The sequence below is a fragment of the Serratia oryzae genome, from assembly GCF_001976145.1.
Taxonomy (GTDB): Bacteria; Pseudomonadota; Gammaproteobacteria; order Enterobacterales; family Enterobacteriaceae; genus Chania; species Chania oryzae.
In genome coordinates, this window is sequence record NZ_MOXD01000013.1 from 57,672 (window position 1) to 146,717 (window position 89,046).

Consider the following 89,046-nt stretch of genomic DNA (forward strand, 5'->3'; position numbering starts at 1 on the left):
TGGGCAGGGCCAGATCGGGCTGAATGTCGTCTTGCTGCAGCAATTGACGAAGTTTTTCCAATGCGGAACTGGAGTTTGCGGTATGGCCAGCCATCTCATCCATTTATTGGTTCGCCTATAAATCAATCAAAAAAAGAGATTAAAAAAGATTTTTGTTACATATAAGTTAAAATTAAGTTATCACACGGCTATTAATCGCACAACATGCGTTATTAATACATAAGCAAGAAAAGAACCAATTTTTATTGGTTCAAGATGGAAAGCGTAGATTTCCAGTTAATGCATTGAATTAAATGATAATTATATTCAGGAGTAAGCAGGACAAAGAGAGAGGCTCTTGAGGCAAAGCGGCCAGCAGCGCACCAATCAAGGGCATGGATGCTGCATTAACGTGCACGGCTGCTCTGTTTTCTGGCATGAGAAATAGATGTAACAACGGCGCCATAAGGCGCCGTTGGTTCATTTAAACAATACGTTATACCCGTCGTACTTCAATTTAGGGTAATTACTGCAGCACCGAAATATCCGCTACCTGCAGGAACAGCTCGCGCAGCTTGCTCAGCAGCGTCAGGCGGTTCACGCGCACCGCATCATCTTCTGCCATCACCATCACGCCATCAAAGAAGGCATCGACGGTTTCGCGCAACGCAGCCAGTTCCACCAACGCTTCCTGATAACGGCCTGCGGCGAAGTCTGGTTGCAGCTTGTCGCGCAGCACCACCAGGTGAGTCGCCAGCTTGAGTTCGGCCGGTTCTTTCAGCACCGAAGCACGCACCTGATCCAGCAGAGTATCGGTGGATTTCGCCAGAATATTAGAGACACGCTTGTTGGCCGCCGCCAGTGCCGCCGCCTCTTCCAAGGTGCGGAAGTGGGTGACCGCCTTCACGCGCGCGTCAAAATCCGCCGGTTTGGTTGGGCGACGCGCCAATACCGCCTGAATGGTGTCTACCGCGTGGCCTTCTTCCTGATACCAGGCGCGGAAACGGCCCAGCATAAAGTCGACAACCTCGTCCACCGCCTTGGCGTTAGTCAGCTTGCTGCCGTACAGGCGCACGGCCTCTTCGGTCAGGGTTTGCAGATCCAGCGGCAGGTTTTTCTCAACGATGATACGCAACACGCCCAGCGCGGCACGGCGCAGAGCAAACGGGTCTTTATCGCCTTTCGGATGTTGCCCGATGCCGAAGATACCGGCCAGGGTGTCCATCTTGTCGGCAATCGCCAAGGAACAGGCCACCAGCGACTGCGGCAGTTCGTCACCGGCAAAGCGCGGCTGATACTGTTCGTTCAGCGCAACGGCAACGTCTTCTGCTTCACCGTCGTGGCGCGCGTAGTGCATGCCCATCACGCCCTGAGTGTCGGTGAATTCGAACACCATGTTGGTCATCAGATCGCACTTCGACAGCAGCCCGGCGCGCGTGGCATGGTTGACGTCCGCGCCAATCTGCCCGGCAATCCAGCCAGCCAGCGCCTGAATGCGGTCGGTTTTGTCGCGCAGGGTACCCAACTGCTGTTGGAACAGCACGGTTTCCAGACGCGGCAGGTGGTCTTCCAGGCGTTTTTTGCGATCGGTATTGAAGAAGAACTCGGCATCGGCCAAGCGCGGGCGCACCACCTTCTCGTTACCGGAGATGATTTGCTGCGGATCTTTCGATTCGATGTTAGCCACGAAGATAAAGTTCGGCAGCAGCTTGCCCGCAGCGTCGTACACTGGGAAATACTTCTGGTCGCCCTTCATGGTGTACACCAGCGCTTCTGCCGGTACCGCCAGGAATTTTTCTTCGAACTTGGCGGTCAGCACCACTGGCCATTCCACCAGCGAGGCCACTTCTTCCAGCAGGCTTTCGCTCAGATCGGCTTTGCCGCCGATCTTCTGTGCTGCCAGTTCGGCGTCACGCTTGATCAGCGCTTTACGAACTTCGTAATCGGCAATCACTTTACCGCGCTCTTGCAGGATCTGCGGGTATTGATCGGCGTTGTCGATGGTGAACTCCGGCTCACCCATAAAGCGGTGGCCGCGCAGCGTGCGCGCAGAATCAATGCCCAGCACGGTGCCAGGGATCAGCTCCGCCCCCAGCAGCAGGGTGACCGTGTGCACCGGGCGCACGAACTGGGTGTCTTTATCGCCCCAGCGCATCAGTTTCGGGATCGGCAATTTGGCCAGCGCGGTGCTCACCATGCCTGCCAGCAGTTGCTGCGCAGACTGGCCCGGCACATGAGCGCGATACAGCAGCCATTCGCCTTTGTCGGTTACCAGGCGCTCGGCCTGATCGACGGTGATCCCGCAACCGCGCGCCCAGCCTTCGGCCGCTTTGCTCGGTTGGCCGCTGGCGTCGAAGGCCTGAGCGATCGCCGGGCCACGTTTTTCAACTTCGCGATCGGCCTGCGCAGCGCTCAGGTTGGCTACTTTCAGCGCCAGGCGGCGCGGCGCAGCGAACCAGCTCACGGCACCGTGTTCGAGGCCGGCGTTATCCAGCTCGGCGGTAAAATTGGCGGCAAACGCTTCTGCCAGTGAACGAAGAGCCTTCGGCGGCAGCTCTTCCGTGCCGATTTCCACCAGGAAAGTCTGTTGAGTCATGGCTGCCTCTGTTATTTCTTATGACACATTGGGAAGCCCAGCGCTTCACGGGAAGCGTAGTAGGCCTCGGCAACGGCTTTAGTCAGCGTGCGGATACGCAGAATATAGCGCTGGCGCTCGGTCACCGAGATCGCCTTGCGTGCATCCAGCAGGTTGAAGGTGTGGGCAGCCTTCAGGATACGTTCGTAAGCTGGCAGCGGCAGGGGTTTCTCCAGCGCCAGCAGGGTTTGCGCTTCCTTTTCGTACTGCTCAAAGCAGGTGAACAGGAAATCGACATCGGCGTATTCGAAGTTATAGGTGGACTGCTCTACTTCGTTCTGGTGGAACACATCGCCGTAGGTGGTGATGCCCAATGGGCCATTGCTCCACACCAGATCGTAAACGCTGTCCACACCCTGGATATACATCGCCAGGCGTTCCAGGCCGTAGGTGATCTCGCCGGTTACCGGTTTGCACTCCAGGCCGCCGACCTGCTGGAAGTAGGTGAACTGCGTCACTTCCATGCCGTTCAGCCACACTTCCCAGCCCAGGCCCCAGGCGCCGAGCGTCGGGTTTTCCCAGTTGTCTTCTACGAAGCGGATATCGTGAATGGTCGGGTCCAGCCCCAGCTCTTTCAGCGAGCCTAGGTACAGTTCCTGAATGTTTTCCGGCGATGGCTTAATCACCACCTGGAATTGGTAATAGTGTTGCAGGCGGTTCGGGTTTTCCCCGTAGCGGCCGTCGGTCGGGCGGCGTGATGGCTGCACGTAGGCGGCAGCCATCGGCTCCGGCCCCAGTGCGCGCAGGCACGTCATCGGGTGAGAGGTTCCCGCGCCGACTTCCATGTCCAATGGTTGAACGATGGTGCAGCCTTGGCGCGCCCAATAGTCCTGCAGTGTCAGGATCAGGCCCTGAAAGGTCTTGGTATCAAACTTTTGCATGTTGAATTCGCACGCGATACAAGTGGATTTAGATGGAATGCGTCAGTATACCCGTTGACCGTAAGATATACAGCCCGAATCCCGCAACAAGTGTGAATCATTGATCTGGCGGCGGCAGGATCAGGCCACTTTAGGTTTCGGCATCCGGGAGCACCGGCCTGATCAGTTGTAACTCCGTCCCCAGCCTGATGGCATGCTTGGCGTTGGTCACGCCCAGCTTTTTTACCGCGTTGCCGATATGATATTTGACCGTAGTCAGCTTGATCCCCAACAGGGCGGCAATTTCCTGATAAGGCTTCCCCACGCTGGCCCAATAAATAATCTCATTCTCACGTTTTGAAAAAATCTCTTGGTTATTCATTTTTTCAAAATAGGCCTTACCTTTCAGCTCTTGGTAAAACGTGGTGAGTTTTTCATGTGCGTTCAGCAACAGCATCTGAAGTTTATGCTTATTATTCTCTATTTCTTCTATAATACCGCTGCTCTGTTTATCTATCAGAATAGAGAGCACCACAAGATTATGGTTATAATCATGCAGGACAAAGGTATAACCATTAATAATGCCGTAATTCTTGGCCATGTCGAAAATGCGTGATAGCTTCAGCCCGGAGCTTATCATGATATTCTCATCCCAAGGGAACGGCGTTACCCGCTTTGCAGCAGCGATAAGAACCGGATCGATAAACTGATAGTTGTTTGCTTTATAAACGTCAAACCATTCTTTTTTATTAGAAATAATTGCAAGATTCGCCGGGTTTCTTTTATTCATTATGGCATAGACGAAATTTATGTTTTTATACTCAGCCAGCTTTCTTTCTAAATAGCTCTTTATGGTGGCATTAATAAAGTCATTATTGAAGAATAAATCAGACACTGGCCACCTCCTTATAAACCCGATAGAAACAAAGTCCTAATATAGCCGATGAGTTTCACTATCGGTACATCTACGCACTAAAATCCGCGAAAAACAATCAGACCCAGGGTGAAAAAGTGGGAAGGGTTAACGAGGTGAGGGGATAATCGATAGACACCAAGAAAGGCCGAGGAAAACACCCTATCTCTCGATATACGTTTCACAGAACAAGCAAAAATTTCCCTGGTGCTGAGCAAATGGTTGATGCTGAAATTGGTTTTTTATCAGTATGTTATCGCTAGTCTATGACTTTAGGCTGTTTATAACATTAAGAGTACATAATGACTATACAAAAGTACAGTCACTACCTGTACTTTTTCCTGTCAGATGCATCGGAAATTTTTTCATCATCAAGATAAACAGGGTCTTGTCGGCAAGGCCCTGTTTTTGTTGCGATCAGAACCGTGCGCTGATCCCGACGTTATACATAAATTGTTCACCGCTGCTCAATCCGCCGGTTTGCGAAACCGAGGTGAAAGCTGCGACCTGCTCGGTCAGCGGCATATTGGCCCCTAACGTCACATTGACCCAGTCTTTATCCTGGCTGGCACTGTCGCGGGTAAAGGAGGTCTGGGTGGATTTCAGCCCGCCCCCTGCGCGATAGACATCGTCACCAAACTGGTGCTGATAGCTCACCTCAGCATACGGGTTGACCTTCCCCAGTTGCGCATCCAGCCGCCACCCTAGGGCGGCAATCTGTGAACGGTAGGTCTGATCGTTGAAACGCATCGCGGTACTGTCGTTACCATCTTCGCTGTAGCCAGAGACGTTGCTGTAATCCCAGGCAAACTGCGCCAGCGGCCCGGTAGTCAAAGAGGAGGTCAGCGGAAAGTCATAGCCGCCGGTTACGCGCGCGCCCCACTGTTTACCCGAGGTCGAGCCGGTTTCGGTTCGCGTTAGCGACCCCAATAACATGCTGCGGCGGATGTCGTCGTAATTCATCGTCATATAATGCACATCAGCGTTGACCCAACCCTGCTCAAACAGCGATAAGGCACTGAAAGCAGAAAACAATACGCCGCGTGCTTTGTATTCATAGCGGCTGGAAGGTTGCTGATCGTCGTTGGAACCGGCCAGCAGCGCGCCGATCAACCAGTCATCCGTCAGCTGATAATCCACCCCTACCGTCAGATTATGCGTGGTGGCACTGCCCTCATCCGCCACCAAATTCCCCGAGTAGTCATAGCGTTGACCGGCATAGCCCCCGAACACGCCCAATGAGCCTGGTGGATTATGGCTGGAACGCAACTGCTGAAAACGGCTGTCGAGGGTGGCGCGGCTGTCTCGCGCCATCGCCGCCGTCGCTTGATTAAGTGCCACCGCCTGCGCCGGGCCATCGAGCACCGCCTGAATATAATCAGCAATCAGTTGGTGCGCCTGCGGGCTAGGATGGAGATGATCGGCAAACAGATAAGACTGGCTAGCATCAAAACCGGGCGTTGACGAATCGCATACCGCCGCTGACACCCCTGCCGGGCAAGCCATCCCGGCGGTATTGGTGAAACCGAACTGCCCCGGATTGGCAATCGCCTCATTGAATAGCTGATTGACATCAACACGCACGATATTGCCACCGCCCTGCACCAGCAAGCGCTCTTCGCTCCGATTATAAAAATCGGTCAATTGCCCGGCCTGTGCGCTCAGGCTGTCAAAGGCGGCAATCAGTTGCGCGGCGATCAATTGCTGCACCTGCGGATTGGCGCTGCCCTGTGCCGCAGCGGCGCTCAGCGCCTGATGAATTGCTTGCTGACGCGCCGCGTTATCCGGTATCGCTAGCGAATTGAGCGTAGCATAGGCTGCCTGTACCGCAGCACCCTGTACCGGAGAAAGCGCCTGCTGGATGAGCAACTCCATCAGCAGCGGTGTAGAACCGATATTCGGCACCGTCGGCACAATCACCGTTCCGGCACCAGCATTCAGTAGAGTATGTACCTGTGCCGCCGCCGCTGCGGCGCTAACATAGGCCACTTCAGATGCAGTTGCCGGGTTCATGGCTGCCGCCGCTAAATCATTACCGCCGATCCAATGGATATAGAGCCCGTTACTGTCCGCTTGGCCATTCACTCGCGCCAGATAACGCTGTACCTGATCCTGAGTATTGTCCGCCGGGTTGAGGGCCGGTATCGCCACACCACCGCCCGCCGCATAGTTATAGCCACCGTTGTCAGAGGCGAGCAGCGCCGCACCAATCCGCTGGGCAAGTGCTTCGTCATAAAGTTGATGTTGGCGGCTGTCGTAAGTAAACCGGCCATTGTTGCCCGTATCACTCAGGCTGTCGCCAAACACATAAAGCTGATCATAAGCCTGTGCTGGCGCAGCAAGACAAAACGCCAAAGCCACTGCAAGCACCGCCGGGCGCAATGTAGAGAGGGTTTCTAGAGGCATGAATAGACTCCTCAGAGTCAGCAAATGAATAAAATGACATTTTTATCGTTGACCGTTATCTTGCAGCCATGCAGTAAATATTGCGGGCTTTCACATTACGTCAAGTCAAGTGACGACAAAACAATCAAAAGCTTGCCAACCAGCACGATTCTGGCGATGATTACCTGTAAATAAATACAGCACAAGGAGCAGTAGCATGGCCATCGAGCGTTGCGGTTGGGTAACGGCAGACCCGTTGTATCTGGAGTACCACGATCGGGAATGGGGCACCCCCACCACCGATGCACGAGAGCTGTTTGAAATGCTGTGCCTAGAAGGGCAGCAGGCGGGGCTTTCCTGGATCACCGTCCTGAAAAAGCGCGAAAACTATCGCCGTGCCTTTCATAATTTCGACCCGCAACGCGTTGCCGCCATGACTGAGCAGGAGGTGGAAACTCTGTTGCAGGACAGCGGCATCATTCGCCACCGGGGTAAAATTGAAGCCATTATTACCAATGCCAAGGCCTATTTAGCCATGGAAGCGGCGGGGGAAGACTTCGTTACCTTTATCTGGGGTTTTGTCGATGGCAAACCTCTGCTGAACCATTGGCAAGCGCTGAGCGACGTTCCGGCAAAAACTGAACTTTCCGATGCCATGTCCAAGGCGCTGAAAAAACGCGGCTTCAAATTTATCGGTTCCACCATCTGCTATGCCTTTATGCAGGCCAGTGGCTTGGTGAACGATCACCTCACCTGCTGTTTCAGCCACCCAAAGCAGCGCAGGGCGTAATCCGCACCGCCCGCTCGGCTGACATCGAACCTCTGATGACGCTGTGGCTGGTAAGTACGACCCAGGCGCATCCATTTATTGCGGCAGAGTATTGGCAAGAGAGTGCTCAACTGGTGCGCGAAAGCTATCTGCCGCGCGCAACCAACTGGGTTTATCTGTGTGGCGGGCAGATCGTCGGTTTTATCAGCGTGCTGAATGAGCGTTTCATTGGTGCACTGTTTGTTCAGCAGGAATTTCATGGCAAAGGGATCGGCCAAGCATTGATGACTTACGTGCAGCAGCGTCACACCTGGCTGAGCCTGGAAGTGTATGAGCAGAATCTGCGCGCCTGCGCGTTTTACCGCAGGCAGGGCTTTCGCCAGATACAGCGCCTGTTCAACCAGGAAACCCAAGCTTATACGCTGATCATGAACTGGGACGCTACCGATCTGCCGGATGCCTAACCATTAGAGCAGGGCTGGCTTTGTCATCTCTGCCCGCTTCTGGTAATTTGGCGGCACACCTTGTCTACGGGATCCAGAATGTTTACCCATATCGCCTTATCCTCGCTCAATGGCCTCGAGTTGATGGTGTATAACTACGTCATCAAGAATAAAGACCAGGTGATGTATATGACCATTCGCGAGCTGGCCGATGGCGCACAGGTGTCGACCACCACGGTACTCCGTTTTTGCAAGAAAATGAATTTCAGCGGTTATTCAGAGTTTCGTATTCGCTTTAAATTGTATCTGGAGCAAGAAGAAAAATTATTATTAACCTCCGGCGTCAGTGAAATTGTCAGCTTCTTTAAAAGTATTAATAACGAAGAGTTCGAACAATTAATCGCCCGTGCGGCACAACATATTGCCGCAGCGGAAAGAATTCTCTTCGTCGGTGCAGGAACCTCAGGCACGCTGGGTAAATACGGCGCGCGATTTTTCTCCAACGTCGGGAAGTTCAGTAACTATATTGATGACCCTTATTATCCCATCAGCACCAATATGTATAAAGATGCCGTAGCGATTATTTTATCGGTCTCGGGGGAAACACCAGAAATTCTCAAGCTGGCTAGCCAGTTCAGCCTGCATAATTGCAAAATCGTCAGCATTACCAACAGCGATACCAGTTCACTGGCACGGATGGCTGACTTTAACCTCTCCTACCATATGCCACAGATACTGATCGCCAGTGAGTATGATATTACCACTCAGGTCCCGGTTATTTACATCCTCGAATCTATCGGTAAAGAATTAGCCAAAAAAATGGGGCATTAAAAAGTATATTCCCGTGGGCCAATGCCTAGGTTACAACACAACGGATATAACACCCTGTTTTTTAAATGTGACAAATCACGTTTATGCTATTTCGTTATATCGTGACATTGCCTTTTTATTTGCTACTATCTGCCCAGAACAGCCCCATTCCCTGACCAAGACCATATATATACCCGAGATTTCTGTACCCTACAGATGGAGTTAGATTTATGGCAATTAATTATGCTGACTCAGCCAGAGAGATCGTGCGCCTGATTGGTGGTGATAATAACGTGATTAATATCACACATTGCGCCACACGTTTGCGATTTGTTTTAAAAGATAATACCCAAGCAGATAAAGAAACGCTCAAACGGGTACAAGGCGTCATTACCGTGATTGAGTCGGGTGGGCAATTGCAGGTGGTGATCGGCAACCACGTTGGCGATGCCTATCAGGAAGTGCTGAAGCTGATCAATATTGATGAACATGCAGCGACCAGCGCGCCCAACGTCGGCATCGTCAGCCGGCTGATGGATATCATCTCCAGCATCTTTGCCCCGTTCCTGTATCCGCTGGCAGCCTGCGGAGTATTGCAGGGGTTAATTTCCCTGTTTGCCGTACTGGGCTGGATGGATCCGGCCAGCGGCACCTATCGCATCCTGAACTTCGTTTCTTGGACCGGCTTCACCTTCTTACCGGTAATGGTAGCGTTTACCGCAGCTAAAAAATTCAACGTGAACCCGTTCACAGCGGTAATTGCCGCCTGTGCACTGGTGTCACCGGACTATCTGCATATGCTCACCGCCAATAAAATCCTGCTGGTGAACTCCGCCGATCCGGCCATGCAGGCGTTGATGAAAGAAGCGGTGAACAATCCGCAAATCGCTAAGGCGCTGGTGGATCTGGCCGGTATTCCGCTAAATGCCGATCCGCTCACCTTCCTCGGCATGCCGGTGCAATACCTGAGCTATACCGCCTCGGTGATCCCGATCATCCTGATGGTCTGGATCATGTCCTACGTACAGCGCTTCTTTGAGCGCTTGCTGCCGCTGGTGATCCGCAACCTGTTCACGCCGATGTTCTGCCTCGCTATCATGGTGCCACTGACGCTGCTGGCCTTTGGCCCGATCGGCAACATGATTGGGGGCGCAATTGGCGGCGTGTACAACACGCTGTATCACCTTAATCCGTCGATCGCCGGTTTTGTGGTGGGTGCGCTGTGGATGCCATTGGTAACGCTGGGCGTGCACTGGGGCATCACGCCGGTCACCGTTGGCAACTACGCGACGCTGGGGTACGACACCTTCACCGGCTTGCAGGCCTCACCCGTGTTCGCCATGGCGGGCGCGGTACTCGGCGTCTATCTGAAATCCAAAGATCCGGAAATGAAACGCGTTGCGCTGTCGGCGGGTATGACCGGCCTGTTTGGTATCACAGAACCAGCGATTTACGGCGTGGCGTTGCGCCTGAAGCGCCCGATGATTTGTGGCTGCCTGGCCGGGGCAATCGGGGGTTCCATCGCTGGGGCATTTAACGCGGTATCATGGAGTTACTGCCTGCCAGGAATCGCCGTGCTGCCAGTGTTTTTTAAAGCTGGGCATCTGCCACAGTTCCTGGGTTTTCTGCTGTCCATCTGCGTGGCCTTTGTTCTGGGTGCCGTATTTACCTATATAGCCGGATTCAAAGAGGATTTTCCTCTACCAGCGGCACCTGTTACCCAGCCTCAAATAGCATAAATTCATCGATACAAGGGAAGCTCAATTATGAAAAAACAGTTACCGGATGATTTCCTGTGGGGCGGCGCAGTGGCTGCACATCAGGTTGAAGGCGGCTGGGATCAGGGCGGCAAAGGCCCGAGCATCGTTGATGTACTGTCCAGCGGTGCTCATGGCGTTGACCGCACGATCACCGACGGTATTCAGCCGGGTTATCATTACGCCAATCACGACGCGGTGGATTTCTATCACCGCTATAAAGAGGACATCGCGCTATTTGCCGAAATGGGGTTCAAATGCTTTCGCACCTCCATTGCCTGGTCGCGTATTTTCCCCAACGGGGATGAGCATGAGCCCAATGAAGCCGGGCTGCAGTTCTATGACGAATTGTTTGATGAACTGCTGCAATATGGTATCGAGCCAGTGATTACGCTGTCGCATTTTGAGATGCCATGGCATTTGGTCAAAGAGTACGGTGGCTGGAAGAACCGCAAGCTGGTGGATTTCTTTCTGCGTTTCAGTGAGGTGGTGCTCAAGCGTTACCAGCACAAAGTGAAGTATTGGATGACCTTCAACGAGATCAACAACCAGCGTAACTGGAAGACGCCGCTGTTCGGTTATTGCTGTTCCGGGGTGATTTTTACTCAAGAACCTAACCCGGAAGAGTGTATGTATCAGGTGCTCCACCACCAGTTCGTCGCCAGCGCACAGGTGGTCAAACTGGGGCACGCCATTAACCCTGAACTGCAGATTGGCTGCATGATCGCCATGGTGCCGCTATATCCGTTCTCCTGCAATCCGGATGATGTGATGTACGCACAGGAGGCCATGCGGGAACGTTTCCTGTTTGGCGATGTGCATATGCGCGGCTATTACCCGTCGTACATCCTGCATGAATGGGAGCGCAAGGGGTATAACATCCAGATGCAGCCGGAAGATACCGCGCTGCTGCGCGAAGGTTGCGCGGATTATATCGGCCTGAGTTACTACATGAGTAATGCGCTACAGGCGGATGCCATGGGGGCTGGCACGGCGCTGGCCGGTTTTGAAGGCAGCGTACCGAATCCTTATGTGCAAGCATCAGACTGGGGCTGGCAGATCGATCCGGTTGGCCTGCGTTATACGCTTAATGTGCTGTATGAGCGTTATCAGAAGCCGCTGTTTATCGTCGAAAATGGCTTCGGTGCCGTAGATAAACCCGCAGCCGACGGCCAGATCCACGATGATTACCGGATCGCCTATCTGCGTTCGCATATCGAACAAATGAAAAAAGCGGTGATTGACGATGGTGTCGAACTGATGGGTTACACCCCATGGGGTTGTATCGACTGCGTTTCCTTCACCACTGGCCAGTACAGCAAACGCTACGGCTTTATTTACGTGGATAAACACGACGACGGCAGTGGCACTTTCGCCCGCGCGAAAAAACAGAGCTTTGACTGGTATCGCCGAGTGATCGCCAGCAATGGTGAAAGCTTAGCCTGACCCCCTTTCCCCTCTCAGCCAATTGAGAGGGGAACATTATCCTAAAGATCCCATTACCGTTGATAATTCAGCTTTTTCTGGTTTCCCTCCCCCTGATTGCCGGTTAGCTTCCGTCGTCATATTTGTAGGCGTTTTCTGCGATTGCAGATATTGACGCCATTTAAGGGAAAAACCATGAAAAAACGCATTGCAATCATTGCCGGGGCGGTCGCCGCTATCATGACGCTGTCCGCCTGTACCACCAACCCTTACACCGGGGAATCACAAGCCGGTAAAGCGGGCATTGGCGCTGGCGTTGGCGCCGTTCTGGGAGCCGGTATCGGCGTGCTCTCCTCATCGAAAAAAGATCGCGGCAAAGGTGCCCTGATTGGCGCAGCGGCCGGGGCGGCACTGGGTGGCGGAGCCGGTTATTACATGGACGTGCAGGAAGCCAAACTGCGCGAAAAAATGCAAGGAACCGGCGTCAGCGTCACCCGCCAGGGCGATAACATCGTGCTGAATATGCCAAATAACGTTACCTTCGATACCAACAGCAGCACGCTGAAACCGGCTGGTGCCAACACTCTGGTGGGCGTTGCCATGGTGCTGAAGGAGTATGAGAAAACCGCCGTCAACGTGGTAGGCCACACCGACAGCACCGGTAGCCGTGCCCTCAACATGACGCTGTCGCAGCAGCGTGCCGACGGCGTTGCCAGCGCATTAATCACCCAGGGCGTTGCCGCCAACCGCATCCGTTCCAGCGGTGTTGGCCCGGATCAGCCGATCGCCTCCAACAGCACGGCGGAAGGCAAGGCGCAAAATCGCCGCGTTGAGATCACACTCAGCCCATTGCAGTAACCCTGAGCGGGGCATTCGCCCCGCTGATTTCAACACTCTGATGCAACGATTCCGCAGAATAAACCCCGTCCTTCTCCCGTTGGCGCTTTATGTTATTTTAAATCAATCGTTAACCTGCTGGAGTTTGTGATGAAGCCTTCCATTGTGTTGTACAAAAGTATTCCCCCTGACCTGCATGCACGGCTGGAGCAGCATTTTACCGTCCATGCCTTCGACGAACTGAACCCAGAGAACCCCGCCCTGAAACAGGCGCTGCAACAGGCTGAAGGAATCATCGGTTCCGGCGGCAAGATCGACAACGCTTTCCTGCAGCAGGCCCCCAAGCTGCGCGCGGCATCAACCATTGCCGTGGGTTACGATAACTTTGACGTCGAGGCGCTCAACGCTCGCCGCATAGCGCTGATGCACACCCCGACCGTGCTGACCGAAACCGTCGCCGATACCCTGATGGGGTTGATGCTAGCCAGCGCACGCCGCATGATCGAAGTGGCTGAACGGGTGAAGGCAGGGGAATGGCAGGAGAGCATCGGCCCTGAGTGGTACGGGGTGGACGTACACCATAAAACCATCGGTATTCTCGGCATGGGCCGCATCGGCATGGCGCTGGCGCAGCGCGCGCACTTTGGTTTCGGCATGCCGGTGCTGTATAACGCCCGCCGCGTTCATCAGGAAGCGGAGCAGCGTTTCAGCGCCCGCCGCTGCGATCTCGATACGCTGCTGGCCGAATCCGACTTTGTCTGCATTGTCCTGCCGTTAACCGACGAAACCTTCCATATCATCGGCCGCGAGCAATTGGCGAAAATGAAAAAGAGCGGCATCCTGATTAACGCGGGCCGTGGCCCGGTGGTTGATGAAGCCGCACTGATCGAAGCCTTGCAAAACGGTACGATCCACGCCGCCGGGCTGGACGTATTCGAGCAGGAACCGCTAGCGGTGAATTCACCGCTGCTGAAACTGCCGAACGTGGTTGCCCTGCCACACATCGGTTCTGCCACCCATGAAACCCGCTACGGCATGGCCGCCTGCGCGGTGGACAATCTGATCGCCGTGCTGACCGGCACGGTGAAAGAAAACTGCGTTAATCCGCAGGTGCTGAAGACGGCATGATAGGTGCGGCTCTGATTGGCTGATTGTGCAGTAACGGACAAATGTCTATACTGAAGTAAGACAAATGAGCAACCGGAGGTTTTATGCGCACATTCAGCCCCTCTAAACGGCCAACCAGTAATGAGCTGTGGCGCTCTGCCGGTTTCCCTGCCAGCAGAGGGCCGGAATTAATCCTGCGCTTGCGCCAAGGCCTGCCGGTATCAGTGATTGAAACCATCCACAGTTGGGCCGGTTTTCCGAAAGCGGATATCCTGCGCATTACCGGCATCAATGCCAAAACGCTGAGCCGCAGGAAGGCAGGCAGCGGGATATTAAGCCCGGACGAAAGCGAGAAGATTGCGCGCTTGATCCGCGTGGCCGATGCCGCCGTCGCGCTGTTCGAAGGCGATCGTGAAAAAGCGGTTAACTGGATGCGTAAACCCGTGCGCGGCCTGGCGAATGAAACCCCAGAAAGCCTGCTGAATACCGAAAGCGGCGCGGTTGAGGTACTCGATCTCATCGGCAGGCTTGAACACGGCGTTTTCTCGTGATCGGGTATCGCATCGTAAAAACCAAGTTTCTGGATAGCGCCTGGTCGGGTTACGGTGCCCAGCAATACGGTGGCCGCTGGAACCACAAAGGCAAAGCCATGATCTACCTGGCGACCTCGGTCTCCTTGGCGATGCTCGAGTGCCTGGTGCACTTCGACGAAGCCGCCCTGTTGCAGCATTACACCCTGCTGAGTATTGAGGTGGCGGACACGGATATCATTACGCTAGCACCAAACGCTTTGCCCGCAAACTGGCAACAATTCACCGCGCCGCAAGAAACCATGGACATCGGTTCAGAATGGCTGGATTCAGCCACCTCTGTGGGGTTACTGGTTCCCTCGGCGGTGGTGCCGATGGAAAGCAACCTATTGATTAACCCGCAACACGCTGATTTCGCGGCCTACCTGGCTAGCGCTCAGGCGATACCGCATCTGTTTGACGCAAGACTGAAATAACAAAAGTTTGATTGCTCCCCCTACCCCCTCCGCCCCTAAATTCCTGCCAAGGGAGGAGGCGATTTTTCCTTCATTCAGCAAACTGGGCACTACCCTAGGATAAAAACGCTTCCTACCATGAGTAAGGAGAGCCATGAAACGCCTGACAATTCCTCTGTTAATGTTGTTTTCACCCGCAGCCTTAGCCACCTGGACGCTGCAAAGCTTCCCGGCCTTCAACGAATCTTCCAGCGGGCTGTTTATCAGCCAGGCAACGCTGCCAAAAGGGCAACTGCCGTTGCAACTTTACCAGGATAAACAGTGCTGGCAGCCGGCCGAGGCGATAAAGCTCAATCAGCCCCTGTCGCTGCAACCCTGCGCGGATACCCCACCGGCCAATTGGCGGCTATTTCGCAACGGCGAATATCAGGTGAGTATTGATACCCGCAGCGGCACCCCAACGTTGCAGCTCAGCCTGAAAGCCGAGCCCGAAAACAGCGTCGCCGCAGTGGCACACACCTGCCAACGCTGGGATGGCAAACCGGTTACCATCGCCGTTAACGGCACCTTTGCCGAAGGCGAAATGGTGCGCGATTTCTACTCTGGCCAAACCGCGAAAGTCTCTTTGGGCAAGGTCACGCTGCAACCGGCGGCCAACAGCGGCGGTATGTTGCTGCTGGAATCTGCCGCCACGCAGCAGCAGGCCGCCTTCAACTGGCACAATGCCACGGTCTATTTTGTGCTGACCGATCGCTTTGAAAACGGCAACCCGGCTAACGATCACAGCTATGGCCGCCGCAGCGACGGCATGCAGGAGATCGGCACCTTCCACGGTGGCGATCTCGCTGGGCTGACGCAAAAGCTGGACTATCTGCAACAGCTCGGCGTCAATGCGCTGTGGATCAGCTCACCGCTAGAGCAGATCCACGGCTGGGTTGGCGGCGGCACCAAAGGCGATTTCCCGCATTATGCCTACCACGGTTACTACCATCTGGATTGGACCAAGCTTGATGCCAATATGGGCACCGAACAGGATCTGCGCAACCTGGTAGAACAGGCGCATCAGCGCGGCATCCGTATTCTGTTTGACGTGGTGGTCAATCACGTCGGCTATGCCACATTGACCGATATGCAACAGTTTCAGTTCGGTTCGCTGTATCTGAAAGACGGCGAGCTCGAAAAAACCTTGGGCAAAAACTGGGGCGATTGGCAGCCGGGTCCAGGCCAGAGTTGGCACAGTTTCAACGACTATATTAATTTCAGCGATAAAGCGGGCTGGAGCCAATGGTGGGGTAAAAACTGGATCCGCACCGATATCGGCGACTACGACTCACCGGGTTTTGACGATCTGACCATGTCGCTGGCGTTCCTGCCGGATATCAAAACCGAAGCGCCCGGTGCCAGCGGCCTGCCGCTGTTTTACCGCCATAAGCCGGACACCGCCGCGCGCGAAATCCCTGGAGCCACTACCCGCGACTATCTGACCATCTGGCTCAGCCAGTGGGTTCGTGATTACGGCATTGATGGTTTCCGCGTCGACACCGCCAAACACGTCGAAAAACCCACGCTAGCGTTGCTGAAACAGCGCGCCGCCGCCGCGCTGGCAGAGTGGAAGGCTGCCAATCCTAAACAGGCGCTGGACGACGCGCCGTTCTGGATGACCGGCGAAGCCTGGGGCCATGGCGTGATGAAGAGTGATTATTACCAGAACGGCTTCGATGCGATGATCAACTTTGATTTTCAGGATCAGGCCGCGCAGGCGTTAGGCTGCTTCTCTAACATCGACACGACCTACCAGCAAATGGCCGATAAGCTGCAAAGCTTCAACGTGCTGAGCTATCTCTCTTCGCACGATACGCGCCTGTTCTTCACCCACGACGCCAAAGGCTCACTGCCGCTGCAGCAACGGGCGGCAGACCTGCTGTTGCTGGCTCCGGGGGCGGTGCAGATTTATTACGGTGATGAAAGCGGCCGGCCGTTCGGGCCAACGGGCTCCGATCCGCTGCAGGGCACGCGCTCCGACATGAACTGGGATGAACTGAAAGCAGCCAAAGCACCGCTGCTGGCACACTGGCAGGTGCTGGGCCAGTTCCGCGCGCGCCACCCGGCGATCGGTTCTGGCACGCAACAGTCGCAGCAAACGCCAAGCTACTATGCCTTCAGCCGTCAGCATGATGGCGACAAGGTGATGGTGGTGTGGGCTGGCGATCGGTCACAATAATTCAGCAGGTTGTGCTAGCAAAAACCCGCTGGGCGATATCTCTCCCCAGCGGGGGAAATATCGCCGTATTGCACCGGCATTTGTCTGGCGTTATGGTGGTGGTTTACCTGCTGATAACAATACTGTTGCGCCTATACCAAAAATACTTGGAGTTGCAGGTAGGCGGCAACAGAACGACAAATCGGTTTATAACCGATTTGAACAGCATTTTTGCTGGCCCGAAGGGTGAGCCTCATTCTTGAGGCTCATAATCCCGAATCATTGACTTAAGTAAGTGATTCGGGTGAGCGAGGGCAGCCAACACCCCTGCGGCTTCAAGTATGAATGGTATATGACTTTTTCACTTTTCGGCGACAAGTTTACCCGTTACGCGGGCATCACCCGTTTAATGGACGATATGAACGATGGCCTGCGCACTCCTGGCGCTATCATGCTCGGCGGCGGTAACCCGGCGCATATCCCAGAGATGGAAAGCTACTTCAAGCAACTGTGCCAAGAGATGCTCGATCAGGGCAAACTCACCGAAGCACTGTGCAACTACGATGGCCCACAGGGTAAAGACACCCTGCTGAAAGCGCTGGCCACGTTGTTACAGGAAGAGCTGGGCTGGCAGATCGAACCACAGAATATTGCACTGACCAACGGCAGCCAAAGCGCGTTTTTCTACTTGTTCAACCTGTTCGCTGGCCGCTATGCCGACGGCAGCCACCGACGCGTGCTGTTCCCACTGGCGCCGGAGTACATCGGCTATGCCGATTCCGGGCTGGACGACGGGCTATTTGTCTCTGCCAAACCGAACATCGAGCTGCTGCCAGACGGCCAGTTCAAATATCACGTCGATTTTGAACACCTGAACATCGGCGACGACATCGGTATGATCTGCGTTTCACGCCCGACCAACCCGACCGGCAACGTGATCACCGACGAAGAGCTGATGAAACTCGATCTGCTGGCGCAGCAGCGGGATATCCCGCTGGTGATCGACAACGCCTACGGTGTGCCGTTCCCCGGCATCATCTTCAGCGAAGCCACGCCGCTGTGGAACCCGAATATCATTCTGTGCATGAGCCTGTCCAAACTTGGCCTGCCGGGTTCACGCTGCGGCATCGTGATTGCCGATGAGAAAATCATCACCGCGCTCACCAATATGAACGGCATTATCAGCCTGTCACCGGGTAGCATCGGCCCAGCGGTGGCAACGGAGATGATTGAGCGCGGCGATCTGCTGCGTTTGTCCAATGAGGTGATCCGCCCGTTCTACAAGCAACGCGTCGAACAGACCATTGGCATTTTGCGCCGTTATCTGTCGCCGGAGCGTTGCCTGATCCACAAGCCGGAAGGGGCGATTTTCCTCTGGCTCTGGTTCAAAGATCTGCCGATCAGTACCGAACTGCTGTACCAACGCCTGAAAAAACGCGGCGTGCTGATGGTGCCGGGCCACTACTTTTTCCCAGGTTTGGAACATGATTGGCCGCATACCCACCAGTGTATGCGCATGAACTATGTGCCGGATCCGCAGCAGATTGAGCGTGGTGTGAAAATCTTGGCGGAAGAGATCGAGCGGGCGCATCAGGAAGCGGGTTAAGTCAGCGGGGGCTCTGCCAGCAGAGCCCCCGATCTCACTACATCGTCCAGAACAGCACCGCCAACAGCTGCGGTGACATGATGCGCAGGAACATCGCCAGCGGATACACCGTGGCGTAAGACAGCGCAGCAGCCCCACAGGTTGGATGCAGGCCGTTGGCAAAGGCCAGCGCAGGAGGATCGGTCATCGAACCGGCCAGCATGCCGGAGAGCGTCAGGTAGTTCATCTTGCCCACCACCCGGGCCAAAACCCCCACGGTGATCAGCGGAATAGAGGTGATCAGCACACCGTATCCCACCCAGGCCATCCCTTCACCGTGCAGCAGGGTTTCGATAAAATTACCGCCCGACTTCAGGCCAACCACTGCCAAAAACAGCACGATCCCCAACTCACGCAGCGCCAGGTTGGCACTCGGCGGCATAAACCAGTACAGCTTGCCGATGCTGCCGATACGCCCGAGGATCAGCGCCACCACCAGCGGGCCACCGGCCAGCCCCAGGCGCAACGCCGCCGGGAAACCGGGAATAAACAGCGGAATCGAGCCCAACAGCACCCCCAGGCCGATACCGATAAACACCGGCAGCATCTGCACCTGTTGCAGCTTCTGCTTGGCGTTACCGACGATCGCCGCCACGGCTTCGATCGCCTCTGGCCGCCCGACCAGGTTGAGAATATCGCCGAACTGCAGCGTGACATTGCTGCCTGCCACCAGTTCAACCCCAGAACGATTGAGGCGCGAAATCACCACGTCGTATTTCTGTTTCAGATTCAGATCGCGGATTTTTTTGCCCAGCACCTTTTCGTTGGTGACCACCGCACGCACCACCTGCAGCGCCGTTCCCTGCGTGGAGAGTGAAACATCCACCTCCTCACCAATCACCAAACGGGCATTTTCCAACTGCTCACGCTTGCCTACCAGGTGCAGGTAATCCCCTAACTCCAGCTTCTCTTGCGGGGCAGGCACCATCAGCAAGTCACCGCGTTTGAGGCGCGAGCAGATAATGTCGTCACCGTTGAGCAGCGGTACGTTTTTGATCGCCATGCCATGCAGGTTAGGGTTGCGCACCGCCACGTTCATGGTCTGCAGCAGTTCGCTATTGCCCAGGCTACTTTCAAACTCCCGCGCTTCCTTATCGATATTGATGCGAAAGAACAGGCGGATCAGCCACATTACCAACAGAATGCCGCAGATACCGAACGGATAGGCCATCGCATACCCCATCCCCATGCGATTAACCAAATCCGGATCGGAACCCAGATCGGTGAGGATTTGCTGCCCGGCCCCCAACGCCGGAGTGTTGGTGACCGCACCGGAGAACACGCCGAGAATGATCGGCAGCGGCACGGCAAACAGCTTGTGCACAATCGCGGCCACCACGCCGCCCACCAGCACCAGCAAAATGGCAAAACCATTCAGCCGCAAGCCGGAAACGCGCAGGGACGAGAAGAAACCAGGGCCAACCTGAATACCGATGGTGTAAACAAACAGGATCAGGCCGAATTCCTGAATAAAGTGCAGCATGTCGCCGTTAAGGCTGACTTGATAAGTCTGAGCGAAATGCCCGACGATAATACCGCCGAACAGCACCCCACCAATCCCCAACCCGACGCCGTACACTTTCCAGTTTCCGATCCACAATCCGAGAATAGCCACCAACGCCAACATGCTGACGGTCAGGGCAATATCACTCATAGGTCACATCCTTACCACAAGTTTAACAATCGGTATGCGGTTATCCCCGTCGCATTTCAAGCTGCAGCGTTGTTACCTGCGCTTACTCACCCCTGTCACTTACCTCAGTAAGCTCCAGGGGATAAGTAAGCTTGTTGCCTAGCTGCGACTTGAAATTCATAGGGCATAAATACCTGCAATTAATAAGGATTCTGACATAAGGTGAAGGGGGGGAATGTGGGTTGTGCCACAGAATGCAACGGGGGAAGCCCGAATGGACTTCCCCCGTGAGTTTTTCTTTTTTTTCAGCCGGTTATTTTGCTTCTAACCCCGGCGTACTGCCGATGCTGATACGTTGTGGCTGCAAGGCTTCTGGCACATGCCGCACCAGATCGATGTGCAGCAGGCCATTTTCAAATTTGGCTTCGGCAACCTGCAGGTGTTCTGCCAAGGTAAAGGTCAGGGTGAACTCTTTAAACACCAAGCCCTGATGCAGGTATTCCACCTGTTTTTCCGGTGGTGTCGGGTTGCCGCGCACGGTGAGGCGCGGGCCTTCTACTTCAATATCCAGTTCGCTCTGTTTGAACCCGGCCAGTGCCAGAGAAATGCGATAGTGGTTGTCGTCGCTTTTCTCAATATTGTAAGGCGGGAACCCCTGTGGTTCCTGGCCGCCCATTGAGCTGGCGAGTTTGTCAAAACCGATCCATTGACGCAGAAGCGGGGATAAATCGTAATTACGCATGGTATTAACTCCTTCCAAGAAGCGAGATGATATTGCTTTGCTCCCTAACGGCGAGCAAATATAAAGGTTATTTAATTTCGATCCGGCGCGGTTTTAATGTTTCCGGCACGATGCGTTGCATCTCGATATACAGCAAACCGTTTTCCAATTTGGCGCCTTTAATTTGGATATGCTCGGCCAGTTGGAATTTGCGCTCAAAATTACGCTCGGCAATGCCCTGGTATAAATAGGTTCTCTCCGCAGGCTCATTATTGTGAGCCCCACGGACAATCAGCAGGTTGTCGTGCGTAGTAATCTCCAGTTCCTGCTCGGCAAACCCGGCTACCGCGATCGCAATGCGATAATGATTTTCATCTACCAATTCAACATTATAGGGAGGGTAGCCACCGTTGCCCTGGCTTTGATTCGCCTCAAGCGCGTTGAACAGGCGATCGAAACCAATCGCAGAACGGTATAGCGGGGAAAGATCGAAATTGCGCATAAACAGCCTCCTAAGGCACTTCAGCGAGGTTATTAATAAGTCCTCCACCATGGACAGACTCAATTTTGTTTCTGGCCCAAACTCCCTGACGGCAAGTTCTTAATTTGGCCTCGATAAGAAAATGGGGTTGGTTTTCTTCATTTCAACCGTCAACGATCAAAAAATTGTTCATCAGAAACGACGACGGAGGGTTTATCACATACACTATAGGTTGCCGCCAAGTGATAAGCTGGTAAATCAGGACGCTTGTGCAGCTAACAATGCTGTAGCTTTGATGGATGAAGCAAATTTAAGGGAAACCATACCCTTCTGGATGGATTAATGAAACCTCTGAAAGTGATAGCGACCAGTTGCATGTTGTTGACTACCTGCGGCTGCTCCAGCGTGATGAGCCACACCGGTGCCGATCAAGGATATTATGCCGGCACGCGCGCCAACGTCGATATGATGAAAAAAGATGACACCAGTTGGGCGATGATACCGCTACTGGCGATCGACCTGCCCTTATCGGCAGCCATGGATACCCTACTATTACCCTACGACTACCTGCGTTCAGACAGCGATAAAAAAGCAAAGTCACCCAAGGCGCGGGTCCAACAGGCTGAAGAGCAAAATCAGGCCACCAGCGGCAATCCTGATCAAGGAATGAGTAAACCCTAGCCGGGTGTGGGCCCGCCTTGGCCCGCACCGCTTCGTCTCTACCTACCTCTAGACTGTCACAGTAAAAATCTGGCTGAACCCTTCCACCTCGCGCATAAATGCCACCCGCTTGCCGTCGGGTGAAAACACCACGGCATCCCCTAGCGGCGGTTGCGGCGTGCGTGGCGTCAAGCGCTGCATTTTACCGCTGCTCACGTCGCACAGCATCAGGCTGTTATCGCATGCCAACGCAATCGCCCCCCCTTGCGGGTGCCAACTGAACGCCGACTGGATACTGTGCACCCCTTCCGTCACCTGGCGTGGCTGACCGCCGTTGGGCGAAATGGTCCACAGTTGCACCACACCGCGATCGTCGCGCATCAAAAAGGCGATGGCACTGCCGTCTGGGGAACTGCGCAGCCAGTGGCGCGGCGTTGTCGCTACCCCAGGATAGCGACGTTGGCCGGTAAACGTCAGCCGCCGCTGCTGCACTCCGAGCGGTGGCGCAGGCAATGTGCTGTCGGTGCCTTGCAGCGGCAAGCGACCGGCTTTGGCGTAGTCGGCATCGTTTTCAGGCAGATCGACCACAAACACTTCGGGCAGTTTTTCCCCCTGCGCGGAAAGCGTGTCGCCAATAAACGCCAATGCCCAGCGCTGGCGGCTGCCGTCGGCTTTCAGATACCCATGCTGCCCAATCCAGCCCTCTTCATACGCACGGTTGATCTGATCGCTGCCCGGCTGCGGAGTGGGCGTGGTCGAACTGACCAGCACGCAATAGTGGCTACCGTCGTACTCGCGCGGGTGCTGCTTGGGCGGATTCACGCCATGCAACGGCACCGCGACGCCAACGTTGCGCAAATCCAACGCCGGATCGCGTTCGTGCATCACATGATCGTTATAGGTAAAGCTCAGACGGCTGCCGTCTGGGCTGAACACATGCACATGGGTGCCGCCGCGCAAAGCTCCGGGCGTATAAGGGGCGGTAATATCCATCGCATCCAGGGTGATTGCCAGTTCACGATCCGGCTCGCAGACAATCACGCCGCGGCGATGATGAAAATCATAGTGCCAATGGCTATCCGGGTGTTCTGGCCCATGGATAAACGCATAGCGAGCTGGTGCATCCGGGCTGACGGTGACCACGCCCACATGCGCCCCGTGCTGTGCCCGATACACTACTTCAATCTCGCCACTCACTGCGTTCACGCGCTCAATGGTCAACCCGGTGAAAGAGGCGCCGTTCGGACGCACATCGTAGGCCAGCCACTGGCTGCATGGCGTCCAGACGTTAATGTTGGTTAACTGATGATTGCGCGGAGCAAACGTCAATTGTTGTTCCCGGTGGCTCATAGTGGCTCCTGTTGCGATACGGCATACGCCATTTAACGTGTTGCTTTTAATTCTGAGCAAACAGAAATAAGGTTTACAGATAGAGTAAAAATACATGATCCTCAACCTTGGCCGCAGCAGAGTTTACAACTACCTGAAAAATTTAAAGGAATCGGTATGAATAGCTTGTTTGATGAAATTGTCTCGGCGCACCAGCAGTTACGCCCGCAGGTTCGCGTCACGCCTTTGGAACGCAGCGTGCTGCTTTCACAGCAACTGGGCTGTGAACTGTACCTGAAATGCGATCATCTGCAGCATACCGGTTCGTTCAAATTTCGCGGGGCCAGTAACAAACTGCGCCTGTTGAGCGATGAGCAACGCCAGCAAGGCGTCATCGCGGCATCTACCGGCAACCATGGCCAGGCGGTTGCGCTAGCCAGTCAACTGATGGGGGTTAACGCCACCGTGTATGCGCCTGCAACCGCTGCCGCCATCAAGCTGGAAACCATTCGCGCCCTCGGGGGCCAGGTGGAACTGATAGCGGGGGATGCACTAAATGCCGAACTCGCCGGCGAGCAAGCCGCCCGCGAGCAGCATAAAACCTACATTTCCCCTTACAACGATCTGCAGGTCGTGGCAGGTCAAGGCACCTGCGGCATGGAAATGGTAGAGCAACAGCCCGATCTGGATGCAGTATTCGTCGCCGTCGGTGGTGGCGGGTACATTGCCGGAATTGGCACCGTTATGAAGCAATTGTCGCCGAAAACGCAAGTTATTGCCTGTTGGCCAGAGAACGCCACCAGCATGTACAGCGCGCTGGAAGCCGGATATATCCACCCGGTAGAAGAGCAGGAGACGCTGTCTGACGGCACCGCTGGCGGCGTTGAGCCGGGTGCGATCACGTTCCCGCTGTGCCAGCAGGTAATCGACCGCAAAGTGCTGGTCAGCGAACAGGAAATCAAGCAGGCGATGCGCATGATTGCCGCCAGCGATCGTTGGATCATTGAAGGTGCTGCCGGTGTGGCCTTGGCTGCGGCCTGTAAACTGGCCCCGGAGTTTCAGGGGAAAAAAGTGGCCGTGGTGCTGTGCGGTAAAAACATCGTGCTGGAGAAATACCTGAAGGCCGTTAGCGCTGAGAATCAGCAATAATTGCGCTGTTCAGTGGGAGATGATAGCCCCTCCCCCAGCGGGAGAGGGCGCTAACGGCAAGTTGCTGTGGCTAGCTATTAAACATCTAGCACAAACTTCTCGATCGCGCGCGCTACGCCGTCTTCGGTGTTGGTGGTAGTCACAAACTGTGCGATCTCCTTCAGTTCAGGAATGGCATTGCCCATCGCCACGCCAACCCCGGCATAGGCGATCATCGCAGTATCATTGCCCTGATCGCCCAGCGCCATCACGTTTTGCTGTTTGATGCCGAGATGATCAGCCAGCATTTTCACCCCGGCGCCTTTATCCACCCGCTTGTGCAGGATCTCCAGATAGAAAGGCGCACTTTTCATAATGGTGTAACGCTCCAGCGCTTCAGCTGGCAAACGGGCAATGGCACGCTCCAGCAACGCTGGTTCATCAATCATCATCACTTTCGGGAAGCGGATAGCGCGATCCATCTCGTCAACGCTGCGGTATTTCAACGGGATGCCGGTCATTGAGGCTTCGTGGACGGTGTATTTGCCGATATCTCTGTTCGGTGTGTACAGGGTATCGAAGTCAAACGCCTGGAAATGAACACCAAACTCCCGCGACATCTGTTCAAAATAGAGATAATCCTCAAAACCCAGCGTTTCCTGCAAAATGCAGGCACCATCCGCCGCTTGTAGCACCAAGGCACCGTTATAGGTAATACAGAAATCACCACTGCCCTGAATATCTAACTGACGCAGATAGTCTTGCACGCCCACATAGGGCCGCCCGGTAGCTAACACCACATGCACTCCTTGGCTGCGTGCGGCGCTAATTGCCTGCTTTACCGCGGGCGTAATCTGGTGCTGCGGATTAAGCAGAGTACCATCCATATCAATTGCAATCAGTTCAATAGCCATTAAAGCCTCTCCCAGTGGTTTTTCCTTATGCTAACGCGTTTCAGCTTGCCATATCAGGGCTAAAAACGGCATAAAAAAATCCGCGCGAGTTGCCCGGCGCGGATTTTTAATCACTCATTAACGCGTTAGATATCGATATTCGCCGCTTTCAGGGCGTTTTCTTCGATAAAGGCACGGCGTGGTTCAACCGCATCACCCATCAGGGTGGTGAACAGTTGGTCAGCCGCGATAGCATCTTTCACGGTCACACGCAGCATACGGCGCTGCTCGGGATCCATGGTGGTTTCCCACAGCTGTTCCGGGTTCATTTCACCCAAACCTTTATAACGCTGCACCGACAGACCACGGCGCGACTCTTTCACCAGCCATTCCAGCGCCTGTTCGAAGCTGTCTACCGGCTGGCGGCGTTCGCCACGTTCGATATAGGCATCTTCCTCGAGCAGGCCACGCAGTTTTTCACCCAGCGCACAGAGCTTGCGATATTCACCACCGTGGATGAAATCGAAGTCCAGATCGTAATCGGTATCCACGCCGTGGGTACGAATACGCAGCACCGGTTCAAAGATCTGACGTTCGAGGTTTTCATTAATCACGAAGTCGTAGCTGCTGCCATGCTGTTCGTTATCGTTCAGCAATTTCACCAGTGACTCGATCCACGCCTGCACTTTGGCGCGATCGCCGAGATCGCCACCGTGCAGAGTTGGCTGGTAGATCAGGTTATTCAGCAACGCGCGCGGGTAACGGCGCTCCATACGGCCGATCAGCTTCTGCACGCTATAGTGTTCAGCCACCAGTTTTTCCAGTGGTTCACCGGCCAAAGCCGGGGCAACCGCATTGGTATGCAGCGTCGCACCGTCGAGCGCAATGGCGATCTGGTACTGGTCCATCGCTTCGTCGTCTTTAATGTACTGCTCTTGCTTGCCTTTTTTCACCTTATACAACGGTGGCTGGGCAATAAACACGTGGCCACGTTCGATGATTTCCGGCATCTGACGATAGAAGAAGGTCAACAACAGCGTACGAATGTGCGAGCCGTCGACGTCGGCATCGGTCATGATGATGATGCTGTGATAGCGCAGCTTGTCCGGGTTGTATTCGTCACGGCCAATGCCGCAGCCCAGCGCGGTGATAAGCGTAGCCACTTCCTGTGAAGACAGCATCTTGTCAAAGCGGGCTTTCTCAACGTTGAGGATTTTACCCTTCAGCGGCAGAATCGCCTGGTTCTTGCGGTTACGCCCCTGTTTTGCCGAGCCGCCCGCCGAGTCCCCTTCCACCAGGTACAGTTCAGACAGCGCCGGGTCACGCTCCTGGCAATCCGCCAGCTTGCCCGGCAGGCCGGCCAGATCCAGCGCACCTTTACGGCGGGTCATCTCACGCGCTTTACGCGCCGCTTCACGGGCACGGGCTGCATCAATGATCTTACCGACCACGATTTTGGCATCTGCTGGGTTTTCCATCAGATAATCCACCAGCTTCTCGTTCATCAGCGACTCAACCGCCGTTTTCACTTCGGAAGACACCAGTTTGTCTTTGGTCTGTGAAGAGAACTTCGGATCCGGCACTTTCACCGACACCACGGCAATCAGGCCTTCACGCGCATCGTCACCGGTTGCGCTGATCTTGGACTTTTTGCTGTAGCCTTCTTTATCCATGTAATTGTTCAGGGTACGGGTCATCGCAGCACGGAAACCGGCTAAGTGAGTCCCCCCGTCACGCTGGGGAATGTTGTTGGTGAAGCAGTAGATGTTTTCCTGGAAACCATCGTTCCATTGCAACGCGATTTCTACACCGATGTCGTCTTTCACGGTGGAGAAATAGAACACCGTTGGGTGGATCGGCGTTTTGTTCTTGTTCAGGTATTCGACAAAGGCTCTGATACCCCCTTCGTAATGGAAGTGGTCTTCTTTGCCGTCGCGCTTGTCTTTCAGGCGAATAGAAACGCCAGAGTTCAGGAACGACAGCTCACGCAGGCGCCGGGCCAGGATGTCGTATTCAAACTCGATGTTATTGGTAAAGGTCTGGTAGCTCGGCCAGAAACGCACGGAGGTGCCGGTTTTCTCGGTATCACCAACGACTTTCAGCGGGCCCTGTGGCTCGCCGTGGCTGTATGTCTGCTCATGCACCTTGCCTTCACGACGGATCACCAGCTCCAGCTTCTCGGACAAGGCGTTAACCACCGAGACGCCCACGCCATGCAGGCCGCCGGAAACTTTATAGGAGTTGTCGTCAAATTTACCGCCAGCGTGCAACACGGTCATGATGACCTGCGCCGCAGACACCCCTTCCTCTTCGTGGATACCGGTGGGGATACCACGGCCATCATCCTGTACGGAGACAGAGTTATCGGCGTGGATGGTCACCTGAATGTCGCTACAGTGGCCAGCGAGTGCTTCGTCGATAGCGTTGTCCACAACCTCGAACACCATATGGTGCAGACCGGTGCCGTCATCAGTATCGCCGATATACATGCCTGGGCGCTTACGCACCGCGTCCAGCCCTTTTAATACCTTGATACTTGAGGAGTCATAAGAATTCGACATCAACGTTTCTCGCTCATTTTAGTCCTGTGGTTGAACCTCTATTTTACCCTGTTCCACGCGGAACATCTTGCCCTTTTCACCCATCATGTCGGTTACTTGTTCAGCGCTGACGGCGCTGACAAAAACCTGAGCCTGGGTGGCTTTCAGGCGATCGGCCAGCAACCGGCGACGGCCGGTGTCCAGCTCGGAGGCAAAATCATCAATCAGATACAGGCAACGCCGCCCGCTCTGGCGGGTGAGAAACTCACCCTGCGCCAAGCGCAATGCGCACATCAGCAGCTTAAGCTGACCGCGCGATAACATATCCTCTACCGGCGTGCCTTCGGCACGAATGCGGAAATCCGCTTTATGCGGCCCCAGCGCGGTATAGGTTAACGCTCTGTCGCGCTCAAACTGGCGCTCCAGCAGCTCTCCGTAGTCGCTCTCTTTATCCCAGCCGCGCTGGAAAGAGAAACTCAGGGCAAATTCGGGCAAAAACTGCGCGCAGGTCGCGGTGATATCCGCGGCAATTGCGTCACTGTAGGATGCCCGCCACTCGCTGATGCGTTCGGCCAACGGGATCAGTTCCTGATCCCAGGCGCGAATCTGCGCATAGCGGCTGACCTGGCGCAGCGCGGCATTGCGCTGCTTCAGTAACCTTTTCAGGTTGCTCCAGGCGGTGAAAAAACCAGGTTCATTGTGAAAACAACCCCAGTCCAGGAAAGCGCGCCGATATTTCGGCCCGCCGTTTAGCAGAGTAAAACCTTCAGGCGTGATCAACTGCATGGGCAATAGCTGGGCCAGTTCAGCCACTTTGTGGCCATCGCTGCCATCAATACGCACTTTGCTGTCACCCTGACGGCTCTTGCTTAATCCTACCGACAACTCGCGCTCTGTGCCTTCGATGATCCGGCCATGCAGCACAAATTCCGCCTGATCGTGGCGGATCACCCGCCCGGCCTGCAAGCTGCGAAATGCACGACCATGGCCGAGCGTATACACCGCCTCCAACACGCTGGTCTTGCCACTGCCGTTGGGCCCCACTAGGAAGTTAAATCCCGAGGCGGGTGCCAGATCGGCAGCTTCAATGTTACGGAAATCTTTAATCAGTAAGCGCGTTAATGCCATGCTGCAGTTATCTTAATCATCACACAATCCAGGGCGTTATCGTCGCAGGCCATTTGCGTGCGGCACAGCCACCGGAGCGTACACAAAGTACGTAAGGATGGCGAGCACTGCCCAAGCGCAAACGGGCAAGTAGGATAGCCCGATAATTTCTACAGACGCATTGGCATGACGACATAGGCTGCGGACTTACTGGCACCGTCTTCGATCTGCACGCTGGAGACCGAATCGGTCAGCAACAGACGCACATCTTCACACTTGAGCGCATTCAGCACATCCAGCACGTAGCTGACGTTGAAACCAATCTCCATCTCGGTGCCGTCATAGCTGACATCGAGGATCTCTTCCGCCTCTTCCTGCTCAGGGTTGTTGGCGGTGATCTTGAGCTGGTTCTGGCTGACGTATAAACGCACACCGCGGAACTTCTCGTTCGACAGAATGGCCGCACGGGCAAACGCCTGCTTGAGCAGGTCGCAGCCCGCTTCCAGCGTTTTGTCCGGGTTCTTTGGCAATACGCGGCGATAATCCGGGAAACGGCCATCAACCAGCTTGGAAGTGAAGATAAAATCCCCCACGTGAGCGCGAATGTTGTTGCTGCCAATCTGCACCCGCAGCAGCGTATCGCCACCGTCCAACAGGCGCACCAGCTCCATCACCCCTTTACGCGGCACGATCACCGAATGGGTTGGCAACGGCTGACCAATCGGCATTGAACACACCGCCAGGCGGTGGCCGTCGGTCGCTACGGTGCGCAGATCTTCCCCTTCGGTTTCGAACAGCATGCCGTTCAGGTAGTAACGCACATCCTGATGCGCCATCGAGAACTGGGTGGCTTCGATCAGGCGTTTCAGCGTCGCCTGCGGCAGGGTGAATTCAACTTCGCTCTGCCAGTCATCCAGGTTCGGGAAATCCGCAGCAGGCAGAGTAGATAGCGAAAAACGGCTGCGGCCAGAACGCACCAGCATCCGCTCGCCGTCAAGCTGCACGGTAATCTCGGCACCTTCCGGCAGGCCACGGCAGATATCAAAAAATTTACGCGCGGGGACGGTGGTCGCGCCCGCCTCATGGGGCTGAGACAGGGCTACGCGCGCCACCATCTCCATCTCCAGATCGGTGCCTGTCAGCAACAGGGAACCTTCCGTTACCTGCAACAGCAGGTTACCCAGAATCGGCAGCGTCGGGCGGCCACCCAGTGGGCTGCTCACCTGTTGCAGCGGTTTTAGCAGATGCTCACGTTCAACGATAAATTTCATATGCGCTATGACGACAATGTTCTGATTAAATTGGAGAAATCTTCTTTGATGTCGTGACTTTCCTCACGCAGCTGCTCAATCTTGCGGCAGGCGTGCAACACCGTGGTATGGTCGCGGCCACCAAACGCATCGCCGATTTCTGGCAGGCTGTGGTTGGTGAGCTCTTTTGCCAATGCCATCGCCATTTGGCGCGGGCGGGCAACCGAGCGCGAACGCCGTTTGGACAGCAAGTCCGCGATTTTGATTTTATAGTACTCCGCCACCGTCTTCTGAATGTTGTCGATGGTCACCAGCTTTTCCTGCAGTGCCAGCAGATCGCGCAGCGCTTCGCGCACAAAGTCGATGGTAATGGCACGGCCGGTAAAATTTGCGTTGGCGATCACCCGGTTCAGCGCCCCTTCGAGCTCACGCACGTTGGAACGCAGACGCTTGGCGATAAAAAACGCCACTTCGCCCGGCAGACGGATATCGTTCTCGTCGGCCTTTTTCATCAGGATCGCCACGCGGGTTTCCAGCTCCGGCGGCTCGATCGCCACCGTCAGACCCCAGCCGAAGCGGGATTTCAGACGATCCTCCACACCGTTGATCTCTTTTGGATAACGATCCGAGGTCAGGATGATCTGTTGATTGCCTTCGAGCAGGGCGTTGAAGGTATGGAAAAACTCTTCCTGCGAACGCTCTTTGTTGGCAAAAAACTGGATGTCATCGATCAGCAGCGCATCAACCGAGCGGTAGTAACGCTTGAACTCTTCAATCGCGTTGTTCTGCAAAGCCTTGACCATGTCCTGCACAAAGCGCTCCGAGTGCATATAAACCACTTTGGCATTGGCTTTGCGCGCCATGATGCCGTTACCAACCGCATGCAACAAGTGGGTTTTACCCAGGCCGGTGCCGCCATAAAGGAACAGCGGGTTATACGCTCCACCTGGGTTATCCGCTACCTGACGGGCAGCAGCGCGCGCCAGCTGGTTGGACTTACCCTCAACGAAGTTATCGAAGGTGTGCTTGGGGTTAACGTTGGAACGGTATGACAGCTCAGGAGGCGGTGCCGCGTTGTCCCAGCTCGGGCGCGACGGTGCAGCCCGCACCACCGGGGCCACGGGCGCACTGCTGACGCTGGCCGTAGCGGCTTGATTAACCGTTTGTGTCAGCGGCTTACTGCCCACTTCAAAACGCAGCAACGGCGCATCCGTGCCGCAGAAATCGTTTAACAGGCCATTGATATTGTTTAAGTATTTATCGCGAACCCAATCCAGCACAAAACGATTGGGCGCATACAGCGCCAGGGTATTGTCACTCAGTTCCGCCTGCAATGGGCGTATCCACATACTAAATTCTGTGGCAGGTAACTCATCCTGCAATCGGGCAAGACACTGCTGCCAAAGCGAAAGTGACACGGCGGACTCCACTCGAACAAGATCAATAAAAAGAAAAGAATCAGGCTACTTTTTTATAACTCATGATTTTTTGACACACGCCCGGCATCGGCCGAAAACCTGTGGGGCATGCGAACCGCCTTTCACGGTTTATGTCCCTGACGATCCCTCATTTGGGATCGCGATCGGAATGAAGGATCATAACGCAATACGCGCAAGAGATCCTCCCCTTCATCACAGATTAGATCCATTTTATCCACAGCCACTGATGAGCGGCTAGATTTTAACCGGTTATATCCTAACGCCGATGGAATCTGATCCTTTAGCACGCGGCTTTTATGGCATAAGCAAGTTATCCACGCAGGATCCTGGCGTTAAACTCACAGGATCGCTCCGGGATCCTTGCGATTTCACCCCGAGTCCGTATAATCTTCGCCCTACGTGTGATACCTGGTTCCTCAACGGTGAGTCATTTGCCAGACAGGATTCTGCGGTGACCACGGGCTGAAGGCGGGATCTTCTCATTCCGCATTTGGCAAGCAACCAGGTAAGGCTATGCCCAGCAGATCTCAAGGTGCAGGAAGCTGCGGCGTGAAATATGCAGGGTTGATGCGTGATGCGAATTGACTCAGGACTGTACAATTATTACAATCCCGCCTCTTTATATGCGATTGAGGTGTCGGTAGTCTTCACGCCGAGTAGCCAAACGCATTTGACTTCTCAGTAATTCATTTAAGTTTAGGTAGAAATCGCTATGAAACGCACTTTCCAACCGTCCGTATTGAAGCGCAACCGTAGCCACGGTTTCCGTGCTCGTATGGCCACCAAAAATGGTCGTCAAGTTCTGGCCCGCCGTCGTGCGAAAGGCCGTACTCGTCTGACTGTTTCTAAGTAATAAAAGCTAACCCGCTGAGTGGTTAAGCTCGCTTTTCCCAGGGAGTTACGTTTGTTAACTCCCACTCATTTCACTTTCGTCTTCCAGCAGCCACAACGGGCTGGCACGCCGCAAATCACCATCCTCGGCCGCCAAAACCAGCTGGGGCATCCCCGCATCGGTCTTACCGTCGCCAAAAAACACGTCAAACGCGCGCATGAACGCAACCGGATCAAACGCCTCACCCGCGAAAGCTTCCGTTTACGCCAGCACGAGTTACCGGCGATGGATTTTGTCGTGGTGGCGAAGAAAGGGATAGCGGATCTGGATAACCGCGCGCTGACGGAAGCTTTGGAAAAATTATGGCGTCGCCACTGTCGCCAGGCTCCCGCATCCTGATCGGGCTGGTACGAGCGTATCAGCTCGCAATCAGTCCGCTGCTTGGGCCCCGTTGTCGCTTCCAGCCGACATGCTCTCATTACGCAATTGAGGCATTAAGCAGGTTTGGCATGTTAAAAGGCAGTTGGTTAACACTGAAACGCGTATTAAAATGCCACCCCTTGAACCCAGGTGGCGATGATCCCGTGCCGCCGAAAACCGACGATAACAGAGAACACTAACGATGGATTCGCAACGCAATCTTTTTCTCATCGCTCTGCTGTTCGTGTCTTTCATGATCTGGCAGGCTTGGCAAACGGACAACGCTCCGCAACCAGCCGCTCAGACCACGCAACAGACTGCGAACACTGCTACCGGTGATGCTGCCAGCCAGGCTTTGCCAGCCAGTGGTCAGGGTAAACTGATTACTGTTACTACTGACGTACTGTCGCTGACCATCAACACCCGTGGTGGTGATATCGAACAGGCGAAACTGTTGGCCTACCCGGACTCTTTGGGTTCATCGACACCATTCCAGTTGCTGGAAACCACACCGGCGTTTGTCTACCAGGCACAAAGCGGCCTGACGGGCAGAAATGGCCCAGATAACCCAGCCAACGGCGAGCGTCCCCTGTTTGAAGCTACGCAAGATACCTTCACACTGGCAGATGGCCAGGATGAGCTGCGTATTCCGCTGACCTTTACCGGTAAAGACGGTTCAGTGTTCACCAAGACGTTCGTTCTTAAGCGTAACCACTACGGCGTCGGCGTTGATTACACCATCGTCAACAAAAGTGAAGCCCCTCTGGAACTGACGCTGTTCGGCCAGCTCAAGCAAAGCATTGAGTTGCCAAAACACCGTGATACCGGCAGCAATAACTTTGCGCTGCACACCTTCCGTGGTGCGGCTTACTCTTCCAGTGACAATAAATACCAGAAGTATGCGTTCGATAAGGACGAGAGCCTGGATATCACCACGCAGGGTGGCTGGGTTGCCATGCTGCAGCAGTATTTCGCGACCGCGTGGGTGCCACAGACTCAGGGTAAAAACACCTTCTATACTGCTAAACCTGGCGACAACCTGTTCGCTATCGGCTTTAAGTCGACCCCGGTGGTGGTGCAACCGGGTGCGCAGCAGCAACTGAATGCCACCCTGTGGGTTGGCCCTGAGCTGCAGGACAAGATGGCCGAACTGGCACCGCATCTCGATCTGACCGTGGATTACGGCTGGCTGTGGTTTATTTCCCAGCCGCTGTTCAAACTGCTGAAGTTTATCCATGGCTTTATCGGTAACTGGGGCTTCTCGATCATCATCATCACCTTCATCGTGCGCGGCATCATGTACCCGCTGACCAAAGCGCAGTACACCTCGATGGCCAAAATGCGCTTGCTGCAGCCAAAACTGCAGGCGATGCGTGAACGTATCGGTGACGACAAGCAGCGCATGAGCCAAGAAATGATGGCGCTGTACAAAGCAGAGAAAGTGAACCCACTGGGTGGCTGCCTGCCGTTGATCATCCAGATGCCAATCTTCCTGGCGTTGTACTACATGCTGATGAGCTCGGTGGAACTGCGTCACGCGCCGTTCATTCTGTGGATCCACGATCTGTCAGCGCAGGACCCGTACTATATCCTGCCGATCCTGATGGGTGTGACCATGTACTTCATCCAGAAGATGTCACCGACCACCGTGACCGATCCGATGCAACAGAAGATCATGACCTTCATGCCGGTGATTTTCACCGTGTTCTTCCTGTGGTTCCCGTCTGGTCTGGTGCTGTACTATATCGTCAGTAACCTGGTAACCATCCTCCAGCAGCAGATTATTTATCGCGGGCTGGAAAAGCGTGGCTTGCACAGCCGCGAAAAGAAGAAGTCCTAATGTAGCCAAGGGGTTGCAGTTTGCGCCCCTTCTGCGAAACTCAAAGGCGGTCATTCGACCGCCTTTTTGCATATTGTCAGAGAGATAACCCGTTATGAGCACCACCGATACTATCGCTGCCCTTGCCACCCCGCCGGGACGCGGCGGCGTCGGCATTCTGCGCATTTCTGGCCGCAACGCGAAGGATGTCGCCCATGCGTTGCTCGGCAAACTGCCAAAGCCACGCTACGCTGATTACCTGCCATTCCGCGATGCCGCTGGCGCAACGCTCGATCAGGGGATCGCCTTATGGTTCCCTGGCCCGAACTCCTTCACCGGTGAAGACGTGCTGGAACTGCAGGGCCACGGTGGGCCGGTGATCCTCGATCTGCTGCTCAAACGCGTGCTGGCACTGCCCGGCGTGCGCATCGCGCGGCCAGGTGAATTCTCTGAACGTGCATTTCTCAACGACAAGCTGGATCTGGCGCAGGCTGAAGCGATTGCCGATCTGATCGATGCCAGTTCCGAACAGGCGGCTCGTTCGGCCATGAATTCGCTGCAGGGTGCGTTTTCCACCCGCATTCACCAACTGGTGGAAGCACTGACTCACCTGCGCATCTATGTAGAAGCGGCAATCGATTTTCCTGATGAAGAGATCGACTTCCTTTCCGACGGCAAAATCGAAGCGCAGCTTAACGGCGTGATGGACGATCTGAACAACGTGCGTACCGAAGCACGCCAGGGCAGCCTGCTGCGCGAAGGGATGAAAGTGGTGATTGCCGGGCGGCCCAACGCCGGGAAATCGAGCTTGCTCAATGAACTGGCCGGGCGTGAAGCGGCGATCGTTACCGACATCGCGGGCACCACGCGCGACGTGCTGCGTGAGCATATTCATATCGACGGCATGCCGCTGCACATTATTGACACCGCAGGCCTGCGCGAAGCCAGCGATGAAGTGGAGCGCATCGGCATCGAGCGTGCGTGGAATGAGATCGAACAGGCCGACCGCGTGCTGTTTATGGTTGATGGGACCACCACAGCCGCAACCGAGCCCAGCGAAATCTGGCCGGAGTTTATGGCCCGCCTGCCCAGCAATCTGCCAATTACCGTGGTGCGTAACAAGGCCGACATCACGGGCGAAACGCTGGGTATTAGCGAAGTGAATGGCCACTCACTTATTCGCCTGTCAGCACGTACCGGCGAAGGGATCGACCTGCTGCGCGAACACCTGAAGCAAAGCATGGGCTTTACCAGCAATATGGAGGGGGGCTTCCTGGCTCGGCGCCGCCATCTGCAAGCCTTAGAACTGGCCGCCCAGCATCTGGTGCAGGGCAAAGAACAGTTAGTGAGCGCTTACGCGGGGGAGTTGTTGGCCGAAGAATTACGCTTGGCGCAACAGGCACTGAGCGAGATCACCGGCGAATTCACCTCCGACGATCTATTAGGGCGTATTTTCTCCAGTTTCTGTATCGGGAAATAAAGTCAGGTTTGCGGACGGTAACAATAAGGTGGTCAACAACCGTTGGCCACCACGTTAAGATCTCAACCGAAGCGCTAGTACATGGAACCGGAAAGCGTCGTTATTGCGTAATCCGCCGCAGCGTCCCAAGGTCTACGCGTTCTGGGCATCTCGGGTTCAAAAGCAGTTTTGCCGTCAATCTCATTGGTATTTTGCTTATCGAAACACATTTAAAATTCCAATAAATAAGACAATGCTCATACTATTTTTTGATGAAAAAACTTAACGTTATGCTTAATCTAGCACTCCGGTTCTTAGCCTTGATCATGGAGTGAATAATGGTTTGTCACTTTATCCGATGGGATACCACCTCGGAGACATTGAACACTTATCGGCTATCCAGCGATCTGCTTGAAAAAACGCTAAATTTCTCCATTAAACGCCGCAGGCGTTTCCTGCAAGGCCGGATCCTGCTGGCTGAAATGATGTTCTATCTGTATCGCCTGCCCGTTCTGCCCCCCATAACCACCACGCCCACCGGGCGGCCCTACTTTGTCGAACCCCATTTACCCGACTTCAGTTTTGCTTATGCAGGCAACACGGTGGGCGCATTGCTGAGCCTTGAAGGCAAAGTTGGATTAGATATTGAAGTGATGCGTGCTCGCGGCCGTAATCTGCAACGGCAATATCAATCCGTTGCCGAGCAAGCCTGGATCGACGCGCAGGACGATCGGCTAGAGGCTGAAACTCAGCTCTGGAGCATTCGTCAGAGCGTGCTGAAACTTTCCGGGTTGGGTAACGATGAGCAAAGAACGCTGCATCTGCACCCCTTTTCTGGGCATTTACGCTCCAATACGATGCCGAATGTGCAGGTCATGAGCGACGCTGGCGAGTACTTGAGCTGGGCCTGCGCACGCTCACCGGGGTTGGATCGTCTGATTTGTTGGCAGTATGACGATCAACGAGGGTTGCAGAAAAGCGCTGAAATTTCATCGCGTAGCCCATCTCCTTCTCCACACTTTCTGAAACTGAGCAGCCTGACAGCACGATAAACTGGCCCGCTAACGTCCCCTCATGGCTAACTATCTGAAGTAAAAGTTTTTAAAAAATAAATTCCTACACTGAATTGTAAAAACAGATAAACATGTAGAATTAGCCTATTATCTGTTGAAAAATTGTCCTACTATCTGCCGGCTGTTTTATACCCTTATTTTCTAAGCTGCAGTGCTCATCGGCTGCAACTTAAGCCCGAGGTATAAGCTGAATCTGTTCATTAGGAAGGGGAGAATCATCACATGTCAGAACTAAAAATCGTCACTTTGCTGGGCAGTCTGCGTAAAGGTTCTTATAACGCCATGATCGCCCACAGCTTACCCAAGCTGGCACCGCATGGTGTCACCATCGAGGCACTTCCCTCGATTCGCGATATCCCTCTTTATGACGCAGACCGACAGCAAGAAGATGGCTTCCCAGCCACCATTGAAGCAATTGCAGAGCAGATCCGCCAGGCTGACGGGGTGATTATCGTCACACCAGAATACAACTACTCGGTTCCCGGCGGCCTGAAAAATGCCATCGACTGGCTGTCTCGCCTGCCCAATCAGCCGCTGGCCGGCAAGCCGGTTGCTATTCAAACCAGTTCCATGGGGCCGATCGGCGGCGCACGTTGCCAGTATCATCTGCGCCAGATCCTGGTCTTTCTTGATGCCATGGTCATGAATAAACCCGAATTTATGGGAGGAGTGATCCAGAGCAAGGTTGATGAGCAGGCGGGGGCATTGGTGGATCAGGGTACGTTGGATTTTCTGGCTGGCCAACTGTCTGCATTCAGCGATTATATTCGTCGCGTTAAGTAAACTTTCCTGCGGCGTCTTCTATACAGAAAACAGAAAGGCGCCGCTCTTGGAAGTGACCGCACCATTTCATGTAGTAGAAAGCAAAGTAACACTATTATGCGTTTTTTTATTCTAGCCATCATTGTGGTCTTCACCGCCAGTTCGCAGCTTGCGGCAGAAAGACGTTATCCTGCCGGAGAAGAACCGGTAGAGCTTCCTCCGCACAGTTCGCTGAATGCGCTGTTGCCGCGGCTTGGCTATAGCCAGGAAGATAGAAAGACTGAGGCTATGTCGCTGTATCTGAGGCTGATGCGCGAAGATGATCGAAACGTCTGGGCACCCTATCAACTGGCCGCCTCCTCGGCAGAAAAGGGCCAAACCGAGCTTGCAGAGCGTTATCTGCAATTAAGCGCCAAGCGTGGGCTGTGGTATTACTATAATCTGCTGGAAGACAGCGCATTTGAGAGTATTCAGCAAGGTGAAACCTACCGCTCTATCCTTGCCGAAACCAAGACCCGCTATCTGCAATACGCTTCACAGTTTGAAGGTCAAGCCTCTTATGCCGTCCCCAACGGCGAACCACCGTCTGAAGGCTGGCCGACCATCGTCTACCTGCACGCCTATGGTCAGGCTGCCGCAATTCATCCACAAGACCGATTGCTGTTTGCAGAAGCCGGTGTCGCCTATATTGAGCTGAATGGCACCCAGATGCTGGCGGAGAACAACTTCCGCTGGTCAAATTACAGCGATGAAAGCACCCAAAGCGCTATCCAGCGTGCTCTGCAAAAGTTAACGCCGCTATTGAAGCTTAACCCCAACCAGGTGTACCTGACCGCTCGTGGGCAAGGAGCTCTGCACGGTGCCAATCTAATGGCTAAATATCCGCAGTTTTATGCAGGTGCCCTGCTGATTGCTCCAAACGGTGAGATCGCTCCGGCCAAGCATTCATTGGCCGAAAATAAGCGGATTATGATCGCGTATTACGATCGGCAGAATTTCGACGATCGGGCTCTGGCACTGTATTTCGCCGATCTGTTCAACGAAAGTAATCAGGTCGAGCTTGAGCATTTTGCCCAGGGAGAGGATGCGATCGGTGGTTGGCAGGTACGTTTTAATCAGCCATTACGCTGGGTGATGGGCAAAACGGCGGATGCATCGCCGGGGCTCTGATGTAAAGAAGCCCAGCAAGCTGGGCCGAGGTTGATGACAAAGTGGCTTTTAAACCCGAGATACCCGGGCCTAGCGCACCGAGGGGCGCTCCGGCGGCTTACGCCGCTACGACCCCTTCGGCACGCTCTCCCTAATAACGGGCTTTGTCAGCAGTCTGAACCCAGCAAGCTGGGCCTCTTTTCTGCACTCAATGCCCGTCAACAAACGCGATTTTAAGCACAAACAGCAGCGCTACCACGACCACGCATGGGCTGATCTCGCGCCAGCGGCCAGTGCCGAGCTTCATCACGCAGTAAGAGATAAAGCCCAGCGCAATGCCTTCGGTAATCGAGAAGCTGAAAGGCATCATGGCGGCGGTGACAAAGGCCGGAACCGCTTCGGTCATGTCTTCCCACTTCACGCGCGCCAGGCTGGAGGTCATCAGCACCCCGACGTAGATCAACGCACCGGCAGCGGCATAGGCGGGCACCATCCCCGCTAGCGGCGACAGGAAGATCACCAGCAGGAACAGAATCCCCACCACCACCGCAGTGAGGCCCGTGCGGCCACCGATGGAAACGCCAGCGGAGCTTTCAATATAGGCCGTCACCGAAGAGGTGCCGATGAATGAACCGGCGACCGAGCTGATGCTGTCAACGTACAGCGCCTGCTTCATGCGTGGGAATTGACCTTTATCATCCGTCAACCCGGCTTTATCGGTCACGCCAATCAATGTGCCTGAAGAGTCAAACAGGTTAACCAGCATAAAGGCGAAGATCACCCCAGCCAGGCTGAGATTCAACGCGCCAGCCAGATCCACCTGCCCCACCACGGTAGTGATATCCGGCGGCATGGAGAATACACCACCGTATTTCACATCACCCAGCATCCAGCCGATCAGCGTAGTGACCACGATGGAAACCAGCACCGCCGCATGGATATTGCGTGAAGCCAGCACCGCAATGATAAAGAAGCCCAGCGCCCCAAGCAGCACGCTGTGGGAGGTCAGGTTACCTACCGCCACCAGCGTATCCGGGTTAGCCACCACAATACCGGCATTCTTCAGCCCCATCATGGCGATAAACAGGCCGATACCACTGGTGATACCCACGCGCAAACTCAGCGGGATATTGGCAATCATCCAGTAACGAATACGGAACACGGTCAACAGCAGTAGGCCAACGGCGCCCCAGAAAATCGCCCCCATGCCAACCTGCCATGAAATCCCCATCGCCCCTACCACCACAAACGCGAAGAAAGCGTTCAGGCCCATCGCCGGTGCCAGCGCGACCGGCAGGTTAGCCAGCAGCCCCATCAAGATGCTGCCGAAAGCGGCGATCAGGCAGGTGGTCACAAACACCGCCTGAGTATCCATGCCCGCCGCACCCAGGATCTGGGGGTTAACGAACACGATGTATACCATGGTTAAAAAGGTGGTAATACCGGCAATCGTTTCCGTTCTTGCCGTAGTGCCATGTTGCTTGAGTTTAAACACACGCTCAAGCAAGCCTTGCTTTGCATCAAGGCTGATGTCTTGTTTGCTCATTATCAGAATTCCGAAGAGGGGAATGGACTGTCGGGCGCTATCCTATAACAAAATGTTGCCGTTTTGACCTTGCTCACCGGCTTTTTTCACCCGCTTTTTGGCTGAAATTTTCAACGGCTTGTATTTATTGATATTCATCGTCAATAAATGTTTAAAGGGTCGCAATCCTGCACAATCCGGTTAAAGTGGCAACAATCATGGCTTAATTGAGGACCTTACCCCCATGAATCAGGTTGAATGTGTGTTATTTGATTGCGACGGCACGTTAGTAGACAGCGAAGTTTTGTGCAGTAAAGCCTATGTGCACATGTTTGCGCACTTTGGCATTACGCTCGCGCTGGAAGAGGTGTTCAAGCAATTCAAAGGGATAAAACTGTACGAGATTATCGAACAGGTGAATGCCGAACAGGGTGTGAATTTACCGGTCAGTGAGCTGGAGCCGGTTTACCGCCAGGAAGTCGCGCGCCTATTTGACGCCGAGCTGCAACCCATCGCCGGGGCACGCGAGCTGTTGGCGCAGATGGCAGCGCCAATGTGCACCGTTTCCAACGGCCCAGTGAGCAAAATGCAGCATTCGCTGGGGCTGACCGGCATGCTGTCCTATTTTGATGACCGGTTGTTCAGCGGCTACGATATTCAACGCTGGAAGCCCGATCCGGCCATCGTGTTCCACGCGGCAAAACAGATGCAGGTGCCGGTTGAGCGCTGCATTCTGGTGGATGATTCCGCAGCCGGTGCTCAGGCGGGTATTGCTGCCGGGATCCCGGTGTTTTACTTCTGCGCCGATCCACACAATAAACCGATCGCGCATCCGTTGGTGACCACGTTTGACGATCTGGCCCAGTTACCCGCGCTGTGGCAACAGCGTGGCTGGCAGCTTACGCGTTAACCACGGCGGCCTCAGTCGGTTCCCCCCGGCCAATTTCTGCCCGTAGCCAATCGTGGAAGTAGCGCACGCGCGGCAGTTCCCGCTTACCGGGCGGGATCTCCAGCCAATAGCCGTTGGTGCTTTTCAGCTCCAACGGTGAAAGCAGCACCAGCAAACCACTGTGCAATTCATTGCGGATCATCATTTTATCCAGCACCGCGTAACCCGCGCCGGTGATACAGGCATTGATCACCTGATCCTGGGTACTGAACTCCAACCCCCCTTGCTCCTGCACTTCTGTGCGCCCAGCCGCCGCCAGCCAGCGTTGCCAGGTATCCATACGGTTATCACCATTGAGAATATGCAGCTGCGGCTGCGTATTCAGCGGGGGGAAAACACCGTTAATCATCAGCAACGGGCTGCCCACCAGCACCAGTTGTTCATGGCACAGCCATTCATCGCCAAAACGCTCTGCCCACTCACCAAAACGCACCGCGCAGTCAAAATCGCAGTACTTTTGCCGCGCTTCGCTGATCAGGGCGATCTGCAATTGGCTATTGCGCTGACGCAGCGTAACCAGGCGCGGTGCCAGCCAACGGGTGGCAAACGTGGGGGCCACCTGCAACCGCAGGTGCTGTAAAGGGTTGTGCAACTGCACGTGGCGCACGCCTTCTTCCAGAATGTCCAGCGATTGCCGCACCACCGGCAGTAGCAGCATGGCATCCTGAGTCAGCGCCAGGCCGCTGTGGCTACGCACAAACAGTAACTTACCGAGAAACTCCTCCAACTGCTTGATCTGGCGGCTGGCTGCACTCTGAGTAATAAACAGCGCTTCAGCTGCTTTGCTGAAACTCAGCGTCCGGCAGGTTTCTTCAAATACGCGCAACATACTGAGCGATGGCAGCTTTCTCACGATCCACAAACCTCTGCATCATTTCCTTGATTGTTAACGACATGTTGCCAATCTGGTGGGTTTCATGCCTACCCGCAGCATTTATCTCCGTAAAACCAGAGGCAGATCACATGCATTTTCCGCTGAGGGGTATGACTAAAACGCACTCGCTTAGCGCCCCCCTCGCTGCCACATTGTTAACGCAATAAAAACAAAAAACCAACATCACACCTACAGACCCTAAATAACTCAGGTTGCAGGAGCAAGTAGCGCACCTGCAGCGTGAAGTATGACGGGTATAAACACCGCTCCAACAGGAGGACAGGTCAATGCAACATCTGACACAACAATCTATCCGTATGGATGACGTGCCGTTAAACCGTTTCCATATCAAGATCGCGGGGCTGACCTTCGGCGCCCACTTCACCGACGGCTACGTGCTGGGCGTTATCGGTTTCGCTCTGGCACAAATCAAACCGCAAATGGGTGTTTCCGCTTTCTGGGAAGGGATGCTAGGGAGCTCCGCTCTGATTGGTTTGTTTATCGGTAGCCTGATGTTTGGCTGGATTTCCGATTACATCGGCCGCCAGAAAATCTTCTCTTTCAGTTTTATTATCATCACGCTCGCTTCCGCACTGCAGTTCTTTGTGAACACGCCAGAACAATTATTCCTGCTGCGCGTGATGATAGGCATCGGCTTAGGGGGGGATTTTGCGGTGGGGCACACCATGCTGGCCGAATTCTCACCACGTAAACATCGAGGCGTGCTGCTCGGCGCGTTCAGCGTGGTCTGGACATTTGGCTACGTTGGCGCGGGGATCGCTGGCCATTTCCTGACGGCGATCGGCCCCGATGCCTGGCGCTGGCTGCTGTGCTCCTCCGCACTACCGGCGCTGGCGATTCTGCTGATGCGCATCGGCACGCCAGAATCACCACGCTGGCTGATGGGCAAAGGACGGCATGAACAGGCGATGGCAATCGTGCATAAGCATTTCGGGCCGAACGTGGCGCTCAACGATGAAGTACAGGCCGTGTCTCAGCAGCGTTTTCTGTCGCTGTTCGGTGCCAAATATCGCCGCCGCACCGCATTCAACAGCCTGTTTTTTGTCTGCCTAGTGATCCCTTATTTTTCGATCTACACCTTCCTGCCCTCGATTCTGCAAATCATGGGGCTGGACAATAACTTTGCTACCGATCTGCTGCTCAATGGCCTGCTGATCGTTGGCGCGTTATTAGGGATCGTGCTCACGGTGATCTGTTCACGCCGCGGGTTCCTGATCGGCTCCTTTATCTTTCTTGCGGCCTGTCTGGTGATGCTGAGCCTGATTCCTGCCAGCCAGACCGCTTGGCTGATCGCCATCTTTGCCGCTTTTACGCTGGTCATGTCGGCAGTCAGCAATCTGGTGGGCGTATTCCCAGCCGAAAGCTTCCCCACTGAAGTTCGCTCCATGGGGGTGGGTTTTTCCTTGTCAATCAGCCGGTTGGGTTCTGCTATCGGCACCAGCCTGCTGCCACTCTCGATTGCACATTACGGTATGCCCGCCACGACCGGCATGCTGGCATTGATTCTGATTATTGGCGCAATTGTTTCCATCGCCTGGGCACCGGAAACCAAAGGGCTGACGCTGGTGGATGCCGCACAGGACTCACAGCCTCAGGCAGAGAACGCATTCGCCGCAGTAGCGAAATAACATCATCTTGAAAAACAGGAGATCTTTTAGTGGAAATGTATATCGGTGAAGGCTTTGCAGGTAATGGCGTGAATGCCTCACACATCAATATCATGATCGGTCCGCGTAATGGCGTGGTCGGCCAAGCGTTCTCTGCCAGCCTGGCCTCGCCCAGCCAAGGCCACTGCCCGTTCATGGTGGTGATCAAGCCTAACGTCCCGGCCAAACCGATGACGCTGTACGTTAACAAAGCGGAAATCAGCGGTGAACTGCACGGCAACGCCACCTGGGGAGCCTCACAGGCGGCGATCGCCAAAGCGGTCACCGAGGCGCTGCTGGAAGGCATTCTGCCGGCTCAGGCCGAGGATGAATGGTGCATCGTCACCGCCAACTGGGTGAACCCTGGTTGTGACGATATTGATGAGGTTTACCGCAACAACTATCGTGCTTGTACTCAAGCGATCTATGCGGCGATGGAAAAATTACCAACGCGCCATCAGTTAACCCAAGCCTTGCCACAGTTGGGTAACCCGTTCTATACGCCAAAAGCCTGAGGAAAGTACCATGGAATACGTCAATCTTGGCCAGTGTGGCCTGAAAGTCTCGCGTTTGTGCCTGGGCACCATGAATATGGGCAGCAAGCAGTGGAAGCCGTGGATTTTTGATGAAGCGCAGAGCGAGCCATTGATCCGCCACGCCCTGGAGAACGGGATTAACTTTATCGATCTCGCCGACTTTTACTCCAGCGGCGCAGGGGAAGAAGTGGTCGGGCGGGTGATTAACCGCATCGCCAACCGTGACGAACTGGTGCTGACCACCAAAGTGGGCTACCCGATCGGCGCTGGCCTCAATAACCAAGGGCACTCACGCAAGCACATTATGGAGAGCATCGACGCCAGCCTGCGCCGCCTCGGCACCGACTACGTGGATATCTATATGCTGCACTACTTCGACGTCAACACGCCGATCGAAGAAACCTGGGCCGCCATGAACGATATCGTGCGCTCTGGCAAAGCGCGCTATGTGGGCGTTTCCACCATGACGACCTGGCAGTTGGCCAAGATCCTGTGGTGCTGTGAGCGTAACGGCTACGCCAAGCCGATCAACATGCAGCTGCAGCTTAACTGCGCTTACCGCGAAGAAGAGCGCGAAATGATCCCGTTCTGCCGCGATCAGGGGCTGGGCGTTTCGGTATTCAGCCCGCTGGCGCGCGGCTTGTTGAGCTGCGATTTCAATTCCGTGCGTAACAAAACCGACTTTTTCACCCAGGAAATGTATGCTGATGCCACTTCGCTTAACGTTGCACAGTCGGTCAGCCATGTCGCGCAACTGCGCGGTGTTCCCCCAGCACAGATCGCCCAGGCTTGGGTGATTAACCACCCTGGTGTGGATTGCATGCTGGTGGGCGCTGACTCCGTCCAACAGATCGACAGCGCGGTGGCGGCACTGAACACGCCACTTAGCGAAGACGAACGCTATGAATTAGAACGCAATTACACGCCGTGCGATCTGATTAACGACTACACCGCCGGTAAGCGGATTGCTCGCGAAAGCCGCCCGGCACGCGGTTTATTCGCCCTGGATAACGTAGAAAAAAGGAACATTGCATGACGGCTTATTCTTCACTGTTGCGCACCGGTTGGTATTGCAACGGGGCATGGCAAACCACAGCCCAAACCTATTCGGTGGACAACCCAGCCAACGGCGAAAAGGTGGCCGATGTGGCGCTGGCTGGCCGCGCAGAAACCACGGCGGCGATTGCCGCCGCAGCGGCCGCACTCCCGGCCTGGCGTGCGCTAACCGCCAAGGCGCGCGCAGAAATTTTGCAACGCTGGTTCCAGTTGATCATGCAGCATCAAAAAGCGCTGGCGGAATTGATGGTCACCGAGCAGGGCAAAGTGCTGAGCGAAGCGACCGGCGAAGTGGCCTATGCCGCCAGCTTTATCGAATGGTTTGCCGAAGAAGCCAAACGCGCCAACGGTAAAACCATTCCGGCAACCAAAGCAGGCAACCAGATCTTTACGTTCAAGGAGCCGGTTGGCGTGATTGCCGCCATCACCCCGTGGAACTTCCCGCTGGCGATGCTGACGCGCAAGCTCGGCCCAGCGCTGGCCGCTGGCTGCACGGCGGTAATAAAACCGGCCAATGAAACGCCGCTTTCGGCCTTTGCGCTGATCGTGCTGGCGGAACAGGCCGGAGTTCCTGCGGGCGTGATCAATGCGGTTTCCGGGGATACCGTGGCTATCGGTGAAACATTAATGGCCAGCCCGCTGGTGCGTAAAGTCTCCTTCACTGGCTCCACGCCTACCGGTAAATTATTGATGCGCCAGGCGGCCGATACGGTGAAAAAGCTGTCGTTGGAGCTGGGTGGCAATGCGCCGTTTATCGTGTTCGACGATGCGGATCTCGACGCCGCCGTGGCCGGTGCGATGGCAGCAAAATTCCGCAACAGCGGGCAAACCTGCGTGTGCGTTAACCGTTTCTATATTCAGGCCAGTATTTACGATCGCTTTGTCCAGAAGCTGACCGAAGCGGCTCAGGCGTTAAAAGTGGCACCGGGTATGACGCCGGGGGCGCAGCAGGGGCCGTTGATCCATCTGAAAGCGCTAGAAAAAGTAGAAGCCCACGTGCAGGATGCGCTGAAGCTGGGTGCCAAACTGATGTGCGGCGGCGAGCGCCATGCGCTGGGGGGATCGTTCTTCCAGCCCACCGTGCTGGCAGAGGCCAACGAACAGATGCAGTTGGCACATGAAGAAACCTTCGGCCCACTGGCCGCCTGTTTCCGCTTTAGCGATGAGCAAGAAGCCATTGAGCGCGCCAATGCGACGCCGTTCGGGCTGGCGGCTTATCTGTATACCCGCGATTTGGCGCGCGCCTTCCGCGTCAGCCAGGCGCTGGAAAGCGGCATGGTCGGCATCAACGAAGGGATTATCTCCACCGAAGTGGCACCTTTTGGTGGGGTGAAAGAGTCTGGCTTAGGGCGTGAAGGCTCGGACATTGGCCTGGATGAGTACATGGAAACCAAATACGTCAATCTGGGGCAGTTGCTGTAATGTTCACATATTGAGACAAGGGGTTCGAGTCATTGTTTCGGTCGCTAAGCATGTTCTGTTCACTTGGCTATGTGGTGAACGCGACCGAGCTGGGGGCTCAAGAGCCAGCCCCCAGCACCCCGGCCCTTGCCCTATCAGGCGGCCGCTGCGCGGCTACCCTCACTCCGCCACCGCGCATCACGGCCGGCTACGATTCACATCCCTGTTCATCTCGCCTAAAATCGCCCTCCATGGCGATTTTGCCTATGCGCCGTGTCTCCGTTCGGCGCCTTCAATGGCGTCAACACCTGTGCTCATCCCACCAACGATAGGTTTGACACGCTGTTATCAGCGAGATTGTAAAGGTTACCCGGTACTCACAGATTAGGGTGTTGACGTTAAGCGCATCATGGCCTGCTGAGCAAGACTTCGTTGCTAGGGGAAATCGGCCACGGACGGCCGATTTAGGCGAGACAGGAAGGGACGCCTGTCGTAGCCGACCCGCCCGGCAACGGGGGTGCAGCGAAGGTACCCGCGCAGCGGGCAGGGCGTGTTAAGCGTGGGCGCGGGTGCAGGGCCCCGCCTTGGGCCCTGCAATTGCCGCTCACTCTTGTTTCATGGGATTGCGCTCTGTTTACGGCAATTCCCATTACATCTTGCTTACAGAGACGAAGGAATTGTGTGTTACAGCGAGTTTAACTGGCCGATAACGCTGGCCGGTTGCGCCACCAGCGCCAGCCACGTTTCGGCACTTTGGCCTGTGGGCTGAAGCGCTTGTTCAGCGCGTTCGCCAAGATATCCAGCGTCAGGCAGAAGATGAAGTACACCAGCGCCACAAACAGAAACACCTCCATCGGGTACACCATACTGCGGTTATTCACCTGAGTTGCCAGGAAGGTCAGTTCACCGACGCCAACGATATAGGCCAGCGACGTATCTTTAATCAATGAGATCCACTGGTTGATAAACGAAGGCACCATCATGCGCAACGCCTGCGGCAGAACGATGAGCAACAGCACCTGCCAGCGGTTCAACCCCAAAGAGAGCCCTGCCTGCCACTGCCCGGCACCGATGGCGACGATCCCCGCCTTTACGGCATGGGCCAGATAGGCCGCGGCGATCAGCGCCAGCGCGCACACTACGGTGGTGATTTCCGGGATATCGACTCCAAACACCATCGGCAGCAGGAAATAGGTCCAGAAAATCAGCATGATCACCGGGATGGCGCGGAAAAACCCTAACACCGCCGCCAGTAGCCCAGCCAACGCACCGCGCGACATCGCCAGCGCCACGCCCAGCAAAGTGCCCAAGATCGCCGAGGCGACCCCGGCCATCAGGCTGATCGCTAACGTCAATGCCGCACCGCCCAGAGGCCCATCAGGGAAAGTCCCCCACAGCAGGTAGCCTAAGTTTTCCTGAATAACGGTGAAATCCATCTTAGTGCCCCCCAAGCGGTTTGCGCTGTTGGCGCCACATGCCCCAGCCTTCCAGCAGGGCGATAATAGCGATATACAGCACCGTCGCCACGCCAAACGCCTGGAAGGTGCGCAAGGTTTCGGTTTCTACCTGGCGCGAAGCGTAAGACAGCTCCGCCACGCCGATGGCCATGGTCAGGGAGGAGTTCTTGATCAGGTTCATGTACTGCCCCAGCAGCGGCGGGAAAGCGATTTTCAGCGCCTGCGGCAACACCACATAGCGCATAGATTGCCAGCCGGTCAGCCCCAGCGCGTTGGCGGCGTGCTTTTGCCCGGCGGCAACGCCACGGATACCGGAGCGGATCTCTTCGGCAATAAAGGCAGTGGAATAGAGCGTCAGGCCAAAGAAACCCGCCAGAAACTCAAACGAGGGCCATTCGAGCCATCCCAACGCATGTGGAGCATTTAGCCACTGCATCGCGCCTGAGGGCAGGATTTGCCCGGCGGCGAAATACCAGAAGAACAGTTGCACCAGCAGGGGAGTATTACGAAATAGCGCGCTGTAAGCCACCGCCAGCCAGCTTAAGGGGCGCAGGGGGCTATCGCGCATAGCGGCCAGAGCAAATCCCAGCAGCGTGGCAGCCAGCCCGGCGCAGGCCGATAGCCAGAGCGTCAGCAGGAAGCCATGCCAGAGCCAGCTCAGATAGTGCGGTGCCAGCAGCCAATCTGAGAGTTGTTGCAAATTCATGTGCGGTATTTCCCCTCACCGGTGCCCTCCCCAACCGGAGAGGGCACCGGGAGATTAGGCTTTAGGCTGTTGATCCAACGGGCCAATCTTGAAGCTGCCACGCGGCTGAGCGGAGTTGGTTTCCGGGCCGAACCAGCGATCGTAAAGCTTCACCGCTTCACCGTCTTGTTCCAGCTTGATCAGCGTATCGTTAATGGTGGCGGTCAGGCGCTCTTCACCCTTAGGAATGCCAACGCCCTGGTACTCTTTGGTGATGCTGAACGGGGAAATCTCAAAATCCGCTTTTTGCGCAGCAGGCAGGTTGCCCAACAGACCAACCAGCTTGGCGTCGTCCTGAGTAATCGCCTGTACGTTGCCGTTGCGCAGTGCAACAAACGCCAGCGGCGTATCGTCGTAAGAGATCACTTTCGCGGTGGGGTAATGCTCGCGCAGGGTAATTTCCTGCACCGTGCCTTTATCTGCACCAATGCGCAGTTTCTTGATGTCTTCCGGGGTTTTCAGCACGCCTTTATGAGCAATAAACTTCTGGCCGGTGGCGAAATAGGGCACGCTGAAGTTCACTTCTTTGGCGCGTTCATCGGTAATGGTGAAGTTAGCGGCGATCAGATCGACCTTGTTGGACACCAGCAGAGGAATACGGTTGGCCGGGTTGGTGGCACGCAGTTCGACTTTTACGCCCAGCGCTTTACCAATGGCATCTGCCACATCCACGTCATAGCCCACCAGCTTTTTGCTTTGCGGGTCGATGTAGCCAAACGGCGGGTTACTGTCGAATACCGCAATGCGCACCACACCGGCTTTTTTAATGTCGTCGAGTTTATCGGCATGGGCAGCCCCCACAACAAGGCTGGTCAGGCTGGCTAACAGAGTTAAAGCTAAAACGCGCTGTTTCATGAGAGGCTCCTAAAAGGATTGATGTTCTGCTGATCGACAAGCTAGCAAGCCTCACTTAGGTCAGGAAATAATATTAAACGCTATATTTATAACTATTTTAACTTTGCGGCTTTTAAATGTACAAAAGGCGCTGTTTTCAGCGCCTTTGTAGGTAACTCATTGGGGGATTTACGCTTTTTTCTCGTCTTTGCTTTCAGACAGCAGCGTTTCCAGCGCATCGCCGCCCAGATGACGGAAATCCTGGCCTTTAACGAAGTAGAAGATAAATTCGCAGATATTCTGGCAGCGATCGCCGATACGCTCGATTGAGCGGGCGCAGAACAGCGCGGTCAGCACGCTTGGAATGGTGCGCGAATCTTCCATCATGTAGGTCATCAGTTGACGCACGATGCCTTCATATTCCTGGTCGACTTTTTTATCTTCACGGTAGATGCGGATCGCTTCATCCAGATCCATACGCGCAAAGGCATCCAGCACGTCGTGCAGCATCTGCACGGTATGGCGGCCAAGCGACTCCAGGCTCACCAGCAATGGTTGGTGCTGATGGGAAAATTTCTCCAACGCGGTGCGGCAGATTTTGTCCGCCACGTCGCCGATGCGCTCCAGCTCGGAAATAGTTTTGATGATCGCCATCACCAGGCGCAGATCGCTGGCCGTTGGCTGGCGTTTGGCAATGATGCGTACGCAGGCTTCGTCGATCGCCACTTCCATCATGTTGACCTTGGCATCGCCTTCGATCACGCGCTTGGCCAACTCACCGTCCTGATTATGCATCGCGGTGATCGCGTCAGTCAGCTGTTGTTCCACCAGCCCGCCCATGGTCAACACCTGGGTGCGGATGTGCTCGAGCTCTGCGTTGAACTGACCGGAAATATGTTTGTTTAAATTCAGGTTATCCATGATGCATCCTCATCAACCATAACGGCCAGTAATGTAATCTTCGGTCTGCTTCTTCTGCGGCGCAGTGAACAGGGTGTCAGTATCACTGAACTCGATCAACTCACCCAGATACATAAATGCGGTGGAATCAGAACAGCGCGCCGCCTGCTGCATATTGTGGGTCACGATCACCACGGTATAGTCAGACTTCAGCTCGCTGATCAGCTCTTCAATTTTACCGGTAGAGATCGGATCCAGCGCCGAGCAAGGTTCATCCAGCAACAGCACTTCCGGGCGAATGGCAATACCGCGCGCAATGCACAAGCGCTGCTGCTGGCCGCCGGACAGGCTGTAGCCGCTCTGATGCAGCTTGTCTTTGGTTTCAGTCCACAGCGCCGCTTTGGTCAGTGCCCACTGCACGCGCTCGTCCATATCGGCACGCGACAGTTTCTCGAACAGGCGTACGCCAAAGGCAATGTTGTCGTAAATCGACATCGGGAACGGCGTCGGTTTCTGGAATACCATGCCCACTTTGGCGCGCAGCAGGGCAATATCCTGGTTATCGGTCAGAATATTTTGTCCATCCAGCAGGATACCGCCTTCAGCACGTTGTTCAGGATAGAGCTGGTACATCTTGTTGAAGGTGCGCAGCAGCGTGGATTTACCACAGCCGGACGGGCCGATAAATGCGGTGACCTTATTCTTGGCAATATCCAGCGTAATGTTTTTCAGCGCATGGAATTTGCCATAGTAAAAGTTCAGATCGCGTACCTGAATTTTGCTGCTGGAAGTAGAGTCAACCATACTCATCAAGACTTCTCTCTTTTCACCGCGCCAGCCAAGCCAGCGCTTAAATTTTTATGAATGCTTTTTCTTGGCGAAAACCACACGCGCCAGGATATTCAGTAACAGTACGCACAGGGTGATCAACAGCACCCCAGCCCAGGCCAGCTGTTGCCATTCGGCAAACGGGCTCATGGCGAATTTGAAAATGGTCACCGGCAGGTTGGCGATCGGCTGCATCAAATCCGTGCTCCAGAACTGGTTCGACAGCGAAGTGAACAGCAGCGGCGCGGTTTCCCCCGCAATACGGGCGATCGCCAGCAGCACGCCGGTGATAATGCCGGAAACCGAGGCCTTTAAGGTGATCGCCGAGATCATGCGCCATTTCGGCGTGCCCAAGGCATAGGCCGCTTCACGCAGTGTATCCGGCACCAGTTTGAGCATGTTCTCGGTGGTGCGGATCACAATCGGGATCTGCAACAGGGCCAGCGCGATAATCCCCGCCCAGCCGGAGAAGTGTTGCATTTTCGCCACCACCACGGTGTAAACGAACAGGCCCACCACGATCGACGGCGCAGACAGCAGAATGTCGTTGATAAAGCGGATCACTTCCGCCAGCCAGGATTTACGGCCGTATTCTGCCAGGTAGATCCCCGCCATAATGCCGAGCGGCGTACCGAAAATGGTTGCCCACAGGATCAGCAGGCCGCTGCCGGCGATGGCGTTAGCCAGGCCGCCACCGGCGGTATTCGGCGGTGGTGTCATCTCAGTGAACAGCGCCAGCGACATGCCGTCGATGCCTTTGGTCACGGTAGAAAACAGGATCCACACCAGCCAGAACAGGCCAAATACCATGGTCGCCATCGACAGAAACAGCGCCAGGCGGTTTTTCTGGCGGCGCCAGGCCTGCATTTTGCGGCGGCTTTCAGCCAGCGCTGCGGAGTTTTGCATATCCATCGTTGCCACGTTAGCGTCCCTCGTTCTTAGCCAGGCGCAAAATCATAAACTTCGACAGCGCCAGGACGATAAAGGTGATAACAAACAGGATCAGCCCCAACTGCATCAGTGCAGAAGTGTGCAGCCCAGACTCCGCTTCCGCGAATTCGTTAGCCAGCGCCGAGGTAATACTGTTGCCCGGCATAAACAGCGAGAAGCTGTCGAGCTGGTAGGTGTTGCCGATGATAAAGGTCACCGCCATGGTTTCCCCCAGCGCACGCCCGAGCCCGAGCATGATGCCGCCAATCACGCCGTTTTTGGTGAAAGGCAGCACGATGCGCCAGATCACTTCCCAGGTGGTGCAGCCGATGCCGTAAGCCGACTCCTTCATCATCACCGGGGTTTGTTCAAACACGTCGCGCATTACTGCGGCAATGTAGGGAATAATCATGATCGCCAGGATCACACCGGCGGCCAAGATCCCGATACCAAACGCCGGGCCGGAGAACAACTCACCGACAATCGGGATACCGGAAAGCACGTTGCCAACCGGTGTCTGGAAATATTGGGCAAAAAGCGGGGCAAACACGAACAGGCCCCACATGCCGTAAACAATGCTAGGGATCGCCGCCAGCAGCTCAATAGCGATGCCCAGCGGGCGTTTGAGCCAGTTGGGTGCCAGCTCGGTCAGGAACAGGGCGATACCAAAACTGACCGGTACGGCGATGATCAAGGCAATCAGCGAGGTCACCACCGTGCCGTAGATCGGCACCAGCGCACCAAACTGTTCAGCCGGGGCATCCCACTCTTTGGTCCACAGGAAGGCGAAGCCGAACTTCTGCATGCTTGGCCAGGAGGCGATAATTAGCGAAACAATAATGCCGCCCAGCAACAATAGGGTAACCAGCGCTGCCAGTTTAACCAGCGCGCCGAAGATAATGTCACCATTTTTACTTGGTGGTTTAATGGTCGGCCTAGATCCAGCCATAGATTACTCTTCTGTTAAAGCTTGGAGGGCCCAGCACGCTGAGCCCTGACACATCAGGCTGAGGCGCGGCCTATGCCGCACCCCCTGCATAGTTAGAACAACGCTTTACCGGAACTGTCTTTGATATTAGTTCTCCAGGCAGCACGGATTTGCTCAACCACTTCTGGTGGTAATGTGGCGTAATCCAGTTCGCTGGCCTGTTTGGCACCGGTTTTGTAAGCCCAGTCAAAGAACTTCAGCACTTCTGCGCCTTGTTCTGGCTTCTTCTGCTCTTTGTGTACCAGGATAAAGGTGGTGGAGGTGATCGGCCAGACGTTGTCGCCTTTCTGGTTGGTCAGGTCCTGAGCAAAAGTTTTACTCCAGTCCGCGCCTTTGGCCGCTGCGCTGAAGCTCTCTTCAGTGGGGCTGACCGGCTGGCCGTCTGCTGACACCAGTTTAGTGTAAGCCAGGTTATTTTGCTTGGCATAGGCGTATTCAACATAACCGATAGAGCCAGGCAGGCGCTGAACAAACGCCGCGATACCGTCATTCCCCTTGCCACCCAGGCCAGTCGGCCAGTTAACGGTTGAACCTGCACCGATTTTCTCTTTCCACTGTGCGTTAGCTTTAGACAGGTAGCTGGTGAAGACGAAAGAGGTGCCGGAACCGTCTGCGCGGCGTACCACCGCAATGTTCTGATCCGGTAGCTTCACGCCAGGGTTCAGCTTAACGATCGCCGGGTCATTCCATTTTTTGATGTTACCCAGGTAGATATCACCCAAGGTTTGACCATCCAGGGTCAGTTCGCCGGATTTGATGCCCGGAATGTTCACTGCCAACACCACGCCGCCAATCACGGTAGGGAACTGAAACAGGCCGTCTGCAGCCAGTTTGTCGTCAGACAGCGGGGCATCGGAAGCGCCAAAGTCAACGGTGTTGGCGATGATTTGCTTCACGCCGCCAGAGGAGCCGATCCCCTGATAGTTAACTTTGTTGCCGGTTTCTTTCTGATAAGAATCTGCCCACTTGGCGTAAACCGGAGCGGGGAATGTCGCACCTGCACCGGTCAGGCTAGCAGCAGCGAACGCAGACACAGAGGCCAGGGAAAAAGTCGCTGCCACAATACTGGCGACGGTGGTACGCATCAGTTTCATAATCCCTCCTAATGGGATATTCAAAAATCAACTTTGAGTTGTTTTCATCAGAGTAAGTATTGTTGCAAGAGGGAAAATAGGACAGTTTAGTGACAGAAAAATGTACGAAATATGACAGTTATATTACAGTCACCCCAAAAACAGGTTAATTAACTTAAAAATCATCAAGATAATAATATCTTACTGGCAGATTTTCACTGCCAGCCGGGTTTAAATCCGCATATTATTACGCCGTTCACGCCTAGAAATAATAGGTAAGCGACATTTGCCAACGCCGTTCTGGCCGCACCGGTTCCACCTGCGATGCTTCAAAACGATAGATTTTCTGCCACTGTAAGGCCAGATCCACCGGGCCAATATGACGACGGACTTCGGCAAACCCCATATTCCGCTGCTGTTGCAGATCGCGCTGCCAGATCGCGTTAATATCGTAATGATCAACGATATCTTTCCAGTAGGCCTGGAGCAGCACGGAGCGACGGGGCATCAGCCAGTTTTGTGCCTGTAATGGGGCCTCACCAAAAGAAACTCCCCCTTGAGCCAGGGCATAAGGAGGTTGGCTGGCAAGGAAATCCAGCGCCCGCCGGTTATCAGCGCTGCCGTTATAATGGCCCTCAGCGCGCAGCGTTAAGCGATTTTCCCCACTCCAGGTCACCCCATAAGCCAGGCGATTACGCCAGCGGCTTTCCTGCAATGACTCAGGCAATGCGGTTTGCCAACCGTAAGGCTGACGCCCTCCGGCCCACTCGGTGTAGAGCAGCGTGGAATGGGAGAGCACCCGTGAAAGGTTGAAACCCAACTGCGGCGAGCGGCCTTGCTCAGCGAGCAGTAACCCTTGCGGGTTCAGATTTTCCGCCCATTTATAGCTGCCCACCAGCAATAGACGCTGCCTGGGGTTGCTGGCCCCCCAATCCAGGCTGGCACTTTGCTGGCTTGGACGATCGCTGAGCTTAGGCGACCAGATGGCGGTCAACGCGGCTTGATCCCACAAATATTGCCAACGCAGCATGGCATTACCCAGGCGGTTATTTCTCAACGTTTCTGGGTCGGCAGAGGTTACAGAGCGCACCGTGCCCTCGCCAAGAAAATCGGTAGGGTTATAACCGAATGCCAAGCCATAGCGCGTGTTGACGCGCCCTGCATCCAGCAGTAAACGCGGCGTTACACGATAAGTCAGATAGGCTTCTTTTAGCGAGTTCACGCTGCTGTCACTGCGTAAACCCGGGGAGAAACGGCTATCAAAACGGTTAGCCAGCACAAAGCGCCAGTCCTGAGAGGGAGTGATCGCCAGAGGAGCATCCCAGCGCAGATCGAGCGAAACTCGCTGCTGGTTGCCGCCATTCTCATTCACGCTGCTGGCCGCTTCAGCCGACATGTTGAGCTTTTTGCTCTCCGTGGAAGAGAATTTCGTGTTGTCGGCCAGATCCAAAGCGGCCAGCGTGGCATCTTCTCCATAGGCTGAGTGGCCACACAGAACCGATAACGCCGCTATCCATGATAAAGAAGAGTGTCGCGCTTTCTTCATCCGTCAGTCATCCTTGAAGTGCGGCAGGTAATCACGCTGCAGCCAGGCCTCTGGAACGTCATACCAGGCAAAATCCTGGTGCTTGAGCACGGTAACCAATTGCGAATTTATGCCATCGATAATCACCGCTTCCGTTGGGCGGCTTCCACCCAGCACCGGCTGGTAACCACGGAAATAGGTGGTCTTGAGCAAACTGCCGTTAACGGCATAAAACTCGGCTTTACAGCTTTTGAAATCCTGTTTATCAACCCAAAGCTCCATAGAGGGATAGGCGGCGTCAGAATTGCGCGCCACCAGATGCAGGCGATAACAGTCCCGCAGCTGCCGTTCTCCATCCAATACCTGCTCTTCTTTCACTAAGGTGGCCTGATAGTCGTAATTCCAGTTTGCCGTCACTACGTCACCGTTGGCAGCCTGCCCCAACAGGCGCTGCTGGGGGGAAATAGGCACGCTAGCCTGGCTGGCAGGATCATACAGCCACAGATCTTGGCCGCTCTTCAGCGTTAACTTACCGGCATCCCGCTGAGGGCTGACAAACTTCACCAGACTGCGAAACTGGCCGCTCGGATAGGCGCGGGAATAGAGACGCAAAGTGCTGGTTTCAAACTGCTTGCCGTTTTTATAGCTGACCAGGGTAGTGCTCAAGCTGAAAGAGCGGCTCGGGTTACGAACCTCATCGCTTTTTTTCAAGATGTCTTGAGCGCTGAGCGTAGCCAATGCTTGGCCGCTGGCAAACAGGCTGAACAACAGGCCAGAGATCAATGAGAATCTCATCATGATGTGAATCTTCCTTGTAAGTAAAACAATAACTTCCCATCCTCCATTACGATGGGATCAAGCATGTCGCAGAGCTTGGACGATACGAACGTTTGCCGCTCGCCGGGCAGGCCACCAAGATGAAAACACCGCAGCAACCATCAGAATCGCCAGAACGCTTAGCAGCATCGTCCATTCCCCCCAGATCCTTATCTTGATTGGGATTGGCGCAATCACCCCAGGTGGATGCCAGGTCAGGCCCGAGCGATTAATGAGATAGGCCAGAAACAGTGAAAGAGTAATCCCGGTAATACAGCCGATTATACCCAGTAAAACGCCTTCATTAAGAAACAAACGCTGGATGTCCTGACGCTTAAGCCCCACCGCTCGTAGCGTACCGATCTCAATCGTGCGCTCCAGAACCGCCATGCTCATGGTGTTACTGATGGTGAACAACGCAATACATAAAATCAGTGCCAGCAGAAAATGAAATATCTTACCGAACATATCCAGGATCTGGTTATATAACGGCTGTAACTGAGAAAAATCATAAACAACCAAGGGTTCATCAACCAGCGTGGTTTTGAATAACTGCTGCAGACGAGCGCGAGCCGCTTCCAGTTGTTCCGTACTACGCAGCTGCAGAGTAATGGCCGTGACGCCCGGTTGACTACGACCAAACACCAGTTGCTGAGCTTGTGCCAGATGAATACCAACGTAGCTGTCATCCAACTCTCTGGCGGCCTGCGGCTGCACGCCCTCGACCTTTGCACGAATGATATTAGGTGCTCCACCAACCGAGGCCGCCAACAGTTCGATTTGATCTCCAGTTGGCGGCTTCCTTTCCTCCCGCGTCTGCTGAGCGAGTTGCATCAGATCGTCAGGAAGCACCGTCGTATTGTTATCTACCGGAGGTGCCGAACTACCACAGGGTTGGTCAGTAACAAAATCACATAACTGCAGCATCCGCGCCACGCCTGCGCCGATCATGGCGGCATCGGGGGCATGTTCGTTGAGTGTCCTCTCCTGTCTCCCTTTGCCGAGATGATACTCATCCCATTTGTTCAACGCTGCTTGACCCACAGCTTCGCTGCCGTAAATCAATACGGGACGGGAAGTGCCAGCCGCATAATTTCCGGCGATACCATTCAGGATCAGCACCGGGGTTTTAACCACCACCATCTGGCTTAGCTCGGGATCCTGCTCAATCAGCGCCATGATTTTCTGGTAGTTTTTGATACTGTACTCTGCCGGGTTGGCCGAACCATTCAGCAAGTAATCCTTATGCTGTATTTGCAGATGGCCGGTGTCACGAACAAAGGTAGTTTGCAGACTGTATTCAATGGAACGGTTGTAGCCACCAAACAGCAAAATGCCGACGGCACCGACGGTGATCGCGCAAAGAGTCGATAGCGTCCGGCGTCTGTTACGCAGTAAGTTGCGTAAGGCCAGCTTGAATGTTTGCATAATAATTTTCTCCAGCGGGAAACTTACTGCATGGCAATGCGGATTACATTACCGTCATGCACCTGATAGAGATCGTCTGCTGCCGCAATGACCTGCGGGTCATGGGAAGAAAAGACCACCGTTACCGAATGTTCCTGCTGCAAACGCCGCAGCAACTGCAAAATAGAGTTGCCGGTTTTGCTGTCCAGATTAGCCGTCGGTTCATCCGCCAGTACCAGAGAAGGGCGATGGATGAGGGCCCGGGCGATCGCAACGCGCTGACGTTGCCCACCGGAAAGCTGCCCGGGAAGCGATCGCGCTTTGTCCGCCAAACCGACGGTTTCCAGCATATTCATGATGGCGGATTTTCGCTGCGCAACCGTTGTGCCTTGCAAGATCAGCGGGATTTCAACGTTTTCCCAAACGCTTAAGACGGGGATTAAATTAAAGTTCTGAAAAATAAATCCAAGGTTGCGGGCGCGAAATGCACTGCGCTGATCGTCATTCAGCCGCGACATCTCTTGCCCGGCAATCATCAGGCTACCCCGATCGGGGCGATCGATACCGCCGATGACATTCAATAACGTCGTTTTGCCACTCCCAGACTGGCCAGATAATACGGTGAAACGTTGCGAGGCAATTTTTATATTAATATCCCTTAATGCCTCGACCTTGGACTGCCCCAATAAATAATTTTTATAAATTCCTTTAATCTCTACTGCCCACATTTTTCTTTAATTCCTTTTAAATATGAAGACATCCCTTCACGAAAGAGCCGATAAAGTCAGTCAAACACACATAAATATAAATAATGTATCTTAGCAAAGCATATAAATATTTGAGTAATAACGCTACGTCAACGTATGGTAAGCGTTACCCTAAGCATCAAGTCATTATTTTTTAGCGAATCATCAAAACGATCAAGACCCAGAGCCACCAAGGCGATCAAATAATTCGAGTTGCTTGCAGGTGGCAAACGCGTGAATCCCTATATCTGACTCGGGTAAACACGTGTAACCAACACTCAAGCAAACTGAAGTATGAAGAGTATATGTTTTTTCTTAACTATAAAACCATCATCAAGACAAACCTATAAAAACCTGAACTGTATCATCGACGAAACGATTCAATAAGATTGATGTATTATTAATGCATTTTATAAGGCAACAAGATAAGAGTGATTATTAGTACGACAACATAATCAGGTAAAAAATGCCATATTAGCTGGTCAAAATATAAGAAACCTCTCATCTATATAAGCAATATCTTATTTGAATTAGGCCCTGCCTTTGAAATCTCACATTTTAACTTTTTGTTAATTTTAATACGCCGAAAAAAAACCGGCGCACAGGCCGGTTTTGATATTATTGGCAGAACCCCATCCATCACTCTACGGTAACGGACTTCGCCAGGTTACGCGGCTGATCCACGTCAGTACCTTTGATTAACGCCACATAATAGGACAGCAACTGCAACGGTACCGTATAGAAAATAGGCGCCACGATTTCTTCAACGTGTGGCAATTGAATGATGGTCATACCTTCGCTGCTGACAAAACCGGCATCCTGATCGGCAAACACGTACAGTTGCCCCCCGCGCGCGCGAACTTCTTCGATGTTGGACTTCAGCTTTTCCAGCAGTTCGTTGTTAGGAGCAACCACAATGACCGGCATATCTGCATCAATCAACGCCAATGGACCATGCTTTAACTCACCGGCAGCATAGGCTTCCGCATGAATATAGGAGATTTCTTTCAGCTTCAGCGCTCCTTCCATAGCGATCGGATACTGATCGCCACGGCCCAGGAACAACGCATGGTGTTTGTCGGAGAAACCTTCCGCCAGCGCTTCAATGCTCTTATCCAGCGACAGCATCTGCTCGATACGCGCTGGCAGCGCTTGCAGACCGTGGACAATATCATGCTCAACGCTTTCAGCCATTCCCTTCAGGCGGCCAATGCGTGCCACCAGCATCAGCAACACGGCTAATTGGGTGGTGAAGGCTTTGGTGGAGGCTACACCAATTTCAGTACCTGCTTTGGTCATCAGAGCCAGATCGGATTCACGCACTAAAGAAGAACCGGCAACGTTACACACCGCCAGCGATCCCAAGTAACCCAATTCTTTCGACAAGCGCAGCGCAGCAAGCGTATCGGCCGTTTCACCAGACTGTGACAGAGTTACAATCAGGCTGCCTGGGCGCACCGCAGATTTGCGGTAACGGAACTCCGAAGCAATTTCCACGTCGCATGGCACCCCCGCCAACGCTTCGAACCAGTAACGAGCCACCATACCAGAGTGATAAGAGGTACCACAGGCGATGATCTGCACGTGCTGCACTTTTGCCAGCAGCTCATCGGCACGTGGGCCCAATTCACTGAGGTTGATCTGACCATGGCTGAAACGCCCTTCAAGGGTGTTTTTCAACGCCATCGGCTGTTCAAAAATCTCTTTTTGCATGTAATGGCGATACGCGCCTTTATCACCGGCATCGTATTGCACCTGAGATTCAATCTCTGGGCGCTCAACGGCATTACCCTGCTTATCAAAAATACTGACGGTGCGGCGAGTCACTTCCACCACGTCGCCTTCTTCCAGGAAAATAAAGCGGCGAGTGACCGGCAACAATGCCAGTTGATCGGAAGCAATAAAGTTTTCACCCACACCACGGCCAATGACCAGCGGGCTACCGGAACGAGCGGCGACCAATACGTTGGGATCGCGGCTGTCCATCACCACCGCACCGTAAGCACCACGCAGTTGTGGGATCACGCGCTGAACCACGTCCAGTAGCGTCCCCCCCTGCTTCTGCTCCCAGTGCACCAGGTGAGCAATCACTTCGGTATCGGTTTCTGAACTGAAGCGGTAACCGCGTTCAACCAGCAGTTCACGCAGCGGTTCGTGGTTTTCGATAATGCCGTTATGCACCACGGTGATGTAATCAGAAACATGAGGATGCGCATTCGCCTCAGTAGGTTCACCGTGCGTTGCCCAGCGGGTGTGAGCAATGCCGGTTCCCCCATGCAGAGCATGTTGCTCCGCCGCTTCAGCCAGTTTTTGTACCTTGCCGACGCGGCGTAAACGGCTGACGTTACTTTCAGCATCAACCACGGCCAAGCCGGCTGAGTCATACCCACGATATTCCAGGCGACGTAAACCTTCTAACAGGATTTCTGCAATATCACGTTGCGCTACTGCACCTACAATTCCACACATCAGTTTATATTCCTAATTAAACGCCTTTCAGGGCGCTTTCGATGCCTTGACCTGATTTTGCCGGTTTTTTTACCGTGCATCCCCGAGCCTGTAGATGGTGGGGTTATTATGTTTTGCTCTGCGCTCTAGGATAAAAGTACAGAGCAAAACAGGGGTGGGAGTGGCTTATTCCCCTCACCCCAGCCCTCCCACATAAGGAGAGGGAGCGGAACGAGTTACTTTTTCTTCGTTGGCCGCTGCCAGCCTTGAATATGAACTTGCTTAACGCGGCTCAGCACCAACTCATCGTCAGCGATATTCTGGGTAACCGTAGTACCCGCAGCGATAGTGGCACCTTTACCCACTGACACCGGGGCCACCAACTGGGTATCAGAACCGACAAACACATCGTCACCAATAATGGTTTTGTGTTTGTTGGCACCGTCATAGTTACAGGTGATAGTCCCGGCACCGATATTCACATCGGCACCAATCTCGGCATCCCCCAGATAGCTGAGGTGACCCGCTTTGGAGCCTTTGCCCAACCGCGCTTTCTTGATTTCCACAAAGTTGCCGACGTGTGCCCCCTCAGCCAGCTCTGTACCTGGGCGCAGGCGGGCAAATGGCCCCACCGTGCACGCGGTTTCCAATTGCGCGTCTTCCAGTACGCTGTAGGGGCTGATCTCGCAATCATCGCCAATCACGCAGTTTTTCAGCACGCAGCCAGCACCGATCTTCACGCGGTGACCCAGCTTAACCTTGCCTTCAATGATGACGTTGGCATCGATGGAGATATCGCGGCCATGTTCCAATTCACCACGCAGATCAAAACGCGCCGGATCCAGCAACATCACGCCCGCCAGCAGCAGTTTTTCAGCCTGCTCGGCCTGATAGACGCGTTCCAGTTGAGACAATTGCAGGCGATTATTCACGCCTTCCACTTCGCTCAGGCGCGCAGGATGCACTGTTTCAATCTTTTTACCATCGGCATGAGCCAAAGCGATAATATCGGTGATATAGAACTCACCCTGCGCATTATTGTTATTCAACATCCCCAGCCAACGTTTCAGATCGCGGCCGCTAGCCACCAGGATACCGGTGTTGATTTCATTAATCTGGCGTTGTTCATCGCTGGCATCTTTGTGTTCAACAATACCAACAACCTCACCGTTGCTACGCACAATGCGGCCATAACCGCTCGGATCGTCCAGTTTTACCGTCAACAGACCAATGCCACCCTGCGGTTTTGCTGCCAGCAGGCGCGTTAACGTGTCGACGGCAATCAATGGCACGTCGCCATACAGCATTAACACGTCTTCATCATCGGCAAAATGTGGGGCAGCCTGCTGCATGGCATGACCGGTACCCAACTGTTCCGCCTGTAGCACCCAGTTCAATGCCTCATCCTTTAACCTGCTTTTCAGCAAGTCCCCACCGTGGCCATAAACCAGATGAACGTTCTGAGCGCCCAGCTTCATAGCTGCGTCAATGACGTGTTGCACCATCGGCTTGCCCGCCAACGGATGTAACACTTTGGGAAGATCGGAATACATGCGTGTTCCCTTGCCCGCGGCGAGGATAACCACGCTCATTGCGCTGTTCAACATAAGCAACCTGATAACTCCATTTTGATGGACGAAAGTAAAACTCTTTGGTGATAAAAATACTACATATTTCTCTACACGAATTCAGTACAGGCCGCGTGGCTCTAAGCGTGCCGCTAAGCAGAACAATCTCGGCCTGTAGCGAAAAAAACTGTCGGCGATCGGAGACGCTTTAATGCCGCTGACAAAGCTAATACATCACAATGTTAACCCGGTTGAAATGCTTATTTTAAAGCAAAAAAAAAGCGACCACATGGGCCGCTTTATTATTCTGAGCGTTGCGCACAACGCCCTGATTTTACATCGCTTTTCTGGTGAGTTCGATAACGCGCAGTTTCGCGATCGCTTTCGCCAGTTCAGCGGATGCCTGAGCATAGTCGACATCACCATGAGAGCTACGGATGTGCTCTTCAGCTTTACGCTTAGCTTCCAGCGCTCTTGCTTCGTCAAGGTCCGTTCCACGGATGGCAGTGTCCGCCAACACGGTGACCACGCTCGGCTGTACCTCAAGGATACCGCCGGACAGGTAGATGAACTCTTCTTCACCGTGCTGTTTAACAATACGCACCATGCCAGGCTTGATGGCAGTCAGCAGCGGCGCATGGCCAGGGAAGATCCCCAGTTCGCCTTCGCTACCTGTTACCTGGATCTTCTGTACCAGGCCGGAAAACATCTGTTTTTCCGCGCTGACAACATCCAGATGGTAAGTCATAGCCATATCACCCTCCTCTCAAGGCGTTACAGTTTCTTGGCTTTTTCCACTGCTTCTTCAATGGTGCCAACCATGTAGAACGCCTGTTCCGGCAGGTGGTCATAGTCGCCTTCCATAATGCCTTTGAAACCACGAATGGTATCTTTCAGCGATACGAACTTGCCCGGAGAACCGGTGAAGACTTCTGCCACGAAGAACGGCTGAGACAGGAAACGTTGGATTTTACGCGCGCGGGATACTACCAGCTTGTCATCTTCTGACAGCTCGTCCATACCCAGGATCGCGATAATATCTTTCAGCTCCTGATAGCGTTGCAGAATAGACTGCACGCCGCGCGCTACGTCGTAGTGCTCCTGGCCAACAACCAGCGGATCCAATTGACGGCTGGTAGAATCCAGCGGATCAACGGCCGGGTAGATACCCAGAGAAGCGATGTTACGGCTCAGTACCACGGTTGCATCCAAGTGAGCAAAGGTGGTGGCTGGTGATGGGTCAGTCAAGTCATCCGCAGGCACGTAAACGGCCTGTACAGAGGTGATAGAACCCGTCTTGGTTGAGGTGATACGTTCTTGCAGAACACCCATCTCTTCCGCCAGCGTTGGCTGATAACCTACCGCCGATGGCATACGGCCCAGAAGTGCAGACACTTCGGTACCGGCCAGGGTATAACGGTAAATGTTATCCACAAACAGCAGAACATCACGGCCTTCGTCACGGAACTTCTCAGCCATGGTCAGACCGGTCAGCGCCACGCGCAGACGGTTACCTGGTGGCTCGTTCATCTGGCCGTAAACCAGGGAAACTTTGTCCAGTACGTTGGAATCGTTCATTTCGTGGTAGAAGTCGTTACCCTCACGAGTACGTTCACCCACGCCCGCAAACACTGAATAACCGGAGTGCTCGATCGCGATGTTACGGATCAGCTCCATCATGTTTACGGTTTTACCTACGCCCGCACCACCGAACAGACCGACTTTACCACCCTTGGCGAACGGGCAGATCAGGTCCATAACTTTGATACCGGTTTCCAGCAGATCCTGGGAGTTAGACAACTCTTCGTAGCTTGGCGCCGGACGGTGAATCGCCCAACGCTCTTCTTCGCCGATGTCGCCCTTCATGTCGATTGGCTGACCCAATACGTTCATGATACGGCCCAGGGTAGCTTTACCTACCGGTACTTCGATTGGATGCTGCAGGTTGGTCACTTTCAGACCGCGACGCAGACCGTCTGAGGTCCCCATGGCGATACAGCGAACCACGCCACCACCCAACTGCTGCTGAACTTCCAGCACCAGTTTCTCGGTGCCGTTTTCAACCTCAAGAGCGTCGTACACTTTTGGTACGGCATCCTGAGGGAATTCGACGTCCACCACGGCGCCGATTACCTGGATAATCTTTCCAGTAGCCATCTTGAATCCTCTACGTAATTCGTTTACCCGGCCTATTTCAAATTGCTGGCGCGTTGACTGCCTTCTCTCGCCCCAGTTGTCGCCTTCCCGCAATCTGAACTATTTAGGGTAATAACCTGGTTAAACCGCGGAGGCTCCCGAAACGATCTCGGTGAGTTCCTGAGTGATGCTGGCCTGACGCGCCTTGTTGTATACCAACTGCAGCTCTTTGATCAGGCTACCGCCGTTATCGGTTGCGGCTTTCATCGCGACCATTCGTGCGGCCTGCTCGCTGGCCAGGTTTTCCACGACGCCCTGATAAACTTGCGATTCCACATAGCGACGCAGCAAGGTATCAAGCAGCACTTTTGGATCGGGTTCATACAGGTAATCCCAGGATTTTTTCTTCAGCTCACCGTCTTCAGAAGGCGGTAATGGCAGAAGCTGCAGTATCTGCGGTTCCTGAGACATCGTATTGACAAATTTGTTGCTGACGATGTACAGCTTGTCCAAACGACCTTCGTCGTAGGCTTGCAGCATCACCTTCACTGGGCCGATCAGATCCGACAGAGAAGGGTTATCCCCCATGCCGGTCACCTGGGCTACCACTTTGCCGCCCACGGAACCAAAGAAAGAGGCTGCTTTTGAGCCAATCAGTGCCAAATCAGCTTCGACACCTTTTTCAGACCAGCCTTTCATCTCTGCCAACAGCTTTTTGAACAGGTTGATGTTCAAGCCACCGCAGAGACCACGGTCAGTAGACACCACCAGATACCCAACGCGCTTAACATCACGCTCATCCAGGTACGGGTGCTTGTATTCCAGATTCCCTAACGCCAGGTGACCGATCACCTCGCGCATGGTCTCTGCATAAGGACGGCTGGCCGCCATGCGATCCTGCGATTTACGCATTTTGGAGGCGGCGACCATCTCCATCGCTTTAGTGATCTTTTGCGTGTTTTGCACGCTAGCGATCTTACTACGTATCTCTTTTGCGCCGGCCATCTCTGCTTCTCCTCATTGCCAGACAGCCTGCTGTCTTTCAACAGCAGGCTACTGTGCGTTACCAGGACTGGGTTGCCATGAAGCTATCGAGGATGCCTTTCAGCTTGCCTTCGATCTCATCGTTATAAGCACCAGTTTGGTTGATGTGGTTCAGCAGTTCGGCATGCTCGCGATCTGCATAAGCAACCAGAGCGGCCTCGAAGCTCACGACTTTCGCGACTTCAACGTCGTTCAGGTAGCCACGCTCAGCGGCAAACAGCACCAGAGACTGTTGTGCGACGGACATCGGCGCATACTGTTTCTGTTTCAGCAGCTCGGTCACTTTCTGACCGTGGCTCAGCTGTTTGCGGGTTGCATCGTCCAGATCGGAAGCGAACTGAGAGAACGCAGCCAGTTCACGGTACTGTGCCAGAGCGGTACGGATACCACCGGACAGTTTTTTCATGATCTTGGTCTGTGCTGCACCACCCACACGGGATACCGAGATACCCGGGTTAACTGCCGGACGGATACCGGAGTTAAACAGGTTGGATTCCAGGAAGATCTGACCATCGGTAATCGAGATTACGTTGGTCGGAACGAACGCGGAAACGTCACCCGCCTGGGTTTCAATGATCGGCAGAGCCGTCAGTGAACCGGTTTTCCCTTTGACTTCACCCTTGGTGAAAGCTTCAACGTATTCAGCGTTAACACGCGCAGCACGCTCCAGCAAACGGGAGTGCAGATAGAATACGTCACCAGGATAAGCTTCACGGCCTGGTGGACGACGAAGCAGCAGGGAAATCTGACGATAAGCAACGGCCTGCTTGGACAGGTCATCGTAAACAATCAGGGCATCTTCACCGCGATCGCGGAAGTATTCACCCATTGCGCAACCGGCATATGGAGCCAGGTATTGCAGCGCAGCGGATTCAGATGCGGTAGCCACAACCACGATGGTGTTGGCCAGTGCACCGTGCTCTTCCAGTTTGCGCACCACGTTAGCAATGGTGGACGCTTTCTGGCCGATAGCCACGTAAACACATTTGATACCAGAATCACGCTGGTTGATGATCGCATCGATCGCCAGAGCGGTTTTACCGGTCTGACGGTCACCGATCACCAGCTCACGCTGGCCACGGCCGATTGGGATCATGGCATCTACAGACTTATAACCGGTCTGTACAGGCTGATCGACCGACTGACGCTCGATAACGCCAGGTGCGATGGTTTCAACCGGGGAGAAGCCGTCATGCTCAACCGGGCCTTTACCGTCGATAGGTGCACCCAGAGTGTTCACCACGCGGCCCAGCAGACCACGGCCTACTGGAACTTCCAGAATACGTCCGGTGCATTTTACCTTCATGCCTTCGGCTAGATCCGCGTACGGACCCATAACCACGGCACCTACAGAGTCACGCTCCAGGTTCAATGCGATTGCATAACGGTTGCCTGGCAGTGCGATCATTTCGCCCTGCATAACATCGGCCAGACCGTGTACGCGGATGATCCCGTCACTGACGGAAACGATAGTACCTTCATTGTGAGCTTCGCTCACCACATTGAACTGAGCAATGCGCTGCTTGATCAGTTCGCTGATTTCGGTGGAATTCAGTTGCATGCTCCAGTCCCCTTAAGACTGCAAGACGTCTGCCAGGCGTTCAAGACGACCGCGAACGCTGCCATCAATCACCATATCGCCAGCACGGATAATTACGCCGGCCAGTACAGACTTGTCAATTTTGCAATTCAGCTTAACTTTGCGTGACAGACGTTTTTCCATCGCAGCGGCAATCTTGGCCTGCTGTTCATCGCTCAGTGCGCTCGAAGAGAGCACGTCGACTTCGATAGTGGATTCCAGCGCAGCACGCAGTTCTATGAACTGTTGCAGTACCGCAGGAAGAACCAGTAAACGTCCATTTTCGGCCATTACACGGATAAAGTTCTGGCCATGTTCGTCGAGCTCATCACCACATACCGCAGTGAACGTCTTGGACAGCGTTTCTGGTGCAACAGCACCGGAAAGCAATTCAGCCATCTGTTCGTTGCGGGTGACTTCAGCACTAAACGCCAGCATTTGCTGCCAGCGCTCTACGCTTTGGTTCTCAACGGCAAAGTCAAAAGCTGCTTTGGCGTAGGGGCGAGCTACAGTAACAAATTCAGACATCAGCCCCTCCCTCCTTACAGTTCAGCGACCAGTTTATCAACGATGTCGCTGTTAGCAGCTTCATCCACGGAACGTTCGATAATCTTCTCGGCGCCAGCAATTGCCAGCATCGCGACTTGCTTACGCAACTCTTCACGAGCGCGCTTACGTTCGGCTTCGATCTCAACCTGAGCCTGCGCCACGATTTTGTTACGTTCCTGCTCGGCTTCCGCTTTCGCTTCATCCATGATCTGAGCTTTGCGTTTGTTGGCTTGCTCGATGATCACCTGAGCTTCTGCTTTAGCAGTTTTCAGCTGGTCGGTCGCATGGGCTTGCGCTAAGTCCAAATCTTTTTTGCCACGCTCTGCAGAAGCGAGACCGTCAGCAATTTCTTTCTGACGCTTCTCAATGGCAGCCATGATCGGCGGCCATACATACTTCATACAGAACCAGACAAACAGGATGAACGAGATAGCCTGGCCGAGGATTGTTGCGTTAAGATTCACAGCACAATGCCTCTTTAAAAGTTAATAATGGGGTTTCGTTGTCGAGAACCATCTCGACTTACGCGACAGCGAACATCACGTACAGACCCAGACCAACAGCGATCATCGGGATGGCGTCGACCAGACCCATAACGATAAAGAACTGTGTACGCAGCAGAGGAATCAGATCAGGCTGACGTGCAGCGCCTTCCAAGAATTTACCACCCAGGATGCCGATACCGATCGCAGCACCGATTGCCGCTAAACCCATCATAATAGCGGCAGCCATGTACAGCAGATCCATATTCAGGTTTTCCATGACAGTCTCCAGTTTATTTCAGTTTAAAAGTGCAAGTGTTTTAAGAAAATCAGTGCTCTTCAGACGCCATCGACAGATAGACGATCGTCAGAACCATGAAAATAAAGGCTTGAAGCGTAATGATCAGAATGTGGAAGATCGCCCAAGGCAAGCTCAGGACCCACTGTGACCACCACGGCAACAGGCCGGCAATAAGGATGAAGATCAACTCACCCGCATACATGTTGCCGAACAGTCGCAAACCCAGAGAAACAGGTTTGGACAGCAGGCTGACACCTTCAAGAATCAGGTTGATTGGAATAAATAACGGATGGTTGAATGGCTGCATGGTTAACTCTTTAGCAAACCCACCAATGCCTTTCATTTTGATGCTATAGAACAGAATCAGGACAAATACGGCCAAGGCCATAGACAGAGTGATGTTCACGTCAGCGGTAGGCACCACGCGCAGCGCAGGCAGCCCAGCCCATGTACCAAGATGCGGCAGGAAATCTACCGGAATCAGGTCCATCAGGTTCATCAGGAACACCCAGACGAACACGGTTAACGCCAGCGGGGCGATAACCTTACTCTTACCGTGGTACATATCTTTAACGCTGTTGTCGACAAACCCGACGAGCAGTTCAACGGCGGTTTGCAACTTGCCGGGAACGCCGCTGGTAGCGTTTTTAGCCACTTTGCGGAAAATCGCCAGGAAGACAACCCCGAGGACAACGGAGAAAAATATCGAGTCGATGTTAACCGACCAGAATCCCGTCCCGATCTGAAGATGCGTCAGATGGTGACCGATATACTCCTGTGGAGTGTTGATTGCTCCTGCAGACATGATGCCTCTTACCCTTATTTAGTTAAGTTCGGTAACGGTTAATCACGGTCGGTGCCACTATCTGCACCACTAACACCGCTAAATAGGTCAGGCCAAGCGGGACAAAAGCCGCTTTGAACACCCCAAGCGCCACGATCAGCAAAACGATGGTGATCACGACTTTTAATCCCTCGCCAATAGCAAACGACCATGCCACCCTGCCGGGCGCTGGCGTTTGCGCCTGATGGCGCAAGGCAAACAGCATAAACATGGCATTCGGCAACCAGGCAGCAAAACCACCCGCCAACGCCGAGCCGCTCCATTCCAGGCTTTTCAACCCGAAAGCAGCGCTGATCAGAACAAAGGTCATTAACTGCAGGAACAGCAGTTTGCGTGCTACTTTTCCGCTGTAAAGGGACACAGACATGACGTTTGTTCTCTCCGTACCCCAAAGGGTATGCTGAGTGACGTATGAAACTGTCTTTGCTGTTTTGAGTCAAGCAGCCAAAAACGAGCAAATTATACGGGCCACTCCAACGAATTCAATCGATAAGTAGCGAAAAGGTGAACAATTATTTAAATTTCCCTTTTTCGAGCGGCTTTCGCAAGAAAATAGCCGGAATAATCGTACAGGTTTAATTGTCTGATTATTCCTGCGTTGCGCCAGGAAATGTGCATCCGATCACAATAATAATCACCATAGATTTATACTCCACCGATTCAGCCTGAGTCTTTAGCTATTTGAGCGGTTAAAAATTATTATAAATCAAAATATTACAAGTTAACCTTTCAAAAACAATCTTTCTACCCAAGAAAAACCTTCTTTTGACATTCTCAGGACGAATATTGCAACACTAAATTAACATCGACAGCCAGACGGAATCGTTCACACATCATCACTAACGTGACTATTACATTCTGCAATTAAGCGCTTATTGGCATTGGTACCAGTGTTTTATGTTAATAAAAAGTTATTTCGCTTAAAAAGCGTCGATTTGATTAGCCTGCTTATCTTTACATTCCACGCCGCCATTTAGCAGGCACTTATTTGATTCTGAGCAAACTCAGTTTGCCTTTAGTACCACCAGATGACGTTCCCCTTCCAGTTCAGGAACATGCAAACGAATCACTGACTCTACAGTCACACCTGCTGGCAACTGCGCCAGCTCATCTTCCGGGCGAACGCCTTTCAGCGCATAAAAACGCCCCTCTCCTTTGGTTGGCAGATGGCGGCACCAGGCCAACATATCCTGCAGTGAGGCGAAAGCACGGCTGATCACACCATCAAACGGCGGTTCGGCTGGAAAATCTTCCACACGGCTCTGTACCGGCTCGATATTTTTCAGCCCCAGTTCATGCTGCACCTGGCGCAGGAAGCGAACGCGCTTGCCCAGGCTGTCCAATAGCGTGAAATGCGAGTCAGGGCGCACAATCGCCAGTGGGATCCCCGGCAGCCCAGGGCCTGTTCCCACGTCAATAAAGCGTGAACCGTGCAGATGGGGCTCAACCACGATGCTATCGAGAATATGACGTATCAGCATCTGCTGCGGATCGCGCACCGAAGTAAGGTTGTAGGCCTTGTTCCACTTGTCGAGCATACCGACATAACCCAGCAATTGCTGTTTTTGTTGATCGGGAAGCGCAATTCCTGCCGCTGAGAGCAGCGAATCTAATTTTTTTTGCACAACGGAATCCTCTGACAGAAGTGGAACAGCAAGGCAAAATGGTGCTGAGCCATGAGGCGACTATGATAATTCAGGCGTGGGGTGATGTCAGCGGCCGTTTGCTCAACGGATAAGCAAACGGCCTTGGTAAAGCACAGGATTTATGCGCTGCGGCGCAGCAAGCCCTGCTTTTTCAGCCAGATCAGCAGAATGGAAATGGCCGCTGGGGTGATCCCTGAAATACGTGAGGCCTGGCCGATCGAGTTCGGTTTATGATCGTTAAGCTTGGCGATCACTTCATTCGATAATCCGGAAACCTGACGATAATCAAGATCCACCGGCAGCAGGGTATTCTCGTTGCGTTGCTGCTTCTCGATCTCTTCCTGCTGGCGCACGATATAGCCTTCATACTTCACCTGAATTTCCACCTGCTCAGCGGCTTGAGTATCTGCCAGTGCAGGAGCAAAAGCGGCAACTCCGGTCAGTTGGGTATAATCCATCTCAGGGCGGCGCAGCAGTTCTTCGCCGTTGGCTTCACGCGACAATGGTGCTTTCAACAGCGCGTTTACCTGTTCCACGTTCTCAGAGTGCGGGTGCACCCAGATATCGCGCAAGCGCTGGCGTTCCTGTTCAATATGCTCCAGTTTTTCGTTGTAGCGAGCCCAGCGGATATCGTCCACCAGCCCCAGTTCACGGCCTTTTTCGGTCAGACGCAGATCGGCGTTGTCTTCGCGCAGCATCAGGCGATATTCGGCACGTGATGTAAACATACGGTACGGTTCTTTAGTGCCCAATGTGCTGAGATCGTCTACCAGTACGCCCAGATAAGCCTGATCGCGGCGCGGTGACCAACCTTCATCATCCACCGCGTAACGTCCGGCGTTCAGACCTGCCAACAGGCCTTGTGCCGCTGCTTCTTCATAGCCGGTCGTGCCGTTGATCTGGCCAGCAAAGAACAATCCTTGGATAAATTTGCTTTCCAACGTGGGCTTCAAATCGCGCGGGTCGAAGAAATCATACTCAATGGCGTAACCTGGGCGAACGATGCGAGCATTTTGCATCCCTTCCATCGAACGCACGATCTGCATTTGTACGTCAAACGGCAAGCTGGTGGAAATCCCGTTGGGATAGATCTCGTTACTGGTCAGCCCTTCCGGCTCCAGGAAGATCTGATGTGAGTTACGATCGGCGAAGCGCATCACCTTGTCTTCGATCGATGGGCAATAGCGTGGCCCAATCCCTTCGATGATCCCGGCATACATTGGGCTGCGATCCAGATTATTGCGGATCACATCGTGGGTTTTTTCGTTGGTATGGGTGATATAGCACGGCATTTGTTGCGGATGCTGGCTGGAATTGCCCAGGAAGGAAAACACCGGGCTCGGCGTATCGCCATGTTGTTCCGCCAGAACGCTGAAATCGATAGTGCGTGCATCAATACGGGGTGGTGTACCGGTTTTCAGACGGTTAACGCGCAAAGGTAGCTCACGCAGGCGCTGTGATAACGAGATCGACGGAGGATCGCCAGCACGGCCACCGCTGTAGTTTTCCAGGCCAATGTGGATCTTACCATCCAGGAAGGTGCCAACGGTCAGTACTACCGCTTTGGCGCGGAATTTAAGCCCCATCTGGGTCACTGCACCAACGACACGATCGTTTTCTACGATCAGATCCTCAACTGCCTGTTGGAAAATCATCAGGTTGGGTTGGTTCTCCAGAGCGGTACGGACAGCCTGGCGATACAGTACGCGATCGGCCTGAGCCCGGGTTGCCCTGACCGCAGGGCCTTTGCTGGCGTTTAGTATTCTAAACTGGATGCCGGCATGATCGATCGCAGTGGCCATCAGGCCGCCAAGTGCGTCAATTTCTTTAACCAGATGCCCTTTCCCAATACCACCAATCGCCGGATTGCAGGACATTTGCCCCAGGGTGTCGATATTGTGAGTCAGTAATAAAGTCTGACGGCCCATACGTGCTGCGGCCATGGCGGCTTCGGTACCGGCATGACCACCACCGATGATGATGACGTCAAATTGCTCTGGATAAAACATGGAACTGCACCTCGAAGTACTTGCGAACGATCTTGATCTGCCCTGGGGGGAGGATTCTACTCAAGTTTAGACGATCGACCAAGCGCTCAGGATCGTCGTTAATTAAAAGAAGATCTTTTTTATTTAAAGATCTCTTTACTAGATCTCTTATTAGGATCGCGATCCTCTGTGGATAAGTGCTTATTCGCGATGAAGATCAGCAGATTAATGAGGATCGTTAGCTGTGAATGATCGGTGATCCTAGCGCTGATAAGCTGGGATCTAAATGGTATGTTATACACAGCCTAGAAAGCGTACAGCGGTTGTTATTGGGATAACTACGGCTTTTACCCTGCTTTTAAGCATAGTTATACACATTCGTTCGCGCGATCTTTAAGCAAATTAGAGTAAATTGATCCAATTCTTTACCCATTCTTCTGCAGGATCCTCGGGAATTTCGTGCAGGGTTACGTCGATCTCGAGTCGATCGCCGATCCTTTTAGCTCCGCGAGCCACTAAAAGATCGTCGATCTGTTTGATCGCGCCACAGAAGGTATCGTATTCAGAACTGCCCAACCCGACTGCGCCGAATGTGATCTGGGAGAGATCGGGCTGCTGTTCGACGATCTGCTCCAGCAACGGCTGCAGATTATCCGGCAGATCGCCTGCGCCATGGGTGGAGGAAACCACCAGCCAGCGGCCATTCAGCGGCAGTTCATCTAATTCAGGGCCATGCAGCATTTTTGTGGAGAAACCAGCAGCTTCGAGCTGTTCAGCCAAATGTTCAGCGACGTATTCTGCACTGCCGAGCGTACTGCCACTGATCAGAGTGATGTCTGCCATAGATGATCCCAACCTTTCTGAAGAGGCAGCATTGTACGCTGTGAATGGGTTGGGATCTACCTGTGGATAATAGGGGTATATAAATTGCCGACTAAGGCGTAATGGTGCGCATAATGGGGTTCTGCAGCGAGATCAGGGTTTCGGTTGACTGGATCTCATCGATAGTCTGGATCTTGTTGATAAGTACCTGTTGCAACGCATCGATTGAGCGGCACATCACCTTGATAAATACGCTGTAGTGCCCAGTGGTGTAGTAAGCCTCCACCACTTCTTCCAGGCTTTCGAGCTTTCTCAATGCGGAAGGATAATCCTTGGCACTCTTTAATATGATACCGATAAAGCAACAGACGTCGTAACCCAGCTGTTTTGGGTTTACGTCCACCCGTGCGCCGGTAATGATGCCAGCCTGCTTCATTTTCTCTACCCGCACGTGGATCGTGCCGGGGCTGACGGCGAAAGTCTTTGCCAGTTCAGCGTAGGCGGTACGGGCATTGGCCATTAAAGCGTTGAGAATGCCGCGATCGAGATTATCGATCTGATAAATTTCCGCCATTAAATCCCCCTTTAATTGCTGATTGTTGAATTATCACCGCTTAAAAATGAACGATTAAAAACGAAAAGGCAATATTGATTAATGGATATTGAATTGTGATGCCATTCTGTTGCTTAATCGTCGGCAATTAGACAGGTTATTTAAGAGATACGGTAATGAAAAAGCAGTTTATCCAAAAACAACAACAAATCAGCTTCGTGAAATCCTTCTTTTCTCGCCAACTGGAACAACAGCTGGGTTTGATCGAGGTACAGGCACCGATCCTCAGCCGCCTGGGTGATGGCACGCAAGACAACCTTTCCGGCAGCGAGAAAGCGGTGCAGGTTAAAGTGAAAACCTTGCCAGATGCCACGTTTGAAGTGGTGCATTCCCTGGCGAAGTGGAAGCGTAAAACCCTGGGCAGCTACGATTTCAGTGCAGGCGAAGGTTTGTATACCCATATGAAAGCCCTGCGCCCGGATGAAGATCGCCTGACGCCGATCCACTCAGTGTATGTCGATCAATGGGATTGGGAACGTGTGATGGGGGATAGCGAACGCAATCTGGCCTATCTGCAAGATACCGTTACGCGCATCTATGCTTCTATAAAAGAAACGGAAGCGGCGGTGAGCCGTGAATATGGTCTGGCTCCTTTCCTGCCAGAGCAGATCCATTTTGTTCACAGTGAAACCCTGCTGCAACGCTACCCGGAGCTGGATGCCAAAGGCCGTGAGCGTGCCATTGCCAAAGAGCTGGGTGCGGTATTCCTGATTGGTATCGGTGGCAAACTGTCGCATGGCAAATCACATGACGTGCGTGCACCGGATTATGATGACTGGACGACACCGGCTGCCAATGGGTTGGCTGGCCTGAACGGCGATATCGTGGTGTGGAACCCGGTATTGCAGGATGCGTTTGAGCTGTCTTCCATGGGGATCCGCGTTGATGCTGCCGCGCTTAAGCATCAGTTGGCGCTGACCGAGGATCAGGATCGCCTGAAGCTGGAATGGCATCAGTCATTACTGCGTGGTGAAATGCCGCAAACCATCGGTGGCGGCATCGGTCAATCACGCTTGGTGATGCTGCTGCTGCAACTGTCGCATATTGGCCAAGTGCAGTGTGGCGTGTGGGCACCCGAAGTGCGTGAAGCGGTTGAAGGCCTGCTGTAAGCTGTTTTCAGCGCCGCCAGCGGCGCATTAAGCGGCTTTTTAACCCGGTATCAAAGCGCCAGATATGATCGAAGATGCGCATGATGCCGGGTTTGCCATAGGCAGACATCGCCACCGCATGAAAACGCTGCTGGTGGCTTTGCTGCTGTAATTTCACCTTTTTTATCACGTCCTCTGGCAAGCGCTGGGCAATAAAGTCAGAAATAATTACCGCATCGGCGTCGAACCAGCCACTCTCCGTCATTTTGCTGGCCGTTGCGCTCAGGCAGGCGGCCAGATCGGTTCCACCGCGGAAATGCTGGCCGAGAAAGCGCACCGCTTGTTCAATACCGCTGGCGGCGGTCAGTTCGTAATGCACAATCTGATTAGCAAACAGCATGATATAGCAGCGGCGGTTGTCGGCCAGCGCGATGCGCAATAAGGCCAGGCAGAAGGCTTTGGCGCACTGTTCGTTAAAACCTCCCATTGAACCGGAAGTATCAACGCAGACGATAAAAGGCCCGCGTGGCTGTTGATCCTGCTGTTTATGGGTGACCGGGCGCATCATGATCTGTTCCTGCCAGGCGTCGCCTTGCAGGCGATAACTCAGCAAACGCTTTTCAAGCAGCCGGCGGTAAAACTCAAACTCCAGTTCTTCAATGCCCAACGTCGCCAGTTCAGGTGGCAATAAACGCAGGATATCGTCACTTTGGTGAATACCGCTGACCTCTTCTGGCCGAATGGCGGGAACCTGTACCATGACTCGGAACGGTTCCGGTTGTGCATCCTGCTGAAGCACCGCTTTTGCTTCATAGCTGCGCCCTAACTGTTGTGCCAGTTTTTGTAATTCCGGTTGCTGTTGCAGGAAATTACCGTATTCCACCAGCCGCTGATAGTCGCCGCGCTGCAAATGCCCTTTGCTCATGTCCCACAAACGCCCGGCGGCGGTGTCGTTTTCTGCCAGCAGCGGTTCCAGCGCGCCGCTAAGTGCCAACCGTTCCTGCAGCTCAGCCAGTAACTGTTCACGTTCCTGTTCAAGCAACTGGTGGTGCAGCATAGTCGCCTGCAGCGTCAGGCTGATGCGCCAGCGCTGTAAAAACAGGGTTTGGAAACTGTCTGGATGGTTGGCCAGATCGGCGGCGTCAGCCAGCTCTTGTGCCTGTTTATAAAATGGCGAAATCAATTGGCGCAGCAGTTCGAGCGTATCGTTGAGATGATGAAAGAATTGGGCGTTATTTTCCAATTGGCACTGCTGGTATCGGTAAAACTCCTGCGCCAGTGCGGGGGGGATCATTGCCTGATGAATACGTTCTTTTAGCTGCAATCGCCAACGTGGCAGATCGCGGTTCAACGCTCGGCGTATCGCCGGGAATTTATTGAAAAACATCATTAGCTGTGGGGCTGCCAACATGCCAATGATCATCTCTTCGATCAGTTCCCCTTCGGCGATCGACAGCAGCAGATCAATCGTTTCAAGGCTGAGCATCTTTATTGACCGCGCATCTGCTGGTACTGCTGCTTAATTTGTTCGGCAACCTGCAGCAGGCTGGCTTCAATCTTCGCCAGGCCGCTGGCGGGAGTGAACAGGCACGGTTGATGCTGGCTGAATAACCGGCGTTGTTCCGCCAGGCGTTGGGTCAATGTTTCCATTTCGTCCAGCAGCGCCTGCGGTGTGCCACCGGTTGGTTTACCCGCTGAAGCCAATAATGATGGTTGACGGCTGACGTCCAGCACCGTCAAGTGCAATTGCTCATCCACTTCCAGTTCGATCTGCTGGGCAAAACCAATGCCGTTCAATTTAGCCCGCACATCCCCCCCTTTTTGCAGCCAGCTTTCCAATGCGCTGCTTTCGATACTGAGGTGGTTAACCTGGATATCATGCAGTTGCAGCGGTTTTTGCAGCAGCAGGGTCAAGGTGCTGCCAGCGAGCGGCGTTGCCAGCGCATACTGCGGTTTGCGGCTGAACATACCACCTTTTTTTATCAGGTAAATCGCTTGGCGATCGCTTTGCTGCTGCTGGTGTTGCATCCAACGGGTATGCGTCTGCTGTAGTTGGATTAGCAACGTCTGCTGCTGATAGGCCTGTTCAGCCAGCAGTTGGTCGATTTGTTGCTGCAGTAGTTTCAACGACGTGAGATCGTGCCACAGGCAGTCTTTCAGCAGCATCAAATCCAGCGGAGCAATGGTATCGCGGCCGCTAAAGAACGCACTGGCCTGCAGCAAGCGCAGGGATTTTTTCCAGCGGCGGTCGGAAACATAAGGAGCCTGTTCCAAGGCATCTAGGCGCTGGCGCAGCATAAAGATCAGCTCAAAGCAGTTTTCCGGCAATTTGACTTTATCGATCTGCGGCTGCCACTGGTGGAATTCTTCGTCGCTGATACTCAACGCTTCGGGCACTGGGTTATCGCTTTCACTTTGGCGGTTAATCAGCAAAGAACGGAAGTTCTGCTTATCCTGCACTTTATCGAGCCACAGGCGGATCAGCATCCGGTCATACAAGGCCTCAAGACTGTTGTCGGCTTCTGGCAGTTCGTTGGAAGCGGTGACCAGCAGGCGCAGTGGAATGGGATCTTCACTGTTGCCATTACGAAAGCGGCGTTCGTTGATCGCCGTCAGCAGCGTATTGAGGATCGCCGGGCCAGCCTTCCAGATCTCATCAAGAAACACGATTTCTGCTTCGGGCAAATAACCAGAGGTTAAGCGCTGGTAGCGCCCTTCATCTTTTAACGCCTGAATCGACAAGGGGCCAAACACTTCTTCCGGCGTGGAAAAACGCGTCATCAGATATTCGAAGGAGCGGGCACTGCGGAAAGCGAATTTCAGCCGACGGGCGATCAGGCTTTTGGCGATCCCTGGCGGGCCTAACAGGAACACGCTTTCGCCGCATAACGCAGCCAGCAGGCATAAGCGGATGGCTTCCTGCCGTTCATAAAGGCCGCTCTCCAGCGCACTGCTGAGGCGGGAAATCCGTTCTGCCAGAAGGGGTGATGACGCCATAAATAATCCGCGTTGTCCGTGGGTTAAGGCCAGTTTAGTTGGCGGTTAATCAATCTTGCTGCAGAATTCGATGATAAACCACCTTTTTCTAAAAGGCATAGCCTGTTGATTAGTATTATTTTTCTGTTATCAACAGGATATCTGGTTCACATTTTGTTGATTTTTAGCGGCAGAGATAAGGATGGGTAACCACGATAAATGGTGCATACTGTGCGCCTTTTATCTCCTTTGTCTTTCAAGCCATGGCAACATCGATCGGTTACTTGCGTTTGAAATCCATTCGGGAACGTGGGCGTAACGGATCATTAAGAGCCCGTATCTTTAGCTTGGTGCGGATGTAACGGCTGACGGATGTTCCAGTAAAAGAAACGAACTATGAGCACAGAGCGTAAACAGTCTTTATCGGCGGTAACCTTGGCGGCTATCGGGGTGGTTTACGGTGATATCGGCACCAGCCCTCTCTATACCTTGAGAGAATGTTTCTCCGGCCATTATGGTTTTGATGTCCGTCCAGATGTGGTTTTTGGTTTTCTTTCCCTGATCTTCTGGATGCTGGTTGTTATCGTCTCCCTGAAGTATCTCACCTACGTGATGCGCGCAGATAACGCCGGTGAGGGCGGTATTCTGACGTTGATGTCGTTAGCCGGGCGCAATACCTCGCCGCGCACAACCTCATGGTTGGTGATCCTTGGCCTGATTGGTGGCAGCTTCTTCTATGGTGAAGTAGTGATCACCCCGGCAATCTCGGTGATGTCGGCCATTGAGGGGCTGGAAATCGCCGCGCCGTCGCTTGATCCTTACATTGTACCGCTGTCGATTCTGGTGCTGACCTTATTGTTCGTTATTCAAAAGCATGGCACCAGCAGCGTCGGTAAGCTGTTTGCTCCGGTGATGTTGCTGTGGTTCATTGCCTTGGCTTTGCTGGGTTTACGCAGCATTATTGATAATCCCGAAGTGCTGCAGGCGTTGAATCCGAAGTGGGCGCTGAACTTCTTTATTGAATATAAGAAAGTCTCGTTCTTTGCACTTGGTGCGGTGGTGCTGTCGATTACCGGCGTAGAGGCTCTGTATGCTGATATGGGGCATTTTGGTAAATTCCCGATCCGCCTGGCCTGGTTTACGGTAGTACTACCTTCCCTGGTGCTTAACTATTTTGGTCAGGGGGCGCTGCTGTTGAAAAACCCTGAAGCGATCAAAAACCCTTTCTTCCTGCTGGCACCTGACTGGGCGCTGATTCCGTTACTGATCCTGGCGACCTTGGCCACGGTGATCGCCTCGCAGGCGGTAATTTCTGGCGTATTCTCCCTGACCCGGCAGGCGGTGCGTTTGGGTTATCTGTCGCCGATGCGTATTATCCACACCTCTGAGATGGAGTCGGGCCAAATCTATATCCCGGTCGTCAACTGGATACTGTACATCTCCGTCGTGCTAGTGATCGTGGGCTTTGAGCATTCAGGTAATCTGGCCGCAGCCTACGGTATTGCCGTTACCGGCACCATGGTATTAACCAGTATTCTTATCACATCGGTAGCGCTTAAAAACTGGCACTGGAACCGCTTCCTGGTGTTAGGCACCCTGACTATCCTGCTGATTATTGATGTACCGATGTTCTCTGCCAATGCGCTGAAACTGTTCTCAGGTGGTTGGCTGCCGCTGACGTTGGCGCTGGTGATGTTCATTATCATGACTACCTGGAAAAGCGAGCGTTTCAGCCTGCTGCGGCGTATCCATGAGCATGGCAATTCCCTTGAGGCGATGATTGCCTCGCTGGAAAAATCCCCGCCGGTGCGCGTGCCTGGCACCGCCGTGTTTATGTCACGTGCGATCAACGTGATCCCCTTTGCGCTGTTGCATAATCTAAAGCACAACAAAGTGCTGCATGAACGCGTGGTGATACTGACGTTGCGTACCGAAGATGCACCTTATGTGCACAACCTACGCCGGGTGACCATCGAACAACTGTCGCCGACTTTCTGGCGGGTGGTAGCCAGCTATGGTTGGCGTGAAACACCGAACGTGGAAGAAGTGTTCCACCGCTGCGGTTTGGAAGGGTTGCCGTGCCGAATGATGGAAACCTCGTTCTTTATGTCACATGAGTCGCTGATCCTGACCAAGCGGCCATGGTATCTGTTCTTGCGCGGTAAGCTGTTTATTGCCCTGAGCCGCAACGCACTGCGCGCGCCCGATCAGTTTGAGATCCCGCCAAACCGCGTTATCGAACTGGGAACCCAGGTCGAGATATAACGTTTTAAAGGCTCAGTTCATCAACTGAGCCTTTTTCTTTGTATCTTTGTCGACTGCGAGCGAAACGTTTCGATGGCGATCACATTTTTGCAACCTCATCATTGCCTTCCCCTGTTGTTTTTTTAAACTCTTCAACAAGCGAAACGTTTCGCTGTTGGAGTGATAACATGAAAAAAGGCGTACTACTGAATTCTGATGTTTCTGCCGTGGTGTCCCGCCTCGGTCATACCGATCAGATCACTATTTGCGATGCGGGATTACCGATCCCGGCTGGAACGCAGCGTATCGATCTGGCGCTGACTCAAGGAGTACCGACGTTTTTACAGGTGGTCGGGGTGGTCACACAGGAAATGCAAGTAGAAAACGCTATCCTGGCGGAAGAGATAGTTAAACAGAATCCGTCGCTCCATGAAGCGTTATTAGTTCAATTGCAACAACTTAGCCAACACCAGGGAAACACCATAAGCGTGAGCTATATCAGCCACAGCGAGTTTAAAACACAAACCGAGCACAGCCGAGCGGTGATCCGCAGTGGAGAATGTTCGCCGTATGCCAACGTCATTCTCTGCTCCGGCGTCACTTTCTGAGGCATCTATGCAACCGTTACTGCAACTGCAAGGGATCGATAAAGCCTTTCCCGGCGTCAAAGCGCTTTCTGGTGCCGCTCTCAGCGTCTATCCCGGTAGGGTGATGGCGCTGGTGGGGGAAAACGGCGCTGGGAAATCCACCATGATGAAAGTGCTGACCGGCATCTATAGCAAAGATGCGGGCAGCCAGCATTTTCTGGGTAAAGAGGTGGCGTTTAACGGCCCGAAAGATTCTCAGGAAGCGGGTATCGGCATCATTCATCAGGAACTGAACCTGATCCCACAACTGACCATAGCTGAGAATATTTTTCTTGGCCGTGAGTTCGTTAACCGTTTTGGCCGCATTGACTGGAAACGCATGTATGCCGAGGCAGACAAACTGCTGGCACGCCTGAATCTGCGCTACAGCAGCCATCGGTTGGTGGGGGAATTGTCGATTGGCGATCAGCAGATGGTCGAAATTGCCAAGGTGCTGAGCTTCGAATCGAAGGTCATCATCATGGATGAACCCACCGATGCGCTGACCGATACTGAAACCGCTTCTTTATTCAACGTCATCAATGAGCTGAAAGCCGAAGGACGCGGCATTGTTTATATCTCCCACCGTCTGAAAGAGATTTTTGAAATCTGCGACGATGTCACCGTGTTCCGTGACGGCCAGTTTATTGCCGAACGCCCGGTTACCGAGCTGCAAGAGGATTCGCTGATTGAGATGATGGTGGGCCGTAAGCTGGAAGAACAGTATCCGCGCCTGAATCTGCCGCGCGGTGAAAAACGTCTGCAGGTCAGCCATGTTTCTGGGCCGGGCGTTCACGACGTCAGTTTTACCCTGTATCGTGGCGAAATTTTGGGCGTCGCTGGCTTGATGGGCGCCGGGCGCACAGAGTTGATGAAGATTCTGTACGGTGCAGCACCGCGTAACAGCGGCATCGTGAATCTTGATGGCCATGAAGTCGTCACCCATTCGCCGCAGGACGGGTTGGCAAACGGCATCGTCTATATTTCTGAAGATCGCAAGCGCGATGGTTTGGTGCTGGGGATGTCGGTGAAGGAAAACATGTCGCTGACCGCCCTGCGCTATTTCAGCCGCCGCGGTGGCAGCCTGAAACACGCTGACGAACAGCAGGCGGTGGGCGATTTTATCCGTCTGTTCAATGTTAAAACGCCGTCAATGGAACAGCCGATTGGCCTGCTTTCTGGTGGTAACCAGCAGAAAGTGGCGATCGCCCGCGGGTTAATGACCCGGCCAAAGGTGCTGATCCTTGATGAACCCACACGTGGCGTCGATGTCGGCGCCAAGAAAGAGATCTATCAGTTAATCAACCAGTTCAAACAGGAAGGGCTGAGTATCATTCTGGTGTCTTCGGAAATGCCGGAGGTGCTCGGCATGAGCGATCGCATTCTGGTGATGCACGAAGGCCATCTCAGCGGTGAATTCCCGATTGAGCAGGCCACTCAGGAAGTGTTGATGGCAGCGGCCGTCGGCAAGCAATACGGCGTAAAGCAGGAGTAATCAGATATGAGTTCCCAGACTATCACAGCTAAGCGCTGGTTCAGTAAAGAGTGGCTGCTAGAGCAGAAATCACTGATCGCGCTGTTGGTGCTGATCGCTGTGGTGTCTTCAATGAGCCCGAATTTCTTCACCGTCAATAATCTGTTTAATATTCTGCAGCAAACGTCGGTGAACGCCATTATGGCGGTGGGCATGACGCTGGTGATACTGACTTCCGGTATCGATTTGTCGGTAGGTTCATTGCTGGCGTTGACCGGTGCGGTAGCGGCGTCGATCGTCGGCTTTGAAATCAATGCGGTGGTCGCCGTGGCGGCCGCCTTGGCGCTGGGGGCCGCTGTGGGGGCCTGTACCGGAGTGATCGTTGCCAAAGGCAAGGTGCAGGCGTTTATCGCCACGCTGGTAATGATGCTGTTGCTGCGCGGTGTGACCATGGTGTATACCAACGGCAGCCCGATCAACACCGGGTTTACCGATGTGGCTGATGCGTTCGGCTGGTTCGGTATCGGCCGCCCATTGGGGGTGCCAACCCCGATCTGGATTATGGCGATCGTGTTTATCGCCGCGTGGTACATGCTGCATCACACCCGCCTGGGGCGCTACATTTATGCACTTGGCGGGAACGAAGCAGCTACCCGCTTGTCCGGCATCAGCGTCGATAAAGTGAAGATTATCGTTTATTCGCTGTGTGGGTTGCTGGCAGCTCTGGCCGGAGTGATCGAAGTGGCCCGTCTGTCATCCGCACAGCCAACCGCCGGTACTGGCTATGAGCTGGATGCCATTGCGGCGGTAGTGTTGGGGGGCACCAGTTTGGCGGGGGGCAAAGGGCGTATTGTTGGCACACTGATCGGTGCGCTGATCCTCGGTTTCCTGAACAATGGTTTGAATTTGTTGGGCGTTTCTTCCTACTACCAAATGATCGTGAAAGCAGCCGTTATTTTGCTGGCGGTTCTGGTAGATAACAAAAAGCAGTAAGTTTCTTTAGAGGCGGGCTTTGCCGGCCCGCAGTATTCACGGACACTTCTTTTCTTACAGGAATCACGAACATGAAAATGAAAAAACTGGCTGTTTTCGCTTCGGCTATCGCTCTGTCGGCGACTCTGAGTGCTAATGCGCTGGCTAAAGACACTATCGCACTGGTGGTTTCGACGCTGAATAACCCGTTCTTTGTTTCGATGAAAGACGGTGCACAACAGGAAGCTAACAAACTGGGTTACAACCTGGTGGTACTGGATTCGCAGAACAACCCGGCAAAAGAACTGGCCAACGTGCAGGATCTGATGGTGCAACAGCCGAAACTGCTGCTGATCAACCCGACCGATTCTGACGCTGTCGGTAACGCGATCAAGATGGCCAACCAGGCCAAGATCCCGGTGATCACTCTGGACCGTGCGGCGGCTAAAGGTGAAGTGGTCAGCCACATTGCTTCCGATAACCGTGCAGGCGGTAAAATGGCCGGTGACTTCATTGCCAAGAAAGCGGGTGCAGACGCTAAAGTGATCCAACTGGAAGGTATTGCAGGGACTTCGGCGGCACGTGAGCGTGGTGAAGGCTTCAAACAGTCTCTGGAGCAGAACAAATTCAAACTGCTGGCCAGCCAACCGGCGGACTTTGATCGTACTAAAGGCTTGAACGTAATGCAGAACCTGCTGACCGCACATCCAGACGTGCAGGCAGTGTTCGCTCAGAACGATGAAATGGCGCTGGGCGCACTGCGTGCGTTGCAAACTGCTGGCAAAACCGATGTGGTCGTCGTGGGCTTTGATGGCACCGATGACGGCGTGAAAGCGGTTGAAGGTGGCAAACTGGCTGCAACTGTGGCACAGCGCCCAGATCAAATCGGGGTGATTGGTATTGAAACCGCCGATAAAGTGTTAAAAGGCGAAAAAGTGCCAGCCACTATTCCGGTCGATTTGAAGCTGGTGACCAAGTAAGTCATACCCTTCACGTTGCTGCCAGGCGGCAACGTGAATATCTGGGTAAGCAATTTCAGGAATCAATGCGATGGAAACAGGAAAGCTGGTGGTTCTGGGCAGTATCAATGCCGACCATATCCTTAATATTGAACAGTTTCCCCACCCAGGTGAAACGGTGATCGGGAAGCAGTATAACGTCGCTTTCGGTGGTAAAGGTGCCAACCAGGCTGTCGCAGCCGGGCGCAGCGGCGCGGAGATCGCCTTTATCGCTTGTGTTGGGGCTGACGATATGGGGGAGCGTATTCGCCAGCAACTGGCTACCGATCGCATTGACACTCAACCGATAGAAGCCATCGCCAACAAAACCACCGGCGTTGCGCTGATTTTTGTTAATGCCGACGGTGAGAACGTGATCGGCATTGATGCGGGGGCCAATGCGGCCCTGACTCCAGAGTATCTCAATCGCTATCAGCAGAAAGTGATTGATGCTGATGCGCTACTGATGCAGCTCGAATCCCCACTTGAGACGGTGATTGCCGCTGCCAAACTGGCCAAACAACATCAAACGCAGGTGATCCTCAACCCTGCTCCGGCTCGTGAGTTACCGGAGGAATTACTGGCGATGATCGATATCATCACGCCAAACGAAACCGAAGCCCAGCGGCTGACCGGTATTGCCGTTAATAATGACAGTGATGCTGCTCGTGCTGCCAACGTGTTGCATGATAAAGGTATTGAATGCGTGATTATCACCCTCGGTAGCCGGGGGGTCTGGTTGAGTGAAAATCGCCGCGGCAAGCGGGTAGCAGGCTTTAAGGTGAAAGCGGTGGATACCATTGCGGCAGGGGATACGTTTAACGGTGCGCTGGTTACTGCTTTACTCGAAGGTAAAGCCATGGACGCAGCCGTGCGTTTTGCCCATGCGGCAGCCGCGATTGCCGTAACTCGCGCTGGTGCTCAGCCTTCCGTGCCCTGGCGCACAGAGATCGACGCCTTCCTGCAGCAACAGGGGTAATGTTTTGGCCACTATGAAAGATGTTGCCCGTCTGGCAGGTGTTTCAACCTCGACGGTATCGCACGTGATCAATAACAATCGCTTTGTCAGCGACAGCGTGCGCAGCAAAGTTATGGCGGCCGTCGAACAGCTTAATTATGCCCCGTCAGCATTGGCTCGCAGCCTGAAGCTCAATACCACGCATACTATCGGTATGCTGGTCACCTCGAGTAATAACCCATTTTATGCCGAAGTGGTGCGTGGTGTGGAGCGTAGCTGTTATGAACGCGGCTATAGCCTGATCCTGTGCAATACCGAAGAAGATGCCGCGCGTATGAACCGCAGCATGGAAACCTTGTTGCAAAAGCGTGTCGATGGCTTGCTGTTGATGTGTACTGAAAGCCATCGCCCGTCGCCGGACGCGCTCAGCCGTTATCCCTCTTTACCTATTGTGATGATGGATTGGGCACCGTTTGAAGGGGCTAACGATGTTATTCAGGATAACTCGTTGCTGGGTGGTGAAATGGCAACCGATCATCTGATTAGCCGTGGTTATCGCAAAATCGCCTGCATTGCCGGGCCGCAGGATAAAACAACCGCATGCCATCGTCTGGCGGGTTATCGCCGCGCGATGCAACGTGCCGGGCTCAATATTCCGCCGGCTTATGAAGTGCATTGCAATTTTGAATTTGAGGGTGGTGTTCAAGCTATGCAGCAACTGCTGGCGTTAGCCGAACCACCGCAGGCGGTGTTTGCCGGGAACGATGCGATCGCCGTGGGGATTTACCAGGCTTTGTACCAGGTTGGATTGGTGGTGCCGCAGGATATGGCGGTCATCGGGTATGATGATATTGAATTGGCTAAATATTTGACGCCGCCACTCAGCACGATCCATCAACCGAAAGACTCTCTGGGGGAACTGGCCATTGATGCGTTGATCAATCGGCTGCAACACCCCGAACGTGATGCTCAAGTTCTGGTGTTGACGCCTGAATTGGTTGAACGTGCCTCCGTTGGCCACCTTATATAAAGAAGATTACGCGTTATCTTGTAGCAGAGCTTGGCATGCGGCCATGGCTGTTGCACTGTCTCCTGCCACGATGGCATCGACGATCGCCTGATGGCTTTGCAACTTAATCACTTCATTACCAGTAATTGCCCGAAAGTAGTTTTGATAAACCGAACTGAATAATTTGGCGAATGAGGTCAGAAAGGGGTTAGCGCTGGCGTTATATATTAACTGATGGTACTGGGTATCAACCTCAATCCAGCGTTCGCGATCAAAATCAGTGTGCAGCGTGCGCATCTCCTGCATCAGGTGCGTTAACTGTGCTTTCTGTTGCGCAGTGGCGTTGGTGGCTGCTAGAAAACATGCTTGAGGCTCAAGCGTGGTACGCAAAATCAGGAAGTGCTGCATTACCTGATCGAAATTCTCTTTTGTCATCCACCAAGCCAGTAAGTCTTGATCGAGGAAATTCCATTGGCTTTGTGGCATTACACGCGTACCGATACGTGGGCGTGGTAATAACATGCCTTTGGCGGCCAGCATTTTTACCGCTTCCCTGACCGCTGTGCGGCTGACACCAAACTGTTCCCCCAATTCCATCTCACCCGGCAGGATGCTGCCCGCTTCATATTCGCCCGCCAGAATCTGTTGGCCGAGCTTTTCTGCCAGCAGGTAAGAAAGGTTTCTCTGTGCGGCCTGTTGTTGAACATCAAATTGCATGGCTGCAGGTCCTTAGTCTTGCATTGTTATCTTTCATTTTACTCTAGGGTGCATCGGCTTTAGGGCTGATTTCGGGAAAAAGTGGCAAAAATGCTGCCTTATACAGCGTTTTGCTGAAAATATCCGCGCTTGAAACATTTTTTGAATTTAGGGGTTGCGGCCGGCGCGGAACTCCCTATAATGCGCCTCCACTGACCGGGAACAACGACTGACAAGGTCGCCCAGCCAGGAAGAACCAACCCAGTGAAAACACCGTTCTCAA

80 protein-coding genes (1 of these 80 cut by a window edge) are annotated in these 89,046 nt (G+C 53.9%); 34 read left to right on the forward strand and 46 right to left on the reverse strand.

The features are described 5' to 3' along the window. The 5 genes from BMI79_RS19585 to BMI79_RS19605 form a co-directional block, all read right to left on the reverse strand. Positions 1 to 103: the beginning of a FadR/GntR family transcriptional regulator gene (locus BMI79_RS19585; protein ID WP_076943798.1), read on the reverse strand. Its footprint begins 617 nt before the window's first position; the window shows 103 of its 720 coding nt (coding positions 1–103); its start codon is at positions 101 to 103; its stop codon lies off the left edge, out of view. Positions 104 to 505: 402 nt separating this feature from the next. Beyond that, complete coding sequence (gene glyS, locus BMI79_RS19590; RefSeq protein ID WP_076943799.1) at positions 506 to 2,575, reverse strand: glycine--tRNA ligase subunit beta; 2,070 nt, start codon at positions 2,573 to 2,575, stop codon at positions 506 to 508. Positions 2,576 to 2,586: 11 nt separating this feature from the next. After that, positions 2,587 to 3,495 (reverse strand): glycine--tRNA ligase subunit alpha, encoded by a 909-nt coding sequence (glyQ, locus tag BMI79_RS19595; protein WP_076943801.1) that lies wholly within the window; start codon positions 3,493 to 3,495, stop codon positions 2,587 to 2,589. A 130-nt stretch (positions 3,496 to 3,625) separates the two neighbouring features. After that, positions 3,626 to 4,369: a helix-turn-helix transcriptional regulator gene (locus BMI79_RS19600; protein WP_076943802.1), complete on the reverse strand. Its 744-nt coding sequence runs from the start codon at positions 4,367 to 4,369 to the stop codon at positions 3,626 to 3,628. A 435-nt stretch (positions 4,370 to 4,804) separates the two neighbouring features. Continuing rightward, the gene (locus tag BMI79_RS19605) at positions 4,805 to 6,793 is read right to left on the reverse strand and encodes an autotransporter outer membrane beta-barrel domain-containing protein (RefSeq protein ID WP_076943803.1); all 1,989 of its coding nucleotides are present in this window, start codon (positions 6,791 to 6,793) and stop codon (positions 4,805 to 4,807) included. Positions 6,794 to 6,989: 196 nt separating this feature from the next. Here BMI79_RS19605 and BMI79_RS19610 point away from each other — a divergent pair, with 196 nt between their 5' ends. From BMI79_RS19610 to BMI79_RS19660, 11 genes are all read left to right on the forward strand, one after another. Continuing rightward, a complete protein-coding gene (locus BMI79_RS19610; RefSeq protein WP_076943804.1) occupies positions 6,990 to 7,562 on the forward strand; it encodes a DNA-3-methyladenine glycosylase I in 573 nt (190 codons plus the stop codon). A 35-nt stretch (positions 7,563 to 7,597) separates the two neighbouring features. Continuing rightward, positions 7,598 to 8,005, forward strand: a complete 408-nt coding sequence (locus tag BMI79_RS19615; RefSeq protein WP_083704497.1) for an N-acetyltransferase — start codon at positions 7,598 to 7,600, stop codon at positions 8,003 to 8,005. Positions 8,006 to 8,083: 78 nt separating this feature from the next. Then, positions 8,084 to 8,815 carry a MurR/RpiR family transcriptional regulator gene (locus BMI79_RS19620; protein ID WP_076943808.1) on the forward strand — a complete coding sequence of 244 codons (732 nt, stop codon included), beginning with the start codon at positions 8,084 to 8,086 and terminating at the stop codon, positions 8,813 to 8,815. Positions 8,816 to 9,024: 209 nt separating this feature from the next. After that, a complete protein-coding gene (locus BMI79_RS19625) occupies positions 9,025 to 10,533 on the forward strand; it encodes a PTS transporter subunit EIIC (RefSeq protein ID WP_076943810.1) in 1,509 nt (502 codons plus the stop codon). A 24-nt stretch (positions 10,534 to 10,557) separates the two neighbouring features. After that, a complete protein-coding gene (locus BMI79_RS19630) occupies positions 10,558 to 11,997 on the forward strand; it encodes a 6-phospho-beta-glucosidase (protein WP_095996162.1) in 1,440 nt (479 codons plus the stop codon). Between the two features lie 174 nt (positions 11,998 to 12,171). Further along, a complete protein-coding gene (locus BMI79_RS19635; RefSeq protein WP_076943813.1) occupies positions 12,172 to 12,834 on the forward strand; it encodes an OmpA family lipoprotein in 663 nt (220 codons plus the stop codon). A 129-nt stretch (positions 12,835 to 12,963) separates the two neighbouring features. After that, positions 12,964 to 13,941 carry a glyoxylate/hydroxypyruvate reductase GhrB gene (ghrB, locus tag BMI79_RS19640; RefSeq protein ID WP_076943814.1) on the forward strand — a complete coding sequence of 326 codons (978 nt, stop codon included), beginning with the start codon at positions 12,964 to 12,966 and terminating at the stop codon, positions 13,939 to 13,941. 83 nt (positions 13,942 to 14,024) lie between these two features. Continuing rightward, the gene (parS, locus tag BMI79_RS19645) at positions 14,025 to 14,471 is read left to right on the forward strand and encodes a type II RES/Xre toxin-antitoxin system antitoxin (protein ID WP_076943815.1); all 447 of its coding nucleotides are present in this window, start codon (positions 14,025 to 14,027) and stop codon (positions 14,469 to 14,471) included. Then, positions 14,468 to 14,926 carry an RES family NAD+ phosphorylase gene (locus BMI79_RS19650; protein WP_076943816.1) on the forward strand — a complete coding sequence of 153 codons (459 nt, stop codon included), beginning with the start codon at positions 14,468 to 14,470 and terminating at the stop codon, positions 14,924 to 14,926. Before parS ends, BMI79_RS19650 begins: the two co-directional genes overlap by 4 nt. 133 nt (positions 14,927 to 15,059) lie before the next feature. Beyond that, positions 15,060 to 17,126, forward strand: coding sequence for an alpha-amylase (locus BMI79_RS19655; protein WP_076943818.1), 2,067 nt, complete (start codon positions 15,060 to 15,062; stop codon positions 17,124 to 17,126). A gap of 331 nt (positions 17,127 to 17,457) precedes the next feature. Then, complete coding sequence (locus BMI79_RS19660; RefSeq protein WP_076943820.1) at positions 17,458 to 18,711, forward strand: valine--pyruvate transaminase; 1,254 nt, start codon at positions 17,458 to 17,460, stop codon at positions 18,709 to 18,711. A gap of 37 nt (positions 18,712 to 18,748) precedes the next feature. Here BMI79_RS19660 and BMI79_RS19665 read toward each other — a convergent pair whose 3' ends face one another. The 3 genes from BMI79_RS19665 to ibpA all read right to left on the reverse strand — a co-directional run bounded on the left by BMI79_RS19665 (position 18,749) and on the right by ibpA (position 21,606). Then, positions 18,749 to 20,404: a putative transporter gene (locus BMI79_RS19665; protein ID WP_076943821.1), complete on the reverse strand. Its 1,656-nt coding sequence runs from the start codon at positions 20,402 to 20,404 to the stop codon at positions 18,749 to 18,751. Positions 20,405 to 20,696: 292 nt separating this feature from the next. After that, positions 20,697 to 21,125: a small heat shock chaperone IbpB gene (gene ibpB / locus BMI79_RS19670; RefSeq protein ID WP_076943822.1), complete on the reverse strand. Its 429-nt coding sequence runs from the start codon at positions 21,123 to 21,125 to the stop codon at positions 20,697 to 20,699. Between the two features lie 67 nt (positions 21,126 to 21,192). Beyond that, positions 21,193 to 21,606 carry a small heat shock chaperone IbpA gene (gene ibpA, locus BMI79_RS19675; protein WP_076943824.1) on the reverse strand — a complete coding sequence of 138 codons (414 nt, stop codon included), beginning with the start codon at positions 21,604 to 21,606 and terminating at the stop codon, positions 21,193 to 21,195. 321 nt (positions 21,607 to 21,927) lie between these two features. Between ibpA and BMI79_RS19680 the strand changes: the two genes are divergently transcribed. Beyond that, positions 21,928 to 22,266 (forward strand): YceK/YidQ family lipoprotein, encoded by a 339-nt coding sequence (locus BMI79_RS19680; RefSeq protein WP_076943826.1) that lies wholly within the window; start codon positions 21,928 to 21,930, stop codon positions 22,264 to 22,266. A 48-nt stretch (positions 22,267 to 22,314) separates the two neighbouring features. Here the strand turns inward: BMI79_RS19680 and BMI79_RS19685 are convergent, their stop codons facing one another. Beyond that, the gene (locus tag BMI79_RS19685; protein WP_076943828.1) at positions 22,315 to 23,595 is read right to left on the reverse strand and encodes a YidR family protein; all 1,281 of its coding nucleotides are present in this window, start codon (positions 23,593 to 23,595) and stop codon (positions 22,315 to 22,317) included. Positions 23,596 to 23,751: 156 nt separating this feature from the next. Between BMI79_RS19685 and BMI79_RS19690 the strand changes: the two genes are divergently transcribed. Next, a complete protein-coding gene (locus tag BMI79_RS19690) occupies positions 23,752 to 24,723 on the forward strand; it encodes a threonine/serine dehydratase (RefSeq protein ID WP_076943830.1) in 972 nt (323 codons plus the stop codon). Between the two features lie 77 nt (positions 24,724 to 24,800). Here the strand turns inward: BMI79_RS19690 and yidA are convergent, their stop codons facing one another. The 5 genes from yidA to dnaA all read right to left on the reverse strand — a co-directional run bounded on the left by yidA (position 24,801) and on the right by dnaA (position 31,910). Continuing rightward, positions 24,801 to 25,616, reverse strand: coding sequence for a sugar-phosphatase (yidA, locus tag BMI79_RS19695; RefSeq protein WP_076943831.1), 816 nt, complete (start codon positions 25,614 to 25,616; stop codon positions 24,801 to 24,803). Between the two features lie 125 nt (positions 25,617 to 25,741). Next, positions 25,742 to 28,156, reverse strand: a complete 2,415-nt coding sequence (gene gyrB, locus BMI79_RS19700) for a DNA topoisomerase (ATP-hydrolyzing) subunit B (protein WP_076943832.1) — start codon at positions 28,154 to 28,156, stop codon at positions 25,742 to 25,744. Positions 28,157 to 28,174: 18 nt separating this feature from the next. Beyond that, complete coding sequence (gene recF, locus BMI79_RS19705) at positions 28,175 to 29,263, reverse strand: DNA replication/repair protein RecF (RefSeq protein ID WP_076943834.1); 1,089 nt, start codon at positions 29,261 to 29,263, stop codon at positions 28,175 to 28,177. Between the two features lie 149 nt (positions 29,264 to 29,412). Beyond that, complete coding sequence (gene dnaN / locus BMI79_RS19710; protein ID WP_076943835.1) at positions 29,413 to 30,513, reverse strand: DNA polymerase III subunit beta; 1,101 nt, start codon at positions 30,511 to 30,513, stop codon at positions 29,413 to 29,415. 5 nt (positions 30,514 to 30,518) lie between these two features. Beyond that, a complete protein-coding gene (gene dnaA / locus BMI79_RS19715; protein ID WP_076943836.1) occupies positions 30,519 to 31,910 on the reverse strand; it encodes a chromosomal replication initiator protein DnaA in 1,392 nt (463 codons plus the stop codon). Between the two features lie 733 nt (positions 31,911 to 32,643). Between dnaA and rpmH the strand changes: the two genes are divergently transcribed. From rpmH to BMI79_RS19755, 8 genes are all read left to right on the forward strand, one after another. Next, positions 32,644 to 32,784 carry a 50S ribosomal protein L34 gene (gene rpmH, locus BMI79_RS19720; RefSeq protein WP_004093983.1) on the forward strand — a complete coding sequence of 47 codons (141 nt, stop codon included), beginning with the start codon at positions 32,644 to 32,646 and terminating at the stop codon, positions 32,782 to 32,784. Positions 32,785 to 32,802: 18 nt separating this feature from the next. Next, positions 32,803 to 33,162 carry a ribonuclease P protein component gene (gene rnpA, locus BMI79_RS19725; protein WP_076943837.1) on the forward strand — a complete coding sequence of 120 codons (360 nt, stop codon included), beginning with the start codon at positions 32,803 to 32,805 and terminating at the stop codon, positions 33,160 to 33,162. Next, positions 33,126 to 33,383 carry a membrane protein insertion efficiency factor YidD gene (yidD, locus tag BMI79_RS19730; RefSeq protein WP_076943838.1) on the forward strand — a complete coding sequence of 86 codons (258 nt, stop codon included), beginning with the start codon at positions 33,126 to 33,128 and terminating at the stop codon, positions 33,381 to 33,383. The genes rnpA and yidD overlap by 37 nt, the downstream gene beginning before the upstream one ends. 2 nt (positions 33,384 to 33,385) lie before the next feature. After that, positions 33,386 to 35,023: a membrane protein insertase YidC gene (gene yidC / locus BMI79_RS19735; RefSeq protein WP_076943839.1), complete on the forward strand. Its 1,638-nt coding sequence runs from the start codon at positions 33,386 to 33,388 to the stop codon at positions 35,021 to 35,023. A gap of 94 nt (positions 35,024 to 35,117) precedes the next feature. After that, positions 35,118 to 36,482 (forward strand): tRNA uridine-5-carboxymethylaminomethyl(34) synthesis GTPase MnmE, encoded by a 1,365-nt coding sequence (gene mnmE / locus BMI79_RS19740; RefSeq protein WP_076943841.1) that lies wholly within the window; start codon positions 35,118 to 35,120, stop codon positions 36,480 to 36,482. Between the two features lie 317 nt (positions 36,483 to 36,799). Then, the gene (locus BMI79_RS19745; protein ID WP_076943842.1) at positions 36,800 to 37,513 is read left to right on the forward strand and encodes a 4'-phosphopantetheinyl transferase family protein; all 714 of its coding nucleotides are present in this window, start codon (positions 36,800 to 36,802) and stop codon (positions 37,511 to 37,513) included. Positions 37,514 to 37,756: 243 nt separating this feature from the next. Beyond that, a complete protein-coding gene (locus tag BMI79_RS19750) occupies positions 37,757 to 38,317 on the forward strand; it encodes an NADPH-dependent FMN reductase (RefSeq protein WP_076943844.1) in 561 nt (186 codons plus the stop codon). 96 nt (positions 38,318 to 38,413) lie between these two features. After that, positions 38,414 to 39,466: an alpha/beta hydrolase gene (locus BMI79_RS19755; RefSeq protein ID WP_076943845.1), complete on the forward strand. Its 1,053-nt coding sequence runs from the start codon at positions 38,414 to 38,416 to the stop codon at positions 39,464 to 39,466. A gap of 187 nt (positions 39,467 to 39,653) precedes the next feature. Here the strand turns inward: BMI79_RS19755 and BMI79_RS19760 are convergent, their stop codons facing one another. After that, complete coding sequence (locus BMI79_RS19760; protein WP_076943846.1) at positions 39,654 to 40,991, reverse strand: NCS2 family permease; 1,338 nt, start codon at positions 40,989 to 40,991, stop codon at positions 39,654 to 39,656. A gap of 223 nt (positions 40,992 to 41,214) precedes the next feature. Between BMI79_RS19760 and yieH the strand changes: the two genes are divergently transcribed. Beyond that, positions 41,215 to 41,880, forward strand: coding sequence for a 6-phosphogluconate phosphatase (gene yieH / locus BMI79_RS19765; protein WP_076943848.1), 666 nt, complete (start codon positions 41,215 to 41,217; stop codon positions 41,878 to 41,880). Here yieH and BMI79_RS19770 read toward each other — a convergent pair. Then, positions 41,870 to 42,772: a LysR substrate-binding domain-containing protein gene (locus BMI79_RS19770; protein WP_076943899.1), complete on the reverse strand. Its 903-nt coding sequence runs from the start codon at positions 42,770 to 42,772 to the stop codon at positions 41,870 to 41,872. The genes yieH and BMI79_RS19770 overlap by 11 nt on opposite strands. A gap of 308 nt (positions 42,773 to 43,080) precedes the next feature. Here BMI79_RS19770 and BMI79_RS19775 point away from each other — a divergent pair, with 308 nt between their 5' ends. The 4 genes from BMI79_RS19775 to BMI79_RS19790 are packed head-to-tail and all read left to right on the forward strand — an operon-like array spanning position 43,081 to position 47,474. After that, positions 43,081 to 44,442, forward strand: a complete 1,362-nt coding sequence (locus BMI79_RS19775; RefSeq protein WP_076943849.1) for an MFS transporter — start codon at positions 43,081 to 43,083, stop codon at positions 44,440 to 44,442. A 29-nt stretch (positions 44,443 to 44,471) separates the two neighbouring features. After that, entirely contained in the window at positions 44,472 to 44,975 is a 504-nt protein-coding gene (gene fae / locus BMI79_RS19780) for a formaldehyde-activating enzyme (RefSeq protein WP_083704498.1), read from the forward strand. A 10-nt stretch (positions 44,976 to 44,985) separates the two neighbouring features. Beyond that, positions 44,986 to 46,032 carry an aldo/keto reductase gene (locus tag BMI79_RS19785; RefSeq protein WP_076943852.1) on the forward strand — a complete coding sequence of 349 codons (1,047 nt, stop codon included), beginning with the start codon at positions 44,986 to 44,988 and terminating at the stop codon, positions 46,030 to 46,032. After that, on the forward strand, positions 46,029 to 47,474 hold the full coding sequence (locus BMI79_RS19790) for an NAD-dependent succinate-semialdehyde dehydrogenase (RefSeq protein WP_076943853.1): 1,446 nt from the start codon (positions 46,029 to 46,031) through the stop codon (positions 47,472 to 47,474). The genes BMI79_RS19785 and BMI79_RS19790 overlap by 4 nt, the downstream gene beginning before the upstream one ends. Before the next feature lie 674 nt (positions 47,475 to 48,148). On the opposite strand, the gene BMI79_RS19795 is transcribed toward BMI79_RS19790, so the two are convergent. The 27 genes from BMI79_RS19795 to asnC all read right to left on the reverse strand — a co-directional run bounded on the left by BMI79_RS19795 (position 48,149) and on the right by asnC (position 75,683). After that, positions 48,149 to 48,889, reverse strand: coding sequence for an amino acid ABC transporter permease (locus tag BMI79_RS19795; RefSeq protein WP_076943855.1), 741 nt, complete (start codon positions 48,887 to 48,889; stop codon positions 48,149 to 48,151). A gap of 1 nt (position 48,890) precedes the next feature. Then, positions 48,891 to 49,616 carry an amino acid ABC transporter permease gene (locus BMI79_RS19800; RefSeq protein ID WP_076943856.1) on the reverse strand — a complete coding sequence of 242 codons (726 nt, stop codon included), beginning with the start codon at positions 49,614 to 49,616 and terminating at the stop codon, positions 48,891 to 48,893. A 54-nt stretch (positions 49,617 to 49,670) separates the two neighbouring features. Next, complete coding sequence (locus BMI79_RS19805) at positions 49,671 to 50,510, reverse strand: ABC transporter substrate-binding protein (protein WP_076943858.1); 840 nt, start codon at positions 50,508 to 50,510, stop codon at positions 49,671 to 49,673. Between the two features lie 168 nt (positions 50,511 to 50,678). Continuing rightward, positions 50,679 to 51,410, reverse strand: coding sequence for a phosphate signaling complex protein PhoU (gene phoU, locus BMI79_RS19810; RefSeq protein ID WP_076943859.1), 732 nt, complete (start codon positions 51,408 to 51,410; stop codon positions 50,679 to 50,681). A 12-nt stretch (positions 51,411 to 51,422) separates the two neighbouring features. Continuing rightward, positions 51,423 to 52,193: a phosphate ABC transporter ATP-binding protein PstB gene (gene pstB, locus BMI79_RS19815; RefSeq protein WP_369794942.1), complete on the reverse strand. Its 771-nt coding sequence runs from the start codon at positions 52,191 to 52,193 to the stop codon at positions 51,423 to 51,425. Positions 52,194 to 52,247: 54 nt separating this feature from the next. Beyond that, positions 52,248 to 53,138: a phosphate ABC transporter permease PstA gene (gene pstA / locus BMI79_RS19820; RefSeq protein ID WP_076943860.1), complete on the reverse strand. Its 891-nt coding sequence runs from the start codon at positions 53,136 to 53,138 to the stop codon at positions 52,248 to 52,250. Between the two features lies 1 nt (position 53,139). Further along, the gene (gene pstC / locus BMI79_RS19825; RefSeq protein ID WP_076943862.1) at positions 53,140 to 54,096 is read right to left on the reverse strand and encodes a phosphate ABC transporter permease PstC; all 957 of its coding nucleotides are present in this window, start codon (positions 54,094 to 54,096) and stop codon (positions 53,140 to 53,142) included. Between the two features lie 92 nt (positions 54,097 to 54,188). Then, on the reverse strand, positions 54,189 to 55,229 hold the full coding sequence (gene pstS / locus BMI79_RS19830) for a phosphate ABC transporter substrate-binding protein PstS (protein ID WP_076943863.1): 1,041 nt from the start codon (positions 55,227 to 55,229) through the stop codon (positions 54,189 to 54,191). Positions 55,230 to 55,470: 241 nt separating this feature from the next. Continuing rightward, positions 55,471 to 56,754 (reverse strand): hypothetical protein, encoded by a 1,284-nt coding sequence (locus tag BMI79_RS19835; RefSeq protein ID WP_076943864.1) that lies wholly within the window; start codon positions 56,752 to 56,754, stop codon positions 55,471 to 55,473. 3 nt (positions 56,755 to 56,757) lie between these two features. Beyond that, positions 56,758 to 57,531, reverse strand: a complete 774-nt coding sequence (locus BMI79_RS19840; protein WP_197091789.1) for an outer membrane lipoprotein-sorting protein — start codon at positions 57,529 to 57,531, stop codon at positions 56,758 to 56,760. A gap of 57 nt (positions 57,532 to 57,588) precedes the next feature. Next, positions 57,589 to 58,977: an ABC transporter permease gene (locus tag BMI79_RS19845; protein ID WP_076943866.1), complete on the reverse strand. Its 1,389-nt coding sequence runs from the start codon at positions 58,975 to 58,977 to the stop codon at positions 57,589 to 57,591. Positions 58,978 to 59,000: 23 nt separating this feature from the next. After that, entirely contained in the window at positions 59,001 to 59,684 is a 684-nt protein-coding gene (locus BMI79_RS19850) for an ABC transporter ATP-binding protein (protein WP_076943867.1), read from the reverse strand. Positions 59,685 to 60,341: 657 nt separating this feature from the next. Further along, positions 60,342 to 62,171: a glutamine--fructose-6-phosphate transaminase (isomerizing) gene (gene glmS / locus BMI79_RS19855; protein WP_076943869.1), complete on the reverse strand. Its 1,830-nt coding sequence runs from the start codon at positions 62,169 to 62,171 to the stop codon at positions 60,342 to 60,344. A 215-nt stretch (positions 62,172 to 62,386) separates the two neighbouring features. Then, a complete protein-coding gene (glmU, locus tag BMI79_RS19860) occupies positions 62,387 to 63,757 on the reverse strand; it encodes a bifunctional UDP-N-acetylglucosamine diphosphorylase/glucosamine-1-phosphate N-acetyltransferase GlmU (protein WP_076943870.1) in 1,371 nt (456 codons plus the stop codon). 295 nt (positions 63,758 to 64,052) lie between these two features. After that, positions 64,053 to 64,472, reverse strand: coding sequence for a F0F1 ATP synthase subunit epsilon (locus BMI79_RS19865; RefSeq protein WP_004933814.1), 420 nt, complete (start codon positions 64,470 to 64,472; stop codon positions 64,053 to 64,055). A gap of 20 nt (positions 64,473 to 64,492) precedes the next feature. Next, a complete protein-coding gene (atpD, locus tag BMI79_RS19870; protein ID WP_037404142.1) occupies positions 64,493 to 65,875 on the reverse strand; it encodes a F0F1 ATP synthase subunit beta in 1,383 nt (460 codons plus the stop codon). Between the two features lie 120 nt (positions 65,876 to 65,995). Further along, complete coding sequence (atpG, locus tag BMI79_RS19875) at positions 65,996 to 66,859, reverse strand: F0F1 ATP synthase subunit gamma (RefSeq protein WP_076943871.1); 864 nt, start codon at positions 66,857 to 66,859, stop codon at positions 65,996 to 65,998. A 58-nt stretch (positions 66,860 to 66,917) separates the two neighbouring features. Then, entirely contained in the window at positions 66,918 to 68,459 is a 1,542-nt protein-coding gene (atpA, locus tag BMI79_RS19880; protein ID WP_076943872.1) for a F0F1 ATP synthase subunit alpha, read from the reverse strand. 12 nt (positions 68,460 to 68,471) lie between these two features. Further along, positions 68,472 to 69,005, reverse strand: coding sequence for a F0F1 ATP synthase subunit delta (atpH, locus tag BMI79_RS19885; protein ID WP_076943873.1), 534 nt, complete (start codon positions 69,003 to 69,005; stop codon positions 68,472 to 68,474). Between the two features lie 14 nt (positions 69,006 to 69,019). Further along, positions 69,020 to 69,490, reverse strand: coding sequence for a F0F1 ATP synthase subunit B (gene atpF / locus BMI79_RS19890; RefSeq protein ID WP_076943874.1), 471 nt, complete (start codon positions 69,488 to 69,490; stop codon positions 69,020 to 69,022). Positions 69,491 to 69,548: 58 nt separating this feature from the next. Further along, positions 69,549 to 69,788 carry a F0F1 ATP synthase subunit C gene (atpE, locus tag BMI79_RS19895; RefSeq protein WP_004393045.1) on the reverse strand — a complete coding sequence of 80 codons (240 nt, stop codon included), beginning with the start codon at positions 69,786 to 69,788 and terminating at the stop codon, positions 69,549 to 69,551. A gap of 49 nt (positions 69,789 to 69,837) precedes the next feature. Next, positions 69,838 to 70,614, reverse strand: a complete 777-nt coding sequence (gene atpB / locus BMI79_RS19900) for a F0F1 ATP synthase subunit A (protein ID WP_076943876.1) — start codon at positions 70,612 to 70,614, stop codon at positions 69,838 to 69,840. 22 nt (positions 70,615 to 70,636) lie between these two features. Continuing rightward, positions 70,637 to 71,020 carry a F0F1 ATP synthase subunit I gene (atpI, locus tag BMI79_RS19905; protein ID WP_076943877.1) on the reverse strand — a complete coding sequence of 128 codons (384 nt, stop codon included), beginning with the start codon at positions 71,018 to 71,020 and terminating at the stop codon, positions 70,637 to 70,639. Between the two features lie 637 nt (positions 71,021 to 71,657). Continuing rightward, the gene (rsmG, locus tag BMI79_RS19910) at positions 71,658 to 72,278 is read right to left on the reverse strand and encodes a 16S rRNA (guanine(527)-N(7))-methyltransferase RsmG (protein WP_076943878.1); all 621 of its coding nucleotides are present in this window, start codon (positions 72,276 to 72,278) and stop codon (positions 71,658 to 71,660) included. 140 nt (positions 72,279 to 72,418) lie between these two features. Further along, entirely contained in the window at positions 72,419 to 74,308 is a 1,890-nt protein-coding gene (gene mnmG, locus BMI79_RS19915; protein WP_076943879.1) for a tRNA uridine-5-carboxymethylaminomethyl(34) synthesis enzyme MnmG, read from the reverse strand. 381 nt (positions 74,309 to 74,689) lie between these two features. After that, positions 74,690 to 75,130 carry an FMN-binding protein MioC gene (gene mioC, locus BMI79_RS19920; RefSeq protein WP_076943880.1) on the reverse strand — a complete coding sequence of 147 codons (441 nt, stop codon included), beginning with the start codon at positions 75,128 to 75,130 and terminating at the stop codon, positions 74,690 to 74,692. Between the two features lie 91 nt (positions 75,131 to 75,221). Next, entirely contained in the window at positions 75,222 to 75,683 is a 462-nt protein-coding gene (asnC, locus tag BMI79_RS19925; RefSeq protein WP_076943881.1) for a transcriptional regulator AsnC, read from the reverse strand. A 155-nt stretch (positions 75,684 to 75,838) separates the two neighbouring features. On the opposite strand from asnC, the gene asnA reads away from it, so the two are divergent. Beyond that, complete coding sequence (asnA, locus tag BMI79_RS19930; RefSeq protein ID WP_076943882.1) at positions 75,839 to 76,831, forward strand: aspartate--ammonia ligase; 993 nt, start codon at positions 75,839 to 75,841, stop codon at positions 76,829 to 76,831. A gap of 7 nt (positions 76,832 to 76,838) precedes the next feature. On the opposite strand, the gene viaA is transcribed toward asnA, so the two are convergent. Continuing rightward, entirely contained in the window at positions 76,839 to 78,296 is a 1,458-nt protein-coding gene (viaA, locus tag BMI79_RS19935) for an ATPase RavA stimulator ViaA (protein WP_076943883.1), read from the reverse strand. Positions 78,297 to 78,298: 2 nt separating this feature from the next. Further along, positions 78,299 to 79,807 (reverse strand): ATPase RavA, encoded by a 1,509-nt coding sequence (ravA, locus tag BMI79_RS19940; RefSeq protein ID WP_076943884.1) that lies wholly within the window; start codon positions 79,805 to 79,807, stop codon positions 78,299 to 78,301. Between the two features lie 375 nt (positions 79,808 to 80,182). On the opposite strand from ravA, the gene kup reads away from it, so the two are divergent. From kup to rbsR, 7 genes are all read left to right on the forward strand, one after another. Beyond that, positions 80,183 to 82,051 (forward strand): low affinity potassium transporter Kup, encoded by a 1,869-nt coding sequence (gene kup / locus BMI79_RS19945; protein ID WP_076943886.1) that lies wholly within the window; start codon positions 80,183 to 80,185, stop codon positions 82,049 to 82,051. Between the two features lie 167 nt (positions 82,052 to 82,218). Beyond that, positions 82,219 to 82,638: a D-ribose pyranase gene (gene rbsD / locus BMI79_RS19950; RefSeq protein WP_076943887.1), complete on the forward strand. Its 420-nt coding sequence runs from the start codon at positions 82,219 to 82,221 to the stop codon at positions 82,636 to 82,638. A 7-nt stretch (positions 82,639 to 82,645) separates the two neighbouring features. Further along, positions 82,646 to 84,151: a ribose ABC transporter ATP-binding protein RbsA gene (rbsA, locus tag BMI79_RS19955; protein ID WP_076943888.1), complete on the forward strand. Its 1,506-nt coding sequence runs from the start codon at positions 82,646 to 82,648 to the stop codon at positions 84,149 to 84,151. 6 nt (positions 84,152 to 84,157) lie between these two features. Then, the gene (gene rbsC, locus BMI79_RS19960) at positions 84,158 to 85,123 is read left to right on the forward strand and encodes a ribose ABC transporter permease (RefSeq protein WP_076943889.1); all 966 of its coding nucleotides are present in this window, start codon (positions 84,158 to 84,160) and stop codon (positions 85,121 to 85,123) included. A 71-nt stretch (positions 85,124 to 85,194) separates the two neighbouring features. Next, a complete protein-coding gene (gene rbsB / locus BMI79_RS19965) occupies positions 85,195 to 86,082 on the forward strand; it encodes a ribose ABC transporter substrate-binding protein RbsB (RefSeq protein WP_076943890.1) in 888 nt (295 codons plus the stop codon). Between the two features lie 70 nt (positions 86,083 to 86,152). Then, a complete protein-coding gene (gene rbsK, locus BMI79_RS19970) occupies positions 86,153 to 87,079 on the forward strand; it encodes a ribokinase (protein WP_076943891.1) in 927 nt (308 codons plus the stop codon). 4 nt (positions 87,080 to 87,083) lie between these two features. Then, positions 87,084 to 88,088 (forward strand): ribose operon transcriptional repressor RbsR, encoded by a 1,005-nt coding sequence (gene rbsR / locus BMI79_RS19975; protein WP_076943893.1) that lies wholly within the window; start codon positions 87,084 to 87,086, stop codon positions 88,086 to 88,088. Between the two features lie 6 nt (positions 88,089 to 88,094). Here the strand turns inward: rbsR and BMI79_RS19980 are convergent, their stop codons facing one another. After that, on the reverse strand, positions 88,095 to 88,784 hold the full coding sequence (locus tag BMI79_RS19980) for a FadR/GntR family transcriptional regulator (protein ID WP_076943895.1): 690 nt from the start codon (positions 88,782 to 88,784) through the stop codon (positions 88,095 to 88,097). Positions 88,785 to 89,046: the final 262 nt, after the last annotated feature.

Excerpts from the sequence above, each read along its gene's own strand:
- glyS (WP_076943799.1), bottom strand. The coding sequence starts at position 2,575 with ATGACTCAACAGACTTTCCTGGTGGAAATCGGCACGGAAGAGCTGCCG.
- glyQ (WP_076943801.1), bottom strand. The coding sequence starts at position 3,495 with ATGCAAAAGTTTGATACCAAGACCTTTCAGGGCCTGATCCTGACACTG.
- BMI79_RS19605 (WP_076943803.1), bottom strand. The coding sequence starts at position 6,793 with ATGCCTCTAGAAACCCTCTCTACATTGCGCCCGGCGGTGCTTGCAGTG.
- BMI79_RS19610 (WP_076943804.1), top strand. The coding sequence starts at position 6,990 with ATGGCCATCGAGCGTTGCGGTTGGGTAACGGCAGACCCGTTGTATCTG.
- BMI79_RS19615 (WP_083704497.1), top strand. The coding sequence starts at position 7,598 with ATGACGCTGTGGCTGGTAAGTACGACCCAGGCGCATCCATTTATTGCG.
- BMI79_RS19620 (WP_076943808.1), top strand. The coding sequence starts at position 8,084 with ATGTTTACCCATATCGCCTTATCCTCGCTCAATGGCCTCGAGTTGATG.
- BMI79_RS19625 (WP_076943810.1), top strand. The coding sequence starts at position 9,025 with ATGGCAATTAATTATGCTGACTCAGCCAGAGAGATCGTGCGCCTGATT.
- BMI79_RS19635 (WP_076943813.1), top strand. The coding sequence starts at position 12,172 with ATGAAAAAACGCATTGCAATCATTGCCGGGGCGGTCGCCGCTATCATG.
- ghrB (WP_076943814.1), top strand. The coding sequence starts at position 12,964 with ATGAAGCCTTCCATTGTGTTGTACAAAAGTATTCCCCCTGACCTGCAT.
- parS (WP_076943815.1), top strand. The coding sequence starts at position 14,025 with ATGCGCACATTCAGCCCCTCTAAACGGCCAACCAGTAATGAGCTGTGG.
- BMI79_RS19655 (WP_076943818.1), top strand. The coding sequence starts at position 15,060 with ATGAAACGCCTGACAATTCCTCTGTTAATGTTGTTTTCACCCGCAGCC.
- BMI79_RS19660 (WP_076943820.1), top strand. The coding sequence starts at position 17,458 with ATGACTTTTTCACTTTTCGGCGACAAGTTTACCCGTTACGCGGGCATC.
- BMI79_RS19665 (WP_076943821.1), bottom strand. The coding sequence starts at position 20,404 with ATGAGTGATATTGCCCTGACCGTCAGCATGTTGGCGTTGGTGGCTATT.
- ibpB (WP_076943822.1), bottom strand. The coding sequence starts at position 21,125 with ATGCGTAATTACGATTTATCCCCGCTTCTGCGTCAATGGATCGGTTTT.
- ibpA (WP_076943824.1), bottom strand. The coding sequence starts at position 21,606 with ATGCGCAATTTCGATCTTTCCCCGCTATACCGTTCTGCGATTGGTTTC.
- BMI79_RS19680 (WP_076943826.1), top strand. The coding sequence starts at position 21,928 with ATGAAACCTCTGAAAGTGATAGCGACCAGTTGCATGTTGTTGACTACC.
- BMI79_RS19685 (WP_076943828.1), bottom strand. The coding sequence starts at position 23,595 with ATGAGCCACCGGGAACAACAATTGACGTTTGCTCCGCGCAATCATCAG.
- BMI79_RS19690 (WP_076943830.1), top strand. The coding sequence starts at position 23,752 with ATGAATAGCTTGTTTGATGAAATTGTCTCGGCGCACCAGCAGTTACGC.
- yidA (WP_076943831.1), bottom strand. The coding sequence starts at position 25,616 with ATGGCTATTGAACTGATTGCAATTGATATGGATGGTACTCTGCTTAAT.
- gyrB (WP_076943832.1), bottom strand. The coding sequence starts at position 28,156 with ATGTCGAATTCTTATGACTCCTCAAGTATCAAGGTATTAAAAGGGCTG.
- recF (WP_076943834.1), bottom strand. The coding sequence starts at position 29,263 with ATGGCATTAACGCGCTTACTGATTAAAGATTTCCGTAACATTGAAGCT.
- dnaN (WP_076943835.1), bottom strand. The coding sequence starts at position 30,513 with ATGAAATTTATCGTTGAACGTGAGCATCTGCTAAAACCGCTGCAACAG.
- rpmH (WP_004093983.1), top strand. The coding sequence starts at position 32,644 with ATGAAACGCACTTTCCAACCGTCCGTATTGAAGCGCAACCGTAGCCAC.
- yidD (WP_076943838.1), top strand. The coding sequence starts at position 33,126 with ATGGCGTCGCCACTGTCGCCAGGCTCCCGCATCCTGATCGGGCTGGTA.
- yidC (WP_076943839.1), top strand. The coding sequence starts at position 33,386 with ATGGATTCGCAACGCAATCTTTTTCTCATCGCTCTGCTGTTCGTGTCT.
- mnmE (WP_076943841.1), top strand. The coding sequence starts at position 35,118 with ATGAGCACCACCGATACTATCGCTGCCCTTGCCACCCCGCCGGGACGC.
- BMI79_RS19745 (WP_076943842.1), top strand. The coding sequence starts at position 36,800 with ATGGTTTGTCACTTTATCCGATGGGATACCACCTCGGAGACATTGAAC.
- BMI79_RS19750 (WP_076943844.1), top strand. The coding sequence starts at position 37,757 with ATGTCAGAACTAAAAATCGTCACTTTGCTGGGCAGTCTGCGTAAAGGT.
- BMI79_RS19755 (WP_076943845.1), top strand. The coding sequence starts at position 38,414 with ATGCGTTTTTTTATTCTAGCCATCATTGTGGTCTTCACCGCCAGTTCG.
- BMI79_RS19760 (WP_076943846.1), bottom strand. The coding sequence starts at position 40,991 with ATGAGCAAACAAGACATCAGCCTTGATGCAAAGCAAGGCTTGCTTGAG.
- yieH (WP_076943848.1), top strand. The coding sequence starts at position 41,215 with ATGAATCAGGTTGAATGTGTGTTATTTGATTGCGACGGCACGTTAGTA.
- BMI79_RS19775 (WP_076943849.1), top strand. The coding sequence starts at position 43,081 with ATGCAACATCTGACACAACAATCTATCCGTATGGATGACGTGCCGTTA.
- BMI79_RS19785 (WP_076943852.1), top strand. The coding sequence starts at position 44,986 with ATGGAATACGTCAATCTTGGCCAGTGTGGCCTGAAAGTCTCGCGTTTG.
- BMI79_RS19790 (WP_076943853.1), top strand. The coding sequence starts at position 46,029 with ATGACGGCTTATTCTTCACTGTTGCGCACCGGTTGGTATTGCAACGGG.
- BMI79_RS19795 (WP_076943855.1), bottom strand. The coding sequence starts at position 48,889 with ATGGATTTCACCGTTATTCAGGAAAACTTAGGCTACCTGCTGTGGGGG.
- BMI79_RS19800 (WP_076943856.1), bottom strand. The coding sequence starts at position 49,616 with ATGAATTTGCAACAACTCTCAGATTGGCTGCTGGCACCGCACTATCTG.
- BMI79_RS19805 (WP_076943858.1), bottom strand. The coding sequence starts at position 50,510 with ATGAAACAGCGCGTTTTAGCTTTAACTCTGTTAGCCAGCCTGACCAGC.
- phoU (WP_076943859.1), bottom strand. The coding sequence starts at position 51,410 with ATGGATAACCTGAATTTAAACAAACATATTTCCGGTCAGTTCAACGCA.
- pstB (WP_369794942.1), bottom strand. The coding sequence starts at position 52,193 with ATGGTTGACTCTACTTCCAGCAGCAAAATTCAGGTACGCGATCTGAAC.
- pstC (WP_076943862.1), bottom strand. The coding sequence starts at position 54,096 with ATGGCTGGATCTAGGCCGACCATTAAACCACCAAGTAAAAATGGTGAC.
- pstS (WP_076943863.1), bottom strand. The coding sequence starts at position 55,229 with ATGAAACTGATGCGTACCACCGTCGCCAGTATTGTGGCAGCGACTTTT.
- BMI79_RS19835 (WP_076943864.1), bottom strand. The coding sequence starts at position 56,754 with ATGAAGAAAGCGCGACACTCTTCTTTATCATGGATAGCGGCGTTATCG.
- BMI79_RS19840 (WP_197091789.1), bottom strand. The coding sequence starts at position 57,531 with ATGATGAGATTCTCATTGATCTCTGGCCTGTTGTTCAGCCTGTTTGCC.
- BMI79_RS19845 (WP_076943866.1), bottom strand. The coding sequence starts at position 58,977 with ATGCAAACATTCAAGCTGGCCTTACGCAACTTACTGCGTAACAGACGC.
- BMI79_RS19850 (WP_076943867.1), bottom strand. The coding sequence starts at position 59,684 with ATGTGGGCAGTAGAGATTAAAGGAATTTATAAAAATTATTTATTGGGG.
- glmS (WP_076943869.1), bottom strand. The coding sequence starts at position 62,171 with ATGTGTGGAATTGTAGGTGCAGTAGCGCAACGTGATATTGCAGAAATC.
- glmU (WP_076943870.1), bottom strand. The coding sequence starts at position 63,757 with ATGTTGAACAGCGCAATGAGCGTGGTTATCCTCGCCGCGGGCAAGGGA.
- BMI79_RS19865 (WP_004933814.1), bottom strand. The coding sequence starts at position 64,472 with ATGGCTATGACTTACCATCTGGATGTTGTCAGCGCGGAAAAACAGATG.
- atpD (WP_037404142.1), bottom strand. The coding sequence starts at position 65,875 with ATGGCTACTGGAAAGATTATCCAGGTAATCGGCGCCGTGGTGGACGTC.
- atpG (WP_076943871.1), bottom strand. The coding sequence starts at position 66,859 with ATGGCCGGCGCAAAAGAGATACGTAGTAAGATCGCTAGCGTGCAAAAC.
- atpA (WP_076943872.1), bottom strand. The coding sequence starts at position 68,459 with ATGCAACTGAATTCCACCGAAATCAGCGAACTGATCAAGCAGCGCATT.
- atpH (WP_076943873.1), bottom strand. The coding sequence starts at position 69,005 with ATGTCTGAATTTGTTACTGTAGCTCGCCCCTACGCCAAAGCAGCTTTT.
- atpE (WP_004393045.1), bottom strand. The coding sequence starts at position 69,788 with ATGGAAAACCTGAATATGGATCTGCTGTACATGGCTGCCGCTATTATG.
- atpB (WP_076943876.1), bottom strand. The coding sequence starts at position 70,614 with ATGTCTGCAGGAGCAATCAACACTCCACAGGAGTATATCGGTCACCAT.
- atpI (WP_076943877.1), bottom strand. The coding sequence starts at position 71,020 with ATGTCTGTGTCCCTTTACAGCGGAAAAGTAGCACGCAAACTGCTGTTC.
- mnmG (WP_076943879.1), bottom strand. The coding sequence starts at position 74,308 with ATGTTTTATCCAGAGCAATTTGACGTCATCATCATCGGTGGTGGTCAT.
- mioC (WP_076943880.1), bottom strand. The coding sequence starts at position 75,130 with ATGGCAGACATCACTCTGATCAGTGGCAGTACGCTCGGCAGTGCAGAA.
- asnC (WP_076943881.1), bottom strand. The coding sequence starts at position 75,683 with ATGGCGGAAATTTATCAGATCGATAATCTCGATCGCGGCATTCTCAAC.
- asnA (WP_076943882.1), top strand. The coding sequence starts at position 75,839 with ATGAAAAAGCAGTTTATCCAAAAACAACAACAAATCAGCTTCGTGAAA.
- viaA (WP_076943883.1), bottom strand. The coding sequence starts at position 78,296 with ATGCTCAGCCTTGAAACGATTGATCTGCTGCTGTCGATCGCCGAAGGG.
- ravA (WP_076943884.1), bottom strand. The coding sequence starts at position 79,807 with ATGGCGTCATCACCCCTTCTGGCAGAACGGATTTCCCGCCTCAGCAGT.
- kup (WP_076943886.1), top strand. The coding sequence starts at position 80,183 with ATGAGCACAGAGCGTAAACAGTCTTTATCGGCGGTAACCTTGGCGGCT.
- rbsD (WP_076943887.1), top strand. The coding sequence starts at position 82,219 with ATGAAAAAAGGCGTACTACTGAATTCTGATGTTTCTGCCGTGGTGTCC.
- rbsA (WP_076943888.1), top strand. The coding sequence starts at position 82,646 with ATGCAACCGTTACTGCAACTGCAAGGGATCGATAAAGCCTTTCCCGGC.
- rbsC (WP_076943889.1), top strand. The coding sequence starts at position 84,158 with ATGAGTTCCCAGACTATCACAGCTAAGCGCTGGTTCAGTAAAGAGTGG.
- rbsB (WP_076943890.1), top strand. The coding sequence starts at position 85,195 with ATGAAAATGAAAAAACTGGCTGTTTTCGCTTCGGCTATCGCTCTGTCG.
- rbsK (WP_076943891.1), top strand. The coding sequence starts at position 86,153 with ATGGAAACAGGAAAGCTGGTGGTTCTGGGCAGTATCAATGCCGACCAT.
- BMI79_RS19980 (WP_076943895.1), bottom strand. The coding sequence starts at position 88,784 with ATGCAATTTGATGTTCAACAACAGGCCGCACAGAGAAACCTTTCTTAC.